This is a genomic window from Rhodococcus sp. NPDC059969 (assembly GCF_042738325.1).
In the GTDB taxonomy this organism is placed as follows: Bacteria; Actinomycetota; Actinomycetes; order Mycobacteriales; family Mycobacteriaceae; genus Rhodococcus_F.
Genome location: NZ_JBHWUF010000001.1, coordinates 1,218,409 through 1,324,895 on the forward strand (window position 1 = coordinate 1,218,409; position 106,487 = coordinate 1,324,895).

The window sequence follows — 106,487 nt, forward strand, 5'->3', positions numbered from 1 at the left end:
ATCGATACTCGATCTTTCCGCCTACGAATACTGGAACGGAAGTGGCTGGATCCGCGCCGATCCCGCTGCGGCCGTACCCGTCATGGACGGCCGCATCGGTGAGGTCTCCGTTCAGTACAACGAGTTTCTCGGCAAGTTCGTCGCGATGTACGCCGACGCGTTCAGTTCGATCGTGATGCGAACCGCTCCCAGTCCGGTCGGTCCGTGGACGACACCGGAAACATTGGTCAATCTGGTCGAGGTTCCCGGTATCTACGCCGCATACGTCCACCCGTGGTCCAGCGGCTCGGATCTGTACTTCCTTGCCACCACGTGGGCCGACTACAACGTCATGTTGATGCGTACGACGCTAGTACGCTGATCTAGCGTTTGCGCCGACTCACATTTGCGCCGACTCACATTTGCGCCGTCTCACGATTTCGTCGGCTGGAGGTACACGATCTCCTCGGTGATCGGCGCGTCGTCGTCGTCGGCGTCGGTGGGCGGTTCTTGTCGGCGGCGCCACCAGATGGTGAACAGCACGGCTCCGATCACCAAGGCGGCCAGAGCGAGTACTGCCAGCCAGAATTTCGGGCCGTAGTATCCGACAAGGACCATGCGCATGGCGTTGCGCGCCCACGTCAGTGGCATCAGAGCGTGCAGCCACTGCAGGACCGTCGGCATCTGTTCGATGGGGTATACCGCACCGAACGCGAAGATCTGAATCATCAGGGCGCCCAGTGCGATGAAGGTTCCGTTGACGGCTCCGAACACAACGGTGAAGAGCCTGCCCGAGCTGACCGCGGCGGCACCTACCAGGATCATCACCGCGATCATCGCGAGGACACTCGGTGGTTCGACGTTTGCCACGGTCAATGACACCACCGACAACACGAGCGCCGCGACCAAGGTGACCAGGGCGGGAATGCGGTAGCGGCGCAGCCCCTCACGCACCACGCTCGTGTGCGAGTTCAGCGAACGTCCGCGTCGGGGGCGGACGACGAACCAGGTGAGAATTCCGCACAGGAACAATGCCACCGAAATCACGGCTGGGACCGCTCCCGGTCCGAATCCGGCTGCGGGATAGTTGTTCCGCGCATCGACGGCAACGGGGGAAGAGAGCAGATTGGCCGTGGTGGCGCGCTCGTCGTCCGTGAATTGCGGTACCTGGGCGGCACCGTCGGACAAACCGGTGGCCAGTTCCGCGCTACCCGCGTCGAGCTCGCCGACGCCGGCCGCGAGCTGACCGAGACCGTCACGGAGCGCAATACTTCCGGTGTCCAGCTGGCCGAGGCCTGTGGAGAGTTCCTGCGCGCCGGTAGCGAGTTGGCCTGCGCCGTCGGACAGTTGGCCCAGGCCGGTGTTGAGTTCACCTGCGCCTGCCGCCGCTGCGAGCAGGCCACCGCGGTAGTCACTGCTCGGATCAGTGAGTTGCCGCGAGATTTCCCGCGCACCGTCGCGAAGCTGGCCGAGCTGACCGATCACGTCGTCGTCCGACGGTTGCGCGGTCAGTGAGGCTCGCAGTCCGCCGAGCGCGTCGACGAGTCCGGCGGAGACCGGATCGGTCGAGTTCCGAAGCATCGATGTGAGGGCATCGATCTGACCGACGACGGCGTCGGAGGACCCGGCAAGGTCGAGTACCGGGGTGGTGACCATGTCGACCACTTCGCTGATTTGACGAGCTCCAGCGCCGAGTTCGTCTGTTCCCCCGACCAACTGGTTGAGTCCGGCGCTCAGCTCGCCCGAACCCGCAGCAGCTTCGTTTGCCCCAGCGGCCAGCTCGCCGGCTCCGGCGGCCAACTCCTTGCCGCCCTGATTTGCTTCACCCATACCGGTGGCGAGGTCCTTGCTTCCAGCGTAGAGCTCGTTGGTTCCGGCAAGCGCTTCGGAGGACCCGTCGGAAAGCTGTTGCGCGCCTGCGGCGGCTTCGCCGAATCCTGTTCCGAGTTCACCCAACCCGACCAGCACCTGGTCGATGGACTGCTCACCGATCGACTCGGAGACCGCCGAGCGCACCTGAGCGATGATGCTTTCACCGACCGGGCCGGCGACCAGACTGTTGTAGTCGTTGTATAAGACGTCGAGCTCGGCTTTCCGGCCCGAACCCGATGCGGCACTCGCCACATCCGCGCTGAAAGTCTTCGGAATGACCACGGAGAAGTAGTAGGTGCCGTCGTTGACGCCGTCGGCGGCTTCCTGTTCCGAGACGACCTTCCATGCAACGTCACCGCTCTTGACGAGCGCGGCAACAACCTCGTCTCCGGCTTGGAGACTGGTGCCGTCGAGTTCTGTGCCCGCATCCGCGTTGACGATGGCGACGGGCAAGCGGTTGACCGTGTCGCCCGGATCCCACAGTGCCCACATGTAGAACGCCGCAATCGACAGTGGCGCGATCACGAGGACAGCGAGAACTGTCCGGATGATGTGCGTGCGTCGCGTCGTGGTCGGGTTGTCGACGACGGGTTGTGGCGCCATGTGGAGCTCTCTTCTCGTGGACCGAAGCAGTTGTGGCACGAAAGAAAGCCACCAAAACTGCTGGACATACGTCCAGCTCGGTCACGATACAAAGCAAACGGCCATCCTGTGACCGTTTTCGAAGAATTGGGCGTTACCGGCCGCCGTGCGCTTCCTCGATCTTTGCCCACTCCCACCCGCGGAAGTTGGCCAGACGAAGCTCCTCTGCTTCGTCGAAGGTGTACCACTCGGTGCTCGGCGCATCAGGGAGAGTGCCGCGCAGGTATTCGCCCAGGTAGTGAAGCGGGCCTTCCCATCCGGTTCCGACGCCGTAGCAGCCGGTGTCCGGGTCGTTGCGGAACACATCGGCGACGGAGGCGTGCTCCAACTCGAGCCAGGTGGCGTCGGGTCCGTCTGCCGTCAATCGGATCTCGACCTGATCGCTGTATCCGCGATCGCCGGGCGGAGTCCATTGCAGTCGCAGTAGGTGCGGAGCGTCGCAGGCCAGGATCTGGCCACTCGCCTGGCCTTCGAAAGCGTAAGAGCCGCCCACCTGGAAGTCTCCGCTCACAGGGAGGAAGAAGCGGTTGATGCGGTCCGGGGTTGTGATGGCGTCCCAGACGTCGTCGACCGACGCGTTGTAGCGGCGCTTGAGTACGGCTGTTCGAGCCGAACCTTCGGCTATCTCGCGGTTGCCCATGCTCCGCTCTACCGCGGTGAGGCTGGTGTCCTGGCTCGCGATCTCGGTCATTGTGAGTCCCCTTCTTCGGAAGAATTCGATTGTGAAGATTTGCTCCGTCCGGAACCGCGTCGTTTCCCGCGTGCGAGTTCTGTGGCCAATGCGTCGAGAGGTCCGCTCCAGTACTGCCGGAATCCGTCGAGCCAGTGGTCCACTTCTTGCAGTGGCGCGGGCTCGACGGCATAGAGACGCCTGGTGCCTTCGCTGCGTACGGTGGCGAATCCGTTTTCTCGGAGCACTCGCAAGTGTCCGGACGCGGTCGGTTGGGAGATCCCGAACTCCGCTGCCACGGCTTCTGCGATCTGACCCGCCGAGCGTTCTCCGTTGGACAGGAGTTCCAGGATTCGCCGCCGAACGGGGTCTCCGAGAACGTCGAACGCATGCATCAATCATTTATATCGGCGATGGCCAATATAGGCAAGCGCCGAACTTACTTTGGAGCGTCGGTCAGTCCGCGAGAGTGAACTCGTCGGCGTCGAAGAGTTCACCGATCAGTCCGCCGAGGTGGCGTCGATGTTCGGCCGACAATGTCGCTGCCGCCTCGGCGTCGTGGTCTGCGCACAGGTCGATCAGCTTGTTGTGATGGTCGACGGAGTCCTGGCTGCCGAGAAGGCTCGAGAACTTGCGGTAGTAGATGCGGTGAATTTGTGGGTGAACTTGGTGGATCAGCTTCTTCAACAGCGGATTTGCCGCAGCATCGATGATGACGCTGTGTAGGCGATCGTCTGCGGTCAGGGCTCGGCCTATGTCGTTTCGCTTGACGGCGGCAGCGAAGTCCTTGTTGGCGGAACGCATTGCCCCGATCATCTCGTCGGTGAGGTTCGGTACTGCGGTGACGACGGCCAGTTGGTCGAGAGCTTCGATGACTGCGAGTGTTGCTTCGACGTCGCCGCGGTCGAGGCTTGTGATGCGTGTGTACGCACCGGGTTTCGCTTCCACGAGTCCGGTGTCGACAAGCCTTGCCAGTGCTTCGCGGACCGGAGTTCTGCTCAAGCCCAGATACTCGGCGAGCTCGCTGTCCTTGATCTTCGATCCCGGGGCCAGTTCACCGGTGACGATCGCTTCGCGAATGCGTTCGAGAGCGATGTCGCTCATTCGTGTTCGCTCAACCGGTTTACCGTCACGCAACATACTGGATATCGTACTCTGAAGGCCGCCCGCCGCTGGTCAGCCCGAGTGCGCCGTTGAAGCGTCTTTCCGAGCCTCCGCAACGCGCAGGAGCAGAGCGCGGGCGAGAATTGTTGCCGGATCGATGATCTGACAGGTTGTGGCACCGGCAGGGAGTCCGAGTGGAATCTCGGTACATCCGGCCACGACTACCTGCGCGCCCGATTCGGCGAGAAGATCGGCGGCCCTGACGAGTTTGTCGGTGGTCTCGAGTCCGACGTTGCCGCTCTTGATGGCCCGGATTGCCGGCATCACCAATTCATCCTGGATCGCAGGTCCGGGCACCAGGACGTCAATCGAGTATTCCGACAGCCATTGTTGATACAACCCGGTGCGGACCGTTCCTGTGGTGGCCAAGAGTCCGACGGACGTCACGGCCGGTGAGAGTGTCCGGATGTGCCGCGCAACTTCGTCGATCATGTGGACGACGGGAAGTCCCAGTTGGGACGAGATGGCGGGCAGGAAGGCGTGGGCGGTATTGCACGGGATGGCGAGCGTCGTCGCGCCCGACTCTCGGAGAACGCGCGCACCGCGGATCAGCCACGGAGTGGGGTCCGGGCCGTTCTCGGTGAGCGCCAAAGTCCGGTCGGGAACGGTGGGATCGGCCCAGATGACAACTTTGGGGTGCTCCTGATCCGTCGAACCTGGTGTCAGCGCAACGAGTTTGGAGTAGAAGTCGGCAGTAGCGGCGGGCCCCATGCCTCCGAGTATTCCGATGACGGGGTCGCTCATGGCCGCCGGAGAGTGGGCGCTCTGCCGTCTTCGTTGCACCTTCATGTTGCAATCCAACCTTTCGCATCCAATATATTGGATACTCGTAATGTTGACTACAGTGAAGGAGGTCGGAGGTAGTTGTCAAGTAAGGCGCAGTGTTCCCGGAATTGCGAAGTTCGAGAACTCAGCCGATCAGCAGGGGTTCGGTTCGCCGATTTTCACGGCCGAGAGCACGGCTTCGATTTCCCCGAAAGGACTTCCGGCAGAGGGTGTCTGATCGACGACAATCCAGTTGGAATCGACCAGCTGGCGTCGACCCGCGCCAGTTGCGTCAGCACTTCTCGAGAAGAAGACTCCGGCCGACTGAATGGTGTCCTGCGCATCTTGAAGATTCATGCACACGACGTTGGGCATGATCGCGGGAGCTGCAGCGGGCGTCACTTCCGCGGCGACTGGGGGCGTGACCGTTGGAGAATTCGTCGTACCGGCCGCCGAGGTGGTCGATGGTGCCCAAAGGGTTGATGAAAGGGGGGAGATACGAGCGCAGAGCACATCACACGCCGTCGATGTGCCTTATGTCGAATAGAACCATAGGCTTTCGGCACCGGATTCGAGAGGAATTGCCTACATGCATTTTCTGGAACTACGACACGCGCAGTGCGAACCCCCAGCGGCGTATTCGCCTGTCCTGGAGAGCTACGGAGACGTGCAGACGGTGCTTCTGGGCACCGACCGGCTTCCGTCACATCAACGGTTCGACGCCGTGATCGTGATGGGTGGGCCGATGGGCGTCGGCGATCAGGGCGAGGTCGAGTGGTTGGCGTCCGAGATCGAGTACATTCGCGATCTGGTCGAGAACGACGTCCCGGTGTGGGGAGTGTGCCTGGGTTCGCAGCTGCTCGCCGCGGCGCTGGGTGCTCGCGTCTACACGGGAGCGGTACCCGAAGTCGGAGTTGAGGACATCACCTTGACTGCCGAGGGGCACGAAGATCCGGTGTGGGGAGGCCTGCCTTCCGCATTCCCTGCGATGCAATGGCATTCGGATACCTTCGACATTCCGGACGGTGCGGTACGGCTCGCTGGTTCAGTCAAGTATCCGAATCAACTCTTCCGATACAAGCAGAGTTACGCCGTTCAGTTTCACCTCGAAGCGTCCTCCGCGGTGGCGCGCGAATGGATGGAACTGGCCGAGTACCGCGATTCGCTGCATGCTTCGTTGGGAGTGGACGGTCCGCGCATCTTTATGGAGCAGTTGGGTGCTGCCGAGTCGCAGGGGCTCGAGATTGCCGCAGCCGTGATGGAGAAATGGTTGAAATCCATCTCCACGAAATAGGCCCGTTTTGTCTAGATTGACCGATTTACCTGTTACCTTGTGTTCTCGTGGGTGGATAAACCGATCCGGTCGAGCAACACACCTCGTAGAGTCCGGATCTCCCCCCGCGAAAGGGGAGCGATGCGCCGGATACGGAAGATATCGACAGCAGCAGTGACGTGTGTACTCGCGTCGACCGCGGTCTTGGGGGCAACCCAAGCGCATGCATCCCCGTGGGATTGCAACGTCACCGGCAGCTTGGATCAAACAGGCGGGCCGACCAATCCGATTCCCTGGCTCAACGGCACGGACGGGAAACTTCCGGAACTGCAGGGGCGTACCTCGGCGGTCGAGTACATCACGGGAGCACTCAGCCCCAACCAAACCGTCGAGCGGTTCAACGTCCTCGGTACGGATCTCGGCATCATGTGGGACAACGGTGCAGGTCAGGTCCTGACAGCCTTCGGTGACACCGTCGGAATCGGATCTGACCCCCTGTGCTCCGGGGTGGTCGGTGACTGGCGCAGCAACGTCCTGTTCCGTAGCTCGGACGGAAATCTGTCCGACGGCATGAACATCGACTCCTCACCGACCGACCGGCCGAATCACTCACGCGAGATCATCGGAAGTCTGAAAGTCACCGGCGTCGAAACCAGCAGCATTCCGACGACGGGTATCTCGGTTGGCGGCGTTCAGTACGTCAACTACATGTCGATTCGTTCGTGGGGAGGGTCGGGCGAGTGGGTCACCAACTTCTCGCAGATCGCGTCCTCGCACGACAACGGTGAGACCTGGCAGATCGAACCGGCCTCGTCCCGGCCGAATCTGCCGTTGACGGGTAACGACAACTTCCAGATGGGCTCCTTTGTCAAAGACGGTGGTTACGTCTACAACTTCGGTACCCCAGCTGGACGTTTCGGCGAGGGACGACTCTCGCGGGTGAAGGAAGCCTCCATCGCGGACGTCGCGGCGTACGAATACTGGGACGGAAAGGCGTGGGTCCCCAACAATCCCGCTGCCGCGGCGGTAGTTCTCGACGGGGATGTCAGCGAACTGTCGGTGCAGTACAACAACTATCTCGGCAAGTTCGTCGCGATGTACTCCAACGAGTGGGGAGCGCTGGTGCTGCGGACGGCCTCGGACCTGACCGGACCGTGGAGCGCACCGGACGTCGTGATCGGCACCGACGCGGTTCCGGGACTCTACGGTGCGTACATGCACCCCTGGTCGCAGGGGCAGGACCTCTACTTTCTCGCTACCACGTGGTCCGACTACAACGTGATGCTCATGAAGACCACGCTGCACCAGTGAACCGGATGGTTATCGTTGAACGGTGAGCACCACCGACAATGCGCTACTGATCACCGCCCTTCGAGACGTGTTGGTGGGACCACTTCCCGAAATCGGCCGACGATTTTCGACGCTGATCGCGGATATGGTGCCGCACACCTCTCTGGTGATCTTCACCCGAGAGTGCACCGGTAGGCCGCGCAAGGTTGCCGGGGATCCAACTGTCGTCGATCGTGTGACCATCGCCGAACTCGACCGTATCCGTACAGATCTCACTGTCGGACAGATCTTTCGGGGAAAGTGCGCTATCGCCGGCCGTGACCGTGAAGTGCTCGCGATGCTCGATCGAACAGACACCCTCCTCGTGCTGACGCCGCACCCCGGACCGGTGAAGGCGGCATCCCTCGAATTGATCCAGGCACTGTTCGCGGTGACTGCAACCGGAATTCAACTCCAGGTCCGGAATGCGAGCCCGGCATATCTCGCCGAGTCGCGGGCAGCGTCGTCCGAGCGTGCGCGCACCGTGGCAGAGATGACGGAGGTGCATGCGGCCACCCTCGAGACGATGCTGGCGACGCTGCGCTCGGCAGATCTCGACGACACACGTGCGCGAACCTCGGCCAGGGAGACTGCGGCTTCGGCCCTGATCGGCCTGCGTTCAGCCGTCGACGTGCACCGCGAGTTGGCTGAGGAGTCGACCACCACGGCTTTTGCGCGGATGCGTGGGGAATTGCGTTCGCTGCTCAAACATCGGGAAATCGCGTTGGAGTTGGTGGAGCCACCCGTCGACGGGCGTGGGTTACCAGGTGAACTGGCGCACGGCGCCCGCGCGGTCGTCCGCGGCGCGGTCTTGGCGTTGTCGGATCAGCAGATGCTCTCGCGTATCCGGGTGGCCTGGACGCTCGACGCGGCTTCACTCTCGATCGACATTCGCGACGACGGCGGTGGTGAAGCCGACGTGGTTGACGTGGAACGCCAATTACGTTCGAGGGTAGAGACTTTGGGTGGAACCGTCGAATCCGAGTCGACGCCTGGGTGGGGGAATCGGATCAGCGCAACCATCCCGCTCGACGCCCCCGTCGCCCTACCGAATCGCGACGTCCTCACAGAACTGGCACCGCGGGAGTTCGAGGTACTCGAGCATCTGGTGGCCGGACGGCGCAACAAGGCGATCTCGGAGCGACTCGGTGTCAGTGAGAGCACAGTCAAGTTTCATGTTGCCGGGGTCCTGCGGAAATTGGGCGTCGAGAGTCGGGGTGCGGCCGCCGCCGCGGGCGCCGAGGCCGGCGTGAAGCCCGCGCCCTAGTCCTTTCGGCCAGGTCGGTCAGTCAGTTCGACCAGGGTTGCGGGCACCTGCTTCGGGCTAACCTTTGAACGAGTGCACATATCGCAATGTGAAAACACGGCGCCATGTGACGACACGTCCTCAATCGCACGAAGCCAGGAGCAAAGCCATGCCACAGCAGGTACGCGGCGTCATCGCCCGATCCAAGGGTGCCCCCGTCGAAATCGTCCCCATCACGATTCCCGATCCCGGCGCCAACGAGGTAGTGGTCGCCATTGCAGCGTGCGGTGTGTGCCACACCGACCTGACCTACCGCGACGGCGGAATCAACGACGAGTACCCGTTCCTGCTCGGGCACGAGGCGTCGGGCATCGTCGAGAGCGTCGGACCCGGTGTCACTCATGTCGAGGTGGGCGACTTCGTCGTCCTCAACTGGCGTGCCGTGTGCGGGCAGTGTCGCGCGTGTAAGCGTGGCCGCCCGCAGTACTGCTTCGACACGTTCAACGCCGAGCAGAAGATGACGCTCGAAGACGGCACGGAACTGACGCCGGCACTCGGCATCGGCGCATTCGCAGACAAGACGCTGGTTCACGAAGGCCAGTGCACCAAGGTCGACGCCTCGGCCGATCCGGCTGTCGTCGGACTGCTCGGTTGCGGCGTCATGGCCGGCATGGGCGCCGCGATGAACACCGGCAACGTCGGACGCGGTGATTCGGTTGCCGTGATCGGTTGCGGCGGCGTCGGCGACGCAGCGATCATGGGTTCACGCCTGGCCGGTGCCAACACCATCATCGCGATCGACCGCGATCCCCGAAAGCTGGAGTGGGCCACGGAACTTGGTGCCACGCACACGATCAATGCCACCGAGGTCGACGACGTCGTCGAGGCGGTCCAGGAGCTGACCGGAGGTTTCGGTGCCGACGTGGTTGTCGACGCAGTCGGCCGCCCGGAGACGTGGAAGCAGGCGTTCTACGCCCGTGACCTCGCGGGAACCGTAGTGCTCGTGGGAGTTCCGACGCCGGACATGAAGCTGGAAATGCCGCTGGTGGACTTCTTCTCGCGCGGCGGAGCCCTCAAGTCGTCGTGGTACGGCGACTGCCTGCCCGAGCGTGACTTCCCCGTTCTGGTCGACCTGTACCAGCAGGGGCGTCTGCCGCTCGAGAAGTTCGTCAGCGAGCGCATCAAGCTCGACGAGGTCGAGAAGGCCTTCGAGACGATGCACCGCGGAGAGGTCCTTCGTTCGGTGGTGGTCCTGTGACATTGCGTGTGGATCGTGTAGTCACCTCGGGCACGTTCAGCCTCGACGGCGGAACGTGGGACGTCGACAACAACATTTGGCTGATCGGTGACGACAACGAAGTGGTAATTGTCGACGCAGCCCACACCGCGCAGCCGATCATCGACGCTGTCGGTGGACGCAAGGTGATCGGAATCGTCTGCACCCACGGTCACAACGATCACGTCACGGTTGCGCCGGAGCTGGCCGAGAAGCTCGACGCTCCGATCTACCTGAACCCGGCCGACGATGTGCTCTGGGAGATGACTCACCCCGGGGTGAAGCATCTGAGCTTGGAAGATGATCAGCGTATTGCTGTGGCGGGCACGGACATTCTGGCCATCCACACACCGGGCCATTCCCCGGGGTCGACCTGCCTCTACCTGCCCGAGGCGGGGGAACTGTTCAGCGGCGACACCTTGTTCTCCGGTGGACCCGGCGCAACGGGGCGGTCGTACTCAGACTTCCCGACCATCATCGGGTCCATTCGCGACAAGCTGTTCGCGCTCCCCGCCGAGACCAAGGTTCACACCGGTCACGGCGACGGCACGACGATCGGTACCGAGGCGCCGCATCTCGAAGAATGGATCCGCGCCGGATCCTGATGTGATCAGAAGCGAAGTGGGGACGCCGGTATCGGTGTCCCCACTTTCGTTACAACGCGGAGGCCCAACCGGCGGTGTCGTTCTCACCCGGGATTGCCATCAGGCCGTGCCACAGTTCGAGGATCTCGAACCATTCTGTCTCGGATCGGCTGAGGGGACGTACAGATTCGTAGCCGGCGCGCAGGCTCTGCCGTACCGCGATCGGTGTCGGTCGCCAATCGGTGAACAGGGTGCCCAGATAGACGCTTGCCTTGGCCAGGTCGCTCACCCGGTGGTCGATCACCACGTCGTCGAAGTCGAGTACTCCGGTGGTCTGAGAGTTTCGAGTCAAGATATTGGCTGCGCGGAAGTCGTTGTGTACCAGTTGAGTTCGGTCATCGAGTTCGGACGCCCGCTCCAGGAGGTTCGTGAGCCTACGTGTTGCCTCAGGCGCAAACCCGCGGTTGAAACTCTCCAGCCAGCCACCGATGCGCTCCTTCAACCCGGTAGTGCGCGACGAGAACACCGACCCGTCGACGTGGGTGGCACCGAGCGCTCGGTGTATCTCTGCCAGACAGGCCCCGGCCGACCGGACCGCCGAGTGGTCCTGCACGTCCAACCAATCTCCCGCCAACTCCGGCAGTACGGTGAATGACACTGCGCACGATGGGCCTTCCAGTTTTTCCCGGACCAGCAGTTTTTCCCGGACCAGCAGTGTTTCCCGGTCCAATCCGTTCAGGGACGTGATCGGCGACGGAACGGGTATACCCACCTCAGCGAGTGCGCTCAGCAGGCGCGTCGATGCCTCCAGGTTCGCGAAGCGCTCTGTGGCTCGCGACCACTTCACCACCAGCCCACCTCGGTCGCTCGCAACCCACACAATCGCGTTCTGGTCACTGATCGCCATTCGGGAGCACTCGAGGGCCGTCAATCCCCAAGTCTGCTCGAGTACCGCCGAGACCCAACGGGTGGCTACGCCAAAGCCGTTGAATCCGAATCGCTCTTCCAGCGCAGCTTCCGGCTCCACCGTTTCCCAGAGCATGGACAACCCCAGCGGCAACATACTTCGACCTTAATTGGTGATCTCCGCTGATTGCGGACGATCTCCTCACGCCTTGCGGGAGCTTCTCGCTGAGCCGGCTGTGCCGATTCCCGAACGTATGCGCACGGTTCGCACGATCTCGTCGAACAGCAAGGGGATCGGGTCGAATGCCACGACGAGCATGATCGCGTCTTTCGGGCCGAGGGTGGCCTGCATCCAGCTGTCGACGGAGTCTTGATCTGACGTGGGCCGTTCGGTCCAGAGCCCGTTGTCGGTGTGTTCGTAGGCATTTTCGATGATCAACGTGTCCGGGTCGAGTCGGTCGAGTTGGCCGAGGTACGCTGCTGCGTCCTTCGCGATTCGCTGGATACGATCGGGAATTTCGGTGGAGATCGGCGACGGATATGCCTTGTCGAGTCCACCCGCGCCTGCCGACCACGCGCCGTAGACGATGGGGTTGGCTGTACGCATGACCGCATACAGTCTGCGCGGCGCCGATTCAACGATTGCGCTACGCAACAGTTCTCGCCAAATTGCGCTCGAGAGACCTGACCCTTGGTAGTTCGGGTGCACTCCCGCCGAGTTGGCATAGAAGCATGACCGTCCGCCGAATTCTCGTTGATTGCTTGCGACCCAGGCTGCGGGAGTACCACTCGCATCGAGCACGACGACCAGACCCTTGAGGTCATCAAGTTTGGCATCGGAGAGCCAGTCGCTCCAGAACTCCGGGGCTGTTCCGGTGAATGTTTCGACCGCAACCGGGACGAAGTCTCTGCGAAGGATTTCCCGGCCGCCGGGCGACAATTGTTTGGCCACGTTTGTCCAATGCAGGCCGGTGAAGCCGGGGCGAACTGCGAATCTCTTGGCGCCGGAGGCTAATTCCGGCGGGCAAAGTGGTGTGACGGAATCGGGCGTCGACATGGTTGGTCAGCCTCTCACGCTGGGCTTGGATTGATCACTCGCGGTTACAGTTCGATGGTGAGTTGGGCGGAGTTGGCTCGATCGGTGCAGATGAGCATGGTGTCTGGTTCGTCGAGGAACGCTGATCGTCCTCGGCGGTCGACCTCTCCGCTGATGACCCGTACTCGGCACGTGCCGCAGAATCCCTGCTGACACGAGTACCTCACATCGGCCCTTGCGGTTCTTATTGCAGCGAGCGCCGACTGGTCCGCGGCGACGTCAATCGAATCCGTGCTGTGGGCAAATCGGATCTCGAAGGGCTTTCCCCCGACAACAGGTTCGGGGATGAATCTCTCGAAATGCAGACCGGCGGAGCCTGTTCGGTCGAATTCGGCTCGAATGTCGGTCAGGAGTGCCGGCGGGCCACAGAAATAGACGGACGTAGCTGGGCCGGCGTGTGTAAGCAGTTCTGCGGCCGGGCGGCGTGGGCCGGTGAGGATCCGGACCCGGTTGGAGTCCAATTCGCTGATCTCGCCCAGAAACGGCATGGACCGGGTGTCCCGGCCGAGGTAGGTCAGATGCCAATCGACATACGACGACGCCGCGGCACGCACCATGGGCAGAATCGCGGTGATACCGATGCCTGCGGCGATGAAGGTGACGCGGGAGATGTCTGCTCGTGCCAGGTGCGGGTACGCGAAGGGAAACGCGTTTCGAGGGCCGCCTCCGGTGAGTGCGGTACCCGTAGTCACTCGATCGTGAATCTCGGTCGATCCTCCTCCGCCGTCAGGGATCCGGCGGACCGCGATCCGATAACTACGCGTATCGGTGTGATCGCCGCAGAGCGAGTACTGCCTGATCGTTCCCGAAGGGAGCGTCAGATCGATGTGTGCGCCCGGGTACCACCGCGGCAGGATGGTCCCGTCTGCGGATTCCAGACGCAGGCTCCGCACTCCGTCGGCCTCGAGGTTCGTCTCTGTCACGACGAGGCTCAGTGTCCGGTCGACGGGGGTGGGTTCGATGATGCGCACCCGGCTGGTCACGGCGGAGTATCCGCGGATCAGGGACTGCAGGCCGGACATCAGTCGGTCAGGTTTGTGTGGTCGGCGCAGGGACGCAGGTACGGGTGGGGGACTGAATCGGGTCATTCGCGTACTCCAGATCGGGCGGTGTGCGTTACTCAGGCGGCGGCGCGAGCTGCCGGTGACGAGGCGAGGTAGGCAACTGCTTGGCTGGTCGAGCCGTACCGCGACGGGTGGTAGCCGGGGCGGAAGTACTCGAAGAACATCCGTGTCAGGCTCCACGGACTTGGCATCAGGCCCTTCTTCATCGCCAGGCGAACATCGCGGAGCTTGATCCGCCGGGTGTTTCCGCCGAGCGCAGGATCCACTGACATCATGTAGCGAATGCCCCGCACCCAGAGAATGACGAGCATCGGTGCAGCGATTATCCAAGTACGTACTCTTCGCAGGTAGCCGCCGTCGAGGTGGGTGAAGAGGTCGAACGCCACATGGCGGTGTTCGACTTCCTCGGCCAGGTGCCAGCGGAACAGATCGAGGACTTTCGGGTCGAGGGTTTTGTCCCAGCCTCGGGCGTTGAGCCCCCAATCCCCGAGGTAGGAAGTGAAGTGTTCGAGGGCGGCGACGAGAGCGACACGTTCGAGGAGCCAAGACTGGGCTTTGCGTCCGGTGAGATCACGGTCGCCGAGAAGGCGGCGGAACATCCACCGGATCTGCTCGACGAATGGTTCGGTGTCGAGTCCCTCGCCATTGAGATACTCGAGCAGCGATTGGTGTGCCGAGGAATGTGTCGCTTCCTGGCCGATGAACCCGATCACGTCCGCGCGAACGGCGTCGTCCTTGATCAGGGGCAGTGCTTGTTGGAAGACGTCGACGAAGAACACTTCGCCCTCGGGCAGGAGCATGTTCATCCCGTTTGCCAGGTGCGTAGCGAACGGATTGGCGTCGAAGTAGTGCATCGGCAGCCCGGTCCAGTCCCAGGACACGTTTCGGGCTGCGAGGGCGACCTTGTCTGCGTCTTTGTCGACGTCGGTGTGTGCGCTCATCGTGGTTCTCCGTTCGATTCGGTGGTTTCTTCTGCGTGCTCCCGGGCGAAGGACCGCACGAGATCGGCAACGACTGTCGGGTTGAACAGAGGTATCCAGTGACCGCCGTCGACGGAGTGAACCCGTGAATCGGCTGCCCAGCGACCGATGTCGACTTGGCTTGCGGGAGTGATGAAGATGTCCCGACGGGGAGCAAGAACTTGCACGGGTAGATCAGTGGTGCGCTGTTGCGGGCGAAGCAGGCGCGGAAGCAAGTTTGCGGTGTAGATCCGGAGGGCGTTGCGATTCTCGCGTGCGCGGTGCGCCGAGACGGCGGCGGAAGGCGTTGCCTTGTCGGAGCTCGAAGTTTCGAGACGCGAGGCCAGAGTGATCGTGCGGTCGACCAGGCCTAGCCGGCACGCCAGCGGAGCAATCCACGGGAGCTGGAAGAAACCCATGTACAGTGGCGACTTCCACTGTCCCAGAATGTCTTTCCAGCCGGCGGGTCCCGCTGCGAGGCGTGACCGTATCCAATAGGGAACGTGATCGAGGCAAGGTCCGGAGATCGAGGTCAGCGACGCGAAGTGGTGCCTCTGTGCTGAAGCGGTGGCGGCATGCCAGGCCTGCACAGAACCCCAATCGTGCCCGACCAGATGCACCGGACGCCCGGGCGAGACCTCGTCGAGTACCCGACCGATGTCGTCTGCCAACTGGTCGAGTCGATAGTCCCTGATCCGGTTCGGGTGCCCGGACGCTCCCGAACCTCGCACGTCGAAAGTCACCACACGCATCGTCGACGCGAGTTCGCTGGTCACTCCGTCCCAGACCTCGTGGTCATCGGGAAATCCGTGCACGCACAGAACTGTCGGCCCACTCGGGTTCCCCCGCTCGAACACTGCCAGTCGTACCCCGTCCGAGGCTTCGACGAACCGTGTCGCCACGCGAGGAAAAGGTTGGTTCAAGGCTGTCATGTGAAGTCCTTCGTGGATGTGACGGCGGGGTGTACCCGAGCGCCTCGGCCATGTATATGTGAATGGCAGTAACGTATTCTGGATAAGATAGTAGACTGATCGTGCTACCGCAAGGGTCGGTCGCTGAACCCGAGGATGGATACTCATGACACCGAGTCCGCGAGAAACACCGAGTCCGCGAGAACGGCTCATCGCAGGCACGATCGCCCTCGTGCGGGAACGCGGCGTTGCCGGTACGGGAATCACCGACTTGCTGGCTCGGAGCGATACCGCTCGGCGCTCGGTTTATCAGAACTTCCCGAGGGGGAAGGCACAGCTCGTCGAGGAGTCCACGCGGGTGGCCGGGCAGCTGATGAGTTCGATCATCGCGGAATTCACCGCGACGGACGGTCCTGTCGAGAGTCTTGTCGCCTTCGTTCAGATGTGGAAGGACACACTGGAAGCCAGTGATTTCACCGCCGGATGCCCGATCGTCGCTGCGGCACTGGGTGGCACCGAGGCTCCCTTGGCGCCGGCAGTTGCCGCGGAGGTATTCGACGATTGGATGAACCTGCTTGCCGCGCAGCTCGAGCGCGCGGGGGTAGGTGAGTCCGTGGCCCGATCACTTGCCGCGACGACGGTGTGCGCGATAGAGGGCGCCGCGGTCCTCGCCATCTCGTCGCGATCGGTGCGTCCGTTGGATCAGGTTGCCGTGCATCTCGCCGAGCTCGTATCTCTACATCTGGGCGAGCTTCGCTCGTAGAGCGTTCGAGAATCGTTAGACGGGGTGTTCCTCGGCCACCCTTGTTTCAATCTTGCTGTCGTTCAATCGCCCCTGTTGTTCAATCGCCCTGTTGTAGTTCGCTGAAGATCAGGTTGGTCTGTGTGTTGGCGATGGCCGGATCGTTGAGGTGCGCGCTGACGAAATCGCGAAGCCGAGTAGGGGATTCGCACGACACGTGCACCAGAAGATCACGGTCCCCACTCATCAGGAACACTCGCTGAACGGAATCCAGTCCGCTCAGGTGCTCGGCAATTTCCGTCATCCGACTCCTGGCGTGGGAGTGAATCAGAATCGACACCATCGCCGAGATCTCGAGGCCGAGTAGCTCGAGGTCTATGTCTGCGTGAAACCCCTTGATGACGCCCGATTCGCGTAGAGCGCGCATCCGCGCCAGGGCGGTCGACGGCGCTATCCCGACCTTCTCGGCGAGTGCATTGTTGGGGATGCGTGCATCCCGGACGAGTTCGCGGAGAATCGCTGTATCGACGTCGTCGAGCCGAACATGATTCGGCCGCGCCGCGGCAGCTGCCCGTTCGATCGCATTTATCATCCGATTTCTCCCTGTCGTCGCGAAATATTCAGCAACTATTGACCGCGCCCGTCGATGATTCTAGCTTTTGCCAAACACATCGAATTATCAAACGGTCGAGATCGACACAGTCGACTGTTGCGACGAAGGAGTCTGGATGCTTCCGAGGATCGGCCGACACACGGGCGACGGACACATGGGCGACTGGGTGGCACGGGTGATCGACATCAGCCCGCCGATCTCCGAATCGACGCCCGTGTGGCCAGGCGATACCGCCTTCACCCGCGCTGTCACGTCCGACCTCGGCGGCAGCGACGCCGTCACGATCAACCGAATCACCACCACTCCGCATATCGGTGCTCACGCCGATGCGCCGGCGCACACCCGCATCGACGGCGCGACTATCGGTTCTGTTCCCCTCGAGCCCTATCTCGGCGAGGCTCTGGTGGTCGACATGACGGGGGTCGACGGTGCCGCCTGCGTCAGGCCCGTCGAAGAGACGGTGGAGCGACTCGGCGGCCATCTGCCGCAACGGCTGATCCTGAGGACGTACCGGAAGTACCCGCGCGAGTGGGACAACGACTTCGCCGGCGTTTCTCCGGAGCTGACGCACTGGTTCGCCGACCGCGGTGGCGTTCTGATCGGAATCGACGGCGCCTCGTTCGATCCGATGGACAGCAAGACCATGGACGGGCACCACGCGGCAAGCGATCGTGGCGTCGCGATCCTCGAAGGACTTTGCCTCGACGACGTCGACGAAGGCTACTACGAGTTGATCGCCCTGCCGCTGAAGTTCCTCGACCTCGATGCCAGCCCGGTACGCGCCGTGCTCCGGACTCTGCCTTCATCACTTTCAACGCCGACACATGCAGGAGAAGAATCGTCATGACATCGACAACCACCCTTTCGTTGGAAGACTGCGTCAAGGCGGACGCAGTGGATCCCCTGAGGGAATTCCGCCGCGAGTTCGCGATTCCAGAGGGCGTCCTCTACTTCGACGGAAACTCGCTCGGCGCGCGTCCCATTGCTGCACAGGAATACGCCGCGAGAGTGATCGGCGACGAGTGGGGCAACGGCTTGGTTCGCAGTTGGAACGAGGCTGGATGGTTCGACCTCCCTGTTCGCCTCGGTGACAAACTTGCCCCGTTGCTGGGAGCAGGTGAAGGCGAAGTGGTAGTGACGGATTCGACGTCGATCAACCTGTTCAAGGCATTGGCCTCCGCACTGTCCATCGCGGCTGCGCAGGATCCCAGCCGGAAGGTGATCGTCTCCGAGCGAGACAATTTCCCCACCGACCTCTACATTGCGGAGGGCATCATCTCGCTGCTCGATCAGGGATACGAACTACGCCTGATCGACCAACCGGGCGATCTCACCGAAGCAGTAGGACCGGACACCGCCGTAGTGATGTTGTCGCACGTCAACTACCGCACCGGAAACCTGTATGCGATGACGGAAGTCACTGCAGCAGTGCAGGAGCGTGGCGCGCTCATGATCTGGGATCTCGCACACTCGGCTGGCGCCGTCGCTGTCGACCTGGGCGGCGCCGACGCCGACTTCGCAGTCGGGTGCACGTACAAGTATCTCAACGGTGGTCCAGGTTCGCCTGCATTCATCTGGGTCAACCGTCGTCATCAGAACACCGGAATCCAGCCACTGTCCGGGTGGTGGGGGCACGCGCGACCGTTTGCGATGGAGTCGGCCTACGAACCCGGCGCAGGAATACGGCGCTTTCTGAGTGGTACTCAACCCATCACGTCGTTGTCGCTTGTCGAATGTGGTCTCGACGTCGCGCTCAAAGCTGACATGGCCGACATCCGGAGCAAGTCGCTCGCGCTGGCCGATCTCTTCATCGACCTCGTCGAGGAGCGTTGCGCTGCCTACGGTTTGGAGTTGATCACGCCACGTGAACATGAGCGTCGTGGATCGCACGTGAGTTTTGTTCATCCCGAGGGTTATTCGATCATGAAGGCTCTCATCGCGCGGGGCGTCATCGGCGACTACCGCGAACCAGGAGTGTTGAGGTTCGGTATCACTCCGCTCTATCTCGGCTACGCCGACGTGTGGAACGCCGTCGACGTGTTGCGAGACATCCTCGAGAACAAGTCCTGGGATCGCCCCGAATTCCGCGAGCGCGACGCAGTCACCTGATTCTTCCAAGTTTCCGCGGACCGGGAGGTACCGCCTTTCGCAAGGAGCTTTCATGAGTGATTTCAAAAACATTCAGCAGCGAGAATCAGGTCTCAAACGCGAACTCGGCCCCAAGCAGATGAGCATGATCGCGCTCGGCGGTGCAATCGGCACCGGACTCTTCCTCGGCAGTAAGTTCGCCATCGGATTTGCCGGCCCGAGCGTCATCATCAGTTACGCGATCGGTGGGTTGATCGCCCTGCTGCTGATGGGTGCCCTCGCCGAAATGACCGTCGCACATGCGACATCGGGTTCGTTCGGTGCGTACGCCGAGTTCTACGTCGGACCGTTGATCGGCTTCCTCGTTCGCTATCTCTACTGGTCGTGCATCGTCCTCGCTGTCGGTACCGAGGTCACCGCAATCGGTGAATACATGCAGTTCTGGTTCGCCGACGTACCGTCGTGGCTGTGGATCGTGTTGTTCTCCGGAGTGCTGATCGGGGTGAACATGTTCAACGTCAAGGCTTTCGGAACGATGGAGTACTGGTTCTCGACGATCAAGGTCTTCGCGATCGTGGCGTTCATCGTGATGGCAGCGTGTGTCGTGTTCGGTAGTGGAAATCCTGACTATGGATTCCACAATTACACGTCGGGTGGCGGATTCTTCCCGAATGGTTTGTCCGGCATGTGGTTTGCCGTGATCGTATCGATCTTCAGCTACTTGAGCATCGAGATGATCGCCATTGCAGCAGGTGAGGCGGAAAACCCGGCAGTGGCGGTGAAGAAAGCATTCCGTGTGACGATCGTTCGGCTGTTCGTCTTTTACATTGCAACGCTTGCCTTGATACTGGCAATCGCTCCGATGGACAAGATCTTGAGCGGCGGAAGCCCTTTCGTCACGGTGATGCAGGTCGTGAAGATTCCGGGCGCAGACAGCGTGCTGAACTTCGTGGTGATCATTGCCGCACTGTCCGCGATGAATAGTCAGTTGTACGTGTCTTCGCGCATGATGTTCTCGCTCTCACGCGCCGGTGACGCACCGGCAATTCTCGGCAAAGTCCGAGCCAACGGCTCACCGGTCAACGCCTTGTTGCTGTCGACGTCGGGTATCGCCGTCGCGACAATTGTCTACGTGCTCTTTCCCGAGCAGGCATTCACCTTGATGATTTCGTTGTCGATGTTCGGGGCTATGGCGACGTGGCTACTGATCTTCGTGACGCACTGGTTCTTTCGCAAGCGGATGAAAGAGGACGGAACAAAGCTCTCCTTTACGATCCCGTTCTTTCCTGTGGGGACAATCCTCGGCGGTGCCCTCATGGTCGCGATTCTGATCACCACGTTGTGGGTCGACGATTTCAAGATGACGCTGGTGTTCGGAGTTCCGTTTGTCCTGGCCGTGATCGGCATCTACTACTTCACTCGATCGCGTCGGGCGCAGAGTCGAGCAATAGATGCCGACCAGATTCAGGACGAGGTCACGGGGACCGTCGTCAAGCGAGTTCCCTGACTCATCTTGGGAATCACAGGGTTTCGGCGAAGAACTCCATAGTGCGGGTCCACGCGAGGGAAGCAGAATCTGGGGCATAGTGGCTGGCCGAAGTGTCGTTGTTGAACGCGTGGCCGGCATCGGCATAGCGGTACACCTGGGCGAGGTCGGAGGCAGTTGCGCGCAATTGCTCGACGCTCTCGGGTGGGATGCTCGGATCCAGGTCGCCGTAGTGGCCGAGCCATGGGACCTGCAGTTGCGTAGCGAGTTCGGTGCCTGCCGCAATCCCATTCCATCGGGCTTCTGCAACGCCGCCACCGTAGTAGGTAACGGCAGAATCGACGAGGGGCACCGCGGCGCACCACAGTGACGCGGTGCCGCCCATGCAGAATCCGAGGGAGCCGACCTTGTCTGCTCCCTCGGATCGGCTGTAGTCGACAGCGGCACGTACGTCGTGGCCGATGGTTGTGCTGTCGAGTGCCATGAGCGCGTCCTTGGCGGACGGAAAGTCGGTGAAGGACGTCTGCGCGCCGCGGTGGTAGAGGTGCGGAGCCACGGCAAGGTAGCCGGCATCGGCGAGACGCTCGAGGATGCTCTCGATGTGCTTGTTCACGCCCCACGCCTCTTGGAGAACCACCACCGCATGCTTCGGCTCACCTGGCGAATCCGGTCGGCTGACGGTCAGCGGCACGTCGTGTGTGGTCGTCGTGAAAGTTCCCATATCCAGACTGTAAGCGAGACCAGACTGTAGATGGACCGTCGAACTAGACTCGTCAAATGTTCAGTTCCGCCGTACAACCGATCAGCTTGGGCAGTTGGCCGACGCCCGTCGAACCTTTGGCGCGTTGCGCGCAAGCACTCGGATTGGGGCCGGAAGAGCTGTGGATCAAACGTGACGACGTCGCCGGCCTGGGCGGCGGCGGCAACAAGATCAGAAAATTGCAGTACACCTGCGCTCAGGCTTTGGCCGTTGGCGCGACGACACTGATCACTACCGGTGCACCGCAAAGCAATCACGCTCGGTTGACTGCTTCGGCAGCAGCTCGGTTGGGATTGCGTTGTGTCCTGGTACTCGGTGGTGCCGAGCCGGAATCCGTGCAGGGCAATCTCATTCTGGATGCACTCGCAGGCGCTGAGATCGTCTGGGCAGGTGGGGACACGGCATCCGCGGTCGACGCCGCGGCGGAGGCTGTCGCTGACTCGGGCGGTGTTCCTTTTGTCATTCCCTTCGGCGGTACCAGCGCGGTGGCCGCGCAGGGATACGTGGACTGCGCACGCGAGATCGAGCAGCAACTCTTCGGCGTCGATCGCGTCGTCGTTGCACTCGGATCGGGCGGAACGATGGCCGGCCTTGTCGCGCATCTCGGCGTCGACAGAGTTGTCGGCGTCGATGTCGGGGCCGTTGCCGACCCGGTGTCGACTGTCACTGGGTTATTGGACGAGATGCCTGGTCCGACCGTGCGCGCCGAGGAACTTCAGATCCTGCGAAACCAAGTTGGCCAAGGCTATTCGACGCTCACGGAAGCGTCAGCCGGCGCGATCCGATACTTGGCGCGTACGGAGGGCATCTTCCTCGACCCGACGTACACCGGCCGAGCCTTTGCGGGATTGATCCAACTCGCGGAGGACAAAGCCATCACGACGGGATCGAAAACGGTCTTCCTGCACACCGGTGGGTTACCTGGCCTGTTCGGACATCCCGAACTGTCGACGCTGCGGTGAGCGAGCAGATCGACTACCCGCTCAGCAGCCCGCTCGACGAACTGTCCGAGTGGCAACGCGTCGTGCGCCCGCTGCGCGTCAGTGCCGACGGTTACCTGCGTTTGGCGACCAATCGGCTCGCCGTCGACTCCGACTACACCTGGGAGATGCACCGCCACAGCGATCACGAATTGCTGTGGGCGATCGACGGTGTTCTCGAGGTCCGAACTCCGGGGACTGTGTACACCATGCCCAGCGGGGTCAGTCTGTGGATCCCGTCTTTTGTTCCCCACGAGGTGACAGCGCGCAGCGGTACCGAATTGTCGTGCACGTGGTTGGTGGCATCCGACGTGACGGGGTTGGATCGTGTGGTGGCCTTGTCCACCCCGCCGCTGCTCGAACAGGTACTCGATCACCTCACCCGAGACGACTTGACGGATGCGGAGCGTCGGCGAGCCGAGGCGTTTGCCGTCGACCTCGTCGAACCTGTTCCGCGACTGATTTTCGATGTACCGCTGCCGACGACGCCGTGGCTTCGGAAGATCGCAGATCAATTGGTTGCCAGCCCGGCCGACACCCGATCGGTCGAGGAGTGGGCCAGCGACGCGAAGGTCAGTACGAGGACTCTCACCCGAAGGTTTCCGGCCGAGACCGGATTGACCTTCTCGGAATGGCGTATGCGGCTGCGGGCTCATCACGCGATGCAACTTCTGGCGCTCGGTCGAAGCATCTCGTTTGTATCGAGGAGGACGGGTTTTCGTTCCGAAAGCGCGTTCGGCGCGGCATTCCGTCGAACGACGGGTGTGACTCCGGGCGAGTTCGCAAGCCTGATCGATCATCCGCGCGCGCCAATGACCGATTGGCTACAGGACTAGTCCGAACAGCGACTCAAGGGGCCTCGATCGGACTTGTGTAGCGCCGCAGAATCAACTTAGGGTTGGCTAAACAATCACCCTGTAGGAGTTCTGCGTGCGCGCAATTCGATCATTTTCTGTCGGTCCCAGAGTCATCGCAGCGGCGGCAGCGGCCGTCGTCGGTGCGATGGTGATGACCGGCTGTTCCTCGTCGTCGGTCGATTCCGAGCAGACGGACGTCCGGACCGTCGCGTCGGCGTACGGGGACATCGAGGTTCCGGTTTCACCCGAGCGCGTCGTCGCCGCGTCGTACGACACTCCCTGGCAGCTCATGTCCCTCGGAGTGAAACCAGCTGCTGTGCAGGACTACGGCAAGTGGATCAGTGAATTCACGCCGGAGCAACAGGCCTTCGTCGACGGGCTCCCGACCATCGGGCCTTTCGGGGAAATGAACTTCGAAGCGATCGCTGCGGCAGATCCCGACGTCATTGTCGGCGACGCCGACGAGGTGGACCAAGCGGCGTTCGACCGTCTGTCCGGCATTGCACCCACCGTCATCGTCAAGGGAGAGAGCCGAGGCGACTGGAAAACGATCACCGCCGAGCTCGCTGAGGCAATTGGTAAGACCGACGTGCTCGAGTCGACGCGGACTGCCTACGAAGAGAATCTCGAACGTGTCCGTGGCGAGTACGCCGACGTGATCGCGAACAACAAGTGGATTCACATCTCACTCGGAGACGCCCCCGGCACATTCTCGGTCCAGCAACCCACCGGTGCGATCGGCAATTTGGTCGTCAACGAACTCGGGTTGGCGTACGGGCCTGGTGTACCGACCAATTACACCGACGCCGGATACGAGTCCTATCCGATGGAGCAGCTGGCCGACATCATGAACGGAGTGACGGTCGTGCTGTATCCGCTGAATGCGGACGGGTCGACCAGTGCGGCGGTTCAGGCGGTCCTCGACGACAACCTCTTCACAAGGCTGCCGGCGGCGCAGGCCGGGCATGTTTTCGGATTGCAGTCGAGCGTCACCGACTTCGTGACCGCGAACGGTTGGCTGAACGAAGTGACAACGAAGGTGTTCGCAAGGCTCTGACGCTTGCTTACCTTTTGACTGCGCGCCCGCAACTGACCAGTTGAGGGCGCGCAGTCTTTTTGGTCGCCACTACGAGCGGAAATCCTGTCCTCTGCTTATGATTTCTGTCACTGCTGGTTACCGTTACTTCTACGAGGGCGACGCGGTTCGACCTTGCCTTGGCAGGGATCTCCGATCCTCGGCGACGTGCGGAGGTGGTCGCCATCCCCGCAGATCGATGGGGTATTTTGTCCGTATCCACTGTCGGGGTGAACAGTGATGTGCGGGGAGTTTTCATTGAATGCGCGTGCTCTCGCCATGTTTCGTGCAGGGCGCTCTGGATTTCGGGACCATACCCGTCCGGACATTAGTTCTGGTTTGCTGAGCGTGAACGGTGCGTGGGGCGAACCGTTCGAGGGGACGAAAGGCGAGATCGGCGAATGACAGCGACTTCCGACGCACGGCGCACCGAACCGAACGCTGTCCAGAACACAGTCTCGTCGTCCGCCGAAAAGCCGCGCTGGCGCGATCGCAAGAGGTACCTGTGGCCGCTCGGATTGCTCATCCCGCTCAGCCCGTTCATCTCCTGGTTTCTCGTCGACAACCTGCGTCTCGGATTGTTCTGGGCGACCGGCGCGTGGTTGCTGGTCATTGTCATCCCGATCATCGACATGCTGGCCGGTGAAGACGGCGAGAGTCCGCCGGACGATGCGATCCCCGGACTGCAGAAGGACCGCTACTACCGCTGGTGCACTTACGCGTTCCTCCCCTTGCAATATGCCGGTCTGGTCTTTGCCTGCTGGTGCTGGATCAACGCTCCGATGGGAATCGCGGAGAAGATCGCGATGTCGTTCACGGTGGGCGTCGTCGCCGGCGTGGGTATCAACGCAGCACACGAACTTGGCCACAAGAGCGAGAAGGTCGAGCAGTGGCTCGCGAAAGTGGCGCTTGCACAATCCCTGTACGGGCACTTCTACGTCGAACACAACTTCGGCCACCATGTGCGTGTAGCTACTCCGCAGGACCCGGCCAGCTCGCGGTTCGGTGAGAGCTTTTGGAGGTTCTTGCCACGAAGTGTGGTCGGCGGCCTGCGTTCTGCCTGGCGTATCGAGAGCGCTCGACTCCAGCGGAAAGGCAAGCGAACCTGGAGTTTCGAAAACAACGTCCTCAACGCCTGGGCGATGAGTGTTGTCCTCTTCGCGACGCTGATCGGCATCTTCGGTTGGGAGGTAGCACCCTGGCTGCTGCTGCAGGCATTCGCCGGATTCACCTTCCTCGAAGCCGCGAACTACCTCGAGCATTACGGTCTGCTGCGTGGCAAGCGTGCCGACGGCTCGTATGTGCGCTGCAGCCCGGCCGACAGTTGGAACAGCGATCACGTGGTGAGCAATCTGTTCCTCTATCAGTTGCAACGACACAGCGACCACCACGCCAACCCGAAGCTGCGGTACCAAAGCTTGCGCAGCGCAGCCGAAGCCCCGCAACTTCCGGCCGGTTATGCGGTGATGATCGTGATCGCATGGATACCGCCGCTGTGGCGTCGGGTGATGGACCAGAGATTGTTGGACTACTACGACGGCGATACAGAACGGATCAACGTCGGCTGATTCGCAATTGCAGTCGGCTAGGCCACGCGCGCAATGATCTGGGGCGACGCCTGCAATAGCACGTGTCCCTGGACCAAGATTCGTTGGCAACCGTCTACTTCGATGAGTACCGGAATCGGTTCGGTATAGCCCGGCTCTGCACGCGTCAGGGTGGTGCCGACAGTGGTTCGAGCGACTTCCGAGCATGCGTCCGCCCGGCGTAGGTGCTCGAACGATTCGCCGAAGCTCTCACTCAGTTGTGTCGCGCCCGCGAAGACGACTTCGCCGCCTGCGGCTGCGGTGTACCGACAGATGCCGTCGCTCACCCAGTAGCGCTCGGCGACCAGATGTTGTTCACCGATCGTGGGCGTCAACCGAATCGTGCCGCACCCGATCCGTTGGAGGACCGCATCTGAGGTAAGCGAAACGATGTGCTCGGTCCGCCTGACTTCGTCGAGCTTCTCGATCTCGACCAGTCCTCTCAGCTGTTGGAAGCCACATTCGTCGACCGGATACGACGGGCGGACGATACGTCCCCGTGCGTCGATCAACCACAAATCCGCGAGCGGTACCGTGCTCGCTACCGGGCAACTGCCCTGATCCCGACGTCGACCCTCTGACGGTGCATTGAGCTTCGCGACGGCAGCGGTGAAATCTCCCTCCCACCGGTGCTCGTAGAAGTTGGTCGTGAGATTCGCGGTGATCGAGGGGCCGAACGATTCGTCGCAGGTGACTGCCGCTGCGGGCTCGAAATCCGGTGGCACCGTTCCGCTGCGAAACCAATGCGCTTGTGCGATCGCAGGCGGCGGTTCGATACCCAGAAACCGACCTTCGTCAGGGAGATTGCAGACTGCGGATTCGCCTATTTCGGCATGAGGTCGTGCGATCGCCGGCTCGCGGGCATGTGCGCATCCGCTGGAAACGCACAGCAGGAGCGCGATTGCGATCGAACGTCGCAGGGGCATGGGTGAACGGTACCGTCGAATGTGGCTGCGCAGACGGCACGATGGCGGGAATCAGCTCCCGCCATCGTGCCTATGCTCCATTGGCTTGTGTTGCGAGGCCTCAGCGACCGTCGTCCCACACGGTGTTGCCGCTTGCAGTCGTCGACGGGTAGTCCTGGACGGCGTCCCAATGCTCGACGATCTTGCCGTTCTCGTCGAAGCGGAAGATATCCATCGAGCCGCTGCCAGCCGTTCCTTCACCGGACGAAGCGAAGGTCTGGACGAAGACGAAGTCTCCCTCGGCTACCGTTCGCGGAAACTTGGTGGCCTTGTCTCCGGTAACAGGTTCGATCCCGGCCAGTGCCGTGACAAACGCGTCCTTACCGTCTGCGAACGAGGGGTTGTGCTGCGTGTAGGTCGGGCCGACCAGCTGGTCGGCAGCCTCGGCGGCTTTGCCCTCGTTGAAGGCGAGCTGCAGGAATGTCAGGGCGTTGGCAGTGTTGCGCTCCAATACTTCTGACGTCTTGAGCGGCGAAGAGGTGGGCCCGTCGAACATCGTGTTCGGATTCGCGGACGTTTCCGGCACGTCTTGTATGGCATCCCAGTGTTCGACGATCTTGCCGTTGTCGACGCGGAAGATGTCGAACACGGCCTGGCCGCGGTCACCGGGTGCAGAAGTGGTGTGAGACTGGAGGGCAACAAGATCGCCCTCGGCGAAAACGCGAGTGATCTCGGCATGCAACCCGGGTGTGGCCTCGACGTAACCGCCTATGCCGCTGACAAATCCGGCTGCCCCATCGGCGGCGGTGGGGTTGTGTTGGATGTAGACGTCGCCAATGTACCGGTCGGCGGCATGCTGGACCTGGCGGCCGTTGAACGCCAGTTCGTAGAAATCCGTGACGATGGTCTTGTTGGATTCGAGTTGATCGCCTTGTCCGGCAACAACATTTGCGGACGTCGTAGAACTGCTGGGGGTTGCGGATTCCGTGTCGTTGGAGCAAGCGGTGAGCAGGAGGGCGGCGGCAGCGGGGACAGTCATCCAGGCTGCGCGCCTGCGGAGGTTGCCCATGCTCAGTGTGCGACGGTGAAACGCTGGCGACGGTGAGCCGGAGTCTCGATCTCGTCGACAAAAGCGTGTGCGTAATCTTCGCCCGCGATAGCGGAATTGCCTTCGGCGTCCGTCAGGAGAACGTCGCCACCCACCTGGAAGGATCCCTTCGGAGCGACGCCGGCGTGGGCGCCGAATGCTGCGGCCGGGCTCACATAGAACCAGTCGACATTGCTGTCAGTCGCGCGGAGCGCATCGAGGACCTCGGCGTGAGCGAGCGCCTCACCCTTGTATGCATCCGGGAAGTCGGGGGTGTCGACGACGCGTGGCCCGCCCTCGGCGACCAACAAGCTGCCGGCGCCACCGACTACGGCAATGCGAGCATCGTTGCGTGCGGCGGCATCTGCGAGGGGAGTGACGGCGTCGAGCAGGCGCTTGCCGTCGATCTCGCGGGCGGGGATGGCTACGACAACGACGTCGTTGTCCGCCGTGACCTGCTCCACGATCGTGTTGTCGTGAACGGAACCCTGCACGACATTCGCCTCGGTTCCGGACTGCGCACTGCGGGCGACGACGGTCACCTCGTGGCCGCGTGAAGTGGCTTCCTTCGCGATTGCACTTCCTGCAAAACCGTTTCCACCGAATACTGCGATCTTCGACATGGCGTGTGCCTTTCCTTGATGTCGTCGTTGTGCTTGTAGTAGTAAATTTATTCACCTAGAAGGCCGATGTCTCGGTCAGATGCGGGCAGTATTTGGTGAAAAACAGACATCTTGATCACGGTGGACCGACTGCTTCGTGTCGACGTTGCGAACCGTAGGGTTGGTGCATGACTCTCACCGCCGACAACAACGCAGGTCCGCTGGCAATCGAGCGCTCGGACGTCGAAGCCGCACGGACTCGTATCGCAGGGTTGGCGCGGCGTACCCCGATCTTTCGAACTGCACTGCCGACGCCACACGGCGAGGTACCGGTTCTGTTCAAGCTCGAGTACCTCCAGCACGGCGGTTCCTTCAAAGTGCGCGGCAGTCTCAATGCAGTGGAACGAGCTGTAGCCAACGGCACCATGCCCGATGCCGGCGTGGTGATCGCGTCCGGTGGCAATGCTGCGATCGGGGCCGCGTGGGCGGCGCGGCGACGAGGACTCACATGCACCGTGGTGGTGCCGGAGACCGCGCCCGACGCAAAGGTGAAGGCGCTCGGGGAGTTGGGCGCCACCGTTCACAAGGTAGGCGATCGCTACGCACTCGCTGCTGCCGCTGCGGCGGAGATCGCACGCGCGAGCGGCGCGCTCGAACTGCACGCCTACGACCTGCCCGACATCGTCAGTGGGGCCGGCACCATCGCTCTCGAGATCGAAGACGAGGCGTCCGGACCGATCACGTATTGCATTGCAGTCGGCGGTGGTGGTTTGGTCTCTGGAATCGCCGCGGCGGCACGTCCCGAAGATCAAGTAGTAGCCGTCGAGCCGACCGGAGCCGCCACCTTGCATACCTCGCTCGATGCGGGTCGCCCGGTCGACATCGAAGTGAACAGCATCGCGGGGGATTCATTGGGGGCCACACGCATTGGCGCCATCGCCTGGGAGACACTGCATGAGAGTTCGGTAGACAGTGTTGTGGTCGACGATGATTCGATCCGGCAAGCTCGGGCATTCCTGTGGCGAGAGTTCCGGATTCTGGTGGAGTTGGGAACCGCAGCAGCATTGGTTCCGGTTCTGAACGGAACGGTCACGCAGCCGTCCGGCGGTGAACTGTGCGTGGTTTTATGCGGAGCCAACACACATCCGACCGACCTGTAATTCGGCGTATTTGTTTGCCTGCGTGTGAGAAAGTCGCAGGTGGGTACCTCTCGCAGTATGAGTACCAGCAGCATTATCTGGATAATTGTTGCCGTGGTCGTGGTGATAGCGATCGTGGCCGCACTCCTGTGGGTGGCGCGAAACAGACGTGACGAGCGTCGACACATCGAGGCAGAACAGATCCGCGAAGACGTCGCAGACAAGTCGCTGCAAGTCGGCGAGCGCGAGGCGCGGGCAGAAGAGACGGCAGCCAAGGCGCGCATGGTGAAAGCGGAGGCGGACGCCAAAGCGGCGGAAGCGTCTGCGCTGCAACACCATGCAGCGCAACACCGGAAAGAGGCGACGAGTTCTCGCGAGGAACTGAACCAGCAAAGAGATCACGCAGACACGATCGACCCGAAGGTTCCCAACCCGAAGGTCCCCGACCCCAAGGTCCCCAACCCCGAAGAACCGCGATCGGCGCCGGATCAGAGCCCTCGCAACCCTTGACCTCGAAACCCTTCATGCACGCGTTCGAGGTAAGCGTCGCTCCGTATATGGTTCGTCGATCATGATGAACAAAGAATCGTCACCGCAGGACCAGAAAAGCGTCGCGTCGACGGCCGCTGACGTTGCACAGAACAACGTCTTCGAGCGCTTTGCCCGTGCCGGATTCATCGTCAGCGGTGTCGTTCACCTGCTGATCGGATATATCGCGATCCGCGTTGCTCTCGGTGGATCCGGGTCTGCGGACCAATCGGGTGCGATGGCCGAGTTGGCAGGAAAGCCAGGGGGCGTCTTCGCCCTGTGGTTCGGCGTCGTCGCCTTCCTTGCCATGGCGTTGTGGAGATTGGCCGAGGCGGCGCTGGGAAGCTCGTCGTCGCCGTCCTCGGACGACAAGAAGAAGGAGTTCTTCGATCGCGCCAAAGCTTTGGGCATCTCGCTCGTCTATTTCGGTTTTGCTTTCACTGCATTCGGATTCGCGCGCGGTAGCGGTAAGTCGAGCAGTGGTCAGAGTGCGGGAATCACGGCACGTCTGATGGAGAACACGCTTGGGACTATCGCATTGGTGCTCGGCGGGATCGTCATCATCGCTGTTGGTCTTTACCACGTGTATAAGGGCGCGAGTCAGAACTTCCTGGACGATCTGAAAGGCACACCCAGCGCCTTCGTGCGCCGACTCGGAACCGTTGGGTACGTCGCCAAGGGCTTGGCCATCGCCGCGGTCGGCATTCTGGTTCTGCTCGCGGTCAACAACTCCGAACCAGGAAAGGCCTCCGGCCTCGACGGAGCGTTCAAGACGCTGGGTGCGCAACCGTACGGAGTCGCCCTGCTGATCCTTGCCGGATTGGGCATCATCACATACGGGCTCTACTGCTTCGTGATGGCGCGCTCGACGAAGATGTAGCGCCCGTAGGTAAGTGGGTCTATCCGAATGACCCGGTCTGGAAGCCGACGTCGCTGCCCGACGAACTTCCGGTCGAGCTACCGAATAGCGGTCGTCTCGGAACCAGATCATGCATCAGGTTCTCTGCTGCAGGGTCGATCATCGCCGCGTTTCCACCGTTCGCCAGAATCGTGATCGACCAGCCACTGTCGGGGACCAACAGGGTGATGCAGTTGGAACCCGTGCTGCCACCGTTCTTCTTGGCGAACCGTTGTGGGAAGTTCGGCGTCGGGGGTTGGAGCTGCCACGCCATTCCCATTCCGAAGGCCGGATTCTCCGGAGCCTGGGTGGCGATCTGATCGAGCATGGAGGTCAGTAACGGTTTGAGTGGGTTGTTGCCATAGCCGAGCGTTGTTGCGGCCCAAATCGACATGTCCTCAGCGGTGCTGACCAGGCCACCCCCGCCTGCGATCGCACCAGTGTTGTTCCACAGAGGCGCTCTTGTGCCGTCGAGGTAGTACGGAACGGCCAGGTCGGTTGCCTTGGACTCGATCACGGTACCCATCATCCCGAGCGGGTCGGTGATTTCGCGGGCGACTGCGGCCGCGAAAGGCGGCTTCTCCTGTCCCGGAATGATTTTGTCTGCCATGAGTGTGCCGAGCAGTCCGAATCCGAAGTCCGAGTACATCCAGTGGCTACCGGGGGAGAACTCCAAGGCGCCGGCGTCTTGGAGTCCTTCCCAGAGCATATTTCTGGTGTACTTCGCCTTCTCGTCGTTGCATGATTTCTTGGGATCGGCACATCCTGCCGAAAGATTGGGCGGGTCGTCGCTGAGACCCGAACGGTGGGTGACCAGTTGGCGAAGCGTGATCTCCTCGCCACCGCTGCCTTTCGGCAGTGGGTTGCCATCCGAATACTTGCTCGCCAAGTCGTCCAATCCGACTTCTCCCCGAGCGATCAGTTTCGCAAGTAGTGCAGCGGTGAAGGTCTTGGTCTCCGAAGCGATCTCGAATTGCGTTCGAGGAGTGACTCTCACGCCGTTTTCGACGTCGGCATATCCGTAGTGGTACGTCGTGGTGACACTGGCCTTGCGGTTCTTCTCATCCGGTTTGACGATGGCGAAGGCAAGACCGGGAACTCCACTGTTCAACAGTGTCTCTGCGACGCGCTGTACCGCTTGGGCTTCTGCAGGATCGCCTACCCGCGAACCCGGATTGGGCGCGGTGGGGCCGGCGGCGCCGGCGGTCGACGAGGTTGCGAAGGTTACGACGGCGGTTGCCGCAAGCCCTGCAACGCTGATGAACTGTCGCCGTGACGTCCGGGCGGACCCTCGATCCTGGTTTTCCATTGTTTGCACATTACAACCAAAGTCGACTGGTTTGACTGTTTTGTCGGAATTGGCAAGGTGTGGTCCTTAGGAGACAGTGTCGCTAGATCACGCCGCCGTTGACGTAGATGACCTGGCCGTTGACCCAACGAGCTGGGCCGGCGAGGAACGCCACAGCCTCCGCGATATCCACCGGTGTGCCGAGCCGCTCCAGGGGGGCCAGCTTGGACAGATTCTCCACTGTAGCTTCGTCTTTCCCGTCCAAGAACAGGTCGGTGGCTGTGGGGCCAGGGGCTACCGCGTTGACCGTGATGTCGCGTCCGCGTAGCTCTTTCGCGAGAACCAGGGTGATCGCGTCGACAGCACCTTTGGTCGCGGCGTACGCGGCATAGGTCGGGAAGGCCAGCTTTTTCACCGAAGTAGAGAAATTGATGATCGCACCGCCGCGCCGGACACGTCTGGCTGCCTGCTGGTCGACCACGAAGGTTCCTCGGACGTTGGTCCGATGCATCCGATCGAAATCGTCGAAGTTCAGTTCGGCAACGGTGGAGAGGATCATGATTCCGGCTGCGTGAACGACGACGTCGATGCCTCCGAACTCCTCCTCTACCGTATCGAACAGTGCAGCGACTTCACCTTCGTCGGCGACGTCGGCATGCACCGCGATGGCGCGACCGCCCGCAGCGACGATGGTGTCGACTGTTTCCTGGGCGCGTTGACGGTTTCCTGAATAGTGCACGGCGACAGCCATTCCGTCGACGGCGAGCTTCTCTGCAGTCGCTCGCCCGATGCCGCCGGAAGCTCCGGTGACGATGGCGACGCGGGTAGTGGTGTCAGTCATGATGTAACTCCTGAACTGGTTTCGGTTGCATCGGACAGCTTGCGGAGCCACTCTCGCAGTAGGCCGACTTCGTTGGCGGAGAGGGAAGTTGAATCTGCGGCGGCCAGTTGGGCGTCGAGAGTGGATGCAACTCTGTTGAGTGAGGCGTCCGTGTGGGCGCCGGATTCATCGATGATGGACGCGAAGATTCCGTCGCGAACTCGCTGTGACAGCGTCGGATCGGGGTACTGTTCCGGCCTTACGACGAGCATCAGCGCGACGCCCGCATTGGCGGACATCACCATCTGCGTAGCCACGTCGACCGATACGGTCAGAACGCCTGCGGTAGCACATCGTTCGAGAACCGATCGAAGTAGCGCCTGAGCCTGCAAGGCAGTGTCTGCGCTCTGGGCAGAGGGTGAGTGCATCAGCCGATAGTGAGCGGGATGTGCGAGCGCGAAGGCTGTATGTGCATCCCAGCCGGCCCGTAGATCGGCAACGGGGTCATCGGAAGGTGTCGCAGCGCGTTTGCCTTCGAGATATTCGAAGAAACCTGCCTCGACGACGGCTGCGAGCAGTCCGTCCTTGTCGCCGAACTGGCGGTAGAGCGCGGGGGCGCCGACGCCGGCCATCTCGCACACGGCGCGGGTGGATATGTCGCCGTTGGGGGAGGTGTTGAGCAGCTCGGTCGCTGCGGCCAGAATCTTTGCTTTCGAGCTCATGTAAACAACGCTAACACAAATATGAAATCAACGCTATCAAGGTTTGGGTCATGCGAACGAACTACAGACACAGGGACCAGGGCTTGATCAGATGAGTGAGCCGGTCCGGCGACGGTTCTGTGTGGAGCGACGGCTAAAGCCGTTCTGTTCTCACACTCTGAACGAAGGAATTCTGGTGATCGACTCGGAAACTGCTGTCGCGCCCAATAATTCGCATTCCGGTTATCTGGGTTGGATCCTGCGGGTCGTCAGTGTCGCGGCGTGCGTTGCGGTTGCAACGGTCGTTGTCTCGCTGACGCTCGGGCCGCCATTCGCGCGGGCCTGGGCACAGTGGGTTGCTCGTCATGTAGGTGGGGACTTCGAGACGGGAGTCGTTGTCGGATTTATGGCTGGGCTTCTAGGCATCGCTGTGACTTTGTTTGCAGCGCTGATGAGTTCGTTGGCGTGGCGGCGCCGCGGTGGCCCGGCATTGTCGCTTGGTATCGGTGCCATTGCATTGCTTGCCGTTGTTCCCGGCGCGGTGAATTTGAGTATCGCGGTCGGTGCAGCAGGTTCCGGGGTAAGGGCGGCGGGGAGGATCCTCGACGTCGACGGGCCGGCGTTTCGTGGAGCCTGGGTAGCCGGATCAGTGGCGGGACTGTTGCTGTATATGGTCGGGGCGCTGCTGTTAGGGAGGAGCCTTCGTTCGACATTCGGGCCTGTCAGGCAGGCGGCGGCGGTGCCGCTTCCTGGGGTGGTCGGCTACACCGCCGATGGCCGACCCGTTTTTGCGCAAGTGGGCTTCACATCCGACGGGATTCCGGTACTCGCAGATCAGCTTGAAGTGCGCTATCCAGCGGGACCGGCGGTCGGAACGAATGCCTTGGCCATCGCCGCACTCGTACTTGGAATCTTCGGTGGGGTCTTTGCTATTCCAGTGGGCCACGTGTCGCTGAATCAAATTCGCCAATCCGGCGAAAGTGGGCGCGGGTTGGCAGTGGCCGGTCTCGTCCTCGGTTATCTGTCGCTGGTCGTCATCATAGGTTTCGTATTGGTGGCTGTGTCCGCGACGTATCGGTAATTTGGGTCGCGCATCAGAGCGCGGTTGGCAGGAGTGGCTCGATGTCGAAGGTGCGAGGTCCGAACAGGTCCAGAGCCCGGGTGCGAATGGACGGTAGTACTTCGTGGAAGCTCCCGCCGAGACGGTGGAGGGAGATGAACGAGCGCGATTCCCAAACCGGAAACTCTCCGTCAGCGCCGCGGGATGCTGTGTCCCACAGCAGTGCATCGCCGTTTTCGCTCCATCCGAAAACCTGCAGCGAGTCAGGGAGTGACCAATTGCCGTCGGGTTCGATCATCCAATCGAACTCGTCATCCCGTCCTTCTCGGTAGATGGAATGAAGATGAGCGGTGAGGTTGCGGGCGCGCCCTTGCCAGCCGTCGGCAAATCCGGGAAGGGCGGGCGGATAGATGAGCCAGAGTCCGAAGGTCCGCGCCCACCCTGCGTGGCGGATGAATGCGCGATAGGAATCGGGGAAGCCCTGCCGGTCGGGAAATCGAAAAGAATCCAAAACAGTGAAATCTATGTGTTGAAGCGTCGGTTGGCCTTCTACCGTCAGCGCGTTGGGTCCCGTGGCAAACACGTCATCAACACTAGCAATGCGAGTTCGTGGGGGGATCTCGGGCGGGAGGTCTTGGCTGGTTGTTCCCCGAGTTCGTCGGATCAAATACCTTCAACGGCCCGCAAGATTCACCACCAATCGAATCACCAACTCGCCGTCCACCTCTCGGGTCCGTTTATCGCAGATCACGTTCATCAATGCGGTGCCCTCATCGATGCCGAGTTGGTGTGTGAGTAGCGTGTCAATCGTGTCGTCGGCGCTCGTCAATGCAGCTGCAGCGGAGGCGAGTTGGTGGTTAGTGACTCCTCTGTTTCCAGTCAAGGCAACGCGCAGAGCGCCCCTGGTGAACGTGGTGATCGCGGGTGGTGTCGGTCCACCCGTGTTGGCTTGTCGCACCCCGGCGATGTCCACCCCGGGTAACAAATCGGACGTGGCCTTGGCCGGCACTCCACCAATCGGATGCACGGCGACAACTCGATCGCCGAGGCGTTCCAGAGCGGTGTCGATCGACGCTACTGTGCCGGCGCGGTGAGTCGCGACCAGCACAGCGACCGAGCCTGTGGTTTCGCGTACCCAGTTCTCGGTAGCGAGCGAGTTAACCACGGATGGAAAGTGATTCGTCGTCCACTCCATGCCGATTTCGGTGCGGTGGACCATTACTACTCGGACGGTTGGGAAGAGAACGGAGGGTGCGAGGGCAGCAGCCAGATTTCCGATGAGACCGTCGCCGAAAATGAGCAGCGTCTCCGGTGACTCGCGTGAGAGGCAGGACAGCGCATACCTGACGACGGCGTACGGTTCGACGAGAGTAGCGCGTGCGCTGGAAAGTTCCAGTGGCAACGGCGTGACCAACCCTCCACTGACCGCGGGCACGCCGATGATGACGCGTTGTTGAAACAACCCCTCGACGTTGTGGCCGAGAAGAAACGATGAATCATGCGGATGCGTCGGGTTGACCACGACTCGATCACCTACCTCGAAGTCGGTGACGCCGTCGCCCACTTCGACGACGCGGGTAGCGCCTTCGTGGCCGACGATGGGCGAGGGGTCGTCCCTGTCTCCGCGCACAATCTGAATGTCAGTCCCGCACAGGCTGACTTTCTCGGGGGCGACGAGAAGTTCGCCGGGCCCGGGAGTTGGAGTCGGCCGCTTTTCGACGCTCGACCGACTGCCCCTTCTCACGATTGCGCGATGGGTGAGTTGCGTTGTCATGAATCCTCTTTCACAGCTTGCTTACGCGGAGGCGACCGGCGGCAATATCGTCGGCACCGGACAGGGTGTCGATGTCGTGAGGACGGCACAGGTATATCGTCTTACGGATTCTCTCGGGAGTCAGTGACGTGTCCGCGTACGATCGCACCGAGGCGAGTTGGGAACAAAGTTCCCTCTCGTACATCTCGGACAGACCTTCGGCGAGCCCGCCACCGATCCCGATGCGATCCAGTCGTGGATCGAGGGCGATCATCGTTCTGACCAGCTCGGCGATCGGCTCGACGACCACGCGCAACAGAAGTGATGCACCAGGGGCGCCTGACTCGAGTGCTGGACCGAACGAATCTCTGTCATAGGGCAATTCGAGAGCCGAGGCGACAGCAGTCAACGCCGAGCCGGACGAGATCGCCGCGACATGTCCGACGCCTCCACATGCGCAGGGCAACTGTCGCACCGTATCCGGCCCCGACGTCACTGCACGAAGGTGGCCGACCTCACCTTGCAACCCCAATGCGTCCACTGGAATCACTCCCTCTTTTGCATCAGCTATCCGCAGTGCGATCCCGCTGCTGATGGTGAGGTAGGCGATGCGCCGATCGGTGGGACGTGTAAACCCACGAGCGAATGACGCCAACCCTGCCGTCACGTCGTTCACGAGTGTCCATCGAACGTCCGGGCGGTGGGATTCGAGGAGGCGCAGCAACGGAATCTCACCGGCAGGAGCGCCGCCCCACAATGGGCCGGATCCATGGGCGACGCCCTTCTGTTCGTCGAGCGCGGCCCCGCACGCCATGTTCACTGCGGCACCCGGCGGTAGATATCGATCCAGTGTTTCGATCAGCTCGCGCAGGAGTTGATCGGGAGTGGCAGACGGTTGTCGGAGCACGCTGGGCGATGGCAGCCGTTCGGTTCGCTCACCGCTGCGGATGCGTAGCCACGTACCTCCCAGATCGACCGATACGGTATCCGTCATAGTTCCGGTACCACGTCGATTACGAGCTCCGATCTCTCTCGGGAGAGTCGTAGTGAAGTAAAGTTATTCACTCTCAAAAGGTTTCGTCCGGGCTCGGCTCCGATTGCAACGCATGATGCGCCGGAATCGGCCGCAGCAGCCATGCCGGCCGAGGAGTCTTCGAATACGGTGCAGGAGTCGGCGGAAACCTTCAAGCGCGCCGCCGCTGCAAGAAAGCCCTCGGGATCTGGCTTGCCGACGCGCACGTTCTCAGCGCATACCGACGCGTGTGGAAGCGGGAGGCCGGCTTCAGTGAGCCTTCGCACCATCATCGATCGAGGGGCCGACGTGACAATCGCCCACCGCTCCGGGGGCACAGACGCCAGAAAGTCCTTGGCGCCGGCGATGGCGCGAACTGGATGCGAGTTCTGCTCTTCGCTTTGCCTGATCCAGTTCAGTTCGGATTCGACGTTTGCTCGATTACCGAGAACCCGAACGATGATGTCGGAAGCGATGCGGCCTGGAAGTGCCTGCGCTACCACCGCCCGATCAACGCCGTGCCGGTCCGCGAATTCGAACCAGACAGCCTCGATCGACGCCTGCGAATCGACGAGGGTTCCGTCCATGTCGAACAGCAGTGCCGAGGTCGAAATGGATTGTCGAATCGAGCTGGGCCGCAGAGTCATAAGATTGCCACCCGACTCATTCCCAAACTTTCGCCGGCAATGCGAATCAGATCGAGATCGTGGTCGGTTGAGCGGCGCAGTCGCTGGTCGCCAGGATCGGTATCGAGCACAATCGTCTGTGCACCGATCTCAGACAGAAAATCGATGTCGGCACGTATCTGGTTGATGGTTCCGTACCCGAGTGGACGGTCTGGTGATTCGACAGATTTTTCGGTGGGGAGAAAGTAGATGCGGGGGACGAACTCACGCCCGGGGGCGAGTGAAGCGACTCCAGCGATGCATAGGCCCCGGGTAGGGTGCAATGGGTGCCATGCAGTGCCTAATCTGTTGGTTCGGTCGATCGCAGCGGGTCCGTTGCCGCCGATCCACAACGGAGGGTGTGGTTGCTGCAGCGGTAGAGGTCCGTTGTGCACGCGATGTGTTCCGGCCGAGCCCGGTGCGTCGTATGTCTCCGACGTCCACGCTGCGATCAGGGTTTCGAGAGTGGTATCCGTCAGTCGGCCTCGACGTGTGAACGGAACGCCGAGGACGTCGAAAGCCTGTGCAGTCCAGCCGACCCCGATGCCCACGATCAACCGTCCGCCGCTGAGTCGATCAATCGTCGCGGTCGCGTGGGCGAGGTGGGCCGGGTGTCGGTGACTGCCGATCAGCACGCCGCTGCCCAGGCGAATCGACTCGGTACCCGCTGCGAGCCAGGACAGCGTGGCCAGGCACTCGTAAAACGGAGCGGGAGAGCGGCGATTCGCGTCGTCGGTCAACACCACGTGATCCGAGAGCAGGACATTGTCGAATCCGGCAGTTTCCGCTGTCCGGGCCCACGCGAGAATCCCCTCGGGGTCGATCTGCGGCCCGAAGTTGGGGAGATTGATTCCGTACTTCACAGCGAACTCGGAATCAGTCGTGCGGCGCCCCCGTGGCGGAACGTCAGGAAGTTTCCCCCGTTGGCGGTCAAAGGGCGAGGGGCCTCCTGCCGGCCGATGTGGTGCTCGAACAACTCGATGTTCAAGTCGCCGACGGATACCATCGCCATCCGGGACGTTCCTTCGACGTCGAGATCGAACTGTGCCGTCATGAACCCGCGATCCGCTGCGATGTCCGTGCGGAGCACCTCGGTTCCCGAATGGGCGGTCACCAGACGCGCTATCGCGGCGTCGAGGTCCGGGACGCTGTAGCCCGTGTGATCCAAACCGCGGCAGGTCGGGAGAAGGGCCGACGCGATGTCCTCTCGTCTGTGGTGGAGTCGGGCCTGGGTCTCGTGGAAGTATCCCGGCTCCTCGGGCCACTGCTGAAGTTCGAAGAGATCGCCCCACGGCGACCGGAAGTACACCCACTTGTTGCCCGCAATCGGACCCTCGGGTACCTCGATCACGTCGCCGAGGACTGTCACGTCGCTTCGCGAATCAAGGTAGCTCACAGCGAGTTCGATATCGCCGACAGTGAAGCACAGATGGTTGGTGCCGATGTCGACCAACCGCGGCGGGGGTTGATGGGGCCAATCCGCTGATACGAAATCCACGACCCCCGACAATCCGATCGGTACGGAGGCACGTCCGGGGGATCTTACGACGCGGTTCGCACCCAGGAGTGAAGCGAAGAAGTTGGCGGCGGCGTCCGCATCGGGAACGGTGACACCGACTGTGGACAAGGCATTTTCGACATTCGCGGTCACGGTCATGGGATCAGCAGTACCTTTCCTCGGGTTCCGCCCGCGGCCAGCAGAGCGTGGGCTCGGGGTGCTTCGTCGAACCGGAATGTTCGGGCGACAGGGACGGTGACCGAACCGGTCGATACCAGTTCGGCGAATGATTCGAGGCCCGAGCCGTCCTCGTCGACATAGCTTTTCGCCGGTGTGATTCCACGTTGCGGTGCGGGTTGCTCGTTGTCGTCGATGGAGATGAAGGCGCCGTCGTCTCGCACACTGTCGACGGATTCGGCAACACCCGCCGTGTCGACGATGGCGTCGTACTCCTTCTGCGGCAGGTCGACGGGACTCGCTATGACCCGGCTGAGGCTGAGGGCCAAGAGTTCGTCAGTGTCGCTCTCGCGAGCGAGGGCTTCGACGCGGTGTCCCCGCGAGATCAGCAGCGCCGACGCTATTCGGCCCACCGCGCCGGCAGCACCGGTCACCAACACCGTGGATTCTGGTGCAAGGTCGAGTTTCTCGAGGCATTGCACAGCGGTGAGCGCTGCGAGTGGGATCGCAGCAGCGTGCTCGAGGGTGACGTTCGACGGAGCGGGTGCGAACAAGGACTGGTCGGCGGTGACGCGTTCGGCGTAGGTTCCGTAGCGGTGTGCCGGTTGCGCGATCATTCCGATGACGCGGTCTCCTGGCCTGAAGCGTGTTACCGCGGATCCGACTGCGATAACAGTTCCGGAGACGTCCCATCCCAATACGGCTGGGAAGTGCAACTCGATGGGCAAGAACCCCGAACGGGTCTTCAGATCGACAGGGTTGACGGCAGCGGCTGCAACGGAAACAGTGACGTCTCCGGGGCCGGATGTCGGCTCGTCAACCTCGGTGAGAGCGAGAACGCTTGGGTCGCCGGTGGCTTCGATTGCGATGGCTTTCATGCGATTCCTTTCATGAGACCTTGCGTTGGAGAATGATCGACGGCGTAGCGGGCATTCGCTTCGGCTGCAGTCAGAACCAGTCCGCCGTCGACGGTAACGGTGGTCCCCGTGAGATAGCTCGAACCGGACCCGGCGAGGAACGCCGCGGTTGCTGCGACCTCGTGCACACCGGCCGGACGCCCCAACGGGATAGCGGGGCGATCGATGTCCGCATACGAGGATTCGTCATCGATGCCGTTCATCGCGGTGGCGGTTTCTCCCGGTGCGACGGAATTGACGCGCACTCCGTGGGGCGCGAATTCGAGGGCGAGGACACGACTCGACGCCGCCAATGCGGCCTTGCTGGCGCAGTAGATTGCACCGCCGGTGATGGGGACCGTGTCATGGATCGATGTGATGTTGACGATCGATCCTGCGATACCTCGCGCGATCATCCGGCGCCCCACCGACGAGGCCAACGCAAGTGGGGTGATCGAATTGACGGCCATGACCTCGCGCATTCGATCGATGGCGAGTGCATCTGCGGGTGATCGATCGTTGATTCCGGCATTGTTTACCAGGCAGTGGATCTCACCCAGTTCATCTGTGCATCGCAGAACGGCGTCGACTGTCGATTCGGCATTGCGCAGGTCCAGTTGCAGGGGAACGACGTCGATGCGGAACTGCGCATTTATTTCGCTCACCAACCGTGCGATGCGATCGAGACCATTGCCGTATCCGAGGACGAGGTTGTGACCCTCTTTCGCAAGCGCGAGCGCGATTGCCCGGCCGATACCACTACTCGCTCCGGTTATCACTGTGTATTCGAGCTCACTCAACAGAGATCACCACCTTCGGCCGTGTCCTGTGGCCTTCGAGACGATCGAACGCGGACTGTGCTTCGGTCAGAGGAACCACACTGTCGATCAATGCGGTCAATGCCGGGCGAATCAGCGGGAACAGTTCCGCGGCTCGGCGGTAGTGATCTACCCCGTGACGTACTCCGATGATCGAAATGCCGGCCAGCGCAACCGCTCCGGGATCGATCGATTCCGTGTGCGCCGCGACGCCTACGAGGATGCACTTGCCTCCCGGACGGAGAACGCCTACGGCGGTACCCAGCGCACCGGCGCCGCCAGACGCCTCCACGACCACGTCGTACTGCCCGGTCAGGTGTGTCGCATCGGTGAAACTGTGTGTGACGGTGCCGGAGTCGAGGTGTTCGATCGACCGGGGTTCGAGAACGTCGACGGTGATCGGGTATCGACTCAGCATGGCGATGGACAAGCTGCCGATCGTGCCCGCGCCGACGACGAGAACCCGATCACCCGGCGACACCGAAGCAGCGTCGAGCGCCTCGAGCACCGTCACGAGCGGCTCGATGAGAACGTGCTCCGGTTCGACTGTGACGCGACCGAGTGAAACGACCGTGCGCCGCGGCATGCGGAGGAATTCGGCTGCGGCACCAGGATGTTCGTATAGCCCGACCTCACGCAGATCGGAGCATTGGTTGCGTCGTCCGGCCCCGCAGGCCGAACACGCCTGGCAGAAAATCATCGTGCTCCCGGTGACTACGTCACCCGCCGACAGATCGTGAATATTCGGGCCGGTCTGCTCTACGGTGCCCACCCATTCGTGCCCGAAGTGATGCGGAAACGACGTAAGGCCATCAGTGAGGTATGACGACGTGCCGTGCAACAACTCCAGATCCGTACCGCACAGACCGACATAGGCAACCTTGACGACGACATCGTCAGGCCCGCAGTTGGGACGGTCGATCGTCACGATCGACACGGAACGGGGAGCGTCGATCATCGCAGCTCTCATGGCTTTCACGTCACGCTCCGAGCAGTGCGCCGACTGACGAACAGCAGCAGTACTGCGCCCGCCGCGAGGACTGCCCCGATAGCAGGCAGGACTGCAACACTGTTGCCGCCGGACAGAGCGATCGAGCCGATCCACGCGCCGGCAGCATTCGCAAGTTGGAATCCTGCAATGTTGACCGTGGCGGCAAGGTGCGGGGCTTCGCTTGCGGCACCGATGAGTTTCGAGGCGAGCGGCGGAATAATGGAAAAACCGGTAGCACCGAGTACGAACATCCAGGCGAAGGCAAACCAAGACGTTCCGCCGAAGACGAAGAGAGCGAGAAGTGCCAACGCGAGCGCGGTCAACGCGATGTACAGCGTTTTGTCCAGGTCCTTGTCCGCGTAGTAACCACCGAGTTGATTGCCGACAACAGACCCGACGCCGAATACGAACAACACCACCGTCACCGTCGACACCGAGATGCCGGCATGCTCGGTGAGATACGGCGAGATGTAGGTGAACACCACGAAAAGCGCTGCCTGACTGAGAGCGGTCAGCCCGATCGCCCACAGAACTGGGCCCCGGGTGAACACCCGTAGCTCTGAGCTGACGTTGCCGGTCTGGTGAGAGGGAGCGGCGTTGCGCGTCGAGGCGATCAGCGCAGCGGTGACCAGCAGTTGGAAAACGGCGATGATCGCAAAAGACCAGCGCCAACCCAGTTGTGTACCGATGAGAGTTCCCAAGGGGACTCCGAGGACCGTCGCCAGGTTCAGTCCGAGGGTGACGCGGGCGATCACACGCCCTTGGAATTCAGGCGCCACCAACGACGTCGCCAGCACCAGGCACAGAGCGAAGAACGTCGCGTGTGGCAGAGCAGTGATGATCCGAAATATCACCATGGTTGCGAAGTTCGGTGCCAGCGCAGTTCCGATGTTGCCGATGACGAAGAGAGCCATCAGAGCGGCGATGAGAGGTGTCCGCGGCACCCTGGTGGTAGCGATCGTCAGTAGAGGGCCACCGATGACCACTGTGACGGCATAGATGGTGACGAGCAGTCCTGCTGTGGAGGTGCTGACCCCGAGGTCGGTGGAGATGTCCGGAAGTACGCCGGCCACAAGGTATTCGACAGTGCCGACGCCGAACACTGCCAGGAGCATCCAGATTATTGCGACATTCGCGTTGGTAGAGCGAGCCGTTGTCGTCAATTCGTGCGGAGTTTCGACCACCATGGCCTATCCCTTCTCGTATCCGGTGTATTCGACGACTGCGCATCCCCATGTGAACCCGACGCCGATGCCGGTGAGCATGATCCGGTCTCCGGGGTGCAGGGCCTTGCTGCGGCGGAGCAGGTCGAGGCCCAGTAGTGGGTCGGCAGCACCGGTGTGGCCGATGGTTCTGCCGAGTTCGACCAAGGTCTGCTCGGCGCGGATCTTCAGCGGTTCGAAACATTGTTTGCGGAGTAGGACGTTGCCGAAATTCGGTACGATCCAGGTGGCGATGTCACCGTGATGAGTGGCGGCATCACCCAAAGCTGTTTCAGCGCACCGAGACAGGGCGGCCGCGTTGCGTGACCAGAACTCGTCGATGGAGTGAGTCTCGGTGAAGCCCCCCACCCGTGCTCGGAGATCGATCGGGTCGGCGGTGCCGTAGACAGGCATGCTTGTGCGCTCGTGCCCGCGGTGCATCTGCTCGAGGTGTGCATCAGTGACTACGGAAGTCGAAAGAATACGAAAGGGACCCGGATCCGGGCCGATGACAGCAGCGGCCGCGCCGTCTCCGTAGGCGAGACCGCTGTCGGAATTCCACCGGTCGAACAGGGGGAGACGCCAAGCGTCGGATGCAGTTACCAGGCCTTTGCCGTGTCCGTCGAACCAGCGGCCGATCAGTTCGATTCCGACGATTGCTCCGGCGCAGGCTGTTCGGATCTCGATCGGCAGGCAGTCGTCGATGCCAAGTTCGTTCTGAATGTAGGCGCCGCAGTTCCACGCCTCCAGGCCGTTGTGCAGAACCACTGCATGCACGAGTAGGTCGATTTCGTTGCTGCTGATTCCGCTGTCGGCCAACGCAGCTCTGCCTGCGAAGACTGCCATCTCCGGCGCGGATTCGCCGATATCAGGGTCCGACACTGCAACCGAAGTCTGTCCGGTCTTCTGCTGTTCGACGGGATCGAACCGTCCTTCGGTCACCATGTCGGAGGCTTGTTCCCGCCTGTCCGGTAGGTATGAGCCGAAGCCTTCGATGTAGAGGCCGCCCCACCTCATGACGCGACCTTCGTCACCGACGTCTCACGGACGCGTAACTCGTCGCTCTTCCTGTTCAAAAGGGCGGAGGCAGAGTTGATTCCGTCGATCGTGACATCATTGACGAAGTGGTGTCCACCGATCCCGACCGGCAAAGGCAGCCGTTGCCGCCCGTCCCGATGACGCACTGTGTCGGCCAATGCGGCGCCGAGGACGCCCGGTGTGGACAAGACGTCGTTCCAGGTGGGAAGGCCGAGGCGCCTCATTACAGTCAGGACGCGATCAAGTTCAGCTTCACTGATACTTCCCCGCAAATAACCCAGTGCAGACGTCAATGCCATGTCGACAGCTACGGCTTCACCGTGCAGAAGTTCCGGTAATGCTTCCATCTCGAGCGTGGGCGAGAATGTGTGGCCGTAGTCGACGCAGCGTTCGAGGCAGGATTCCCACAGATTGGGCTGCAGTTCCTCGAGCATCAGGTGGATCGACTCGGCGATGACTTGTGTTGCTGCTGTGTCGAGTTCGTCGGAAGAGCCCTGAAACCTGTCATCGATCAATCGTTCCCCGAAGATTTCCAGCAGTTCGAAGAGATCGAGGGACTTGATCAAGGCCATCTTGAGTATCTCGGCAAGTCCGTTGGACAAGTGTCGGTTGTCGAGGGTGCGCAGGAATGCTCGGTCGACAAAAGTTGCCAGGGCCGGTGCATACGTCCCCAGTCGATTCTTGCCCATGCCGTAGTTGACTCCGGTCTTGACGCCGACCCCGGCGTCGACGAGGCCGATCAGTGTGGTGGGGACCCGGATGTACGGCGTTCCGCGGCGGTAGACGCTCGCGGCGAAACCGACGATGTCGAGTAGAACACCCCCGCCGATCGCGATTACCGGCTCCCTGCGTCGGTCGATGCCGAATCCGTTCATCGCGTCGACCACCCGCACCGCAGAACCCCACTCTTTGACCGTCTCGTCGGCTCGCATCGGTACGAAGGATGCTCGTATTCCGTGGTGTTCGAAGTAGCCTCGAATTCGATCCCCGTGAATTCGGTCGACGTTCGCGTCGATGATGATCAAGCGTCGGTCTCCGCGGTGTAGCGACGCTGCGCTGCACCCGTCGAGTAGTCGAGTGCTGTCCTTGGCGAACAAATTTCGTGCGGCGATCACGTGATACTCGACCTGTTTGACCGCTTCGACCTTCCATGTCGAATCGGTGGCCGCGCTGTGGCTGAGACCCAGTTTGAATGAAGCGGCACTACGCATGTCGATCCCCCTAGACGGTGTGAAAGAGCGTTCGCGAGCTGTGTCAGCAGTACGGCGGTACTTCAGTGAACGAAATGAACTTTCGAGGAGAACAGTAGGACATTCGCATAGTGATCGCTACAAGAGTAGAATAGATCACATTTGGATCGGTAGATGCTGCGGAATTGGGAGGTTGCATGGCCGGGGTGCCGGGACAAGGGCGGAAGTTCGACGTAGACGCGGCCTTGGACAAGGCGATGTATGCCTTCTGGGAGCACGGCTACGAGGGGACATCCGTTGCCATGTTGACTGCTGCGATGCACATAAATCCACCGAGTCTCTATAGCGCTTTCGGTGGCAAGGAAGGAGTGTTCTTTGCCGCCGTCGATCACTACAACGCGACTCGCGGCGACTTCATGGACCGGGCGTTCGCCGAAGAGCGCGAGGCATCCGAATTGATTCGCCGCCTCTTGAACGACGCGGCGTCCCATTACACCGACGAGTCTTGTCCGGGTGGTTGTCTGATCATCAGCGCGGCGGTCAGCGTGACCGACGCCAACAGTCACATAGCAAACCGATTGCGCGACATGCGAAATGCCAACGTGGTATTGCTGTCGCAGAGGATCGCAGCCGATATCGCCAACGGACTCATGCCCGCTGACTCCGATCCCGAGGACCTTGCCGAGTTCATCGGTGTAGTCATCCAAGGCATGTCTCAGCGCGCCCGAGACGGTGCAACACAGAGGCAATTGGAACTCGTAGCGAACAGGTCTTTCGACTCGCTGAACTTCTCGAAAGACCTCATCGGCTGAACAGATTTCAGTTGACGGTCGGGGGTCGAGCTGGATTGGGCGATGGAGAGCATCGAGGTCGGTCCTAGTGACCTTCTATCCCAATGTAATTAGTCACTGACCGTGATGGCTGTCGGTTCGTTGGAGGCAGGGGCGGGGCCAGGCGCCGAGTGCAAGGACGGCGAGGATCGTCTGGACGAGTCCGGTGGTGAAGAAGATGCCTTGCAGCGGCGACCAGGCGAGAACGATGGCGATCTCGACGAAGATCCAGATCATCATGGTCAGGCCGGCGGCCGCGTGCAGGCCCCACGTCAGGCGGAACCTGTTGTGCTGAGCGAAGAGCGCGGCGGCTTGGATGCCTCCGACGACAGCGCCGAGGAGGATTCCGGGCCAGAAATAAGAAGGAAAGACGGTTCCCTCGATCCACTCCGGAGGCAGACCCATCCCACCGCCGATCGTCAGGCCCGCCATTCCTACGAGCGCAGAGAGCAGGTTTAGCCACGCGATGGCGGACAGACCGATTCGGAGACCCCGTGGAGGGAGCGATGTGGACGTCATGCCTGACAACGATAGAGAGGGTCAGTCGAGCCCGTCCATGTTCCTGCGCGTTGCCGCGCTGGCAGCGTCGGCATCACCCGCGACGATTGCTTCCACCAGATCTCGGTGGGCAGCGGCTTCGTCGTCGATGGATTGGGGGTTTCGTGCCGTGACGTCGGTGATCACGTCCAGGGCCGAGTTTCGGAGCGTTTCGATGAATGAATCGAACACCATCGACAACACGCTGTTGTGCGCAGCATTCACCACGGCGCGATGTAGTTCCATGTCAGCATCGACGAATTCTGTTGGTGTCGAAGCATTTTCACGGGCTTCGAGTGCTGCTCGTAACAGGTCGACGTCGGCAGAGGTCCGACGCATGGCAGCCAGACGGCCCGCTTCCACCTCCAGAAGTCTGCGTACTTCGTAGACTTCGCGGCGGTCCGAGCGTTTGAGTTCTCGCTCGAGTTCTGTGACCGGAGTCGAGGACATGACGTAGGTGCCGGATCCTTGATGAGAGTAGAGCTGTCCCGACGCGATCAGTGCACGCACGGCTTCCCTGCCGGTCGAACGCCCGACTCCGAGGAGTGTGCTCAGATCCTGCTCGTTCGGGATTTTCGTCCCGACCGGCCACTCGCCGTCGCCGATGAGGCGCGCAAGTTCGTCTGCGGCTTTCTGTACCAGCGACTGCTGCTTGACCTGGCGCACTGCCATGTGACTGCTCCTGACTGACTCGGTGAACCGCAATGGAGCGGCTCACCGAGTAATACTTCATGTCCTCCGATGAATCTTCAGACTACGGGGCCGTCTTTTGGTTTATCGAAGGGCGATGACGTCCAGTTCGCGCTCCGTCTCGTCTTCCGGGTCGAGGCGTCGATCGCGCAAGGTGAATGCGATGACGGCGCCGACGAACAGCACTGCAGTTGTCGCCCCGATCGCCATGCGCGGTCCGAAGTGATCTGCCAGGTAGCCGAACAGCGGAGATGCGATGCCTCCCACGGACATCGCGAGTCCGAGCGTCACCCCACTTGCTGTACCGGGGCGATTCGGTAGGTAGTCCTGAGCCAACGTCACCTGTGGCGCGAAGGGCAGGAACATCGCGAATCCGAGGCAGACGATTCCCAGTTCGGCAATCGCAACGTGCGGGGCGGCAGCGAGCAGTGCCAGTGAAGGTACCGCAAGCAGGTAGCCGAGTCGGATGGATGCGCGTCGACCACGACGGTCCGCGAGGACTCCACCCAGTAGCGTTCCGGCCGCTCCTGCCAATGTGAAGGAGGACAACACGATTGCGGCACTCGAGGACGATCCGTTCAGTCCGTTGAGCACGTACGGCGAGACCAACGACAGTGTGGTCACGTACGGAATCGACCAACAGACCGTTACCAGCACGAGTCGGGTGAACGAGCGCCAATCGTCTGACACGGGACCGTTCGCTGCCAGTTGCGCACTCAGTGACTGGGCTGACTCGGCCTCACCCGTGTTGATCGATCGCGACTGGGCGACCATCCACCAAATAGCCGCCACCACTGCAGGAACTGCGAGTAGGTAGCCGCCGGACAATCCGAGTGAGCCAACGACGAGCGTGACAAACGGTGGTGCCAGCGAGGCGCCCAACGTGCCGCCCACGGAGAACACGCTCATGGCTTTCTGCGAATGACCTCCAGCCGCGCGTGCCAAATTTGTGGCGGGCGGATGGTATGCGGCGATGCCGATGCCTGCCACGGCAATTGCCAGCCAAGTGACGATGTATGTGGTGCTCATCGCTGCCACGACAATTCCTGCTGCGGCCGTCACAAAACCCGTGGGTACCAGCCAATTTCGGCTCTTTCGATCGACAAGCATGCCGAATGCGGGTTGCACGACACTGGATAGGCCGGTCGCGGCGAGCGTGATTCCGGCGACGGCGGAGTAGGAATATCCGCGTTCGAGCATCATGAATGGCAGTAGTGCAGGCACAGCCCCCTGGTACAGATCGTTCACGACGTGTGTGCCGGTGAGAAATGCAACTTGCCCCTTCTTCATCTCCTTGGGCATCCCTTCGTTCAGGTCTTCAAGTCCTCAGGTCCTCTGAGGACTTGAAAGCTATCATGAACCCGCGGGCGCACGGTTGTGTTGGAGACCTGGATCTCATTCGAGACGCCTGACTAACTCGCAGCAGTCGCAGCAGGCGCAGCAGTCGCGGCGTTCCGGGCGGCGAGTTGTGCGAAAGCGTGGGTAAGTTCTGCCGGGCCGACGACATCGATGTCGGTGTCGAATCGGTTGAAGGAGGCTGCCAGCGCCGTCCAAGACCATGATCCGGCTTCGAGACTGCACTGCTCGGGGCCAAGATCTTCGACGATGCCGTCCCCGACAAAGGGAAGAACATAACTGGCTGGTCGATGGAGAACGACCTTGCCGTGGCACGGCCATCTATTGATATGTTCCGAGCCTTTGAAGCGCGCGGACACGTATTCGCTGACGTCGCCGCCGGGGATTTCCTTCGGTGTGAACCGCGGGCCGTTCGGGGTGCGTGGGGTGATGCGATCGGCACGAAAGATTCGCCAGTCGTCTCGCTCGAGATCCCACGCGACGAGGTACCAGCGATGCTTGGAGGTCACCAGATGATGTGGCTCCACGCGGCGTGGGGGCGTTATTTCGACGTTGTCGGTTGAGCGGCCGTTCGAGTAGTCGAAGCGGAGCACCTCGTGAGCGCGCACCGCTGCGGAAATCGCTACGAGCACCTCAGGGGACACCGAGTCTGCGTCGCTGGAATCGGTCGAAATCGTGGTGAACGTGAGTGCGTCGAGGCGATGGCGCAGACGCGACGGCATCACTTGCCGCACGGTGGTCAGCGCACGCACTGCGTCCTCTTCGATGCCGACGCCGGTCAGCGTCGCCGCCTGCAGAGCGACTGCCAAGGCGATGACCTGATCGTCGTCGAACAGCAGGGGTGGTAGCTCGCTGCCGGCGTCGAGTCGGTATCCGCCGTCCGGGCCCATGGTCGCCGCAATGCTGTAACCCATCTCCCGGAGCCGGTCGATGTCGCGGCGGACCGTGCGGTGGCTGATGTCGAGCCGCTCGGCGAGTAGAGCGCCCGGCCAGTCGCGCCTCGTCTGCAAGAGGGACAGCAGATTCAAGAGCCGAGTGGTGGTCGCCATGTCGTGAGACTACGACGAGTCTAGGACGAAAACAGTCCTATACGGCTGTGAGAGTCGACGTTGTCAGGGAAAACCCGGGCGACGTTCGTACCAGGAGCAGACATGAGCATCAAGACAACGACCCACCTCAACTTCCGCGGAGACGCCCGCGCGGCTCTGGAGTTCTACCAGTCCGTCTTCGGTGGCCAGGTCACGATCGCAACCTACGGCGACTTCGGAATGCCCAAGGATGTGCCTGGCGCTGAGAACATTGTGTTCGGCCAAGTCGAAACCGCGGACGGCTTCAGCGTGATGGCGTACGACATCCCAGGACAGTCGGGCGGTTCGACCGCCAATGCCGGCACGACGCACCGTGAGAACGGCACCACGATCACCGACCAACCGTTCTTCGTCTCGGTTCGCGGTGAATCGCTCGAAGAGGTGCAGGGTTACTGGGCCAAACTCTCTGTCGGTGGATCCATCATCGAGGGTCTTGCCGCGGCGGCGTGGAGCCCCGGATTCGGCATGCTCACCGATGCGTTCGGGGTGACGTGGATCCTCGACGTCGCTGCCGGCGAAAACCCGGCCTGATCATTCAGACGACAAAGCCGCTGGCACCGAAAGGTGTCCAGCGGCTCCAGCGCGTCGGTGCCCGTCTTGCGCCTCTCGGCAAGTGGCCACTCGAAGTGGCAATTCTGGGGTGGTACCCGGGGCAAAGAACCGAACACCGACACCCTCTACAACGAAGCTCTGCGGAGAGTTATTCCACGCTGACCTGTGCCGCTGTCAGTCGCAGTCCTGCTCATCGTTCAGCTCCGGCAGAGCTGGGCGACAACGGCTTCGATTGGCTGAGGGGCGCGTCGTAGCAGTGTTGCCAGGTCATCGGACTCTTCGCTGAAGATCCCTTTGCGAATCAGTGGAAAGAGCACAGCAAAGGGCCCGGTTTCGAGATCGTTTACCTCGCGGTGCTCGATCGTCCTACCGAGTTCGGCCGAGACCGATTCGGCGAGTTGATCGAAAGTCCAGGCCGGGCCTCGAAGCTCCCACAACTGTTTGGCAGGCGGGGTTGTCAGTGCGATGACAGCCGCTTCGGCGAGATCGGCAAGGGAGGAGGTGACCAGAGTCCTTCCCGCGCCGGCGGAAACGATGGGGCCGGCCTCCATGTCCTGAATTACCTTGGCAGCAAATGCATCCGAGTAGAGTGCATTGCGGAGGACAGTGTGGCTCACGCCGATCTCCTGCAGCTCGACTTCCGTAGTGCGATGACCGGGATCGTGCTGCGCTCCCGTCGCGCTCGTGTACACGATGTGCTCGACGCCTGCCGAGACTGCCTCCTGCACAACAGCTTTGTGTTGGTCGATTCTGACATTCGGATCGAGCGCCGGGCTCGATACGAACAGCAGTCCGTCTATGCCCCTGAACGCGTTCCGCAAACTCGCGCGATCCGTGTAGTCGCCAACCCGCGTATCGATCCCCTGATGGCCGAGTGCATCGGCTTGGGTAGTACTTCGGACCAATGCGTAGGTGTTCGATCCGGTATGTGCCTGCAGGATGCGCAGCGCAGCGCCGCCCAGGTTTCCGGTGGCTCCGGTGACGAGAAAGTTTCTCATGTACGTACTCCAAAGGTGGATTCTGGTGAGTGGTCAGATAGGGACTCGGCTATCGCGAATCCCCATGAAGGCACACAGAATCGCCATCCCAGGGCGGAGTAACAAGCTACTGCTGCGGATGGTGGTCAGGACGTGCGGCAAGAATGCATTGAAGCGACTGTAGCAGGACTAACGAACCGTACGGCCCGCCTGCTCATCGAGATTGCCTGGTGAGAGACACGAGAACGGCTCAGGCCCCCATCTCGGTGTGAGATGGGGGCCGAAGCGAGGGTGGGAATCAGCCGGTTACGCCGGTCAATTCGTTCGGGGCGTGATCGAGGGTGGTCTCGGTCAGGATGCTGCCGTCCTCGAGGTCGACTGCGATCAGCTTCTTCGACGAGGGGTCGGTGACGTAGGCGGTGTGATCTTCTACGAAGAGCGCGGGCCTGGGCTCTTGCCACTTGGTGGGCTCGGTCCATGCGTCGATAACGGCGATCTTCTTGGTGACGACGCCGGTGTCGGGGTCGATTACATGGATGGCGCCGTCGGTGCCGAGTACCAGGGCCTCGCCATGCGGTCCGCGTCCGAGTGAGCGGAAGGTGTAGCTGGTGCCGAGGTCGACGAGCTTGAGTTCGGACGTCGTCGTGTTGGTCAAGGAGACCCGTTGCGGGCGTTCGAGTTCGGCGTCCTTGTCAGTCTTGTAGTCACCCAGCACGATATCCGACTCCTCGGAGCCTGCCTGGTTGCCGATGCGGCCGTATGCATCCGGACTCTGGACCTTGGTGATCGCTCCGTTCTTGTACACGAGCAACCCGTCCTGGCAGCCCAGCACGATGGCTTCGCCGGCAGCGACTGCTTCGCCGTGGACACCGGGGCACTGTTCGTTTCGCAGGATTTCCTTGCGGTCGGCATCCAGGACGGCAATGCCGTTGCGGGACTCCGAATTTCCGATTGTCGTCAACAGGCTTCCGTCGGCAAGTGCGACGGCTACACCGTGATGGGGTTCCGGGGTGGTGTACGTCTCGACGCGAGGTTGACGTTTTGCCAGCTGAATCGGGTCGAAGATCTCGACCAGTCCCGAGCCGTCGTTGAAGAGGACTGTCTTTCCGGCATGGCGCACGACGTGTCCGGGCTCGTTGGCTGCGAACTCGACCTCGGACATCGCGGGATCGGCTGTGTAGTAATGAGAATGGTCACCGTGGGCCGAAGACCACGTGCCGGTGTCGAGCACCTTGAACGCTTCGCCGGCAGAGATCATGACATGGCGACCGTCGCCGGCCGGGTTGAGTCGCGTAAAGCCGTCGATCTCGGTCTCGCCGACCACGTCGAGCGAAGTTGCATCCAGCACCAGGACGCCACCTTCATAGGAGACTGCGAGGCGTGGTGTTGCCGAGGCCTGTTCGGTGGGTGCGGCCGACGTCGTGGTCGTGGTTTCGGACCGGGCGGAGTCCTTGTTGTCGGACGAGCAGCCTGTAACGAGGGCGAGCGAGAGGCCTACTGATGTGGCAAGGGTGAGGCGCCGCGACATGCGGGTGTTGAGGTGCATGGGTATAGATCTACTGCTTAATGTAAATGATTGTCAAAGTCGTGTATGCGAATGTTCGCATGTCAGGTGTAGTCACCACGCTCAAGCAAGCGCGAGACGATGACCCCGAACACGAGTCCCCAGAAAGCGGCGCCGATATTGAGTAGTTCGATGTCGGAGATCGTCACGAGAAACGCGATCAAAGCGCCGAAGGTGAATTTCCCGCCGAATGCGGTGACGAAGGCTCCCTGTAAGGCCTTGAGCATGGCCAGACCACCAAGAGTGACGATGAACGCAATCGGAGTTCCCAACATCATCGCGACGAACGTCGGGGCGAACAGTCCGAAGACGACGGCGAGTAAGCCGCAGAAGATTCCGGCGGTGTACTGGCGTGTCCGCTCTCCCGACGCCGAGAGCAATGCGTTCGTCGGCCCGGTCAGGCACGTCGACACACAACCCACCGCCGCGTTCACGAGAGAGAACACGCCGCAGGCAACCGTTGCTGTCCCGATCGGCGGTTGATGACCCGCTGCTCGGAGGACTGCGATTCCTTGGCCGTTCTGCACGACGACGACTGTGATCGTCAGCGGTACAACCAGTTCGATCATCGCCTGCCAAGACCAGGTTGGTGTGGTCAGCATCGGATGCGCCAGCCACTCATGAGCGTCGCCGGCGGAGTTGAATCTTCCGGTCGCGAGTATCACGACTACGCCGACGATCAACGCGCCGAGAACGGGCGGAACGAATCTTCCCAACTTGGCGAACACGCTCAGGGCGACAAAGGTGGCGATCATCGGCAGTGCGATCACCGCGTCGTGGGCGGGCGCTTCGACCAAATCAGTTCCGAAATGAAGGAAAACTCCTGCCACCATTGCCATTACGATGGGCATGGGTAAGGTGGCCATGATCGGTGTGACCCACCCGGTCAATCCCAACAACAAGATCAGGCCGCCGGTCGCGAAGAACGCTCCGAGCACGTGCTCCCACGGCAGATGCTCCAACGACGCTCCGACGACTACGGTTCCGGGAATCGTCCAGAAGAAGGCCAGCGGCTGCCGGTACAGCCAGGAAGCCGTGATGGTCAGAATGCCGTTGACGAAGAAGGCACCGAAAAGCCAAGAGGCCAATTGAGCTTGACTCAGTCCACCCGCCAACCCCGCGGCGAGAATGACTGCTACCGGCCCGGTGGCAGAGAAGACGATGCCGATGATTCCGTTGGCGACGGACGTTCCGCCGAAGTCGCGTAAGACCCGCTTCGGGCCGTAGAGCGGGAGGGGTAGTGGCTCGGTGACGACGCGAACGGGCGTGGTCGTCGCAGTGTCCGACATGTTCTCAGTTCTCCTGATGCGGATCCGAAAGCCCCCGGTCGCGGAACAAAGCCGCGAGTTCGCTCCGTGATCGCAGTCCGAGCTTCGCGTACGCGCGCGTGAGGTGATATTGAATGGTCTTGACGGAGAGGAACAATTCGCCGGCAGCTTCCTTGTTGGACTTGCCCGCTGCGACAAGGTCGGCGACGGCTCGCTCTTGCGGGGTCAGGTCGGTGATTCCCTTCTCCGTCCGCGAGAGGTTCAACCCTCCCGCGCGGAGTTCGCGCTCGCAGCGCTCGACGTAAGTAGCGGCGCCCAACGAGTGGTACAGCTCGCGGGCGGCCCGGAGGACGACGTCGGCCTCTGCGCGTTTCCCCGCCCGGCGGAGAGTTTGGCCGTAGGCAAAATTGATTCGGGCTCGGTCGTAGGGGAGCGGCAGCGTCTCGATGCCGAGAAGTGCAGCATCGAAACTTTCTCTTGCCGAGTCTAGTTCGCCCCGTGCGCCGTGGATCCGGCCGCGAACGTAGCCGAGACGTGCCGCAGCTGAGCGGTGCTCACGACGTCGTGCGGTCTGCTCGTGTGGTTGTAGAAAGGCGTCGGCATCATCGACTCGCCCGACCATGACCAATGCATTGGCGTAGAGATCGACCCACGGCCAGAAGCCCGGCTCGTCGAGCCATTGTTGCGCCTTGCTCGAGGTGAGCGGAGCCAGCGCCACCAGGACTTCGGCGTAGTCGGCGGCGGCCTCGGCAACCTGCGCTCTGGCGAGAAGTGCAGGGACGTACATGATTTCGTAGGCGTGAACGCCGGCGTACGCGCGTCGCACGTGGTCACGGGCCAGTTCCCAGTTGCCGCGCAGAGCGTGGATCTGTGCTCCCGACCAGTGGACCAACGGTCGGATGATCTCGATCTCGAACCGATCCACCTCGGCCCCGGCGCCGTCGACGGTCGAGAGCGCTTCGTCCCAGGCTCCGAGCGCGAATTGAGTGCGGGCGAGCCAGGCCTGTGCCCACAGCGAGATTCTTGCCGAACCACTGGAAAACTCTGTGGACACAGCACTTTCGAGGTCACGTCTGGCGGACTCCGGGTGATCCAAAGCAAGCTCGAGCCATCCGCGTCCCATCTGGAAGCGCTGTGCTTGGGCTCCGGGGCGGACGCGATCGGACAGTTCGTCGTATGCCGCGAGCGCATTCTCGGTTCTTCCGGTAGCGCCGAGCCCGAGACCCTTGATCGCTTCGGACTCCACTGCTGCGGGGTCAGAAGGACCTACCAATTCGACTGCGCGGTCAACCCACTCGACGAGGGCCGTGCCATCGAGTCGAGCCAGAGAATGAAGGACCATTCGTTGGGCGATCATCGCAGCGGTGCCTGGCTCACGATTCGCACTGCAGCTGTCCCACGCTCTGGTCAGCAGATCAGCAGCCTCGGTCGGTCGCCCTCGATGAATGGCGAGGTAGCCGAGGACGGCGTCGCGGAGAGGCCCGCGCGAAATACTCTCGATCTCCGGCACGAAGACCATGGCGCGGGGGATGTCACCCGATCCGGTCAGCGCGTCGACTCCGCGGAGTAGTCGGTCCTCGTGTTCGGTTCGGGCCGTGGTGAGACGGCTTGCCGTGACCATGGCGTCGGCGACTTCCGACCACGCGCCGTCGGATGCTCGTAGTGATGCGTACGCAACGAGTTCGGCGGCAAGGTCCTCGTCGTGGGTGGTGCTGGCAGCGGCAAGGTGGAAAAGCCGTTCACCTTCTCCCCAAGCGATCTCGGCTGCTCGAGTGTGCAGCAGATGCAAGTGTGCGGGTCCCAACGCCGCGTGTACGGCGGCTGTCACCATCGGACCGCTCAGTGACACCTCGGTGCTGCCGCGCTGCTCGTGGACGGAGAGGAGGCCGCTGGCGAAGGCGCTGTCCAAGGCGCCGACCACGTCGTCGACGTCGGCCAACTGAGCAAGGTGGGACAACGTCGTGCTGCGTCCGAGAACTGCTGCGGCTTCGATCAACGTTCGAGCTCCCGCCGAACACGCCTCGAGGGCGGCGGCGATCGCCACCGCACGATGACGAGGGACGGGCAAGGTTCGGTGCCACTGGGACCAATAGGCGGGTGGCAGCTCGTCGAGGAGCGAGACGATGTCGAGTGTGTTGCCTGCTGTGAAGTCCTGAAGTTGAAGCGCGACGCCGGAACTGAGGTCGATTCCGCTTCGCATCCGCGCGATGTCGATGATGACGGGTGCGTCGAGCGGGCTGATGTGCAAACGCGTCGACCAGTGCAGGTCGAGAATCTGCCTGACATCCTCGCGCAGGAACGGCGTTTCCTCGGCGACGAGGACGAACAGCAGTGGGGCTGTTCGTCCTCGATGGAGGGCGGAGGTGATTGCTTGAAGCGAGCTGACATCACTGTGATGGGCATCGTCGACGACGATCATGGTCAGTTGCTTCGCTGCGTCGATGATCTCGTGTGCAACGGCTACCGGGTCCGAGATGGATACCGGACGTTCGAGTAGTTGTCCGATCACTCCGAAGGCAGTGTTCGATTCCCATTCCAACCCACGGGCACGACGGAGCGTATGAGCGGAGGAGATTTCGGCGAACCGGTCGACGAGAGTGGACTTACCGCTACCGGCATCGCCCTCGACCAGCACGAGAGTCGGCACTCCTGACTCCGCCGCGGCCAAGGCTCGGCCGAGAACGGCAAGCTCGCGTTCTCGGCCGAGCAGCAGGTCGCGAAGTGTCACCCGACTACCGTAACGCCGGGCTCACCACGGGTTTCCTTTTCGGCCAGGTCTTCATGGGATCGAAGTGCAGTGGCGCCCAGGTCGGGTGCTTGCTTCGGCACGAAGAAGGTGACGATCGCGCCAAGCACCGCGATGCCGGCGAAGACGTAGAACGCCGATTCGGAACTGATTCCTGCGCTGATCAGACTGCCTCCGATCAGTGGCCCGAATATCCCGCCCAGACGTCCGAATCCGGCGCACCACGCAACACCTGCGGCCCGAGCGGCCGTCGAATAGTAGTTGGACACGAATCCGTAGATCAGGACCTGAGTACCGATGGTGCCGACACCCGCGATGGCAACGGAGGTGAGGAGTACGGGAAGCGGAAACCCGAATGTGAACAGGAGCAGGGCGAGTGCAGCCAGGCCGAAGGTGGTGGCGACAACCCGTTGCGGACCGGTGACATCCGCGATCTTGGAGGCGAGAAGCCCACCGATGATGGCACCGCCGTTGAGTACCAACAGGAACGAGAGCGAACCCTTCGCGTTGTATCCCGCGTTTTCCATGATCTTGGGCAGCCAGGTGTTGAGTCCGTAGGTCAGGAGGAGGCCGGCGAAGCTCATGAGGCCGAGAAGCGCGGTGCCCCAGACATATTGTCTGCTCGCCAACGCTCGGAAGCCGACCTTCTCGGCCACGGCATCGTTGGGTCGATCTGCACCGACAGGCAACGGAATTCCAGTCTTCGAGGAAATGGCGCGAGCTTCCTCGACACGTCCGCGAGCAATGAGCCACGCAGGAGACTCCGGCAGTTTGAACCAGGCGAGTGGGAACAGGAACACCAACGGCAGCGCGCCGATGAGAAACAGTCCGCGCCATCCGATGGAATCGCGGAGAACGATCGCCAGGACGGAAGCCATGACGCCACCGGCCGGGACACCGCTGTAGACGATGGCGTTGAACAGATTGCGGCGTCCCGGCGGCGCGAACTCGGCAATCATGGCTCCGGCGGTGGCGACGAGCCCACCGACGCCGATGCCGGTGAAGAACCGCAGCAGACCGAAGGTGGTGATGCTGGTGGCGAACGCTGCCAGTGCCATTCCGACCGAGAACCAGATGATGTTGATCAGCATCATCTTTCGGCGACCGAAGTGATCGCCGATCGCTCCACATGTCAGTGCGCCGACCATCACTCCGACAAGTGCATACGAACCCAACGCACCGGCCTGAGACGCGGTCAAGGTGCCGATGTGGCTGGGGTCGTCCATGAGCACCGGCAGGATCGTGCCGTAGACGACCAGGTCGTATCCGTCGAACAGAATGGCAATGGCGGCGATGGTGACCACCCACAACACTGACGAGCGATGGCGGGCACTGGCCCAGGAACCACGTTCGATCGAGGACATGGCGAATCTCCGTTCGAGAGATCAGGAATCGGGGGAGGCTGGATTCAGCCGAGGTCGCCACCGGCGACGGGCAGAACCGTTCCGGTGACATACGAAGCCTCTTCGGAGGCAAGGAAAGTGATAGCAGCAGCCTGTTCGTCCAGGGTGCCGTAACGCTTGAGCAGCGACGAGTCGACGGTCTGGTCGACGATCTGCTGGTACCAGGCCTTCTCCTCGTCGGTCTCGGCGCCCGGTCCGCGTGCCACGACGCGTGGTGGCGCCTCGGTTCCGCCGGGAGCGGTTGCCACGACGCGTATTCCGTACTGCGCGACTTCCATCGCCAGTGCAGCGGTGATCGCGCTGACCCCGCCCTTGGCCGCCGCGTAAGGAACACGGTTGACACCGCGGGTGGCGACCGAGGAGACGTTGACGATGGTGCCGCTCGCCTGCTCGATCAGATGGGGCAGTACGGCGCGACACGTCCAGAGCGTGGGGAACAGTGATCGTGCGACCTCGGCTTGTATCTGCTGCGGCGTGTAGTGCTCGTAGGGTTTGGCCCAGATGGTCCCACCGACGTTGTTGATCAGGACGTCGATGCGTCCGAAGCGCTCCAATGCGGAATCTATTGCATTCTGGGCACCTTCGAACGTCTCGAGGTCCGCGGTCACCGAATGGGAACGCTCCAGCGGTGTCGCGATGTCGTGAACCAGTTCGGCTCGATCCACAAGCGCGACGGAACCACCTTCTGCGGAAATTCTTTCGGCAACGCTGCGTCCGATCCCCTGAGCCGCTCCGGTGACGACCACGACCCGGTCGTCGAACCGGCCGGCGAAGAATCTCGTGCTCACGACGCCACACTTTCCCGAGCGTCAGTGATGGCGCGGTGCATCGTCGACTTGGCGTGTTCGCTGTGCTGGACGATCAGATCACGGGCCGCGGCGCGATCATTCTGCTCGAATGCACGCACGATACGTGAGTGATCCTCCGCGACATGTTCGTCCACCCAATCGGCGGTGCGGAGCACTCGGTTCATCAGTTGTGTGACCTCGAGACGGTGGTATGCCTGCAGCAGCACTTCGTTTCCGGTGCAGCGGAAGAGGAAGTCGTGGAACAAGGCATTGGTTTCGGTGAATGCCGCTGCGTCCGTGAAGTGATCGCGGTCGATGGAAGTAGCCGAGTTCTCCGCCAGAATGCGGTACTCCGTCAACTGTGCCGGAGTGAGGCGGCCGATCGTGAGTTCCATTGCTCCGAGTTCGAGTGCCATCCGAGCGTCGAACTGTGCGTCCGACTCCGCGACCGGCAGATGTTCTTCACCGATCTCGTACGTGTCGGCCGCTGATTCTTCGGCCGAGGCTGCCGGTGAATCAGCTTGTGCTGCCGCGTTGTTGAACTTTTCGAAGTAGAAGTTCGTGGGTGTGATCGAGACGTCCTTGAAGTGCAGACGTACGGCTTCGACCATCGGCGGCGGGCCGCACAGGTAGACGTCTACGTTGCCGTCGTCGAGGTGATCGGGCTCGATCAAGCCCGTGACATAGCCCTTGTTCGGTGCTGTGCTGTCGGGATCGGATACGCAGTAGTCGAAGGTGAACTGGGGTAGAGACTCCGCGTAGTCGTGCAGTTTGTCGAGTTCGACGAGATCTGTGTCGGAGCTGACGCCGTAGACCAGATGAACGGGCCGAGTGGAGCTTTCGGTACGCATCTTCTCCAGTATGGAGAGCAGCGGGGCCAAGCCGGTTCCGCCGGCAAGCAGTAGGGCTCTCCGTTGACCTGACCGGAGGAAGAAGCTACCCATCGGTCCGGTCAGTTCGAGAGTGTCACCTATCTGCGCACGCTGACTGAGATACTCGGACATCAGACCACCCGGGGTGATCTTGACCAGGAACGACGCCGACTCGACCTCGGGGCCGGTGCTGAACGAGTACGACCGCGTCGCTTCGGTTCCGGGAACTAGGATGTTCACGTACTGACCGGGGAGGAAGACCAGATCTGCGCGGTTGTCGACTTCGACGGTGAAACCCACAGTCGAATCCGAATGGCGAATGATTTCGGTGATCGTGGACGTGTACGAACCGGCAGTGGTCTTGGCGACCGCCGACGTGGTGGGAATCTGCAGCACGAGATCAGATTCCGGCACCATCTGGCACGGAAGGCAGTAGCCCTGCTCGGCCTCGTCGTCCGTGAGGGCCTCCTCGATGTAGTCGCCCGCATCGAAAGTGCCTGACTCACAGAGTGATTTGCAGGTTCCGCAAGCTCCGTCACGGCAGTCGAGTGGAATGTTGATTCGTGCACGGTATGACGCGTCCGCGACGGTCTCGTCGGTGTTGCATTCGACGAAGCGGGTGATGCCGTCTTCGAAACTCAGGGCTACTTGAAAGGTCGGCGCAGCTTGAATACTCATGGGAAACAGCTCGATTCGAAGAGAAGTCGTGTCAGAAGTGGTAGATGTCGACCACGTGATGGATGTAGTCGTTCTTTAGGACTACCTTCTTCTTCATGATCAACGGCTGCTCGCCCGAGAAGTCGATCGTGTAGTGCGAGGTGCCGAAGTAGGTGTCGACGGTGTTGTAGCGGAAGTACAGCGTGAACCAATTGAAGCGGACGTCGACGACGAAGCCGCGTTCGTCGATCACTTCCACGTTGGTGATGTTGTGGCCGGTGCGGGGCTCGGGAAGGCTTGTCGCGCTGGAACGGTCAGTCCTGATTCGGAACACGCGGTCCTCGATTCCGCCTCGATTCGGGTAGTAGATGAGCGAGATCTCCGCGTGCGGGTCCGTGGTCAGCTCGCCGTCGTCGGCCCACGCCGGCATCCAGTACTCGGAATCGGGGTGGTAGCACTCGATCCACTTCTCGAACTCGCGATCGTCCAGATGGCGAGCCTCACGGTAGAGAAACTGCTGCACTGTTTCGAGGGCGACGGCATTGGTGGTGGTGACAGTCATGATGATGGTCCTCAGATGGTCCGGGCAGAAGCGGCGTGCTCGGCATCTACGGCCGCAAGCATGGCGTCGCGCCAGTATCCGTGCTGAATGGGATACAAGCCTTCGTCTTCGGTCTTGGCTCCGCTCGAGAGCACGCGATTCATGCCGAGATCCTTCGCGACGTCGTTCGGACCGGGAATCTGGTGTGTGACACCACGGCTGAGGTCGTTCCACGGGGCGCCGGCCGCCTGGTAGGTCTTCTGGCAGGAACGGAACTCTTCGAGATCGTCCGGGGTGGCCATACCGCTGGCATTGAAGAAGTCCTCGTACTGACGGATGCGGTTACTGCGAGCGTCGGCGCTCTCTCCCTTGGGAGCGATGCAGTAGATGGTGACTTCGGTCTGGTCCACGGAGATCGGACGGAAGTGCCGGATCTGGCTGCTGAACTGATCCATGAGGTAGACGTTCGGGTACAGGCAGAGGTTCCTCGACGCACCGACCATGAATTCTGCTTTCTTGGAACCGAATTGAGCTTCCAGCTCCGCTTTGCGTTCGAACAGTGGACGGTCCTCGGGATTGCCCCACCACATCCAGAGCAGGAGGTGGCCGTAGTCGTAGGAGAAGTATCCACCGCCCTGCTTGCCCCAGGTGCCGGCATCCATTGCTTTGGTCTCGTTGGACGATTCACCGGCGGTGCGGCGAGCGGTGGTAGCGGCGTAGTTCCAGTGCGTCGAGGACACGTGGTAGCCGTCAGCACCGTTCTCGGTCTGCAGCTTCCAGTTGCCGTCGTAGGTGTAAGTGGAAGCGCCGCGCAGGACTTCGAGTCCGTCGGGTGATTGATCGACGATCATGTCGATGACCTTCGTGGTGTCACCGAGGTGCTCTTCGAGTGGCAGTACGTCGGGGTTGAGGCTGCCGAAGAGGAAGCCGCGATAGTTCTCGAACCGCGCCACCTTGGTCAGGTCGTGTGAGCCGTCTTTGTTGAACTGTTCCGGATAGCCGCCGGTGCGAGCGTCTTTGGCCTTGAGGAGCTTTCCGCTGTTGTTGAAGGTCCAGCCGTGGAACGGGCAGGTGAAGGTGGTTCGGTTGTCGGTCTTACGGCGACAGAGCATCGCACCGCGGTGGCTGCATGCGTTGATCAGCGCACCCAATTCGCCGTCCTTGTTGCGGGTGATCACGATGGGCTGACGGCCCATGTAGGTGGTGAAGTAGTCGCCGACGTTCGGGATCTGGCTCTCGTGCGCGAGGTAGATCCAATTGCCCTCGAAGATGTGCGTCATCTCGAACTCGAACAGTTGCTCGTCCGTGAAGACGCTGCGCCGTACCTGGTAGCGGCCGGTCTCCGGGTCCTCGACGAGCGCGTCGTCGAGGGCAGCGCGGATGTTCGCGAACTGGTCGGTGCCGGGGGCAGCGTCCAACATATCCGTCATGGGTGTCCTCCAGATAAGAGTGGGCGCCGACCGAGAAATCCGAGGGCTGTCGGACAAAGTCGGAGGGACCCGCTTTCCGGACGGGGCTGCGTCCGGTACTGAATTCACCTTGACATCGTGTGTCTCGGGTCACACTAGGCAATTGCCTAGTCCTGACCAAGGGTGCAGTGTTCGTCGAATTCTGCTGATGGGCCGTGCCTGCTGAAGACGACGACCAGGGCGGACTCGACATCGCGAGTCCGCCCTACCCACCGAGTGGGCTACCGGTTCTTGAAGAAGGAGACGTCGTCGTTGCCGATGAGGTCAGGAACCGTCCAGCCGTCGAGGTCGTATTCACTCAGGCACTGCTCGGCCAGTCCCTTCATGGAACTGGCGTGCCCGCGATTCTGGGCTGCGAACAGCAGTTCCGCCTTGACGTTTTCGTGATTGCCGGAGTAATTGCGTTCGTAGAGTTCGTGGCGACCGCCGAACTCGGTGCCGATCGAATCCCACAGCGCCTTCATGACTTTCACGCGGTCTACGGCGGTGATGCCGTCGGAACCGCGAACGTACTTGTCGAGGTACGGACGCACGTCCGGGCTCTTGAAGTCGAGTGAACTCGAAGGCAGGTAGATCAGGCCCGACGCCACGTCCTGCTCGATGATCTCCTTGATCCGCGGGTACCCCTGGATCATGAACATTCGATAGGTGAGGCCGTACTCGAGCTTCGGTATCACCGAATCGCCGACCCACTGTTCGGGATCGCGTGCCATCGATTCGGTCAACGACCAGAAGAGGTTTCGCCAACCGATCACCTCACCGACACGGGTCTGGACTCCGCGGAAGCCGCCGGCGCCGGTGGCTTCGAGTGCCTTCATCAGCAGTCCGGCGATGAAGTCGAGCTTGACGGCCAGGCGAGTGCAGCCCTGAAAGGTGAAGCGCGGCAGGAATCCCGACTGAGGGAAGAATGCGTTGATTCGGTCGACGTCGCCGTACATGAAGACGTTCTCCCACGGAACCAGCACCTTGTCGAAGACGAAGATGGTGTCGTTCTCGTCCATGCGGCTCGACAGCGGATAGTCGAATGGACTGCCCATCACCGCAGCATGTTCGGTGTACGAGGTGCGGCAGATCAGCTTCACACCCGGCGCGTCCATCGGCACCGTGCAGATCAGGGCGAACTGCTTCTTCTTGATCGGCAGGCCGTAGTGAGCGATGAAGTTGTAGTTGGTGATCGCCGAGCCGGTGGCAACCACCTTCGCGCCGCTGACGATCAAACCTGCGTCGGTTTCCTTCTCCACCTTCATGAAGACGTCGCCGACCTCGTCTGGTGGAAGTTGGCGATCCACCGGGGGATTGATGATCGCGTGGTTCCAGTACAGAACCTTCTCCTGCGATTCGCGGTACCAGCGTTCGGCGTTGTCCTGGAACGGTGCGTACAACTCCTTGTTGGCGTGGAGGGTTCCCAGGAAACTTGCCTTGTAGTCGGGGGAGCGGCCCATCCAGCCGTAGGTCATACGTGCCCACGTCGCGATGGCGTCGCGTTCCTTGAGCAGATCAGCCGACGACGTCGGAGTGCGGAAGAACGGCATGGTGACACCGCCGTTGCCCGTGTCCGTCGGAACGGTCAAGGCATCCACGTGTTCGCCCGTATGCAGAGCGTCGTAAAGCCTTGCGGTCATGCGGATCGGATTCCGGAACGCGGGGTGCGTCGTGACGTCCTTGACGCGATCACCGTGAAGCCAGATCTCGCGACCGTCCTGCAGGCTCGAGATGTACTCGTCACCGGTCATCGGTCGAGTGGCGAAGTTCTTCGTGCGGTTGGCTTCACAGTCGGCGGCCGGATTGACCTGTGGCGCTCCGGAATCTGCGGGGTCGACGCCGGTGGGAGGGATTTCGGTGGTCGTCATGGCAAAGCCTTTCAGATCGTTTGGGGTGCGGGCTGAAGATGAATCGGGGTGAACGAAGTGGTGGCGTCGAACCAGCCGCTGTGGGGGTCGTCCTGACTTCCGTTCCAGACTGTGGTCGACGAGGTAGCGCCTAGATCGTGAAAAGTGCTTCGGTAGAACAGAAGCGGATCCTTGCCACTCGACTGAGCGTCGACGATCTCGCCGATGAAGATGATGTGGTCACCGCCGTCGTACTCCCTCCACGGGACGCACGAGATGGTTGCTGCGGCGCCGTCGAGCAGGGGAGCGGTCGGTCCGTCGATCCACCTCGGTTCGGTGCGCTGCGGTCGGCCGGCAAAATGCATGGCCGTGTCCACTTGGTCGGAGGCAAGGATGTTGACCGCAAACGGCGCGTTGCCGAGGTAGCCGCACGCCTTGGACTTGCGAGTCATCGTGATCTGGCACAGCCGTGGTTCCAGGGAAATGGCCGTGAATGCGGTGACCGTGGCTCCGTGTGGTTGACCGTCGGCATTGGTACAGGTGATGACGGTGACGCCGCTCGCGAATTGACCGAAGATTCCTCGAAGCTGATTTTGTTCCATGACCGGACCTCCTTGTCGGATGGCGGTTGAGTGAGAGTGCCGCGAAGTGCGGGAGGGAAGTAGTGGGCGACTCGCGCCGGGAGTGAAGACGAACGTACGGCGGGCGCAGGCTTCGGTCGATCCGTACAGCGCGGTGGCTATCCGGATTGCGCACCCGATCGCGGCCCGTACCCGTTTTCTCTTGGAAGTGACCGGGGACACAGTGTTCAATGATGTTCAGCGCCCTTGCTCGGCAATGTGGCTGGTCACGGGTTTGGAAGGTGAAGAAGGACGATGGTCGACTCCATGATCGGTACAGCTCCCCGCGACTGGGACGAGGCGTGTCATGCGGTTTCGGACGCCTATTTTCCGCACACGCTGACGCCGTTGTCGCGGCATGCGGCCAGTGGAGTCGGGGTGTGCACCACCGAGTTGGGTCCGCTGCGGATCGCTCATATTCGGTGGGGAGCAGACGTCGCCGTCGAATCCGATCATCCCGGCGCCTATGGGGTGAACATCCCGCTCTCGGGTGAGCTCGAGTCGGTGTTCGCGGGCTCCCACGTGCTCTCGACGCAGGGGGTTGCGACGGTATGTCCGCCTGACATCACCACAAGAATCACGCGGTGGAGTGCGGACTGCGAGATCGTCGGAGTCCGGATGGACCGTCAGTACCTCGACCGCGAGATGGAAAAGGTCCTCGGTCGACCCGGAATGCACTTGCCTGATCAGGTGGATCTTCGGGGAGACGACGGGGCCAGATGGCTGAAATTTGTTCGCTCACTGTCGGATCAGATACTCGGCCCGGTCGGCGTGCTGCACAACGAACTGGTGGCAGGTCAGCTCTCCGGCGCCGTGGTCACGGCATTCGTCCTTGCTGCAATGCCTGAAAGCGAGGACGCGGTGAGCAACGCCAGGCCACGCATCGTCAAGCGTGTGCTGGACGAGATGCACGACGACCCGGCCCGCGTGTGGACCGCAGCGGAGATGGCCGAGGTGGCGGGCGTCAGCGTACGGAGATTGCAGGAGGGGTTTCGGCAGTACGTGGGCCGGAGTCCGTCGGAGTGCCTGCTCGACATCCGTCTCGAGCGGGTCCATGCAGATCTGGTGGATGCCGACGACTCGACGACGGTCACCGATGTCGCTGTGAGATGGGGTTTTACGCACACCGGACGGTTCGCGTCTTCCTTTCGGCGTAAGTACGGATTGCTGCCTTCCGAGGTGTTGAGGCGCTAGCTTCGGTAACCCATGTCCGCGCTGAGTTGGTTTGCCTTCTCGACGAGGAAAGGCGCGACGTCGGCGCGGAAGGCTTCCGGGGTTGTTCGTCCGGCCGAGGTCGAGCACGCTGTTACTCCGACGACGCTTCCGCCGGCGTCGCGGACGGGGGCGGCGAGGGAAATCAGGCCGTCTTCCAGTTCCTCGGACGTGAGCGCGTATCCCTGCTCGCGCACCACCCGAAGGGCGGTATGGAATGCGCCTTCGTCGGTGATCGTGGTGGGCGTGAGGGCGTCGAACGTGGAGTTCGCGATGACGTTGTCGACGATTTCGGTTGGCGCCCAAGCTAGCAGGGCCCGACCCATGGAGGTGGCATATGCAGGCACTCTGGTGCCGACGCTGACGTTGATGCTCATGATCCGCCGGACGGGTACACGCGCGGCGTAGACCACGTCGACGCCGTCGAGCACCCCGAGCGACGCCGACTCGTGGGTGTGTTCTGCGATCTCCAGCAGACGAGGGAGCGCCGCCTCCGTCAAGGCATGTGATGCCGAGAAGTGCTGCCCGATGCTCAGAACGCGTGGGGTGAGCGACCACCGACTGTTGTTACCGGTGACGTATCCGAGCTTCTGCAGCGTGAGGAGGATGCGCCGGACGGCTGGGCGGGAGAGGCCCGTTTCGGCGGCAAGATCGGCGAGCGACGGGTTGGGGTTCTTCTCGTCGAAGGCCGTCAGCACAGCAAATCCACGCTCGATGCTCTGGATGTAATCGCGATCGTTCTCGCTCACGGAATGGCCTTTCATCTGCGGGTATGCCTGTTCGACGCCTTCGAAGGTTGACAAACCTTGTGACTGGGCGCACAGTACAAGCGTACGCAGAGCGTAACAGATGTACGCATAGCGTACAACCCAAACTTGGGGAGCCGACTCAGCCCAGCAGTACGGCACCCACCCGGTAACAGCCACATACGGCCCCGAGGAGGACCACATGACAACTTCCGAGAGCCCCACCGCAGTAGGTTCGGGCACTGCCGCCACCGACAAGTTCCTCCAGGAACGGGTCAGCGCGGACACCCCGCCCGAGCGCGTCTCGGCCATCGCCAAGGACGTTCTCGAGGCACTCGCCGGCGTCATCGACAAGCACGGCATCACCTACCCCGAGTACCGCGTCCTCAAGCAGTGGCTCATCGACATCGGCCAGTTCGGCGAGTGGCCCCTGTGGCTGGACGTCTTCCTCGAGCACAACGTCGAGGAGGTTGCGTACCGCGGCCAGCACGGCACCAAGGGAAGCATCGAGGGCCCGTACTACGTCGCCGATGCCAAGACGTTGCCTGCCAAGTGTGAACTTCCGATGCGTGAGAACGAGGTTGGATCGAAGCTGGTCTTCGAGGGTCAGGTTCGCGATCTCGACGGCAAGGGGTTGAGCGGTGCTACCGTCGAACTCTGGCACGCGGACGACGAAGGCTACTACTCTCATTTCGCGCCGCACATCCCCGACGGCAACCTCCGCGGAACGATCGTCGCCGACGACGAGGGACGCTTCGAGATCGCCACGATTCAGCCTGCGCCGTACCAGATCCCGACCGACGGCCCCACTGGCTGGTTCATCGAGAAGGCCGGCTGGCACCCGTGGCGTCCGGCTCACCTGCACCTCATGGTGAAGGCTCCCGGTAAGCGCACGATCACCACCCAGCTCTATTTCAAGGATGGAGAGTGGATCGAGAACGACGTGGCAACGGCGACGAAGCCCGAACTGATTCTCGATCCGAAGCCGGGTGCTGACGGAACCAACCGGGTCACATACGACTTCGTGCTCGATCCGGCCTGATCCACAACTGCTCAATAGAAAGTGATTTGATGACAGACCTGTCGATCGTCTCCATCGAGACGACCATCCTCGACGTTCCTCTGGTTCGCCCCCACAAATTCGCCACCACGTCGATGACGGCGCAGCCGTTGTTGCTGGTCGCGATTCGCACCTCCGACGGAGTGATCGGATACGGCGAAGGTGTCGTTCCGGGCGGGCCGTGGTGGGGCGGCGAATCGGTGGAGACGATGCAGGTCATCATCGAGAAGTACATCGCGCCGGTGGTGGTCGGCAGGCGCGTGGATCAGATCACCGCGATCATGGCCGACATCGAAAAAGTTGTTGCCAATGCACGATTCGCGAAGGCCGCCGTCGATGTCGCGTTGCACGACGCCTGGGCTCGTAGCCTGGGAGTTCCCGTGCACACGCTGCTCGGCGGGGCCTTCCGTGAGAGCGTCGACGTCACGTGGGCACTGGGCGCGGCGCCGGCGGCGGAGATCATCGAGGAAGCTCACGAAAAGCTCGAAGCCCGACTCAATTTCAGCTTCAAACTGAAGATGGGCGCACTCGATCCTGCCGTCGATGTTGCGCGCATCGTCGAGATCGCTCAGGCGCTCGACGGTCATGCCGGCGTCCGCGTCGACGTCAACGCGCGATGGGATCGCTTCACCGCACTGCGGTACCTGCCACAACTCGCCGAGGGCGGAGTCGAACTGATCGAACAGCCCACTCCGGCAGACCAAATCGAGGTCCTCGCCGAACTCAGCAGGCTTCTACCAATTCCGATCATGGCCGACGAGAGTGTGCAGACCCCACACGACGCTCTGGAAATCGCTCGCCGGAGCGCCGCCGATGTCATCGCCCTCAAGACCACCAAGTGCGGTGGCCTGCAGCGCAGCCGTGACATCGTCGCGATTGCCAAGGCCGCGGGTATCGCGTGCCACGGTGCGACGTCCATCGAAGGTCCGATCGGCACAGCAGCTTCGTTGCACTTCGCGTGCGCCGAGCCGGGAATCAACTTCGGAACAGAACTTTTCGGCCCTCTGCTCTTCAGTGAGGAATTGCTCCAGGAACCCCTGAAATATTCCGAGGGTCAGTTGCACCTCCCCGCCGGGCCTGGCTTGGGAGTCGAACTGAACATGGACGCCGTCAAGACCTGGACCAGGAACTAGAGGAAAAAGGAACATGGCACTCTTTCACGTTCGGATGGACGTCGATATTCCGCGCGACCTGGATCCGGAAGTTCGCGCCGATACCGTCGCGACGGAGAAGGCGTACTCACAAGACCTTCAGCGCCAGGGCAAGTGGGTTCATTTGTGGCGAATTGTGGGACAGTTCAGCAACATCAGCATTTTCGACGTCGAGTCGGCTGACGAACTGCACGAGATTCTCTGGAATCTCCCCTTGTTCCCGTACATGAGCATCGAGGTCATGCCGTTGACGCAGCACGGATCTTCGATCAAGTAGCCCGCCATGTCTGCCGTGTCTGCCACACCTCCGGGCATGCTGGAATCTGTGCAGCAGTGGCACTGCGAGATGTCAGAGACGTTCGGGGGCCTGTCCCCCGAGAGCTCCGTCGATGCCGCGCCTGTAGGCACGGTCAGCGGCGTAAGTCTCGGGGACGTAGGCGCTTTCGATATCACTGGTTCACCTCAGATACTGCGGCGGAGTACGCGCGCAGCAAAGCGACACGGTAGCGATCTGCTCAAGATCTGCACGGTCCGAACCGGGCGAGCGATCCTGCGCCAATCCGATCGCGAGTTGACGGCCCCGCCGGGCGCGATGATTCTCTACGACGTAGAGCGTCCGTACGCGTTGCGTTTCGACGGCCACTGGTCGTGCACCGTCATGACCGTACCCCGCGGCGCAATGAGTCTGACCGAACGAGAACTGAATTGCGCGCTCGCGCGCATCCACGACGGCCGGCGCGGATCCGGTGCATTGCTGCAGAACTTCATCTCGGGCGCTGTTGCATCGCAGGTAGACGGCAGCGCCGCAGGGCTTCTCGGAGATGCCGGAGTCAATCTCGCTGCGGCAGTCCTGGTGCAAGACTTTGCGCCCGCGACACCCGGAAGTTCCTCGCGTGAGGCGATCTTGCGATATGTGCTTCGGAATCTCGATGTACCGGACCTCTCGGTCGCGTCGATCGCCGGTGCGCTGCACATGTCACCGAGAACAATTCAGCGTCATTTCGGCGACGGGGGTCTGACCCTCAACGCGCTGATCCGTCGAGAACGGTTGATCCGTGTACGCCGCGATCTCACCGACGTCTCACTGCGCGATCACTCGATCTCCGTCCTGGCCGCGCGATGGTGTTTCCATGACGCACCGGCGTTTTCGCGTGCGTTCAAAGCGGAATTCGGTACGGCGCCGTCGGAAGTACGTCACTGATCTGTCGCATCCGAACAACGAACGTGTCCGATCACGACAACTCGGAGCCCGAATACCGGGGCAGAGTGTGTTCCAGATCGCTTTTCAAGCTCGCGAAGAGCTCAGGCCCGCGAACAGCGAGGGCCGCAGCGAAAGCTACGAATCGAGGAACTCATGACGAATCTGCTCGCTCATCAGCAATGGCACGGAAAGATTTTCGACGGCCAATGGATCGATGGGGGCGGTGACACCGTCGAGTCCGTCGAACCGGCTACCGGCGAGGTGCTCGGTGTGATCGGGACGGCGACTGTTGCGGATATCGATCGAGCGGCACACATCGCGTCGGCCGCGCAGCCGGCGTGGGCGGCCACGATCGGACAGGCCCGCGCTTCGGTGATCCGTAAGGCGGCGCAGATTTTGGAAGCCGAGCGAGCCGAGGTGGAGCGCTGGTTGATTCGTGAAGGTGGTTCCGTACCAGGGAAAGCCGCGTTCGAAGTTGATCTTGTCATCTCCGAACTGTGGGAGGCGTCGGCACTGCCGACACAGCCGTTCGGACACCTCCTGCCTGCCAGCCAGGAGGGGCGCACTAGCATCGGTCGCCGGGTGCCCCTGGGCGTGGTCGGCGTAATCAGCCCGTGGAACTTCCCGCTTCTCCTCGCCATGCGCGCTGTCGCGCCCGCCTTGGCGCTCGGAAATGGCGTCGTTCTCAAGCCGGACGTTCAAACCGCGATCAGCGGCGGCGCAGTCATCGCGGAATTGTTCACGGCAGCAGGTCTTCCGGAAGGTCTCCTGCATGTGCTCGCCGGTGACGCGGAGCCTGGTCAGGCATTGTGCGAGAGCCCCAGCATCGCGATGGTGTCCTTCACGGGTTCGACCGCAGTCGGCCGTCAGGTCGGGGCAACAGCAGGCCGCACGCTCAAGCGCGTCTCGCTCGAGTTGGGTGGGAACAATGCTCTGATCGTCCTCGACGACGCAGACCTCGATGCCGCGAGTTCGGCGGGTGCGTGGGGATCGTTCCTGCATCAGGGCCAGGTCTGCATGACCGCGGGCCGACACATCGTGCTGGAGTCGGTCGCCGATAAGTACCTGGACCTGCTGGCCAAGCGCGCCTCGGTCCTGCCTGTCGGGGACCCAAACACAGGTAACGTCGCTCTCGGTCCGCTCATCAACGCGAGGCAGATCGCCAACGTCGATCGAATCGTCCAGGGCACCAAGGCAGCCGGCGCCGAAATCCGCGCCGGTGGAACCTACGAAGGGCTGTTCTATCAGCCGACCGTCCTGGCCGGTGTCACCTCGGACATGCCCGCGTTCCGCGAAGAGATTTTCGGACCCGTGGCGCCCGTCGTGGTCGTCAAGGACGAAGACGAGGCTGTCAGACTTGCCAATGACAGCGAATACGGTCTGGTAGCGGCCATTCAAACAGGATCGGTGGAACGAGGCGAGCGGATCGCGGACCGCCTGCGGACCGGCATAGTGCACATCAACGATCAGACGTTGAACAACGATGCCTATGCACCATTCGGCGGTGCGGGTGCCTCCGGAAACGGCGCGAGATTCGGAACTCAAAGCAGCTGGGACGAATTCACCACCTGGCAGTGGCGAACCAGCCGGGCTGCCGCTCAGACCTTCCCGTTCTGAAGACGAAAGGATAACAAGGTCAGCGTATTCCGTCACGACGTAGTGCAACGGACACTGCGGCAGAGCGGGTATCTACGCCGAGCTTGGCGTAGATGTGCCCGAGGTGGGTTTTCACCGTCGCTTCGCTGATGAAGAGTGCCTTACCCAGCTCGCGGTTCGTCATCCCCTCGGCGAGAAGGCTGAGCAGTTCGGACTCACGCGCGGTGAGGGCTTCCTGCGGGCGCTGCATCTGCTGAACGAGACGGGAGGCCACGGTAGGGGAGAGAACGCTGCGCCCGGCAACCGCGCCGCGCACCGCTCCGAAGATCTCGTCGGGAGTCGAGTCCTTGAGTAGGTAACCGATGGCACCGGCGTCGACGGCCCGTACGACGTCGGCGTCGGTGTCATAGGTCGTGAAAACGAGTACGGGAACATCGACCCCGTCGTTGCGAAGCCGTTTGATCGCTTCCGCACCGTGCATGCCGGAGCCCATGTCCAGATCCATCATCACCAGATCAGGCGAGGCGGAAGGTATCGCCGTGGCCGCTTCCTCGCCGGACGATGCTTCGCCGACCACCTCGACGTCCGGCTGAGTGTCCAGCAGCGCTCTCAGCCCGGCGCGCACGACCAGATGGTCGTCGACGAGGAACACTCGAATAGCGGTGGTCATCGGATCCTCCGTTCGAGCGGGAACTGGGCCGCGACGACGGTGCCGTCTCCTGGTGCGCTTTCCACGGTGAACGATCCGCCGAGCTGAGCCACGCGGCTCCGCATCGCACGTAGGCCGTATCCACCGTACCGAGAATGGTCGGTGAGTTTTCCCGGATCGAAGCCGACGCCGTCGTCGAAGACGTCTACGGAGACGGAGTCGTCGAGATACGTGATCGTCACGCCCGCTGTTTCGGCGCGAGCGTGGCGGGCGATGTTGGACGACGCGCTCGAGACCACTCGCACGATGGCGTGAGCCACGTCCGGCGGCACGGCGACCGGTTCGCCCACAGTGCGAACCCGAACATCAGGGGTGAACTGGCGGGCGGCGGCAACGACCAGGGTGTCGAAATCGGCGGGGCCACCTTTGGCCGGTGCGAGGTCATGGACGAGGTCGCGGCTCTGCATCAGGCTCGTGCGGATGTTCTCCGTCGCGGCATCGACATCGGTTCGAGACGGCGAACCCGTTGTATTCCACGTTTGTTCGGCTGCCTCGAGCCGAAGTAGGGCGCTTGCCAGTCCCTGGGTAACGGTGTCGTGGATCTCGCGAGCGAGGCGCTCTCGTTCAGCGGCAACGCCGGCAGCCCGTTCGGTATCTGCCAGTGCCGACTGCGCTTCCGCCACCTGGCGCAGAAGCCGAAGGCGTTCTCGGGCATCACGTTCCATCTGACCGTACGCTGCCGCGACCAGTGCAGCGGTGCACAGAGGCCCGAGCAGGGTCACCAATTCGGCGCGACCGGTGACCCGGTAAAACGCGATACCGGCGAGGACCCCCAGGATCCCGACGAGGGGGTAGGCGATCTTGCTCGGATACAGACGAATGCAGAGGAAGAGAACCGGGAAGGCGCACCACGCGAAACTCGGTGCAAGCCAGACCAACGCTGCCCACGTGCTCAGTACCGGCCACATCCAGAGCCGTTGGCGAACCACCTCTCGCGAGGACACCGTAGCCATGACGGCGTAGAGCAGGGCGAGGACCACGGCCAGGACGAGCACCACCCCGAACCGACCGCTGGTGCCGTGGACTGCGACGTACCGAACGCCGGACGTGGACAGCAGCACGAAGAACGACGCGTGGATCGCGTACGCCAACGGACCGCGTAGGCCGAGGTCGGCGTCGGCATCCGTCGTGGCTCCACTGCTCATCCCTCGAATGTTACGGAGTGCGCCTGGCCCTCGTATCGACCATTCGGATGACATCTCGGTAGCCGTTGTGGGCACTGTTCGCCACCCGAGCGCCCGATGTGCGGACCCTCACCGGAACGCGACGCTGTATTGGACGGTTTCGAACCACTCGACTGAAAGTGTGCCCATCATGAACCACCGCATTTACACACGACTGCCCCGGACGCTTGCTATCGCCATTCCGGTTGTCGCGATCCTTGCGAGCGCCGCATGCTCGAGCACTGACACACCGGTGGCGAACGCATCGAGCACGACGTCGATTTCTGCCACGCAGCAGCCTGCTGCGAGCGGCGATTCGGCAGTTGTCACTCAGAATCGACTCAGCGCCGACGCAGCAGTGACGGCTGCCGGTGCAGCGCTGGCGAAATGCCGCGCCGACGGTCTCGGCTTCGTCACCGTCTCCGTCGTCGACCGTGCCGGCAATGTCATCGCCATGGTGCGCGGCGACAACGCAGCCCAGCACACGGTGGAAGCCTCACGCGAGAAGGCATACACCTCTGCGGCTTTCGGAGCCGACACCAGTGACCTCTTGCAGCGTACCAAAGGCGAAGGATCGACCATCGCCGACCTTCCCGGCACTCTCTTCCTTGCAGGTGGAGTCACATTGAAGGCTGGAGCCGGGTCGATCGCCGGTATCGGCGTCGGTGGCGCTCCAGACGGAATGCAGGACCAAGCTTGTGCCGCTGCTGGGCGAGACGCGATCGCTTCGATGCTCGGCTGAGTGAGCGCAGAGAGCGTGCTTCGTGAATTGTGCTTTTCGCCACCCGGTTTCGCTCGGCATGACAGTTGTCCGTTTGTTGCGATGACCTCGGCTTTGTAACACCGAAGACCCCACAAAGGGACAAACACGTCGACAGTGGAACCGACGATGCACTTACCGGAGCAGTTTCTTCATGCGCAGTTTCGGGGAAAGACACAACCTTGCAGAGAATCAGATTCACGTTGCCCGAACGCAATACACGGCGGGTGCGGGTGCTCCTAGCGGCGTTGTTGTCGATATTCCTGCTCGGCGGTATGTTCGGTCCGACCGCCGCGAGTGCTGCTCCGGCGCGCTCGGCGCCATGGGGTGGTTACGACGAGTTGTGGGTCCCGTCTTCGATGGGAAACATCAAGGTTCAGGTGCAGTGGGCCGCGCGCGGTGGCAACGCCGCGCTGTACCTGCTCGACGGTCTTCGCGCGCAAAACGACAGGAATGCCTGGAGTTTCGAAACGAACGCACTCGAGCAGTACCGCAACGACAACATCACTTTGGTGATGCCTGTGGGCGGCGAGTCGAGTTTCTACACGGACTGGTACGCGCCGTCGAACTTCAACGCCCAGCCGATAACGTACAGGTGGGAAACGTTTCTCACGCGCGAACTTCCAGACTTTCTTGCAGGGTACGGTGTTTCGCCTACCAACAATGCGATCATCGGGTTGTCGATGGGTGGTAGCGCGGCATTGAATTTGGCTGGGCACCATCGTGATCAGTTCAAGTTCGCAGGCTCGCTGTCCGGGTACATCAACATTTCGGGGCCGGGCATGCGTGAAGCGATCAGGGTAGCGATGTTCGATGCCGGGCGGTACAACGTGGACTCGATGTGGGGCCCGCCGTGGTCGTCAGGCTGGCTTCGCAACGACCCGTTTGTCAACGCGGAATCGCTTCGCGGACTGTCGATGTACATTTCGTCGTCCAACGGCATCCCGGGACCGTACGATCACCCATCTGCGCCGATCGACTACTTCCACACGGCGACGGGTATGGGTCTCGAGGCGCTCTCGTGGGTTCATGCGCGTGCATTCGAGATTCGCCTGAAATCCTTGGGAATCCCAGCGACGTACAGCTTTCCGCCCGCCGGAATTCACTCGTGGCCGTACTGGTCTGCTGAATTGTGGATGGCCAGAGGACAAATCCTCGACACCATGAACGCTTGGTGAAGCCGTAGTGAGGATCTCTCCGGACTTGCTCTCGATCGAAAGTCCGGAGAGAACTCGCTCAGAAGGTGATGATCCCGCGAAGATTGCGACCGGCATGCATGTCGGCGAAGCCGTCGTTGATCTGGTCGAGGGTGTACCGGTTGGTGATCAGTCCGTCGAGTTCGAGTTTGCCGCTGGTGTAGAGATCGATCATCCAGGGAATGTCGGCGGTGGGATTCGACGCGCCGAACAGGGATCCTTGAATTCTCTTCTGGTACAGCGTGAGTTCCATCAGGCTCACGGGAATTCCGACGTCCGTCATCTTCCCGAGGCCGGTGACGACACATGTTCCGGCCTTGCGGATGGACGAGAATGCTTGCGCGACATGTTCTCCGGTGGTGACGCCGACGGTGACGATGGCGGAATCGGCGCCCTGGCCGTTGGTGAACGAGCGCGCTATGTCGGTGGCTTCCTCCATGGTGGACACAGCATGGGTGGCGCCCAACTTCAATGCACTCTCGCGCTTGAAAGCGACCGGGTCCACCGCGATCACGTGGGTGGCGCCGGCGTGCGAGGCGCCCTGTACCGCGTTGATTCCGATTCCGCCGACCCCCATGACGATGACGGTCTGCCCGGGATACACCTGAGCGGAGTTGACGGCGGCGCCCCAACCGGTTCCGACGCCGCAGCCGAGCAGGCACAGAGCGTCGAGGGGCAGATGCTTGTCGACCTTCACAGCCGAGAGAGTGCTGACCGTGGTGTATTCGCTGAAGGTGGACAGGCCGCAGGTTTGTGCGACGGGTTGACCGTCGAGAGACATTCTGTAGCTCGAGCTTTCGCCTGGTCTGCTGCCGGTCATGATGGCGGCGCCGTTGTCGCAGAGGTTCTGGATTCCGCTTGCACACCAACGACAACGGCCACAGGCGGCGAGGAAAGAGAACACGACATGATCACCCTCGGACCACCCTTCGGTGTTCGGCCCGACCTCGACGACGATTCCGGCGCCTTCGTGCCCGCCGCAGATGGGGTAGCGGCCTACGCCGTGGTCGCCGCTGGCGATGTGGTCGTCCGAGTGGCACAGTCCGGAGGCGACCATCTTGACGGTGAGTTCGCCACTGCGGGGTGAATCGAGTTCGAGATCGACCACCTCGTATGTGCCTGGTGCTTGGCGAATGACGGCTCCACGAGTGCGCAAGGTAGCTCCTGAGGTGAGAGTTGTTCTTCGGCTTCCTCAGTTGTCTACTCGAGAGTTCGAGACGGGTCCGAGATCCGTCTCACTGATCGGACGTTTCGTACCGTTCAGACTCGTCCGGGGTGCGTCCCAATATGGCGAGTTGCAGTTCGGTGAGAAGTCGCGTGTCCGGCTCGTCCAACGAAATGCCCATGATCTGTTCAGCGCGCCGGATGCGGTAGCGCAGCGTGTTCGGATGCACTTTCAAAGAGGATGCGGCCTTCTTCACGTCCCCGAACGCCGTCAGGTAGGCAGTGAGCGTGAACTGCATGTCAGAGGTGTTCTTGTCGTCGTAGGAGATGAGTCTGTCGATACGAGGGTCGCGCAATCGCTCGTGATCAGCGACGAGGTCGAGTATCTCGCCCAGCAATACCGCGGTGCGTGACGCCGCGAGTGTGGTGACCTTCGAAGTTCCATGATCATCGGTGGTATCGAGCACGCGGTCCACTTCTCGACGCGCCTCGGGTACGCCGTGCAACCGCGCGATCGGCACTGCGACGGCCGCGCGGACGCTGATACCCGCACGTCTTTCGAGCACTCGCACGGTGTCGTAAGCCCAGTCGCTGATCGCGACCTCGTGCTCGGCCTGCGGGAACAGCACGTAGATCCGGTTGTCGATGATCGTCGTGACGGCATCGTGGCGAAATGCGCTGGCACGCAGGCGTAAGGCGTTGGTGATTCGATCGAGATTCGATCCGGGTGCAAGTGATGTCGCAAATCCGATGACCGCAGCCGGTCCGTCGGTGCTGATGCCGAACGAACCGGCGAGTGAGTGCATGTCGACCCCGCCGGAGCGAACGCCGAACAGCCTTTCCACTTGGGCGTTCTCGCGGCTGGAGGCGTCCAACGACCGCATGAGAATGCGCGCGGCGACAGCGGCGGCGCCGCGCAATACCGCTCGTGCGTCGTCGGAAAGAGGTCCGGATGCCTGCTGTATCCAGATGCTCCCGAGATTATGTTGGTGCGCAACGGAACCCGTCGGCCCTGGCTGGCCGGGCCGGGTAATGCTCACAGCCAGACGGTGTGCGGCGCCGATGCTCAGCTCGGATGGCAGACTGATGACCTCGTCCGAGCGCCTGAGATGCTCGAACACGCCCCTTTTCTCGATCCATTCGGTGTATTCGATCGGCCATTCCCGGCCGAGTATGGAGAGCTGACGAAGCTCGTCTTCGCCCTCGTGAGCAGCAGAATATGCAATGACGTGCAGTGCGGTGTCGTCGATCGTGACGAGTCCACCGGTCAATTCGGCGATCGTTTCCGAGAGCGCGAACAAATCGGAATCACCGCCTGATACAGCGCCGGCGGCGGCTCGCGAACGATACAGGCTCTGCGTCAGAAGACGTTGTACAAGCGAATAGACGTGGCCGGAACTGGCCTGCGGATGGACCGCGGCCACGGCGATACCGATGCTACGTGCGGCGGTCAGTACCGCCGTCGCCTCGCGTGCATTTTTGACGAGCAGGAGCTTCGGACGACGCCTTGGCGGCCTGCCCTCGAACTTTCGCAGCCATTGCGTGAGCGTCGATTCGGGAACCCCGACGGGAAGATAGATGTCGGAGATCGCACCTCGGCTGTCGGTGCCGTCGATGTCGGAGGACTCGACGAGGGCGATCGAACGGATTTCGACATCAAGCCCGTCCGGGCTTTCCAGTAGCTCGATCACGGACTTGTCCGTGGAATGCATGAGGGCGCCGAGGGTGGTGCCGACTCGCGGCCCGTTACTCCTCGGACCTGTCGTCGCTTGCGGGAGGGCTACAGAAAGTGGCTGCACATTTGCTCCTCGGCCGGTGGGTCATTACAGGCTAACCCCGACAGACGAAATGCAGAATAAGGAAATAGGGGACAAATTTATTCGTCAGGCATGGTGATGCCGAGTTCTCGGGCCTTTTCGGCGACTGCCTCGGGAAATACGTTCTTGAACAGATAAAGGTCTTGTCCGATCACCCAACCAGGTGCCAACGCCGTCGCATATCGCTCGAAGTATCCGAGTTGCTTTCCGAAAAGAACCAATTCCTCGGGACTCGCAACACCCCACTGTTTACCCAATTGAATCAGCGCCATGATCAGCTCGCTGAGCTTGAGTTCACCCAGATCGCGGCCGAGGATCGGAGCTAGAGCAGTGGCGACCTGCATACCCAGTTGGGCGTCGTCGACTTCGTAGTCGGTTGCATAACCCAAGGATCGAATTCCCCGGGCAACGCGGGCGAAATCTCCGTCGACAATCGTTGCGCGGAACATATCGGAGAGTATCGATCGCCACGTTTCCGGAAGAACACCGACAATGCCGAAGTCGAGCATTGCTATCCGGCCGTCATCGAGGACCCACAGATTCCCGGCGTGTACGTCGCCGTGGAAAGGACCGTGAACGATGACTGATTCGAGCCAGACCTTCACACCGCGCCGGATCAACATGCGGGCTTCGTCGATTCCGTCCGGACCGGCGACGAATCGATCGAGCGGAACGCCCCGCATGCGTTCCATGCAGATGACTCGGGGGCCGCAGTAATCCCAGTAGACCTCCGGCGTCGTGACTCCCTTGTTGTCGCCGAACGCACTGATGTTGTTCCGGAAAGTGGTTTGCCGGTCGGCCTCGACTGCACTGTTCAATTCCGTCATCGTGGCATTGTGCAGATCGCGAATGATGGCGGTGGCATTGGCAATTCGAAGGAACTCGACAAACTTCTCGAGGATGTTCGCTCCCCAATATGCCGCCCGCAGATCGATCAGCATGCGCGCATAGATGTCCGGGCGCTGGATCTTGATGACTGCCTCTCGGCCGTCGTGCAGAACGCACGCGTGTACCTGCGCAACCGATGCCGCTGCTAGAGGCGCGTCGTCGAATTTCGCGAACAGTTCGTCCACGGAGTAACCGAGGTCCTCCTGCACGACTCTTCGGGCCTGCTCGGCAGGGAAGGACGGAACGTCGTCGAGGCAACGCAGGCACGCATTGGCGACCGGGGCCGGGAACAGACCGGACGACGACGCGACCAGTTGTCCGAGCTTGACGAAGGTGGGCCCCAGAGCGATGAAGCCGTCGACCATTCCGTCGGAGGCAGCGTCCGCCCACGTGCGTCCACGCTTGCGGAATGGCCACACGATCAGCGCCAGCATGATCGACGTGGACAGCACGACCGCGATGATCGCGGAGCGCCACAACTGAGCGAGGCCGAAGCGTTCCAGGTCCGGCATGCGGACCTCGAGGGCAGTGGCGGGCACTCCCGACGAGTACGGCCCGACAGGTCGCGTTGGATCCAGCACAGCTCTCCCTCGTTCAACGAGCGCATCCAGCATTTTGCCGTGAGATCACTTACGTGACCCCTTCCGTTAGTCAGTATGCCAAGTCACACATAACTGCCGGAACCGCCTACGCATTCAGCCTACGATCGGTGAATGCGTGAGCACTTGATCCCGATCGGCGAGGTTGCAAAATCGTTCGGAATCGCGGCGTCGACCTTGCGGTACTACGAGGATGAAGGCTTGCTGTCCGCGCGGTCGCGAACCGGCGGCAAACGCTGGTACGGGCATTGCGAGCTGCGACGGCTGGCATTGATCCGGATGTACACCGAGACGGGAATGTCCTTGGAACAGGTGCGCTCCTTCATCGAAACCGACACCACGTCCGAGCAGTTCTCCGCGGTTCTCGCGGATCAAGTGTCGGCGCTCGAGGCACAGGTCGCCGCCGCTACGCGAGCGAAACTGATTCTCGAGCATCACCTGACGTGTCGGCAAGAGCGTCCGATGCAGTGTCCGTGGTTGCTCGAGCAACTCGACATTCGCGTGGAAGCGGCGCTTGACTTCAAGTTGACTTGAACCTCCATAGTTAGGGCGCACTTACCGCCCTGCTCGGAGGTTGACCATGTCGACACGACGATGGCTGCCGCTCATCGCCGCATGCATCGGAACTTTCCTGTTGCTGACGTACGCCACGATCACGACGATCGCGGTGCCGGCCATCGCAGACGGTTTGAACGGCAGTACGGGCGCGATGTCCTGGGTCGTCGACGCGTACACACTGGCCCTTGCTGCGCTTCTGGTGGGGATGGGCGCGCTCGGCGATGTATGGGGACGCAAACGCCTCTACATCTGCGGCCTGGTCGTGTTCCTGGTTGCGACGGCCGTGTGTGCTGTTGCTCCGGATGTCACGGTTCTGGTCACAGCTCGCGGCGCGCAAGGAATTGCCGGTGCAGCGATGTTCGCGACGCTCCTGCCTCTGCTCGGCGACGCATACTCGGGCCGTGATCGTCACGTCGCCTTTGCCGCGTGGGGCGCCGTCGCCGGATTGGCGGCCGGAATCGGGAATGTTGCAGGAGGGCTGCTGACGCAGTTCTTCGACTGGCGTGCGGTCTTCTATTTCGGAATCCCCGTGGCCGCAGTAGCGCTCGCAATGGCTGTTTTCTGTTTCGCCGAAAGTAGGCGCGGCGACGACAATATCGACTGGGCCGGAATGGTTTTGTTCACTCTCGCTGCCGTTGCCGCGGTTCTCGGCGTGACGTGGGGCGGCGACGCCGGGTGGACTTCGTCTTCGACAGCTCTCGCCTTCCTCATCGCAATCGTTGCGTTGACGGCATTTGTGTCCTGGCAGCGTCGAAGCAGCAGTCCGATGCTCGATCCGGCCTTGTTCCGATCCCTGAAATTCGACGGAGTTCTCGTCGCGGCTTTCGGTTACTACCTTGCGGCTTACGGCCCGCTCGTAGTTCTTTCACTGTGGCTGCAAAACGGGTTGGAACTGTCGGCGTCGACGGCCGCACTTGTGCTCTCGATTCAACCGCTCGCTTTTGTCTTCGTGTCGGCGCTGTGTGGATCACGGCTTCAGCGAGCCGACCTTCGAGTGTCGCTCGGATTCGGGACGGTCCTCTGCGGAATCGGTTGCCTCGCCATGCTGTACGTTCTTGTCGCGCCGATCTGGCCGGCGCTTATCGCCGGACTGATTCTGACGGGTGTCGGTTCAGCCATGGTGTCGCCGGTGTTGCCAGGTGCCGCGATGTCGGATGCTCCGGCAGAGCGCTCCGGGACGGCTTCGGCCACAGCCAACTCGTCGCGCCAATTCGGGCTCGCAGTCGGAATTGCTTTGTGCGGCTCGCTCTTCGCCGGATCGGACGAGTTTGCTCTGCTGTGGCCGTTGGTCTTCTGCGCCGGCGTCGGAATGCTCACGGGTTTTGGATCGATCCTTCTCTTTTCTCGCTCGTCAACTCCTGCAACAGTTCAACCAATCGCCGAAAGGGCACACACATGACCACGCTGCTCACTCCACGACCGCACAGGCGTCTCGAGATGGACTGGAATCGTCGCAGGTTCCTCGGCGCAGCAGCAGGATTGGCTGCTGCGCTGGCAGCGGCCGGGTGCTCACGCTCCGACGCGGATGCCGGCGGCACACGCGATGCCGGTTGGTCCTTCACCGACGATCGCGGAACCCTGATCGAGTTGGATTCACCGCCGAGAACATTTGTCACCTACACCGGAATCGCGGGTGCGCTGTGGGATTACGGACTGGTGCCTGTCGGTGTTTTCGGAGCGCTCACACGATCGCCGGGATCGACGGACACCAGCATCTCCGGCAACTTGGATTTCTCGAAGACCGACATGGTCGGGCAGCTCTGGGGACAGGTGGAACTCGAAAAGATCGCTGCGCTGGAGCCGGACGTCGTCATAGTCCCTCAGTTGCGTGGTTCGGCTCTACTCGACGAGGCGAACTTGGATGCGGTGAAGGGCTTGTCGACAGTACTGTTCGTGGAAACGGCAGCAGGAACCATCGACCGAACCGTGCAAGAGATCGTGGAACTGGCCGTGGAACTCGGAGCAGACCTGGATATGGACGCTCAGCGAAAGGACTACGACGCTGCGCGCCAGCGGATCTCCGAAGTTGCTTCTTCACTGAACAATTCACCCGTACTATTCGCCTCCGCAGATCCGGACACGATTCGAGTCAGCCGTTCCGGATTTCCGATCCTCGCAGACCTGGCGGGTTTGGGTCTTGCCGTCGTCGACCCAGCAGAGGGATCGTCGGTCTACGTCGAGAAGCTGGCCTGGGAGATGGCGGACCACTATCCGGCCGACATGATCTTCCTCGACGATCGTCCGTCGAGTTTGCAACTGGATACGCTCGGCACCAATCCTGCGTGGTCCAACTTGCCTGCGGTGAAGGCGGGGAAGATCGGCACCTGGAATCCGGAACCAGTGCTCAGTTATGCCGGGATCGCCCGTACGTACAACACTTTGGCTGACCAACTGCTGGCATTCTCACATTCCTGACTGCCGCGTCGTCTACGACGTATGGACCTTTTCACCGATCTGTCTGCTCGAGTTGATTCCCTCGATTGGCCTGCACTGATCGAGGGAATCAACTCCAGTGGGTGTGCACAGACGACACCGCTACTCGACGAATCGGAGTGTCGCGAAATCGCTTCCTGGTACTCGGACGTCGACCGATTTCGAAGCACGATCGGCATGGCTCGGTACCGCTTCGGTCAAGGGGAGTATCGATACTTCGGTGATCCGGTACCCGAGCCGATCACCGCTATGCGAGCGGCTTTCTACCGGCAACTTCTCCCGATCGCGCGAGAGTGGGCGTTCAAGCTGGGGGACAGCGCACCGTGGCCGGACACTTTCGAAGGATGGATCGATCAATGCCGCAACGCCGGCCAGAATCGACCTACCCCGATTCTCCTGTCCTACGGTCCTGGCGACTGGAATGCACTGCATCGGGACCTTTACGGAGAGTTGGTGTTTCCCTTACAGGTGGTGATCGGGCTCGACAGACCTCGGATCGATCACGCCGGGGGAGAGTTCTTGCTCGTCGAACAGCGGCCGCGCGCTCAGTCGAAAGGGACTGTCACGGTGCTCGAACAAGGTCACGCGTTGATCTTCACCACGCGGGATCGGCCGGTCCAGACTTCTCGGGGGTGGTCCAGAGCCCCTGTGCGACATGGTGTCAGCGTGGTGCACTCCGGCACGCGTCGAACATTGGGATTGGTGCTTCATGATGCCGAGTAAGACGTACATTCTCCGCGACGCTCGCAACAAACCCTACGAGAGTTCGACGCCCGGTATGCTTGGCGGGCATAGGAAAACGAAGATCTACGGCCGACTCGACTGTCGAGGGGCGGCGCAGGCAATCGCGCGTGGTGGGTATGTCGCCAGTCGGGTGTTCTTCGCGGACGAGCCGACCGCGATTGCGGCCGGCTATCGCCCCTGCGCTGTCTGCATGCCCGAAGACTACGCAGCGTGGAAGGCGGGTTCTACGCGCCGAAGCGGTCGCGGTACTCCTTCGGAATGAGCGGCTTGTCGCCGCGGACCTTCAGCTGCTGGACAGCCCAGGTATTACCGTCCGGGTCGGCGAATCCGAAGAAGGTGCCACCGTCACGCTCGTCGAAGACGGTGACCTCACTGGCATCGACGCCGCGGTCAATGAGCTCCTGCCGAGCCGCTGCCGCGTCGGCTACTACCAACTGCAATCCCTTCAACGAACCAGGGGCCATCTCGGTTTGCGACGGCAGGTTGCCGATGACGATCGAGCAACCCGAACCTCGCGGAGTGAGCTGAGCAATCGTCATGTGTTCGTTCACGGTGTGGTGGTCGAGGTCGAAACCGACTTTGTCACGGTAGAACTCGATGGAGCGGTCGAGGTCGCTGACGGGAACGATGACTACTTCGAGGGTCCAGTCCATGAAACTGCCTTTCGCTGAGGAGGTTCGGGCAAACAGGTGGTCAGAGTTGCGCGACGATCTTGTCCAGGCGTTCGTAACCTTCGGTGACGCCGAGTTCCATATTGCTCTCGATCATTCCGTCTCGCGCTTCGAGGCTCGGATATGCGGAATGGCCGGAGAGACGGGTGCGTCCATTGCCCAGGTCCTCGAACGTGATCGATTCGATGCTGACGACGTCGGGAAATCCCTCGTATTCGAAGGTTTGGATGGCAAAGTCGTTCTCGCGAACGACGTGAAATACACCATTGAACCGGAACTCTTCGCCCTCGGGGTTCCGATGGACGTACTTGTATCGACCGCCGCTCACGAACTCGTATTCGTCGATCTCCATCTCGTATCCGTTGGGGCCGAGCCACTGCTTGACCAGTTCGGGATTCGAATGAGCCGCGAAGACGGCACTGACGGGTGCGTCGAATTCGCGGGTGATGTCGATGTACGGCACGCCCTCAGGAGCCGTGATGGTGACGGGATTGGTGGTAGCCATGGCTAAGTCTCCTTCTGTGTGGTGCTGAGTAGGTGATCGAGCTTGCGGAACTGTTGTTCGTGGATCAGTCGATAGCGGTCGATCCAGGCGGTCAAAGCCTCGAGAGTTGCGGCGTTGAGATGTACCGGCCGCCTCTGGGCGTCGCGGCTGCGAGTGACCAAACCAGCGGCTTCGAGTACCTGAATATGTTTGGAGACAGCCTGTTTGGTGATCTCGAACGGCTCGGCCAACTCGTTGACCGTTTGGGGGCCGCTACTCAGGCGGGCGATGATCCGCCGTCGTACCGGGTCGGCGAGCGCCATGAACGCTTTGTCGAGACGCTCGTCTGCCCCTGGATCCACGATCACTTGTCAACCATCTCCTTTATCAACCAATCTGTTGATTACGATACGAGCCGATGTGGAGGGTGTCAATGCCTCGGGACCGATTAGCGTGGAAACCATGAACGCTCTGATTCCTCGGCCACGATTGGAAGTGGCGCCAGGGGCGATCCTCGTTCCGGATTGGCTCAGCGTTGAACAGCAACGCACCTTGGTGGCCGAGTGCAGACGGTGGGCAACCGCACCCGTACCGATGCGCTCCGCTGTTGTCCCAGGTGGTCACAAGATGTCGGTGCAAACAGTTTGTCTCGGTTGGCATTGGCAGCCGTACAAGTACACCCGCACCGCCGACGACGTGAACGGTGCGCCTGTCGCAGCGGTGCCCGACTGGCTCGCCGACCTCGGCCGCACCGCAGTTGCCGCTGCCTACGGTGACCCGCGTGCGGGGGAGAGCTACGCACCCGACACCGCTCTGATCAACTTCTATGACGAGGGCGCTCGCATGGGCATGCACCAGGACAAGGACGAGCGCTGCGACGCTCCCGTCGTCTCACTGAGCGTCGGGCAGAGTTGTGTCTTTCGGTTCGGGAATTCCGCGAACCGGAACAAGCCGTACACCGACGTCGAATTGCACTCGGGTGATCTCTTCGTGTTCGGCGGAGAGTCGAGGTTCGCGTATCACGGTGTGCCGAAAGTTATTGCAGGAAGTTCTCTTCCGGGCATCGGTCTGCAATCAGGAAGGCTGAACATCACGCTGCGAGATACCGGAATGTCCTGACAGTCTCACCCCTGTTGTGCCACTGGTTCAACAGGGTCGAAGTCTGCGCTGGAAGGTCCGTCCCCGACCATCTCGATCAACTCGGTCGACGGCGGAGTTGGCAGAGTGCGCCAGCGCTCTCGTTCGAGGTTGTGGGGTTGTATCTCGTTCATGCCCTAATTATCGACTTCCTACTTCACTCCGTCGGCTATTTGTGGGTGGACATTCTGCTAGGCCTCGTGTCCGACGTCGATATCGAGTCGGGTCGAGATATTGACTGTTACCGTAAGTCGCACATACTCTGGTTACTGGCGCTGACCGTAGGGAACCCGGCCTGAAACGACCGATCGTTCTCGGCCACCGCCGACGCCAGATGTAGCTTCGCGACGACCTACGAAACGAGTTTCCTCCATGCCACAGCATGTCGACGTACTGATCATCGGCGCTGGCTTGTCCGGAATCGGCGCGGCTTGTCACCTCATTCGGGAGCAGACGGGAAGCACTTACGCGATCCTCGAGCGCCGCGAAAACATCGGTGGCACCTGGGACCTGTTCAAGTACCCGGGCATCCGTTCGGACTCCGACATGCTCACCTTCGGATTCGGTTTCCGTCCGTGGATCGGCACCAAAGTGCTCGCCGACGGCTCCAGCATCCGGGACTACGTCGAGGAAACCGCCAAGGAATACGGCGTCACCGACCACATCAACTTCGGCCGCAAGGTCGTGGCAATGGACTTCGATCGCGCGACTGCTCAGTGGACCGTGACCGTCCTGATCGAGGCCACCGGAGAGACCGAGACGTGGACCGCGAATGTCCTCGTCGGCGCCTGCGGTTACTACAACTACGACAAGGGCTACCGCCCCGCCTTCCCCGGTGAGGACGACTTCCGCGGTCAGATCGTGCACCCACAGCACTGGCCCGAGGATCTCGATTACACCGGAAAGAAGGTCGTGGTCATCGGGTCCGGTGCCACCGCGATCACGCTGATCCCGTCGATGGCCCCCACTGCCGGCCACGTCACCATGCTGCAGCGCTCGCCCACGTGGATCCAGGCGCTGCCGTCCGAGGACCCTGTTGCCAAAGGTCTCAAGCTCGCACGCGTTCCCGACCAGATCGCGTACAAGATCGGTCGAGCCCGCAATATCGCACTGCAACGCGCCAGCTTTCAGCTCTCACGTACCAACCCGAAGCTGGCGAAGAAGCTGTTCCTCACCCAGATCCGCTTGCAACTCGGCAAGAACGTGGACCTGCGTCACTTCACCCCCAGCTACAACCCGTGGGATCAGCGTCTGTGCGTGGTTCCCAACGGAGACCTGTTCAAGGTGCTCAAGAGCGGCAAGGCCGACATCGTCACAGACCGTATCGCCAAGTTCACCGAGAATGGCATCGTGACCGAGTCGGGTCTCGAACTCGAGGCCGACATCATCGTCACGGCGACCGGCTTGAACGTGCAGATCCTGGGCGGGGCGGCCATGAGCATCGACGGCGAGCCGGTCAAGCTCAACGAGACAGTCGCCTACAAGAGTGTTCTCTACTCCGACATTCCGAACTTCCTGATGATTCTCGGCTACACCAACGCATCCTGGACGCTCAAGGCCGACCTCGCCGCGTCCTATCTGTGTCGCGTACTCAAGATCATGCGTAAGCGCAGCTACACGACTTTCGAGGTTCACGCCGAACCCGAGGACTTCGCCGAAGAATCTCTCATGGGCGGAGCGCTGACCTCGGGCTACATTCAGCGTGGCGACGGAGAAATGCCGCGCCAGGGTGCCCGTGGCGCGTGGAAAGTGGTCAACAACTACTACCGCGACCGCAAGCTGATGCACGACGCCGAGATCGAAGACGGTGTGCTGCAGTTCAGTAAGGTCGACACTTCCGTCGTACCTGGCAACAAGGTCGCCAGCGCATAGTCGACCCCACCTGAGGCGAACCGGTCGCACCACTGGGGACGTCGGCGAATGTGCTGGAGATGTTGCGTCGACGTACCCGATCGCGTCACGGGGTCTGTGATCGGTGAGTTCGCTTCCGCAATCGTCGGTTGTGCACCACGACGGGAAGAACATAGGCAGCGACCATGGTTACGGCAAGCAGTCCGAGGTAGAGGTAGGCCCAGGTCCATCCCGCTGCTCGTATGGCCAGCAACGATCCGCCCATGATCAACGGCGTCCCGGCCCCGGCGAGCAGATCGACGTCACGGGGCGACACGGGTGGGGTTCCCAGTACCGGTACACGCCTGCCCGAGTTTTCTCTGAGCGTCCGTCCGACCGATGCGAAGTAAAGTGCAACGCCCACGACGGCCATGGCGACTCCGATTGCTATCGAGCCGGCCCCCGACCGCGTCGACAACATGGCATAAGCCACAAAGCATGTCGCTCCCATCGCAAGTGGCGCTGTCGTCCAGATCGGCGTCGAAGTATGGGTATCTGCGGGGACGCTCACTGGACGCATCGGTTCGAGGGGCTCCATCAGCCCAGCGTGCCATGTGCTGCTCGGGAAACAAACTGTGACCGCTGTTTCTTTCCCGGCCTCCCTGCCTGGCCGAGATGTCGGGACCTCTCACTACGATTCTCGTCGTGACCGATTACGACGATCTCGACATGTTCGGTGGCCTCGACGCCTCCTCCCTGCCGCTCCGCCAGCAGCAGATTCTGATGACCATCCGGGATCTCGTTGCTGTCAACGGGTGCACGCCGAGCACGCGGCAGATCGGAGACGCGGTTGGCTTGCGCTCGACATCGACGGTGTCCAAGCACCTCAAGAGCCTCGAGGAGAAGGGCTTCCTCCGCCGGGGAGCGGCCATGGCTCGGCAGTTGGACGTGCGGCCTTTCCTCGTGGGCGCGAAGGAACAGTCGTCGTCGAATACCGTCACGGTTCCAGTGGTCGGCGACATTGCCGCCGGCGCGCCGATCCTCGCGGAAGAGCACACCGACGAGGTGTTGGCGCTTCCTCGCGAGCTCGTCGGTTCCGGCACGGTGTTCGGTCTTCGGGTGCGTGGTGAGTCGATGGTCGACGCAGCAATCTGTGACGGTGACGTCGTCGTGGTGCGCCGCCAAGACGAAGCCCATTCCGGTGAGATCGTTGCCGCGATGATCGACGGTGAGGCCACCGTGAAGGTGCTCCGGCGCCGCGACGGTCACGTGTATCTCGAGCCTCGCAATCCCGCGTACAGCGTCATCGACGGCGACCGAGCGGCCATCTTGGGCAAGGTTGTTTCCGTGATGCGACGTATCTGAGACTTATCCGGTCTCAGCGACGGTTGGCGCGGAGGCCGTTGTATTCCTCGTCGGTGACTTTGTCGCCCCACGTGGTTTCGGCGCTACCGTCGCCGGGTCCTTCCCACAGTGCGAGGTGGCTCATGAAACGATCTGGTGCCGCGCCGTGCCAGTGTTCTTCTCCCGCCGGGGTATAGATGGTCTCGCCCGGGTGTGCTTCGATGATCTCGCCGCCGCGAGCTTGAATCAGAGCGGTGCCGGAGACAATGTGGAGGGTCTGTCCGAGGGCATGTGAATGCCAGTCGGTTCGCGCACACGGTGAAAAGCGAACCATGTTGGCGCGCATCCTCGACGGCTCCTGGTCGGCGTAGATGACGTCCCACCAGACGTCGCCGGTGAACCAGTCGCCGGGTGCCTTGCTGGTGGGCTGGGGCGTCAAGATTTCCATGAGTTCTCCTCGGGATCGAAAGGGTGAGTTCAGTTCTGCGTCAGCGGAACAAGTCGAATTGTGTTGGGCGCGGCCTCCGGCCCGGTCACGGAGCCGACAATCTGTGGGCCGTAGCGGTCGTATTTGGTGTGATAGGCGGAGTCGATCACGGAGTGGGCATCCGCTGTGGCGGCCTCGAAAGAGACGTCCCGTTCAATTCCTCCTGCTCGGATTCGGCCCGTTCCGCTTGCCGTTGCTCGGACGAACCAAGGGTTGTCGGTTCCGTATGCCGAGCGCACGTACAACTGGTTGTCGGCCCGAACAACCCATATGGTGACGTACGGCCTCGCGGTGCCGTCGCGGCGGAACGAGGAGATCTGCAATTCCTCGGCACTGCCGATCTTGGTCAGTTCAGCCTCGGTCCACGAGTGCGACATCTCTGGTTCCTTTCTCCGGTTCGAATTGCTGTGTGGTACTTCGCGTTCTCGTAGCCGGGACGATCAGTGCGAGAACTATGACGAGACAAGCGGCGAGCAGGACGGTTCCTGTGGTGAGAGCCGTTGATACGTGATCGGTGAGTGCGGTTGCAGCGTCGTCGGCAGTGGATCCGGCTCCTGCCGAGACCGCGACGAGGATGCCGAGCCCGAGAGCGCTGCCCAGTTGGTGGGCAGTGTTGACCAATCCTGATGCGGCACCTGCATCCTCGGCATGTACCCCGGAGATACCGGCGGAGGTCAGTGGCGCGAATGCCAGCCCCTGCCCGGCGCCGATCAAGATCATCGGAAGCGCAATCGCAGTGAGATACGAGCTGTTGGGATGGACCAGGCTGAGCCAGCCCATGCCGGCGAGAGTAGCGGCAATGCCAACCGAAAGAAGCGCGGAGTTGCCGAATCGCGGCGTCAGTCGCGGAATAAGCATCGCCACAGCAAAATTGACGATCGTCATCGGGAAGAAGGCGACGCCGGCTTGGAACGCGCTGAAGCCCAAAACACCTTGGAGTAGCTGAGTAGTGAAGTAGAAAAATCCGATCATGGCACCCAGATAGAGCATTCGGGCGGCGTAGGCACCGGATCGCTCTCGGCTACGGAACAATCTCAGCGGCATGATCGGCTGTTCCGCACGCGCTTCGTTGAGGAAGAGCAGGATCAGAAGTGTCGCCCCAGTCGCCAGGGTCAAAACAGTGATCGGTGAGGTCCACCCCGCTTCGGCCGAGTTGACGGTGCCGAAGACGAGTGCGGTCATGCCGAGTGTGGCGAGAACGGCGCCGCTCACATCGAAACGTCCGGTGTTCGGCTCGGTTTCCGGAATGAACCGGGGAGCGAGCACGATCATCGCGATACCGATCGGAACGTTGATGAAAAAGCCTGCGCGCCATGACACCCAGTCGGCCAGGGCGCCACCGATCACGAGTCCGAGGCTGGCGCCTATCCCTGCTGCAGCGCCGTACCAGGCAACAGCGCGCGTTCGCTCCCGGCCGGGTGGGAAACTGGCGGTCAGTAGTGACAGCGACGCCGGGGCCACCACCGCAGCTCCGACGCCTTGGAGAGCGCGTGCCGCGATGAGCCACCACCCGTTCGGTGCGACGCCGACGAGAAACGACGCAATCGCGAAAATCGCGAGCCCGGAGACGAATACGCGACGACGGCCGAAGATGTCCCCGAGACGAGCGCCCAGCAGGAGAAGGCCGCCGAACACCAGGGTGTAGGCGTCCTGGACCCAGGAAAGACCGGTCGCCGAGAAACCCATGCTGATGTCGATGCTGGGTAGACCGGTGAAGATGATCGAATTGTCGAGCAGGATCATGAAATAGCTGATCAGAATGATCGCCAGGATCGCGGTGGAATTGATTCGACCGGCGGCCGGGTTGTCGGCAGTGTGAGTCACGCGCTTCTTCTTCACAGGTGGTGGATTACGGGCGGACGAGGACCTTCAGCGATTCACGGGAATCCATGGCTCGGTAGCCTTCCGCAACGTCGTCCAGTCCGACGGTGCGGTCGAAGACCTTGCCCGGCTGGATCTTTCCGTCAAGAACGTCGGGCATCAGTTCTTCGATGTACGCGCGAACGGGAGCCGGTCCGCCGGTGAGAGTGATGTTGGGCCCGAAGAGTGTCCCGAATCCGATTGGAGCTTCTTCGTATTGGGGTACTCCGACTCGGCTGATGACGCCGCCCGGTCGGACAACTCCGAGTGCCTGCTCGTAGGCAGGCATATGACCTACCGCTTCGAGAACGACGTGAGTACCGTCCCCGCCGGTCAGTTCACGGACTTTCTCGATGCCTTCGTTGCCACGTTCGGCAACCACATCGGTTGCTCCGAACTCGAGGCCGAGGTCCGTGCGGATCTTGTGGCGCCCCATGAGGATGATGCGCTCGGCACCGAGGCGTTTGGCGGAGAGCACTGCCATCAGGCCCACTGCTCCGTCTCCGATGACCGTGACCGTCGTGCGTTGGTTGACGCCGCCCTTGACCGCCGCGTGATAGCCGGTGCCGAAGACGTCGGAAAGCGTCAGCAGTGACGGCAGGAGTTCGGAATCCTCGCCCACCGGTGCCTTGACCAGGGTGCCGTCTGCCAACGGCACGCGGATGGCCTCCGCCTGCCCGCCTCCGATCCCGTTTCCGGCCCAGAATCCGCCGTGTCGGCAGGAAGTCTGCAAGCCTTCGCGGCAGAAGTCGCACGTCCCGTCCGACCAGGCGAAGGGAGCGATGACGAAGTCGCCCTTCTTCAACGTGGACACCTCCCGACCTATCTCTTCGACCACTCCGACGAACTCGTGGCCCATCGGGGAACCGCCTGGCGTGGCCGGCATGTTGTGGTAAGGGTGCAGGTCAGAGCCGCAGACGCAGGCCCTGACGACCCGTACGATCGCGTCCGTCGGCTGCTGAAGTACTGGATCCGGCACGGTCTCGACTCGAACGTCTCCGGCGCCGTACATGATGGTTGCGCGCATGATGTCCCCTCTTGCTTATGGTGTTGCGTGCTTCTGGGTCGACGTTTCTGCGTGAACCGGTCGACTGCAATGAGTCAACGCCGCGCATCGCGGGCGCGGGAGTGTCTGTTGTTCCAGGTAACGGCAGTACCTCCCTCTGTCATCGCCGCTTGAGTAACGTGAACTGCATGGACAACCGAGCCGAGATTCGCGAATTCCTCAGCTCCCGTCGTGCTCGCATCACACCCGAGCAGGCAGGACTGCCGGCCTACGGCGGAAACCGTAGAGTCAAGGGATTGCGCCGTGAGGAAGTCGCTCTGCTCGCCGGTGTGAGCATCGACTACTACGTACGCATGGAGCGCGGAAATCTGGCTGGAGCGTCGGACTCGGTACTCGAAAGCCTCTCCCGAGCACTACAACTCGACGAGGCCGAAACTGCCCATTTGTACGACCTGGCGAAGGCTGCCGGTGCAGGCGCACCGAGTAGAAAGCGGCCGGCGCCCAAGGGCGTGAGCCCGGCGATTCAGCAGATACTCGACGCCATCACCGACGCCCCGGCGTGGGTACGTAATGCCAGGCACGACATGCTGGCGGCCAATCGCATGGCGCGCGCGTTGTATTCGCCGGTCCTGGCTGATCCGCGTAGGCCGGCGAACAACGCCCGCTTCGTGTACCTGGACCCGGCGTCGCAAGACTTCTTCGTGGATTGGGAGCGCGCGGCGGACGACATTGCCGCGATGCTCCGCTCGGAAGCGGGGCGCAATCCCCACGACAAGGCGCTGACCGAGCTCATCGGTGAACTTGCCACCCGCAGTGAGGTATTCCGCACCCGTTGGGCGAAACACAATGTGCGCTTTCATCGGACGGGTTTCAAGAAGGTTCGCCACCCCGTCGTCGGCGACCTGGAACTGAACTTCGAGGCGATGGAATTGCCGTCCAATCCCGGGCTGACACTGCTGGTCTACACCGCAGCGCCTGGGACGCCGACGGCTGATGCACTCAAACTCTTGGCGAGTTGGGCGGCTACCCAGGATCAGTTGGATCCGGCGAACGACAGCGAAGCGTCGCTCTAGAAGTCGATCGGTATGTGACGTGCTGATTCAGCTCAGATGCGTTACCGCCCAGGCTACCTGGTCTCCACCTCGTCGCTTCGCCCGATACATCGCGTTGTCGGCATCGGCAAGAATCCGATCGATGGTTCCCGAAGCGTCCGGGATTGTCGAGGACAGCCACACGCTGGCGCCGACGCTCACCGAGATCGACTGTCGGCCGGCAGGCTTCGATATCGAGTTGTGAATGTCCACCACGGTTTTTTCGATACGACGTGGCTCGACCGGCATGAGAATCACGAACTCGTCGCCGCCCGTCCGCGCCACCAACCCGATCTCTCCGACGGCCGAGTTCAATCGTCGACCCACGGTCACCAGCATCCGATCGCCTTCGGCGTGACCGAGTTTGTCGTTGACGCTCTTGAACGAATCGACGTCGATCACTATCGCAAGGACTACGTGTCCCCGGAGTTCTTCGACATCGAACAGCTGGTGCCAGACATTGTGCAGCCCACGCCGATTCAGGGCAGCGGTGAGCGGATCTCGCCAAGCGTGTCGTGCATCGTCGGTCAAATACAGGACGAGAAAATGCACGGTCATCGCGGCTGAGGCGATAACACACCCGATGACCAATCCAGTAGACACCGACAGCGAGGAATCGGTATCCGGATCGGTGACCGCTCGAATTGTCAGTAGGGCTACGACCAGCAGTGCACCGGCGATCTGCGCAGTCACTATCCGGGGGCTGTGAAACACCGACGAATAGTTCGCGACGACTACGAAGAGCACCGCACCGGTCAGTGCCAGGAAGCTCGCATGGATTCCGGCGAGCAGGATCAAGGACAAACAGATGTTGGTGAGCGCAATGAATCGAACGGATTGTCGGTGGCTCGGCCAGGATCGTCCGAACGACCAACGAATCATGCAGTACAGCGCGATCACACATGCTGTCCCAGCAGCGAGCCGTTCAGGGACTTCGGTTGCGCCGCCCTTCACGAATTGAGCCAGTACGGCGAGTGCGACGAACACCGCACACCAGAAGGTGACGACGACCCTGGCTGTCCCCAGCATCGATCGAGCAGCCAGAAACCTGGGGAACCACTCGCCGTCGTACGCAAGGGACCACCAGCGACGCAACAGTCCCGTTGTCTGACGGATATTCTGCCCCAACCCCGCAGCGCCACTGACTCCCATGAAACCCCCTCCGAGATCTTGCGAAAATTCCCGGAGGTTTCTTCGTCAAGATTTGATCCCCGAACAAGGTACCCGATAGTTGAAAGACGCATTAATGCATCGTGAGGCGTAGACGACTCTAGGGCGAGATCGGTTCCGTCAGGATCTTTCTGAGGGCCGGAAGGTCCAGGGTTGCAGCTAGATCGGCAATCGTGACCCCCGACAGTGATGCGCGCCAGGCTTTTTCGGCGTCAGCCATGACTTTGGCTATTCCGCAGGCGGAACGGCACTGCTCGGGCGGAGCGGCGAGGATTCCTTGCTGCCGAATCTCCGTGCACCGGAACGCAGGTTCGGTGCCGTCAACCGCCTGTACGACGTCGAGAACCGTGATGCTCTCGGGAGCCCGGGTGAGAACGTACCCACCGTCTCGGCCCTCGGTCGGATTGACCAGACCGGCGTGCGCGAGCGCTCGCAGATGCTTCGCCAGGTATGTCTTCGACACCCCGTGAAGTTCGGCGAGTCTGGCTGTGGGTACCGGCCCCTCGGCCTGGCTGAGAACCACACAGCAGTGGAGTGACCACTCCACGCCTCCGGAAAGCTTCATGATTGGACTCTATCGACGCCGCGGAAAGCGGTGCGGGTCGGACATCGGTCGAGGGTGTACGTCAGGCCTTCTCGGCAAGCCACGCGTCGTATGTTGTCGGCGCAATCCATGCATCTGCACCGGGTGTCGGGGTGAGTGCCGAGTTGTCGAGTTTCGCGCCGAAGTAGCCGGCCTCGGGATCGGAGATCACCGAACGCTTGTCGCCGGTGACGAGGAACAGGCGCCGGACCAGTTCGTCGATGCCCAGCGGTTCGGGCCCGGCAATCTCGACCGTGCCGTTTTGCGGCGCGGCGGTCACTACCTCGGCGACGTGAGAAACGACGTCTCGAGACGCGATGGGTTGCAGATGTCCCGGCGTTGCGTGGACAGCGCCGTCGGTGGTTCCAGAATCGGTGGTTCCCGCGTCGGCGATTCCGGCGACGAACTCGAAGAACTGGGTCGAGCGGACGATCGTGTAGGGGATCGGGCCCGCTTTGACCAGGTCTTCCTGGGCGACCTTGGCTCGCATGTACCCCGAATCGGGCAGTCGATCGGCACCCACGATGGACAGAATGACGTGGTGCCCGACGCCTGCCTTCTCTTCGGCGGCGAGGATGTGGCCGGTTCCGTCACGGAAGAAGGCCAAGACGTCTTCGTCCGACCAGGACGGGGAATTGGTCAGGTCCACGACGACGTCGGCGCCCTCGACGGCTTCGGCGATACCTGTGCCGGTGGTGATGTCGATCCCGTCGGCACGACCGAGTGCCTTCACGTCGTGCCCGGCGTCATTGAGCTTGGCGGCGACCTGGCTTCCGATGAGCCCGCTCCCGAAAATGACGATCTTCATGATTTTCTCCTTTACTCGGATAAGTCATATCCAAGTATACTCGGACATAACTTATCCAAGTCAAGGGTTGTCCGGTCAGCCGAAGAGTTCGGCGGCCAGTGCTTCGTAGGTCGCGAGCGGATCACCCTCGGCAGGAAGTGCTTGGATCGCAACGTGATCGGCGCCCGCCGCGACATGCTCGCGAAGTCGATCGGCGATGGACTTCGCGGTACCGCGTGCAACGAGGGCATCGATCACGCGATCGTTTCCCTCGTTGGCCAACTCTTCGGGTGCAAAACCGAGGCGCTCGAGATTGCTCGTGTAGTTGCGCAAATACAGATAGGGGTTGGCGACGGCGGGACGTCCGATTGCTCTGGCCTTCTCCGGATCGGTTTCCAGAACAACCTTGTGCTCAGGAGCAAGAATCTTCGAGGGTCCGAGGATTTCACGAGCTTCGGCCGTGTGTTCGGGGGTGGTCAGGTAGGGATGCGCGCCGGCGGCGCGATCGGCGGACAGTTTCAACACCTTCGGTCCCAGCGCGGCGAGGACACGGCGAGATTCCGGGACCTGGGCTGCATCGAGTTCGTCGAGGTAAGACACCAGCGAGGCGTACGGCTTGGTGTAGTCACCGGTCGCCTCTGGATGTCCGACGCCTACACCGAGGAGGAATCGCCCCGGATGCGCGGCTTCGAGTCGGTGATAGGACTCCGCCACCTCAGCCGCAGGTGAGGACCAGATGTTGACGATTCCGGTTGCCACGGTGATGCGCTCGGTCGCATCGAGGAGTTTCTCGGCGATCCGTAGATCGGCCCGCGGTGAGCCGCCGATCCAGATGGTGCCGAAACCGAGTTTCTCGATCGCTGTTCCCAGTTCGGGCGGCAAACCAGCCGCTCCTCGCCAGATTCCGTAGGTGCCAAGGTCGGGTGTTTGCGTAGTCTCCGTCACAGCGGGTGCAACTCGGGCGCTGCCGGGATCTATTCCTTCCGACATCATTTGCCCGGCGCGCGGTAGTCGGTCGGTCGCTTGACTGCCTCGTCGATCTGCTCCGGCGTGAGCAGTGTGATCGACTCCGAGCGGGCTGCACCTGCCGCAGCTGTACGAATGCTCAATGCGGCGGCCGCGACGTCGTCCGGCAGGTTGCCGATCACGAACATGTCGTGACCGCCCAGTGCGAAGTGGCAGGATTCGACTGTGCCGCCGATGCTTTCGACCATTCGGGTTATCGCGTCGCGTCGCGCAGTGCCTCCCTCCTGTTGTAGGCCGGCGGCGCCGGAGGGCGAGTAGGTCACTTGCCAGAGGTATTTCGGCATTTCCACTCCTTGCTCGGGATGGGTACTTCGATCGTGTACCCGTAGGGCGCTCGGTGGCAATGGGTAGGGGACAATCACGGCATGGTTGGAACTCCGGTGATCGTGACTATCGTGTCCGTGTGTGTAGGTTTTGTGATCTTCATGCTGGCTGCCAGCGGTGCACGCGGAAAATGGGACCGTCGCCTCGTGATCGCATTGTTCGTCGCCGCGGTGGTGTGCCTGACCGTCGTACCGGTATCCGTCGCGCTCAGTGCCGGAGTTTGAAAACACGGAGTGTAAAACACTGGAGTGCCGCTTAGTCTGAAGCGATGGCAGATATTCGGGTAGGTATCTCCGGGTGGACGTATCCCGCGTGGCGCGGAGATTTCTATCCGAAAGGTCTTGCTCACCGCAAAGAATTGTCTTACGCCGCAGAGAGATTGACGTCGATCGAGATCAACGGCTCGTTCTATGCGTTGCAGAAGCCGGAAAGCTACACCAAATGGCGCAGTGAAACTCCCGAAGATTTTGTGTTTGCCATCAAGGGCGGCCGGTACATCACGCACATGAAACGGCTGCTCGACGCCCGCGACGGACTTGCGAACTTCTTCGCCGCCGGGACGCTCGCTCTCGGTCCCAAGCTCGGGCCGATTCTGTGGCAACTACCTCCGACGCTGCAGTTCGAACCGCGGCGGTTGGCGGATTTCTTCGACGGTCTTCCCCGTACCACGCAGGCTGCTGCTGATCTGGCAGCGCAGCACGACGACAAGCTGACCGATGAGAGAGTGTTCGCGCAGACGGAGAAGGATGTACCGATCCGTTACGCGGTGGAGGCGCGGCACGCCAGCTTCGAGACCGACGAAGCCGTGGACCTGATGCGCGAGCACTCCATCGGTTTTGTCGTGGCAGACACCGCCGGCAAGTACCCCCGCATCACCACTCCGACTACCGACTTCGTCTACGTGCGGATGCACGGAGACAAGGAGTTGTATGCGAGTGGGTACACCGACGAAGCTCTGGACAAGTGGTCCAAGCGATTTCAGGCCTGGGCGTACGAGGGTCTCGATGTGTACGTCTACTTCGACAACGACATGAAAGGCTTTGCGCCGCACAACGCAATGTCCTTGTTGGGGCGGCTGCACTGACGGATCGCCTGGCCTGTCGGTGGGATGTGGAAGGCTTCCGCATGAACGCGAGGACCGAGGAGATACCACGATGACGCCAGAACAGCGGACGCCGGAACAGAGCTGGCCGACGCATTGGCCGAAGGTCGCCCGTGACATCGCCGATGCCACGGCCGACGCACTGGTCGCGGTTCGGGCGGCAAATCGTGACGGATTGCTCGCCGCCGTCGAAGAACTGCGCGGGCTCTCCTTCGAGCAGGTCAGCTCCGTTCACGCGGCGATCGTGCGCGAATTGCTCGAGGACACGCATCCGGACGGCTTGTCCAGTGAGGACGTGCAGGATGCGCTGACTACTTGCGCCAAGTCCACGATCGTGTGGCTGCCGGATCTGGACGTGCAGGCACTGGCCGCGGTCTACACCGGGGCGCTCGGGATCTCGGATCTGGAAGACGATTCGTTCCGCATCGGGCACGGCGCGTACCTGCGTTCGGCGGTCCTGGTCATCGGGAGCTTGTCCACAGGAGTGAAGAAAGCCCAGAGCGCGTACATCATTCGTGCAATCGGCGAAATCGCACGTGCTCAGACCATCGAGATGCCCTGAGCGTCAGTTGGTAAATCGAATTAGGCTGAGGCCATGTCCAAGATCGCCAGCGCAGATCGTGTGTCGTTTGCCGAGCTCCTCGAATTCGTCAGGCCGCGCCATCGGGCCACGTTCGTCACGGTGAAGAAATCCGGCGAGTTGCAGATCTCTCCGGTGACGTGTGGTGTCGACGACGAGGGTCGGATCGTCATCTCCACGTACCCGGAACGGGCCAAAGCGGCGAATGTTCGACGGACGCCGGCGGTGTCTCTGTGTATCCACTCTGACGAGTGGAATGGTCCGTACGTCCAGGTCAACGGAACCGCGGAGTTGATCGATCTCCCGGATTCGGTGGAACCGTTGGTCGACTACTACCGATCCATCGCCGGTGATCATCCTGACTGGGACGAGTACCGCGAAGCCATGCGCAAGCAGGGCAAGAGCCTGATCCGTGTCACCGTCGACTCGTGGGGTCCGATCGCAACCGGCGGGTTTCCACCCGGACGTTGACGCTATCGAGCAGGTGGCGAGAGTTCGACTACGCGCGCGTCTCTGGCGGCCAGCGGCTCTTTGCAGTGTGCGCACACAACTTGGGCGTGCATGATTTCACCGCAACGATGCTCGACGACGGTTGGCGGCGGACCCGTCGTCGCAAAGGTGTCTCCCCATTCCATGAGTGCCATCAGAATCGGGTAGAGCGCCTTCCCTGATTCGGTGGCGACGTATTCGTAACGCGGCGGATGTTCTTCGTACCGACGCTTTGCGAGGACGTCGGCGTCGACAAGGGTGCGCAGACGCGCGGCGAGGATGTCGCGGCTGGCTCCCGTGCCCGCCGCGATCTCGTCGAACCGTCGTTGCCCGAGAACGATTTCTCTGAGCACCAGAAGTGACCACTTCTCGCCGACGACCTCCAGGGCGTTGGCGATGGAGCAGTTACGTCCTTTTGCTGCCATCGTGTCGGTGTCCTTATTGGTTGAAGACGTTAGTTGGGAAATCCAACTTAGCACTTGACGGCACGTATTTCGGGGCGGAAGGTGAGTCGAGAAATCCAACCGAGCAGATGAGGGGTCGACATGACGGAATTGAATCTCGAGGCAGCAAGCGGATTTGTCAGTGCCGCCGGATTGCAACTGGACGAGGTCTCCGGCACCAAGGTTGTCGGGCACATCGATCTGTCCGAGGCGCACCACACTCCGTGGGGCGTTGTCCACGGCGGCGTTTACACGACTGCCGTCGAGTCGGCCGCGAGCATCGGGGCGAGTACCGCAGTGGCGGACCGTGGCGAATTTGCCGTCGGAGTGCACAACGGAACGGATTTCCTGCGCGCCCGCACGGGTGGGCGCGTGGACGTCGTAGCTCTCCCGATTCAACAAGGACGGGTTCAGCAGTTGTGGTCGGTGGTCATCACCGATCCGGAATCGGGCAAAGAGGTGGCACGCGGTCAGGTGCGTTTGCAGAACGTACCGCTGCCGAAGTAGGTCAGTCCCAGATGCCTGAGTCGATGTTGAGTGAGATTCGTTTGAGCAGTGCCGTCAGTTGGGCTCGTTCGCTCTCGTCGAGTCCGGTCAGAACCTGACGGTCTCGCTCGACTCGTCGGGGAAACTCTGCCTCGACCAGTTCGCGACCGGCATCGGTGAGTTGAAGCAGAACCACCCGCCCGTCGTGTTCGAAACGCTGGCGCTCGACAAAGCCCAGTTTGGCCAGGCGGTCGGCGTGTTTTGTGGTGGCGGCGCCGCTGACCATCGTGACGGCGGTGACCTCGCTCGCTCGCAGGGGACGGTCACTGCGAGCGAGTGCGCTCATCACGTCGAATTCGGCTCGAGAGACTCCGCTCGATGCCAGCGCCCGGTCGAGCTGGTGGAGAGACTGCGCGTTGATGCGGGCGATCCGGCCCATCACCTCGACGGGAGCAGTGTCGAACTCGGGGTAGGCGCGCTTCCATTCGCGACGGACTTTGTCGATGAAGTCGTCTTCGGATCTGTTCGCCGCGCCCATGGCCCCATCTTAGCGACAGAATTCACATTACTTCACAAGTAATTTACTAGTGAAATAAATGTATGCTGGGTGGGTGACCCGAACCGAAACCGCAGCCAGGACGCCCAGCCGTCTCACTCATTCGAGTGAGGCCATTGCACATACCGTCTCCGGGGCGACGTGGCGAGCGGCTTTTCGTATCGGATCCGCGGACGCGACCATCGCCCCGGCGATCAGGGTCGGACTCGCCACCGCCGTAGTCCTCGTGGTCGGCGGACTGCTCGGGCATCGGGAATTGGCCGGCTTCGCGGCCTTGGGTGCGCTGTGTGCCGCTTTCGGCAGGTACGAGCCCTATCCACGGTTGGCCGGCAAGCTGGCAATGGTGGGCGCTGCACTGGTGGTTTCGATTGCCTTCGGCGGCGCCATGGGTGTCGCGGGCATTCCGATATGGGTGCAGATCGGCATCCTGTCGTTGCTTGCCGGTGCGTCGTATTGCTTCATGTCGGGCTTCCGGATCACCGGGCCGGGGCCCGTCATCCTCGTCTTCGCAGCGACCGGTGCAGCCGGATATGCCTCCAGCTTCGATGATTTGGCGAGGTTGGTGACTGTCGGTGCGCTCGGAGTTCTGGTCGGGTGGATAGCCGCGATGCTTCCGGCACTCGTGTTGCCGATGGGGCCTGCTCGCCTGGCAGTGGCTCGTGCCGTCTCTGCCGTCGGGCGCCTCGAACAGTCCGGCAAAGACGGAGTGGAGCCGGCACTCGCATCGATTGCCAACGCGCGCTTGGTCATTGCGTCGAGTGGCCGAATCAAGTCGACCGTCGATCACGGACGCGAACTGGTCGCAGTGCTCGACGAAGCAGAAGCGGCAGTTCAGGAGTGGCAGTTGCACGCCGACGCCACCCTGATTCGCAGCATCGCTCGGCACGAGAAGGAGCTTCGGAAGCTCAAGCGTTCCAGCATGATCGAACACGACCTCGCACCGGCACAGACCCTGGCCACACCCGAAGGCTATTTTCTCGAAGGATTGAATCGGCTGTATTCACGCCCGGTGCGGATGAACGCTCTCCGCATCGTGGCAGCGTCGGCTCTGGCCGGTTGGCTCGCGGCGGGAGCCGGGTTGGAGCATCCACTCTGGGCGTCGATGGGTGCCATCGCAGCGATGCAGGGGCTGAACTACAAGCAGACCGTCCAGCGTGGGATTCAGCGGTTGGTGGGAAATGTCGGTGGCGCCGTCGTCGCTGCTGCTCTCATCGCATTGACGCTCGGCTACTGGCAAGCGGTTGCCGTGGTCGTGATTCTGCAAACCGCTGCGGAGCTGCTCGTGATCAAGAACTATGCACTGACATCACTGGCCGTCACCCCGATGGCACTGCTCCTCATCGGTTTCAGCGCTCCGATCGGGACCGAAGCGGCAGTGGCTCGCGTCGCGGACACCCTCATCGGCGTGGTGATCGGTGTTGTCGTCGCCGCAGTGACGATCAGTCGATCGGATCGCCAACACGTCACCGTGTAACCGGTACTGCTGTGTTTCCGGTACTGCGTAGGCTCCTGCAGGTGGAGGACAGCACGCCGATCGACGGCCGGAAACTACGTTACCAGCATCGCCGTGCCGAATTGCTCGAGCAGGTGACCGCGTATGTCACGGCGAACGGCGTCGGTGAACTGTCCATGAGGCCGTTGGCCAAGGATCTGGGGATCAGTCATGCGACACTCATCCATCATTTCGGTTCGAAGGAACAACTGCTCACCGAAGTAGTCGCCACCCTGCGAGACAGCTCCTCTCTCGACATCTCGTCCGGGACCGACATCGTCGAGATGTTGACGAGTTACTGGAATGGGCGCACATCAGCGGAATCGTTGCCGAACTTTCGCTTGATGTTCGAGATCTACGGACAGGCGTTGTTGCATCCGGAGCGGTATCGCGAGTTTCTCGAACACGTAGTGGGGGACTGGTTGGGTGGTTTGGCAGATGCTGCGCTCGCGCATGGATGTCCGCCCGATCGCGCTGATCGCTACGCGACGATCGTGTTGGCGCAGATTCGCGGGTTGACACTCGATCTGGTGACCACCGGTGACCGCGTCAGAATCGACGCGGCGTTCGCCGAATTCGCGGCCGCGATGGGCGCTCTGGCCAGCTCCTGGAAGGCGATCTGACGCTCCGAATGCCGTGACGCTTCAGGCGATCTGCTCGAACAGGGACACGATGATCCCTTCAGGCCCCCGGACGTAGGCCATGCGCACGCTGTTCTCGTACTCGCCGATCCCGCCGATGAGTCCGTAACCGTCCGCAGCCACCGCGTCGACCGCAGCCTGGAGATCGCCCACCTCGAAAGACACGTTGCGTATCCCGATCTCGTTGGCCATCGGAGCAGGCGATCCGGGTACGTGCTCGGGCGTGACGAAGGACGAGAGCTCGAGCCGTGATCCTTCGCCCGGCGGGCGCAGCATGGCGATTTCGCACTTGGCTCCAGGGATACCGCAGACGGTTTCCACGAACTCACCCTCCACGGATCCGGTGCCCTCCACCTCGAGACCCAGACCGACGAAGAATGCCGTCGCTGATTCGAGGTCCGCGACGGTGATGCCGATGTGGTCGAAGCGTTGTACGTGGGCCATGGATCCATCCTCCTACTTTTTGGTGCCGGTTCGATGCTAGGTCGGAGTCACGGTCGGGATTTCGACATGTCTTTATGGTCAAACTGCAAAATTTTGCTTGACCGATCGGTTAAACAAAATCTACGATAGCGTCCAACGAGGTCGCCCATCGCACGAACCGGAGTCGTCAGACGTGAAATTCCAGTCGAAGTCGTTCGCACGCATATCCATCGCAGCCCTCTGTGCTGCAACGATCGGCTCCGCCGTTGCTGCGCCCATCGCGTCCGCACAGGCACCGAGCGCGTCGCAAGCCACGGGCACTCTGGTGTCGAGTGAGCCGCTACCGAAAGATCTGTGGATTCCGGGTACCGCCGACGCCAAGCGATTCACCTACTGGACCATCGGTTCTAACGGCGGGCCCGCGCTGAGCAGTGGCGCCTACTACGTCCCGGCCGGTCCGGCACCGGAAGGTGGGTGGCCCGTCATCGCGTGGGCGCACGGCACCACGGGGCTCGACGATTCCTGTGCCCCTTCGCTGGTCGGTCCAGGCCTGCCCGAGCGTGACTACCCCTACCTGGGGCGTTGGCTCTCCGAGGGCTACGCCGTAGTCGCCACCGACTACGTCGGTCTGGGAACACCGGGACTGATGCCGTATCTCGACGGAAAGGTGGAGGCGCACAGCGTCGTCGACTCGGTCAAGGCGGCTCGGGTGATCGACCCCGCCATCTCGAATCGGTGGGCAGTGGTCGGGCAGTCGCAGGGCGGCGGTGCGGCCATCACGACGGCGCGCTACGCCACCGAATACGGTGGGGATTCTCTCGACTATCGCGGCGGTGTGGGTACCGGCGTGCCGGCCAACATCGAGTTGACGCTCCTGCCTGCAGGTCCGGGCTTCCCGCCCATCGCCCTCGGCGGCGGCTTGACCTCGTACGCGCTCTACATCCTCGCGGGCCTGCGCGAAGCGCACCCCGAGATCGACCTGAACTCGTACCTCAACGAACTGGGCAGCGAAAAGGTCGACTCGGCCGAAAAGCTCTGCGCCGCAGACTTGGACGAGGCGTCCAAGGATCTGGTGCTCGGTGACATCTTCTCCCGCCCGCTCAGTCAGATCCCGAACTTCCAGGGTCTGTTGAACGATTACATGGGTGTGCCGACGAGCGGATACGACCGCCCCATTTTCATCGGCCAGGGTCTACTTGACGTGGATGTTCCTGCACCGTCGGCACTTTCGCTGGTGGCAGCGTTGGTCGCCAACGGTGAACCGGTCACCTTCAAGACCTACAACACCGATCACAGCGGTGCTTTGGTCGAATCGCAGGCTGACACGATTCCGTTTGTCGCGAACCTGTTCCGTTAGGCCTACCGAGAAATCCGGACCATCCGAGGGGTGGGGGGGGGGGGGGTGGGGGAGCGGCCCCCCCCACGAATGAAATTGAGAATTTTGATTTTTTTTTTAAAAAAAAAAAAACACCCAAAACAACACAAAAAAAAGAATGAGTA

General features: G+C 61.8%; 114 protein-coding genes (1 of these 114 running past the window's edge). 45 read left to right on the top strand and 69 right to left on the bottom strand.

Going from position 1 to position 106,487, the window contains the following annotated elements:
• Nucleotides 1-361 carry the end of a DUF4185 domain-containing protein gene (locus ACFWAD_RS05540; protein ID WP_378542000.1) on the top strand. It extends 839 nt beyond the left edge of the window, so only the last 361 of its 1,200 coding nucleotides appear in the window; the start codon falls outside the window, past its left edge; its stop codon occupies nt 359-361.
• Between the two features lie 50 nt (nt 362-411).
• Here the strand turns inward: ACFWAD_RS05540 and ACFWAD_RS05545 are convergent, their stop codons facing one another.
• The 6 genes from ACFWAD_RS05545 to ACFWAD_RS05570 form a co-directional block, all read right to left on the bottom strand.
• Nucleotides 412-2,454, bottom strand: a complete 2,043-nt coding sequence (locus tag ACFWAD_RS05545) for a YhgE/Pip family protein (RefSeq protein ID WP_378542002.1) — start codon at nt 2,452-2,454, stop codon at nt 412-414.
• Nucleotides 2,455-2,587: 133 nt separating this feature from the next.
• Nucleotides 2,588-3,184, bottom strand: coding sequence for an SRPBCC domain-containing protein (locus ACFWAD_RS05550; RefSeq protein ID WP_378542004.1), 597 nt, complete (start codon nt 3,182-3,184; stop codon nt 2,588-2,590).
• A complete protein-coding gene (locus tag ACFWAD_RS05555) occupies nt 3,181-3,558 on the bottom strand; it encodes an ArsR/SmtB family transcription factor (protein WP_378530897.1) in 378 nt (125 codons plus the stop codon). Before ACFWAD_RS05555 ends, ACFWAD_RS05550 begins: the two co-directional genes overlap by 4 nt.
• A gap of 61 nt (nt 3,559-3,619) precedes the next feature.
• Nucleotides 3,620-4,303 carry a GntR family transcriptional regulator gene (locus tag ACFWAD_RS05560; RefSeq protein WP_378530899.1) on the bottom strand — a complete coding sequence of 228 codons (684 nt, stop codon included), beginning with the start codon at nt 4,301-4,303 and terminating at the stop codon, nt 3,620-3,622.
• Nucleotides 4,304-4,339: 36 nt separating this feature from the next.
• Nucleotides 4,340-5,071 carry an aspartate/glutamate racemase family protein gene (locus ACFWAD_RS05565; protein ID WP_378542006.1) on the bottom strand — a complete coding sequence of 244 codons (732 nt, stop codon included), beginning with the start codon at nt 5,069-5,071 and terminating at the stop codon, nt 4,340-4,342.
• A 174-nt stretch (nt 5,072-5,245) separates the two neighbouring features.
• Entirely contained in the window at nt 5,246-5,449 is a 204-nt protein-coding gene (locus tag ACFWAD_RS05570; protein ID WP_225320167.1) for a calcium-binding protein, read from the bottom strand.
• Between the two features lie 232 nt (nt 5,450-5,681).
• On the opposite strand from ACFWAD_RS05570, the gene ACFWAD_RS05575 reads away from it, so the two are divergent.
• The 5 genes from ACFWAD_RS05575 to ACFWAD_RS05595 all read left to right on the top strand — a co-directional run bounded on the left by ACFWAD_RS05575 (nt 5,682) and on the right by ACFWAD_RS05595 (nt 10,821).
• Nucleotides 5,682-6,386, top strand: a complete 705-nt coding sequence (locus ACFWAD_RS05575) for a type 1 glutamine amidotransferase (RefSeq protein WP_378542009.1) — start codon at nt 5,682-5,684, stop codon at nt 6,384-6,386.
• Nucleotides 6,387-6,506: 120 nt separating this feature from the next.
• On the top strand, nt 6,507-7,676 hold the full coding sequence (locus tag ACFWAD_RS05580; protein ID WP_378447416.1) for a DUF4185 domain-containing protein: 1,170 nt from the start codon (nt 6,507-6,509) through the stop codon (nt 7,674-7,676).
• A 22-nt stretch (nt 7,677-7,698) separates the two neighbouring features.
• A complete protein-coding gene (locus ACFWAD_RS05585) occupies nt 7,699-8,961 on the top strand; it encodes a LuxR C-terminal-related transcriptional regulator (RefSeq protein ID WP_378542011.1) in 1,263 nt (420 codons plus the stop codon).
• A 148-nt stretch (nt 8,962-9,109) separates the two neighbouring features.
• Nucleotides 9,110-10,198, top strand: a complete 1,089-nt coding sequence (locus ACFWAD_RS05590; protein WP_007730860.1) for an S-(hydroxymethyl)mycothiol dehydrogenase — start codon at nt 9,110-9,112, stop codon at nt 10,196-10,198.
• Nucleotides 10,195-10,821, top strand: a complete 627-nt coding sequence (locus tag ACFWAD_RS05595; RefSeq protein WP_007730862.1) for an MBL fold metallo-hydrolase — start codon at nt 10,195-10,197, stop codon at nt 10,819-10,821. The genes ACFWAD_RS05590 and ACFWAD_RS05595 overlap by 4 nt, the downstream gene beginning before the upstream one ends.
• 49 nt (nt 10,822-10,870) lie before the next feature.
• Here the strand turns inward: ACFWAD_RS05595 and ACFWAD_RS05600 are convergent, their stop codons facing one another.
• The 5 genes from ACFWAD_RS05600 to ACFWAD_RS05620 all read right to left on the bottom strand — a co-directional run bounded on the left by ACFWAD_RS05600 (nt 10,871) and on the right by ACFWAD_RS05620 (nt 15,757).
• Nucleotides 10,871-11,863: a phosphotransferase enzyme family protein gene (locus ACFWAD_RS05600; RefSeq protein ID WP_378542013.1), complete on the bottom strand. Its 993-nt coding sequence runs from the start codon at nt 11,861-11,863 to the stop codon at nt 10,871-10,873.
• Between the two features lie 45 nt (nt 11,864-11,908).
• Nucleotides 11,909-12,763 carry a GNAT family N-acetyltransferase gene (locus tag ACFWAD_RS05605; protein WP_378542015.1) on the bottom strand — a complete coding sequence of 285 codons (855 nt, stop codon included), beginning with the start codon at nt 12,761-12,763 and terminating at the stop codon, nt 11,909-11,911.
• Between the two features lie 44 nt (nt 12,764-12,807).
• Nucleotides 12,808-13,824: a PDR/VanB family oxidoreductase gene (locus ACFWAD_RS05610; RefSeq protein WP_378542017.1), complete on the bottom strand. Its 1,017-nt coding sequence runs from the start codon at nt 13,822-13,824 to the stop codon at nt 12,808-12,810.
• Nucleotides 13,825-13,922: 98 nt separating this feature from the next.
• Nucleotides 13,923-14,807: a metal-dependent hydrolase gene (locus ACFWAD_RS05615; RefSeq protein ID WP_378542019.1), complete on the bottom strand. Its 885-nt coding sequence runs from the start codon at nt 14,805-14,807 to the stop codon at nt 13,923-13,925.
• Entirely contained in the window at nt 14,804-15,757 is a 954-nt protein-coding gene (locus ACFWAD_RS05620) for an alpha/beta fold hydrolase (RefSeq protein ID WP_378542021.1), read from the bottom strand. Before ACFWAD_RS05620 ends, ACFWAD_RS05615 begins: the two co-directional genes overlap by 4 nt.
• A 145-nt stretch (nt 15,758-15,902) precedes the next feature.
• Here ACFWAD_RS05620 and ACFWAD_RS05625 point away from each other — a divergent pair, with 145 nt between their 5' ends.
• Nucleotides 15,903-16,499: a TetR/AcrR family transcriptional regulator gene (locus tag ACFWAD_RS05625; protein ID WP_378530923.1), complete on the top strand. Its 597-nt coding sequence runs from the start codon at nt 15,903-15,905 to the stop codon at nt 16,497-16,499.
• A gap of 79 nt (nt 16,500-16,578) precedes the next feature.
• Here ACFWAD_RS05625 and ACFWAD_RS05630 read toward each other — a convergent pair whose 3' ends face one another.
• Nucleotides 16,579-17,070 (bottom strand): Lrp/AsnC family transcriptional regulator, encoded by a 492-nt coding sequence (locus ACFWAD_RS05630; RefSeq protein WP_378530925.1) that lies wholly within the window; start codon nt 17,068-17,070, stop codon nt 16,579-16,581.
• A 136-nt stretch (nt 17,071-17,206) separates the two neighbouring features.
• On the opposite strand from ACFWAD_RS05630, the gene kynB reads away from it, so the two are divergent.
• The 3 genes from kynB to ACFWAD_RS05645 are packed head-to-tail and all read left to right on the top strand — an operon-like array spanning nt 17,207 to nt 20,686.
• Nucleotides 17,207-17,938, top strand: coding sequence for an arylformamidase (kynB, locus tag ACFWAD_RS05635; protein WP_378542023.1), 732 nt, complete (start codon nt 17,207-17,209; stop codon nt 17,936-17,938).
• Nucleotides 17,935-19,200: a kynureninase gene (kynU, locus tag ACFWAD_RS05640; RefSeq protein ID WP_378542025.1), complete on the top strand. Its 1,266-nt coding sequence runs from the start codon at nt 17,935-17,937 to the stop codon at nt 19,198-19,200. Before kynB ends, kynU begins: the two co-directional genes overlap by 4 nt.
• Nucleotides 19,201-19,252: 52 nt before the next feature.
• Entirely contained in the window at nt 19,253-20,686 is a 1,434-nt protein-coding gene (locus tag ACFWAD_RS05645) for an amino acid permease (RefSeq protein WP_378542027.1), read from the top strand.
• Nucleotides 20,687-20,699: 13 nt separating this feature from the next.
• On the opposite strand, the gene ACFWAD_RS05650 is transcribed toward ACFWAD_RS05645, so the two are convergent.
• Nucleotides 20,700-21,386 carry a dienelactone hydrolase family protein gene (locus ACFWAD_RS05650; protein ID WP_378542029.1) on the bottom strand — a complete coding sequence of 229 codons (687 nt, stop codon included), beginning with the start codon at nt 21,384-21,386 and terminating at the stop codon, nt 20,700-20,702.
• Between the two features lie 56 nt (nt 21,387-21,442).
• Here ACFWAD_RS05650 and ACFWAD_RS05655 point away from each other — a divergent pair, with 56 nt between their 5' ends.
• The 4 genes from ACFWAD_RS05655 (at nt 21,443) to ACFWAD_RS05670 (ending at nt 25,905) form a co-directional block, all read left to right on the top strand.
• Nucleotides 21,443-22,387: a D-cysteine desulfhydrase family protein gene (locus ACFWAD_RS05655; RefSeq protein WP_378542031.1), complete on the top strand. Its 945-nt coding sequence runs from the start codon at nt 21,443-21,445 to the stop codon at nt 22,385-22,387.
• Complete coding sequence (locus tag ACFWAD_RS05660) at nt 22,384-23,241, top strand: AraC family transcriptional regulator (protein WP_378542033.1); 858 nt, start codon at nt 22,384-22,386, stop codon at nt 23,239-23,241. Before ACFWAD_RS05655 ends, ACFWAD_RS05660 begins: the two co-directional genes overlap by 4 nt.
• Before the next feature lie 94 nt (nt 23,242-23,335).
• Nucleotides 23,336-24,319, top strand: coding sequence for an ABC transporter substrate-binding protein (locus ACFWAD_RS05665; protein ID WP_378542035.1), 984 nt, complete (start codon nt 23,336-23,338; stop codon nt 24,317-24,319).
• Nucleotides 24,320-24,738: 419 nt separating this feature from the next.
• Nucleotides 24,739-25,905, top strand: coding sequence for an alkane 1-monooxygenase (locus ACFWAD_RS05670; protein WP_378542037.1), 1,167 nt, complete (start codon nt 24,739-24,741; stop codon nt 25,903-25,905).
• 17 nt (nt 25,906-25,922) lie between these two features.
• Here the strand turns inward: ACFWAD_RS05670 and ACFWAD_RS05675 are convergent, their stop codons facing one another.
• From ACFWAD_RS05675 to ACFWAD_RS05685, 3 genes are all read right to left on the bottom strand, one after another.
• Nucleotides 25,923-26,849 (bottom strand): hypothetical protein, encoded by a 927-nt coding sequence (locus ACFWAD_RS05675; RefSeq protein WP_378542039.1) that lies wholly within the window; start codon nt 26,847-26,849, stop codon nt 25,923-25,925.
• Nucleotides 26,850-26,949: 100 nt separating this feature from the next.
• The gene (locus ACFWAD_RS05680) at nt 26,950-27,867 is read right to left on the bottom strand and encodes a nuclear transport factor 2 family protein (protein WP_378542041.1); all 918 of its coding nucleotides are present in this window, start codon (nt 27,865-27,867) and stop codon (nt 26,950-26,952) included.
• A gap of 32 nt (nt 27,868-27,899) precedes the next feature.
• Nucleotides 27,900-28,538 carry an NAD(P)-dependent oxidoreductase gene (locus tag ACFWAD_RS05685; protein WP_378542043.1) on the bottom strand — a complete coding sequence of 213 codons (639 nt, stop codon included), beginning with the start codon at nt 28,536-28,538 and terminating at the stop codon, nt 27,900-27,902.
• Nucleotides 28,539-28,705: 167 nt separating this feature from the next.
• On the opposite strand from ACFWAD_RS05685, the gene ACFWAD_RS05690 reads away from it, so the two are divergent.
• The 3 genes from ACFWAD_RS05690 (at nt 28,706) to ACFWAD_RS05700 (ending at nt 31,064) form a co-directional block, all read left to right on the top strand.
• The gene (locus tag ACFWAD_RS05690; RefSeq protein ID WP_378542045.1) at nt 28,706-29,677 is read left to right on the top strand and encodes a serine/threonine dehydratase; all 972 of its coding nucleotides are present in this window, start codon (nt 28,706-28,708) and stop codon (nt 29,675-29,677) included.
• A 57-nt stretch (nt 29,678-29,734) separates the two neighbouring features.
• Complete coding sequence (locus ACFWAD_RS05695; RefSeq protein WP_378542047.1) at nt 29,735-30,166, top strand: hypothetical protein; 432 nt, start codon at nt 29,735-29,737, stop codon at nt 30,164-30,166.
• Nucleotides 30,167-30,227: 61 nt separating this feature from the next.
• Nucleotides 30,228-31,064 carry a DUF1206 domain-containing protein gene (locus ACFWAD_RS05700; protein WP_378542049.1) on the top strand — a complete coding sequence of 279 codons (837 nt, stop codon included), beginning with the start codon at nt 30,228-30,230 and terminating at the stop codon, nt 31,062-31,064.
• Nucleotides 31,065-31,083: 19 nt separating this feature from the next.
• On the opposite strand, the gene ACFWAD_RS05705 is transcribed toward ACFWAD_RS05700, so the two are convergent.
• The 3 genes from ACFWAD_RS05705 to ACFWAD_RS05715 all read right to left on the bottom strand — a co-directional run bounded on the left by ACFWAD_RS05705 (nt 31,084) and on the right by ACFWAD_RS05715 (nt 33,912).
• On the bottom strand, nt 31,084-32,391 hold the full coding sequence (locus ACFWAD_RS05705; protein WP_378542051.1) for a serine hydrolase domain-containing protein: 1,308 nt from the start codon (nt 32,389-32,391) through the stop codon (nt 31,084-31,086).
• An 82-nt stretch (nt 32,392-32,473) separates the two neighbouring features.
• Nucleotides 32,474-33,211: an SDR family oxidoreductase gene (locus tag ACFWAD_RS05710; protein WP_378542053.1), complete on the bottom strand. Its 738-nt coding sequence runs from the start codon at nt 33,209-33,211 to the stop codon at nt 32,474-32,476.
• Nucleotides 33,208-33,912, bottom strand: a complete 705-nt coding sequence (locus ACFWAD_RS05715) for a TetR/AcrR family transcriptional regulator (RefSeq protein WP_378542055.1) — start codon at nt 33,910-33,912, stop codon at nt 33,208-33,210. Before ACFWAD_RS05715 ends, ACFWAD_RS05710 begins: the two co-directional genes overlap by 4 nt.
• Before the next feature lie 175 nt (nt 33,913-34,087).
• Here ACFWAD_RS05715 and ACFWAD_RS05720 point away from each other — a divergent pair, with 175 nt between their 5' ends.
• Nucleotides 34,088-34,972, top strand: a complete 885-nt coding sequence (locus ACFWAD_RS05720; protein ID WP_378542057.1) for a DUF4190 domain-containing protein — start codon at nt 34,088-34,090, stop codon at nt 34,970-34,972.
• Nucleotides 34,973-34,985: 13 nt separating this feature from the next.
• On the opposite strand, the gene ACFWAD_RS05725 is transcribed toward ACFWAD_RS05720, so the two are convergent.
• The 12 genes from ACFWAD_RS05725 to ACFWAD_RS05780 all read right to left on the bottom strand — a co-directional run bounded on the left by ACFWAD_RS05725 (nt 34,986) and on the right by ACFWAD_RS05780 (nt 46,212).
• A complete protein-coding gene (locus ACFWAD_RS05725) occupies nt 34,986-35,534 on the bottom strand; it encodes a hypothetical protein (RefSeq protein ID WP_378542059.1) in 549 nt (182 codons plus the stop codon).
• A gap of 90 nt (nt 35,535-35,624) precedes the next feature.
• On the bottom strand, nt 35,625-36,725 hold the full coding sequence (locus tag ACFWAD_RS05730) for an alcohol dehydrogenase catalytic domain-containing protein (RefSeq protein ID WP_378542061.1): 1,101 nt from the start codon (nt 36,723-36,725) through the stop codon (nt 35,625-35,627).
• A gap of 10 nt (nt 36,726-36,735) precedes the next feature.
• Nucleotides 36,736-37,698: an ROK family protein gene (locus ACFWAD_RS05735; protein WP_378542063.1), complete on the bottom strand. Its 963-nt coding sequence runs from the start codon at nt 37,696-37,698 to the stop codon at nt 36,736-36,738.
• Nucleotides 37,695-38,363, bottom strand: coding sequence for an HAD-IA family hydrolase (locus ACFWAD_RS05740; RefSeq protein ID WP_378542065.1), 669 nt, complete (start codon nt 38,361-38,363; stop codon nt 37,695-37,697). The genes ACFWAD_RS05735 and ACFWAD_RS05740 overlap by 4 nt, the downstream gene beginning before the upstream one ends.
• Nucleotides 38,360-39,244, bottom strand: coding sequence for a TIGR03619 family F420-dependent LLM class oxidoreductase (locus tag ACFWAD_RS05745; RefSeq protein ID WP_378542067.1), 885 nt, complete (start codon nt 39,242-39,244; stop codon nt 38,360-38,362). Before ACFWAD_RS05745 ends, ACFWAD_RS05740 begins: the two co-directional genes overlap by 4 nt.
• Entirely contained in the window at nt 39,241-40,038 is a 798-nt protein-coding gene (locus ACFWAD_RS05750) for a VOC family protein (protein ID WP_378542069.1), read from the bottom strand. Before ACFWAD_RS05750 ends, ACFWAD_RS05745 begins: the two co-directional genes overlap by 4 nt.
• On the bottom strand, nt 40,035-40,934 hold the full coding sequence (locus ACFWAD_RS05755) for an NADP-dependent oxidoreductase (protein ID WP_378542071.1): 900 nt from the start codon (nt 40,932-40,934) through the stop codon (nt 40,035-40,037). Before ACFWAD_RS05755 ends, ACFWAD_RS05750 begins: the two co-directional genes overlap by 4 nt.
• On the bottom strand, nt 40,931-41,752 hold the full coding sequence (locus ACFWAD_RS05760) for an SDR family oxidoreductase (RefSeq protein WP_378542074.1): 822 nt from the start codon (nt 41,750-41,752) through the stop codon (nt 40,931-40,933). Before ACFWAD_RS05760 ends, ACFWAD_RS05755 begins: the two co-directional genes overlap by 4 nt.
• Nucleotides 41,745-42,740, bottom strand: a complete 996-nt coding sequence (locus ACFWAD_RS05765; protein WP_020909399.1) for a zinc-binding dehydrogenase — start codon at nt 42,738-42,740, stop codon at nt 41,745-41,747. Before ACFWAD_RS05765 ends, ACFWAD_RS05760 begins: the two co-directional genes overlap by 8 nt.
• A gap of 5 nt (nt 42,741-42,745) precedes the next feature.
• On the bottom strand, nt 42,746-43,948 hold the full coding sequence (locus tag ACFWAD_RS05770; protein WP_378542076.1) for an MFS transporter: 1,203 nt from the start codon (nt 43,946-43,948) through the stop codon (nt 42,746-42,748).
• Between the two features lie 3 nt (nt 43,949-43,951).
• The gene (locus ACFWAD_RS05775; protein WP_020971052.1) at nt 43,952-44,980 is read right to left on the bottom strand and encodes a 3-oxoacyl-ACP synthase III family protein; all 1,029 of its coding nucleotides are present in this window, start codon (nt 44,978-44,980) and stop codon (nt 43,952-43,954) included.
• On the bottom strand, nt 44,977-46,212 hold the full coding sequence (locus ACFWAD_RS05780; RefSeq protein WP_021345782.1) for a sedoheptulose 7-phosphate cyclase: 1,236 nt from the start codon (nt 46,210-46,212) through the stop codon (nt 44,977-44,979). Before ACFWAD_RS05780 ends, ACFWAD_RS05775 begins: the two co-directional genes overlap by 4 nt.
• Before the next feature lie 176 nt (nt 46,213-46,388).
• Between ACFWAD_RS05780 and ACFWAD_RS05785 the strand changes: the two genes are divergently transcribed.
• The gene (locus ACFWAD_RS05785) at nt 46,389-47,003 is read left to right on the top strand and encodes a TetR/AcrR family transcriptional regulator (protein ID WP_378542079.1); all 615 of its coding nucleotides are present in this window, start codon (nt 46,389-46,391) and stop codon (nt 47,001-47,003) included.
• A 93-nt stretch (nt 47,004-47,096) separates the two neighbouring features.
• On the opposite strand, the gene ACFWAD_RS05790 is transcribed toward ACFWAD_RS05785, so the two are convergent.
• The 4 genes from ACFWAD_RS05790 to ACFWAD_RS05805 form a co-directional block, all read right to left on the bottom strand.
• Nucleotides 47,097-47,540, bottom strand: coding sequence for a hypothetical protein (locus ACFWAD_RS05790; protein ID WP_378542081.1), 444 nt, complete (start codon nt 47,538-47,540; stop codon nt 47,097-47,099).
• 21 nt (nt 47,541-47,561) lie between these two features.
• Nucleotides 47,562-48,230, bottom strand: coding sequence for a FadR/GntR family transcriptional regulator (locus tag ACFWAD_RS05795; protein WP_020909393.1), 669 nt, complete (start codon nt 48,228-48,230; stop codon nt 47,562-47,564).
• Between the two features lie 102 nt (nt 48,231-48,332).
• Nucleotides 48,333-49,538 carry an MFS transporter gene (locus tag ACFWAD_RS05800; protein ID WP_378542083.1) on the bottom strand — a complete coding sequence of 402 codons (1,206 nt, stop codon included), beginning with the start codon at nt 49,536-49,538 and terminating at the stop codon, nt 48,333-48,335.
• 122 nt (nt 49,539-49,660) lie between these two features.
• Nucleotides 49,661-50,653, bottom strand: a complete 993-nt coding sequence (locus ACFWAD_RS05805; protein WP_378542085.1) for a helix-turn-helix transcriptional regulator — start codon at nt 50,651-50,653, stop codon at nt 49,661-49,663.
• Nucleotides 50,654-50,755: 102 nt separating this feature from the next.
• On the opposite strand from ACFWAD_RS05805, the gene ACFWAD_RS05810 reads away from it, so the two are divergent.
• On the top strand, nt 50,756-51,223 hold the full coding sequence (locus ACFWAD_RS05810) for a VOC family protein (protein WP_019745645.1): 468 nt from the start codon (nt 50,756-50,758) through the stop codon (nt 51,221-51,223).
• Nucleotides 51,224-51,441: 218 nt separating this feature from the next.
• Here the strand turns inward: ACFWAD_RS05810 and ACFWAD_RS05815 are convergent, their stop codons facing one another.
• The 11 genes from ACFWAD_RS05815 to ACFWAD_RS05865 form a co-directional block, all read right to left on the bottom strand.
• On the bottom strand, nt 51,442-52,242 hold the full coding sequence (locus tag ACFWAD_RS05815; protein ID WP_378542088.1) for an NAD(P)H-binding protein: 801 nt from the start codon (nt 52,240-52,242) through the stop codon (nt 51,442-51,444).
• A gap of 277 nt (nt 52,243-52,519) precedes the next feature.
• Nucleotides 52,520-53,767, bottom strand: coding sequence for a zinc metallochaperone AztD (gene aztD, locus ACFWAD_RS05820; protein ID WP_378542090.1), 1,248 nt, complete (start codon nt 53,765-53,767; stop codon nt 52,520-52,522).
• Nucleotides 53,768-53,829: 62 nt separating this feature from the next.
• Nucleotides 53,830-55,074, bottom strand: coding sequence for a benzoate/H(+) symporter BenE family transporter (locus ACFWAD_RS05825; RefSeq protein ID WP_378542092.1), 1,245 nt, complete (start codon nt 55,072-55,074; stop codon nt 53,830-53,832).
• Between the two features lie 4 nt (nt 55,075-55,078).
• The gene (locus ACFWAD_RS05830) at nt 55,079-57,781 is read right to left on the bottom strand and encodes a LuxR C-terminal-related transcriptional regulator (protein WP_378542094.1); all 2,703 of its coding nucleotides are present in this window, start codon (nt 57,779-57,781) and stop codon (nt 55,079-55,081) included.
• Nucleotides 57,778-59,163: an MFS transporter gene (locus tag ACFWAD_RS05835; protein ID WP_378542096.1), complete on the bottom strand. Its 1,386-nt coding sequence runs from the start codon at nt 59,161-59,163 to the stop codon at nt 57,778-57,780. Before ACFWAD_RS05835 ends, ACFWAD_RS05830 begins: the two co-directional genes overlap by 4 nt.
• A gap of 44 nt (nt 59,164-59,207) precedes the next feature.
• Complete coding sequence (locus ACFWAD_RS05840) at nt 59,208-59,990, bottom strand: 1,6-dihydroxycyclohexa-2,4-diene-1-carboxylate dehydrogenase (RefSeq protein ID WP_378542098.1); 783 nt, start codon at nt 59,988-59,990, stop codon at nt 59,208-59,210.
• Nucleotides 59,987-61,540: a benzoate 1,2-dioxygenase electron transfer component BenC gene (benC, locus tag ACFWAD_RS05845; protein ID WP_378542100.1), complete on the bottom strand. Its 1,554-nt coding sequence runs from the start codon at nt 61,538-61,540 to the stop codon at nt 59,987-59,989. The genes ACFWAD_RS05840 and benC overlap by 4 nt, the downstream gene beginning before the upstream one ends.
• Nucleotides 61,541-61,571: 31 nt before the next feature.
• Nucleotides 61,572-62,081 (bottom strand): benzoate 1,2-dioxygenase small subunit, encoded by a 510-nt coding sequence (benB, locus tag ACFWAD_RS05850; protein WP_378542102.1) that lies wholly within the window; start codon nt 62,079-62,081, stop codon nt 61,572-61,574.
• A gap of 11 nt (nt 62,082-62,092) precedes the next feature.
• Nucleotides 62,093-63,490, bottom strand: a complete 1,398-nt coding sequence (gene benA / locus ACFWAD_RS05855) for a benzoate 1,2-dioxygenase large subunit (RefSeq protein WP_378542104.1) — start codon at nt 63,488-63,490, stop codon at nt 62,093-62,095.
• A 260-nt stretch (nt 63,491-63,750) separates the two neighbouring features.
• Nucleotides 63,751-65,379 (bottom strand): 4-hydroxyphenylacetate 3-hydroxylase family protein, encoded by a 1,629-nt coding sequence (locus tag ACFWAD_RS05860; protein ID WP_003939685.1) that lies wholly within the window; start codon nt 65,377-65,379, stop codon nt 63,751-63,753.
• A gap of 11 nt (nt 65,380-65,390) precedes the next feature.
• Nucleotides 65,391-65,960, bottom strand: coding sequence for a flavin reductase family protein (locus ACFWAD_RS05865; protein WP_007729773.1), 570 nt, complete (start codon nt 65,958-65,960; stop codon nt 65,391-65,393).
• A 273-nt stretch (nt 65,961-66,233) separates the two neighbouring features.
• Between ACFWAD_RS05865 and ACFWAD_RS05870 the strand changes: the two genes are divergently transcribed.
• Nucleotides 66,234-67,172, top strand: a complete 939-nt coding sequence (locus ACFWAD_RS05870; RefSeq protein ID WP_378542106.1) for an AraC family transcriptional regulator — start codon at nt 66,234-66,236, stop codon at nt 67,170-67,172.
• Here ACFWAD_RS05870 and ACFWAD_RS05875 read toward each other — a convergent pair.
• Nucleotides 67,169-67,939 (bottom strand): IclR family transcriptional regulator, encoded by a 771-nt coding sequence (locus ACFWAD_RS05875; protein ID WP_378447374.1) that lies wholly within the window; start codon nt 67,937-67,939, stop codon nt 67,169-67,171. The two genes, ACFWAD_RS05870 and ACFWAD_RS05875, sit on opposite strands and share 4 nt — an antisense overlap.
• A gap of 199 nt (nt 67,940-68,138) precedes the next feature.
• Between ACFWAD_RS05875 and catA the strand changes: the two genes are divergently transcribed.
• The 5 genes from catA to ACFWAD_RS05900 all read left to right on the top strand — a co-directional run bounded on the left by catA (nt 68,139) and on the right by ACFWAD_RS05900 (nt 72,965).
• Nucleotides 68,139-68,978 (top strand): catechol 1,2-dioxygenase, encoded by an 840-nt coding sequence (catA, locus tag ACFWAD_RS05880; RefSeq protein ID WP_378542109.1) that lies wholly within the window; start codon nt 68,139-68,141, stop codon nt 68,976-68,978.
• 29 nt (nt 68,979-69,007) lie between these two features.
• Nucleotides 69,008-70,129 (top strand): muconate/chloromuconate family cycloisomerase, encoded by a 1,122-nt coding sequence (locus tag ACFWAD_RS05885; RefSeq protein ID WP_378531000.1) that lies wholly within the window; start codon nt 69,008-69,010, stop codon nt 70,127-70,129.
• Between the two features lie 13 nt (nt 70,130-70,142).
• Nucleotides 70,143-70,424 carry a muconolactone Delta-isomerase gene (gene catC, locus ACFWAD_RS05890; protein WP_138870757.1) on the top strand — a complete coding sequence of 94 codons (282 nt, stop codon included), beginning with the start codon at nt 70,143-70,145 and terminating at the stop codon, nt 70,422-70,424.
• Nucleotides 70,425-70,430: 6 nt separating this feature from the next.
• Nucleotides 70,431-71,348, top strand: coding sequence for a helix-turn-helix domain-containing protein (locus ACFWAD_RS05895; RefSeq protein WP_378542111.1), 918 nt, complete (start codon nt 70,431-70,433; stop codon nt 71,346-71,348).
• A 153-nt stretch (nt 71,349-71,501) separates the two neighbouring features.
• Complete coding sequence (locus ACFWAD_RS05900; RefSeq protein ID WP_378542113.1) at nt 71,502-72,965, top strand: benzaldehyde dehydrogenase; 1,464 nt, start codon at nt 71,502-71,504, stop codon at nt 72,963-72,965.
• Nucleotides 72,966-72,984: 19 nt separating this feature from the next.
• Here the strand turns inward: ACFWAD_RS05900 and ACFWAD_RS05905 are convergent, their stop codons facing one another.
• The gene (locus ACFWAD_RS05905; protein WP_378542115.1) at nt 72,985-73,614 is read right to left on the bottom strand and encodes a response regulator; all 630 of its coding nucleotides are present in this window, start codon (nt 73,612-73,614) and stop codon (nt 72,985-72,987) included.
• Nucleotides 73,611-74,798: a sensor histidine kinase gene (locus ACFWAD_RS05910; protein WP_378542117.1), complete on the bottom strand. Its 1,188-nt coding sequence runs from the start codon at nt 74,796-74,798 to the stop codon at nt 73,611-73,613. The genes ACFWAD_RS05905 and ACFWAD_RS05910 overlap by 4 nt, the downstream gene beginning before the upstream one ends.
• A 169-nt stretch (nt 74,799-74,967) precedes the next feature.
• Between ACFWAD_RS05910 and ACFWAD_RS05915 the strand changes: the two genes are divergently transcribed.
• Both ACFWAD_RS05915 and ACFWAD_RS05920 read left to right on the top strand, forming a co-directional pair.
• Nucleotides 74,968-75,558 carry a heme-binding protein gene (locus tag ACFWAD_RS05915; RefSeq protein WP_378542119.1) on the top strand — a complete coding sequence of 197 codons (591 nt, stop codon included), beginning with the start codon at nt 74,968-74,970 and terminating at the stop codon, nt 75,556-75,558.
• A 209-nt stretch (nt 75,559-75,767) separates the two neighbouring features.
• Nucleotides 75,768-76,754, top strand: a complete 987-nt coding sequence (locus ACFWAD_RS05920) for an alpha/beta hydrolase (protein WP_378542917.1) — start codon at nt 75,768-75,770, stop codon at nt 76,752-76,754.
• A gap of 58 nt (nt 76,755-76,812) precedes the next feature.
• Here ACFWAD_RS05920 and ACFWAD_RS05925 read toward each other — a convergent pair whose 3' ends face one another.
• The 3 genes from ACFWAD_RS05925 to ACFWAD_RS05935 all read right to left on the bottom strand — a co-directional run bounded on the left by ACFWAD_RS05925 (nt 76,813) and on the right by ACFWAD_RS05935 (nt 81,222).
• Nucleotides 76,813-77,928, bottom strand: a complete 1,116-nt coding sequence (locus ACFWAD_RS05925) for an NDMA-dependent alcohol dehydrogenase (RefSeq protein WP_378542121.1) — start codon at nt 77,926-77,928, stop codon at nt 76,813-76,815.
• Between the two features lie 79 nt (nt 77,929-78,007).
• Nucleotides 78,008-79,648, bottom strand: coding sequence for a PucR family transcriptional regulator (locus ACFWAD_RS05930; protein WP_378542123.1), 1,641 nt, complete (start codon nt 79,646-79,648; stop codon nt 78,008-78,010).
• A gap of 164 nt (nt 79,649-79,812) precedes the next feature.
• Entirely contained in the window at nt 79,813-81,222 is a 1,410-nt protein-coding gene (locus ACFWAD_RS05935; RefSeq protein WP_378542125.1) for an ABC1 kinase family protein, read from the bottom strand.
• A 132-nt stretch (nt 81,223-81,354) separates the two neighbouring features.
• Here ACFWAD_RS05935 and ACFWAD_RS05940 point away from each other — a divergent pair, with 132 nt between their 5' ends.
• The 5 genes from ACFWAD_RS05940 to ACFWAD_RS05960 are packed head-to-tail and all read left to right on the top strand — an operon-like array spanning nt 81,355 to nt 85,237.
• Nucleotides 81,355-81,774, top strand: coding sequence for a MerR family transcriptional regulator (locus ACFWAD_RS05940; protein ID WP_378542127.1), 420 nt, complete (start codon nt 81,355-81,357; stop codon nt 81,772-81,774).
• Between the two features lie 46 nt (nt 81,775-81,820).
• Nucleotides 81,821-83,197 (top strand): MFS transporter, encoded by a 1,377-nt coding sequence (locus tag ACFWAD_RS05945; RefSeq protein ID WP_378542129.1) that lies wholly within the window; start codon nt 81,821-81,823, stop codon nt 83,195-83,197.
• Entirely contained in the window at nt 83,194-84,213 is a 1,020-nt protein-coding gene (locus ACFWAD_RS05950) for an ABC transporter substrate-binding protein (RefSeq protein WP_378542131.1), read from the top strand. The genes ACFWAD_RS05945 and ACFWAD_RS05950 overlap by 4 nt, the downstream gene beginning before the upstream one ends.
• A gap of 21 nt (nt 84,214-84,234) precedes the next feature.
• The gene (locus ACFWAD_RS05955) at nt 84,235-84,954 is read left to right on the top strand and encodes a 2OG-Fe(II) oxygenase (protein ID WP_378542133.1); all 720 of its coding nucleotides are present in this window, start codon (nt 84,235-84,237) and stop codon (nt 84,952-84,954) included.
• The gene (locus tag ACFWAD_RS05960; RefSeq protein ID WP_378542919.1) at nt 84,944-85,237 is read left to right on the top strand and encodes an Ada metal-binding domain-containing protein; all 294 of its coding nucleotides are present in this window, start codon (nt 84,944-84,946) and stop codon (nt 85,235-85,237) included. Before ACFWAD_RS05955 ends, ACFWAD_RS05960 begins: the two co-directional genes overlap by 11 nt.
• Here ACFWAD_RS05960 and ACFWAD_RS05965 read toward each other — a convergent pair.
• The 3 genes from ACFWAD_RS05965 to ACFWAD_RS05975 are packed head-to-tail and all read right to left on the bottom strand — an operon-like array spanning nt 85,200 to nt 86,498.
• Nucleotides 85,200-85,628 carry a VOC family protein gene (locus ACFWAD_RS05965; RefSeq protein WP_378542135.1) on the bottom strand — a complete coding sequence of 143 codons (429 nt, stop codon included), beginning with the start codon at nt 85,626-85,628 and terminating at the stop codon, nt 85,200-85,202. The two genes, ACFWAD_RS05960 and ACFWAD_RS05965, sit on opposite strands and share 38 nt — an antisense overlap.
• Nucleotides 85,629-85,668: 40 nt before the next feature.
• Nucleotides 85,669-86,151 carry an SRPBCC family protein gene (locus ACFWAD_RS05970; RefSeq protein WP_378542137.1) on the bottom strand — a complete coding sequence of 161 codons (483 nt, stop codon included), beginning with the start codon at nt 86,149-86,151 and terminating at the stop codon, nt 85,669-85,671.
• 2 nt (nt 86,152-86,153) lie between these two features.
• On the bottom strand, nt 86,154-86,498 hold the full coding sequence (locus ACFWAD_RS05975) for an ArsR/SmtB family transcription factor (RefSeq protein ID WP_378531033.1): 345 nt from the start codon (nt 86,496-86,498) through the stop codon (nt 86,154-86,156).
• Nucleotides 86,499-86,592: 94 nt separating this feature from the next.
• On the opposite strand from ACFWAD_RS05975, the gene ACFWAD_RS05980 reads away from it, so the two are divergent.
• Nucleotides 86,593-87,249 (top strand): alpha-ketoglutarate-dependent dioxygenase AlkB family protein, encoded by a 657-nt coding sequence (locus tag ACFWAD_RS05980; protein ID WP_378531035.1) that lies wholly within the window; start codon nt 86,593-86,595, stop codon nt 87,247-87,249.
• A 5-nt stretch (nt 87,250-87,254) separates the two neighbouring features.
• On the opposite strand, the gene ACFWAD_RS05985 is transcribed toward ACFWAD_RS05980, so the two are convergent.
• The gene (locus tag ACFWAD_RS05985; protein ID WP_378531037.1) at nt 87,255-87,401 is read right to left on the bottom strand and encodes a hypothetical protein; all 147 of its coding nucleotides are present in this window, start codon (nt 87,399-87,401) and stop codon (nt 87,255-87,257) included.
• Between the two features lie 238 nt (nt 87,402-87,639).
• Between ACFWAD_RS05985 and ACFWAD_RS05990 the strand changes: the two genes are divergently transcribed.
• A complete protein-coding gene (locus tag ACFWAD_RS05990) occupies nt 87,640-89,139 on the top strand; it encodes a flavin-containing monooxygenase (RefSeq protein ID WP_378542139.1) in 1,500 nt (499 codons plus the stop codon).
• A gap of 85 nt (nt 89,140-89,224) precedes the next feature.
• Here ACFWAD_RS05990 and ACFWAD_RS05995 read toward each other — a convergent pair whose 3' ends face one another.
• Nucleotides 89,225-89,695, bottom strand: coding sequence for a hypothetical protein (locus ACFWAD_RS05995; protein ID WP_378542141.1), 471 nt, complete (start codon nt 89,693-89,695; stop codon nt 89,225-89,227).
• Between the two features lie 77 nt (nt 89,696-89,772).
• Here ACFWAD_RS05995 and lexA point away from each other — a divergent pair, with 77 nt between their 5' ends.
• Nucleotides 89,773-90,462 carry a transcriptional repressor LexA gene (gene lexA, locus ACFWAD_RS06000; RefSeq protein ID WP_378542143.1) on the top strand — a complete coding sequence of 230 codons (690 nt, stop codon included), beginning with the start codon at nt 89,773-89,775 and terminating at the stop codon, nt 90,460-90,462.
• A 13-nt stretch (nt 90,463-90,475) separates the two neighbouring features.
• Here the strand turns inward: lexA and ACFWAD_RS06005 are convergent, their stop codons facing one another.
• From ACFWAD_RS06005 to ACFWAD_RS06020, 4 genes are read right to left on the bottom strand one after another with little or no spacing between them, the layout of a single operon-like run.
• Nucleotides 90,476-90,889: a cupin domain-containing protein gene (locus ACFWAD_RS06005; protein WP_378542145.1), complete on the bottom strand. Its 414-nt coding sequence runs from the start codon at nt 90,887-90,889 to the stop codon at nt 90,476-90,478.
• Nucleotides 90,890-90,918: 29 nt separating this feature from the next.
• Nucleotides 90,919-91,305: a DUF2255 family protein gene (locus tag ACFWAD_RS06010; protein ID WP_378542147.1), complete on the bottom strand. Its 387-nt coding sequence runs from the start codon at nt 91,303-91,305 to the stop codon at nt 90,919-90,921.
• Nucleotides 91,280-92,752 (bottom strand): MFS transporter, encoded by a 1,473-nt coding sequence (locus tag ACFWAD_RS06015; RefSeq protein WP_378542149.1) that lies wholly within the window; start codon nt 92,750-92,752, stop codon nt 91,280-91,282. The genes ACFWAD_RS06010 and ACFWAD_RS06015 overlap by 26 nt, the downstream gene beginning before the upstream one ends.
• Before the next feature lie 25 nt (nt 92,753-92,777).
• Entirely contained in the window at nt 92,778-93,815 is a 1,038-nt protein-coding gene (locus ACFWAD_RS06020) for a zinc-dependent alcohol dehydrogenase family protein (RefSeq protein WP_378531049.1), read from the bottom strand.
• 167 nt (nt 93,816-93,982) lie between these two features.
• On the opposite strand from ACFWAD_RS06020, the gene ACFWAD_RS06025 reads away from it, so the two are divergent.
• Nucleotides 93,983-94,867, top strand: a complete 885-nt coding sequence (locus ACFWAD_RS06025; protein ID WP_378531051.1) for a helix-turn-helix transcriptional regulator — start codon at nt 93,983-93,985, stop codon at nt 94,865-94,867.
• A gap of 27 nt (nt 94,868-94,894) precedes the next feature.
• On the opposite strand, the gene ACFWAD_RS06030 is transcribed toward ACFWAD_RS06025, so the two are convergent.
• The 5 genes from ACFWAD_RS06030 to ACFWAD_RS06050 form a co-directional block, all read right to left on the bottom strand.
• Nucleotides 94,895-96,037, bottom strand: coding sequence for a diguanylate cyclase (locus ACFWAD_RS06030; protein ID WP_378531053.1), 1,143 nt, complete (start codon nt 96,035-96,037; stop codon nt 94,895-94,897).
• 118 nt (nt 96,038-96,155) lie between these two features.
• The gene (locus ACFWAD_RS06035) at nt 96,156-96,620 is read right to left on the bottom strand and encodes an RrF2 family transcriptional regulator (protein WP_378447348.1); all 465 of its coding nucleotides are present in this window, start codon (nt 96,618-96,620) and stop codon (nt 96,156-96,158) included.
• Between the two features lie 61 nt (nt 96,621-96,681).
• Nucleotides 96,682-97,446 (bottom strand): SDR family oxidoreductase, encoded by a 765-nt coding sequence (locus ACFWAD_RS06040; protein WP_378542151.1) that lies wholly within the window; start codon nt 97,444-97,446, stop codon nt 96,682-96,684.
• A gap of 75 nt (nt 97,447-97,521) precedes the next feature.
• A complete protein-coding gene (locus tag ACFWAD_RS06045; RefSeq protein WP_378542153.1) occupies nt 97,522-98,418 on the bottom strand; it encodes an LLM class F420-dependent oxidoreductase in 897 nt (298 codons plus the stop codon).
• Nucleotides 98,415-98,735 (bottom strand): GYD domain-containing protein, encoded by a 321-nt coding sequence (locus ACFWAD_RS06050; protein WP_007729728.1) that lies wholly within the window; start codon nt 98,733-98,735, stop codon nt 98,415-98,417. Before ACFWAD_RS06050 ends, ACFWAD_RS06045 begins: the two co-directional genes overlap by 4 nt.
• 81 nt (nt 98,736-98,816) lie before the next feature.
• On the opposite strand from ACFWAD_RS06050, the gene ACFWAD_RS06055 reads away from it, so the two are divergent.
• The 4 genes from ACFWAD_RS06055 (at nt 98,817) to ACFWAD_RS06070 (ending at nt 100,928) form a co-directional block, all read left to right on the top strand.
• Nucleotides 98,817-98,999: a hypothetical protein gene (locus tag ACFWAD_RS06055; protein WP_095972013.1), complete on the top strand. Its 183-nt coding sequence runs from the start codon at nt 98,817-98,819 to the stop codon at nt 98,997-98,999.
• A 44-nt stretch (nt 99,000-99,043) separates the two neighbouring features.
• Nucleotides 99,044-99,859, top strand: coding sequence for a DUF72 domain-containing protein (locus ACFWAD_RS06060; RefSeq protein WP_378542155.1), 816 nt, complete (start codon nt 99,044-99,046; stop codon nt 99,857-99,859).
• Nucleotides 99,860-99,929: 70 nt separating this feature from the next.
• Complete coding sequence (locus ACFWAD_RS06065; RefSeq protein WP_378542157.1) at nt 99,930-100,439, top strand: hypothetical protein; 510 nt, start codon at nt 99,930-99,932, stop codon at nt 100,437-100,439.
• A 33-nt stretch (nt 100,440-100,472) separates the two neighbouring features.
• A complete protein-coding gene (locus ACFWAD_RS06070; protein ID WP_030536493.1) occupies nt 100,473-100,928 on the top strand; it encodes a PPOX class F420-dependent oxidoreductase in 456 nt (151 codons plus the stop codon).
• A 2-nt stretch (nt 100,929-100,930) separates the two neighbouring features.
• Here the strand turns inward: ACFWAD_RS06070 and ACFWAD_RS06075 are convergent, their stop codons facing one another.
• Nucleotides 100,931-101,371 carry a winged helix-turn-helix transcriptional regulator gene (locus ACFWAD_RS06075; RefSeq protein WP_378542159.1) on the bottom strand — a complete coding sequence of 147 codons (441 nt, stop codon included), beginning with the start codon at nt 101,369-101,371 and terminating at the stop codon, nt 100,931-100,933.
• Between the two features lie 120 nt (nt 101,372-101,491).
• Between ACFWAD_RS06075 and ACFWAD_RS06080 the strand changes: the two genes are divergently transcribed.
• Nucleotides 101,492-101,896, top strand: coding sequence for a PaaI family thioesterase (locus tag ACFWAD_RS06080; protein WP_069145498.1), 405 nt, complete (start codon nt 101,492-101,494; stop codon nt 101,894-101,896).
• 1 nt (nt 101,897) lies between these two features.
• Here ACFWAD_RS06080 and ACFWAD_RS06085 read toward each other — a convergent pair whose 3' ends face one another.
• The gene (locus ACFWAD_RS06085) at nt 101,898-102,413 is read right to left on the bottom strand and encodes a MarR family winged helix-turn-helix transcriptional regulator (RefSeq protein ID WP_230817536.1); all 516 of its coding nucleotides are present in this window, start codon (nt 102,411-102,413) and stop codon (nt 101,898-101,900) included.
• A 58-nt stretch (nt 102,414-102,471) separates the two neighbouring features.
• Here ACFWAD_RS06085 and ACFWAD_RS06090 point away from each other — a divergent pair, with 58 nt between their 5' ends.
• Complete coding sequence (locus tag ACFWAD_RS06090) at nt 102,472-103,905, top strand: FUSC family protein (protein WP_378542161.1); 1,434 nt, start codon at nt 102,472-102,474, stop codon at nt 103,903-103,905.
• Nucleotides 103,906-103,946: 41 nt separating this feature from the next.
• Entirely contained in the window at nt 103,947-104,546 is a 600-nt protein-coding gene (locus ACFWAD_RS06095; RefSeq protein WP_378531068.1) for a TetR/AcrR family transcriptional regulator, read from the top strand.
• Nucleotides 104,547-104,567: 21 nt separating this feature from the next.
• On the opposite strand, the gene ACFWAD_RS06100 is transcribed toward ACFWAD_RS06095, so the two are convergent.
• The gene (locus tag ACFWAD_RS06100; RefSeq protein ID WP_003940268.1) at nt 104,568-105,008 is read right to left on the bottom strand and encodes a VOC family protein; all 441 of its coding nucleotides are present in this window, start codon (nt 105,006-105,008) and stop codon (nt 104,568-104,570) included.
• A 172-nt stretch (nt 105,009-105,180) separates the two neighbouring features.
• On the opposite strand from ACFWAD_RS06100, the gene ACFWAD_RS06105 reads away from it, so the two are divergent.
• Nucleotides 105,181-106,344: an alpha/beta hydrolase family protein gene (locus ACFWAD_RS06105; RefSeq protein WP_378542164.1), complete on the top strand. Its 1,164-nt coding sequence runs from the start codon at nt 105,181-105,183 to the stop codon at nt 106,342-106,344.
• Nucleotides 106,345-106,487: the final 143 nt, after the last annotated feature.

Excerpts from the sequence above, each read along its gene's own strand:
- ACFWAD_RS05580 (WP_378447416.1), top strand. The coding sequence starts at position 6,507 with ATGCGCCGGATACGGAAGATATCGACAGCAGCAGTGACGTGTGTACTC.
- ACFWAD_RS05970 (WP_378542137.1), bottom strand. The coding sequence starts at position 86,151 with ATGGCTACCACCAATCCCGTCACCATCACGGCTCCTGAGGGCGTGCCG.
- ACFWAD_RS06065 (WP_378542157.1), top strand. The coding sequence starts at position 99,930 with ATGACGCCAGAACAGCGGACGCCGGAACAGAGCTGGCCGACGCATTGG.
- ACFWAD_RS05680 (WP_378542041.1), bottom strand. The coding sequence starts at position 27,867 with ATGACTGTCCCCGCTGCCGCCGCCCTCCTGCTCACCGCTTGCTCCAAC.
- ACFWAD_RS05710 (WP_378542053.1), bottom strand. The coding sequence starts at position 33,211 with ATGACTGACACCACTACCCGCGTCGCCATCGTCACCGGAGCTTCCGGC.
- ACFWAD_RS05950 (WP_378542131.1), top strand. The coding sequence starts at position 83,194 with ATGACCACGCTGCTCACTCCACGACCGCACAGGCGTCTCGAGATGGAC.
- ACFWAD_RS05905 (WP_378542115.1), bottom strand. The coding sequence starts at position 73,614 with ATGACCACCGCTATTCGAGTGTTCCTCGTCGACGACCATCTGGTCGTG.
- ACFWAD_RS06025 (WP_378531051.1), top strand. The coding sequence starts at position 93,983 with ATGGACAACCGAGCCGAGATTCGCGAATTCCTCAGCTCCCGTCGTGCT.
- ACFWAD_RS05780 (WP_021345782.1), bottom strand. The coding sequence starts at position 46,212 with ATGCGTAGTGCCGCTTCATTCAAACTGGGTCTCAGCCACAGCGCGGCC.
- ACFWAD_RS05785 (WP_378542079.1), top strand. The coding sequence starts at position 46,389 with ATGGCCGGGGTGCCGGGACAAGGGCGGAAGTTCGACGTAGACGCGGCC.
- ACFWAD_RS05560 (WP_378530899.1), bottom strand. The coding sequence starts at position 4,303 with ATGTTGCGTGACGGTAAACCGGTTGAGCGAACACGAATGAGCGACATC.
- aztD (WP_378542090.1), bottom strand. The coding sequence starts at position 53,767 with ATGCACCTCAACACCCGCATGTCGCGGCGCCTCACCCTTGCCACATCA.
- ACFWAD_RS05730 (WP_378542061.1), bottom strand. The coding sequence starts at position 36,725 with ATGACAACGCAACTCACCCATCGCGCAATCGTGAGAAGGGGCAGTCGG.
- ACFWAD_RS05895 (WP_378542111.1), top strand. The coding sequence starts at position 70,431 with ATGTCTGCCGTGTCTGCCACACCTCCGGGCATGCTGGAATCTGTGCAG.
- catA (WP_378542109.1), top strand. The coding sequence starts at position 68,139 with ATGACAACTTCCGAGAGCCCCACCGCAGTAGGTTCGGGCACTGCCGCC.
- ACFWAD_RS05615 (WP_378542019.1), bottom strand. The coding sequence starts at position 14,807 with ATGAGCGCACACACCGACGTCGACAAAGACGCAGACAAGGTCGCCCTC.
- ACFWAD_RS05655 (WP_378542031.1), top strand. The coding sequence starts at position 21,443 with ATGTTCAGTTCCGCCGTACAACCGATCAGCTTGGGCAGTTGGCCGACG.
- ACFWAD_RS05825 (WP_378542092.1), bottom strand. The coding sequence starts at position 55,074 with ATGTCGGACACTGCGACGACCACGCCCGTTCGCGTCGTCACCGAGCCA.
- ACFWAD_RS06060 (WP_378542155.1), top strand. The coding sequence starts at position 99,044 with ATGGCAGATATTCGGGTAGGTATCTCCGGGTGGACGTATCCCGCGTGG.
- ACFWAD_RS05775 (WP_020971052.1), bottom strand. The coding sequence starts at position 44,980 with ATGAGGTGGGGCGGCCTCTACATCGAAGGCTTCGGCTCATACCTACCG.
- ACFWAD_RS05645 (WP_378542027.1), top strand. The coding sequence starts at position 19,253 with ATGAGTGATTTCAAAAACATTCAGCAGCGAGAATCAGGTCTCAAACGC.
- ACFWAD_RS05690 (WP_378542045.1), top strand. The coding sequence starts at position 28,706 with ATGACTCTCACCGCCGACAACAACGCAGGTCCGCTGGCAATCGAGCGC.
- ACFWAD_RS06070 (WP_030536493.1), top strand. The coding sequence starts at position 100,473 with ATGTCCAAGATCGCCAGCGCAGATCGTGTGTCGTTTGCCGAGCTCCTC.
- ACFWAD_RS05810 (WP_019745645.1), top strand. The coding sequence starts at position 50,756 with ATGAGCATCAAGACAACGACCCACCTCAACTTCCGCGGAGACGCCCGC.
- ACFWAD_RS05605 (WP_378542015.1), bottom strand. The coding sequence starts at position 12,763 with ATGTCGACGCCCGATTCCGTCACACCACTTTGCCCGCCGGAATTAGCC.
- ACFWAD_RS05980 (WP_378531035.1), top strand. The coding sequence starts at position 86,593 with ATGAACGCTCTGATTCCTCGGCCACGATTGGAAGTGGCGCCAGGGGCG.
- ACFWAD_RS05685 (WP_378542043.1), bottom strand. The coding sequence starts at position 28,538 with ATGTCGAAGATCGCAGTATTCGGTGGAAACGGTTTTGCAGGAAGTGCA.
- ACFWAD_RS06080 (WP_069145498.1), top strand. The coding sequence starts at position 101,492 with ATGACGGAATTGAATCTCGAGGCAGCAAGCGGATTTGTCAGTGCCGCC.
- ACFWAD_RS05735 (WP_378542063.1), bottom strand. The coding sequence starts at position 37,698 with ATGACGGATACCGTATCGGTCGATCTGGGAGGTACGTGGCTACGCATC.
- ACFWAD_RS05900 (WP_378542113.1), top strand. The coding sequence starts at position 71,502 with ATGACGAATCTGCTCGCTCATCAGCAATGGCACGGAAAGATTTTCGAC.
- ACFWAD_RS05630 (WP_378530925.1), bottom strand. The coding sequence starts at position 17,070 with ATGATAAATGCGATCGAACGGGCAGCTGCCGCGGCGCGGCCGAATCAT.
- ACFWAD_RS05945 (WP_378542129.1), top strand. The coding sequence starts at position 81,821 with ATGTCGACACGACGATGGCTGCCGCTCATCGCCGCATGCATCGGAACT.
- ACFWAD_RS06035 (WP_378447348.1), bottom strand. The coding sequence starts at position 96,620 with ATGAAGCTTTCCGGAGGCGTGGAGTGGTCACTCCACTGCTGTGTGGTT.
- ACFWAD_RS06050 (WP_007729728.1), bottom strand. The coding sequence starts at position 98,735 with ATGCCGAAATACCTCTGGCAAGTGACCTACTCGCCCTCCGGCGCCGCC.
- ACFWAD_RS05990 (WP_378542139.1), top strand. The coding sequence starts at position 87,640 with ATGCCACAGCATGTCGACGTACTGATCATCGGCGCTGGCTTGTCCGGA.
- ACFWAD_RS05600 (WP_378542013.1), bottom strand. The coding sequence starts at position 11,863 with ATGTTGCCGCTGGGGTTGTCCATGCTCTGGGAAACGGTGGAGCCGGAA.
- ACFWAD_RS05740 (WP_378542065.1), bottom strand. The coding sequence starts at position 38,363 with ATGACTCTGCGGCCCAGCTCGATTCGACAATCCATTTCGACCTCGGCA.
- lexA (WP_378542143.1), top strand. The coding sequence starts at position 89,773 with ATGTCGGGACCTCTCACTACGATTCTCGTCGTGACCGATTACGACGAT.
- ACFWAD_RS05915 (WP_378542119.1), top strand. The coding sequence starts at position 74,968 with ATGAACCACCGCATTTACACACGACTGCCCCGGACGCTTGCTATCGCC.
- ACFWAD_RS05955 (WP_378542133.1), top strand. The coding sequence starts at position 84,235 with ATGGACCTTTTCACCGATCTGTCTGCTCGAGTTGATTCCCTCGATTGG.
- ACFWAD_RS05620 (WP_378542021.1), bottom strand. The coding sequence starts at position 15,757 with ATGACAGCCTTGAACCAACCTTTTCCTCGCGTGGCGACACGGTTCGTC.
- ACFWAD_RS05995 (WP_378542141.1), bottom strand. The coding sequence starts at position 89,695 with ATGGAGCCCCTCGAACCGATGCGTCCAGTGAGCGTCCCCGCAGATACC.
- benA (WP_378542104.1), bottom strand. The coding sequence starts at position 63,490 with ATGACGGATATGTTGGACGCTGCCCCCGGCACCGACCAGTTCGCGAAC.
- ACFWAD_RS05985 (WP_378531037.1), bottom strand. The coding sequence starts at position 87,401 with ATGAACGAGATACAACCCCACAACCTCGAACGAGAGCGCTGGCGCACT.
- ACFWAD_RS06055 (WP_095972013.1), top strand. The coding sequence starts at position 98,817 with ATGGTTGGAACTCCGGTGATCGTGACTATCGTGTCCGTGTGTGTAGGT.
- ACFWAD_RS05835 (WP_378542096.1), bottom strand. The coding sequence starts at position 59,163 with ATGTCCTCGATCGAACGTGGTTCCTGGGCCAGTGCCCGCCATCGCTCG.
- ACFWAD_RS05570 (WP_225320167.1), bottom strand. The coding sequence starts at position 5,449 with ATGAATCTTCAAGATGCGCAGGACACCATTCAGTCGGCCGGAGTCTTC.
- ACFWAD_RS05930 (WP_378542123.1), bottom strand. The coding sequence starts at position 79,648 with ATGCATTCCACGGACAAGTCCGTGATCGAGCTACTGGAAAGCCCGGAC.
- ACFWAD_RS06090 (WP_378542161.1), top strand. The coding sequence starts at position 102,472 with ATGTATGCTGGGTGGGTGACCCGAACCGAAACCGCAGCCAGGACGCCC.
- ACFWAD_RS05805 (WP_378542085.1), bottom strand. The coding sequence starts at position 50,653 with ATGGCGACCACCACTCGGCTCTTGAATCTGCTGTCCCTCTTGCAGACG.
- ACFWAD_RS05555 (WP_378530897.1), bottom strand. The coding sequence starts at position 3,558 with ATGCATGCGTTCGACGTTCTCGGAGACCCCGTTCGGCGGCGAATCCTG.
- ACFWAD_RS05590 (WP_007730860.1), top strand. The coding sequence starts at position 9,110 with ATGCCACAGCAGGTACGCGGCGTCATCGCCCGATCCAAGGGTGCCCCC.
- ACFWAD_RS05705 (WP_378542051.1), bottom strand. The coding sequence starts at position 32,391 with ATGGAAAACCAGGATCGAGGGTCCGCCCGGACGTCACGGCGACAGTTC.
- ACFWAD_RS05815 (WP_378542088.1), bottom strand. The coding sequence starts at position 52,242 with ATGAGAAACTTTCTCGTCACCGGAGCCACCGGAAACCTGGGCGGCGCT.
- ACFWAD_RS05550 (WP_378542004.1), bottom strand. The coding sequence starts at position 3,184 with ATGACCGAGATCGCGAGCCAGGACACCAGCCTCACCGCGGTAGAGCGG.
- ACFWAD_RS05575 (WP_378542009.1), top strand. The coding sequence starts at position 5,682 with ATGCATTTTCTGGAACTACGACACGCGCAGTGCGAACCCCCAGCGGCG.
- ACFWAD_RS05610 (WP_378542017.1), bottom strand. The coding sequence starts at position 13,824 with ATGTCCGGCCTGCAGTCCCTGATCCGCGGATACTCCGCCGTGACCAGC.
- ACFWAD_RS05910 (WP_378542117.1), bottom strand. The coding sequence starts at position 74,798 with ATGAGCAGTGGAGCCACGACGGATGCCGACGCCGACCTCGGCCTACGC.
- ACFWAD_RS05865 (WP_007729773.1), bottom strand. The coding sequence starts at position 65,960 with ATGGAACAAAATCAGCTTCGAGGAATCTTCGGTCAATTCGCGAGCGGC.
- benC (WP_378542100.1), bottom strand. The coding sequence starts at position 61,540 with ATGAGTATTCAAGCTGCGCCGACCTTTCAAGTAGCCCTGAGTTTCGAA.
- ACFWAD_RS06100 (WP_003940268.1), bottom strand. The coding sequence starts at position 105,008 with ATGGCCCACGTACAACGCTTCGACCACATCGGCATCACCGTCGCGGAC.
- ACFWAD_RS05700 (WP_378542049.1), top strand. The coding sequence starts at position 30,228 with ATGATGAACAAAGAATCGTCACCGCAGGACCAGAAAAGCGTCGCGTCG.
- ACFWAD_RS05755 (WP_378542071.1), bottom strand. The coding sequence starts at position 40,934 with ATGAAAGCCATCGCAATCGAAGCCACCGGCGACCCAAGCGTTCTCGCT.
- ACFWAD_RS05625 (WP_378530923.1), top strand. The coding sequence starts at position 15,903 with ATGACACCGAGTCCGCGAGAAACACCGAGTCCGCGAGAACGGCTCATC.
- ACFWAD_RS05940 (WP_378542127.1), top strand. The coding sequence starts at position 81,355 with ATGCGTGAGCACTTGATCCCGATCGGCGAGGTTGCAAAATCGTTCGGA.
- kynU (WP_378542025.1), top strand. The coding sequence starts at position 17,935 with ATGACATCGACAACCACCCTTTCGTTGGAAGACTGCGTCAAGGCGGAC.
- ACFWAD_RS05715 (WP_378542055.1), bottom strand. The coding sequence starts at position 33,912 with ATGAGCTCGAAAGCAAAGATTCTGGCCGCAGCGACCGAGCTGCTCAAC.
- benB (WP_378542102.1), bottom strand. The coding sequence starts at position 62,081 with ATGACTGTCACCACCACCAATGCCGTCGCCCTCGAAACAGTGCAGCAG.
- kynB (WP_378542023.1), top strand. The coding sequence starts at position 17,207 with ATGCTTCCGAGGATCGGCCGACACACGGGCGACGGACACATGGGCGAC.
- ACFWAD_RS05750 (WP_378542069.1), bottom strand. The coding sequence starts at position 40,038 with ATGACCGTGACCGCGAATGTCGAAAATGCCTTGTCCACAGTCGGTGTC.
- ACFWAD_RS05695 (WP_378542047.1), top strand. The coding sequence starts at position 29,735 with ATGAGTACCAGCAGCATTATCTGGATAATTGTTGCCGTGGTCGTGGTG.
- ACFWAD_RS05565 (WP_378542006.1), bottom strand. The coding sequence starts at position 5,071 with ATGAGCGACCCCGTCATCGGAATACTCGGAGGCATGGGGCCCGCCGCT.
- ACFWAD_RS05545 (WP_378542002.1), bottom strand. The coding sequence starts at position 2,454 with ATGGCGCCACAACCCGTCGTCGACAACCCGACCACGACGCGACGCACG.
- ACFWAD_RS05965 (WP_378542135.1), bottom strand. The coding sequence starts at position 85,628 with ATGGACTGGACCCTCGAAGTAGTCATCGTTCCCGTCAGCGACCTCGAC.
- ACFWAD_RS06020 (WP_378531049.1), bottom strand. The coding sequence starts at position 93,815 with ATGCGCGCAACCATCATGTACGGCGCCGGAGACGTTCGAGTCGAGACC.
- ACFWAD_RS06040 (WP_378542151.1), bottom strand. The coding sequence starts at position 97,446 with ATGAAGATCGTCATTTTCGGGAGCGGGCTCATCGGAAGCCAGGTCGCC.
- ACFWAD_RS06045 (WP_378542153.1), bottom strand. The coding sequence starts at position 98,418 with ATGATGTCGGAAGGAATAGATCCCGGCAGCGCCCGAGTTGCACCCGCT.
- ACFWAD_RS05670 (WP_378542037.1), top strand. The coding sequence starts at position 24,739 with ATGACAGCGACTTCCGACGCACGGCGCACCGAACCGAACGCTGTCCAG.
- ACFWAD_RS05795 (WP_020909393.1), bottom strand. The coding sequence starts at position 48,230 with ATGGCAGTGCGCCAGGTCAAGCAGCAGTCGCTGGTACAGAAAGCCGCA.
- ACFWAD_RS05675 (WP_378542039.1), bottom strand. The coding sequence starts at position 26,849 with ATGCCCCTGCGACGTTCGATCGCAATCGCGCTCCTGCTGTGCGTTTCC.
- catC (WP_138870757.1), top strand. The coding sequence starts at position 70,143 with ATGGCACTCTTTCACGTTCGGATGGACGTCGATATTCCGCGCGACCTG.
- ACFWAD_RS05790 (WP_378542081.1), bottom strand. The coding sequence starts at position 47,540 with ATGACGTCCACATCGCTCCCTCCACGGGGTCTCCGAATCGGTCTGTCC.
- ACFWAD_RS05860 (WP_003939685.1), bottom strand. The coding sequence starts at position 65,379 with ATGACGACCACCGAAATCCCTCCCACCGGCGTCGACCCCGCAGATTCC.
- ACFWAD_RS05870 (WP_378542106.1), top strand. The coding sequence starts at position 66,234 with ATGGTCGACTCCATGATCGGTACAGCTCCCCGCGACTGGGACGAGGCG.
- ACFWAD_RS05770 (WP_378542076.1), bottom strand. The coding sequence starts at position 43,948 with ATGGTGGTCGAAACTCCGCACGAATTGACGACAACGGCTCGCTCTACC.
- ACFWAD_RS06030 (WP_378531053.1), bottom strand. The coding sequence starts at position 96,037 with ATGGGAGTCAGTGGCGCTGCGGGGTTGGGGCAGAATATCCGTCAGACA.
- ACFWAD_RS05885 (WP_378531000.1), top strand. The coding sequence starts at position 69,008 with ATGACAGACCTGTCGATCGTCTCCATCGAGACGACCATCCTCGACGTT.
- ACFWAD_RS05960 (WP_378542919.1), top strand. The coding sequence starts at position 84,944 with ATGCCGAGTAAGACGTACATTCTCCGCGACGCTCGCAACAAACCCTAC.
- ACFWAD_RS06010 (WP_378542147.1), bottom strand. The coding sequence starts at position 91,305 with ATGTCGCACTCGTGGACCGAGGCTGAACTGACCAAGATCGGCAGTGCC.
- ACFWAD_RS05800 (WP_378542083.1), bottom strand. The coding sequence starts at position 49,538 with ATGAAGAAGGGGCAAGTTGCATTTCTCACCGGCACACACGTCGTGAAC.
- ACFWAD_RS06075 (WP_378542159.1), bottom strand. The coding sequence starts at position 101,371 with ATGGCAGCAAAAGGACGTAACTGCTCCATCGCCAACGCCCTGGAGGTC.
- ACFWAD_RS05650 (WP_378542029.1), bottom strand. The coding sequence starts at position 21,386 with ATGGGAACTTTCACGACGACCACACACGACGTGCCGCTGACCGTCAGC.
- ACFWAD_RS06085 (WP_230817536.1), bottom strand. The coding sequence starts at position 102,413 with ATGGGCGCGGCGAACAGATCCGAAGACGACTTCATCGACAAAGTCCGT.
- ACFWAD_RS06005 (WP_378542145.1), bottom strand. The coding sequence starts at position 90,889 with ATGGAAATCTTGACGCCCCAGCCCACCAGCAAGGCACCCGGCGACTGG.
- ACFWAD_RS05765 (WP_020909399.1), bottom strand. The coding sequence starts at position 42,740 with ATGAGAGCTGCGATGATCGACGCTCCCCGTTCCGTGTCGATCGTGACG.